103 protein-coding genes and 2 pseudogenes (2 of these 105 only partly in view) are annotated in these 115,343 nt (G+C 59.4%); 39 read left to right on the forward strand and 66 right to left on the reverse strand.

Going from position 1 to position 115,343, the window contains the following annotated elements; all coding sequences use genetic code 11:
* The 4 genes from AAE029_RS13605 to AAE029_RS13620 form a co-directional block, all read right to left on the reverse strand.
* Positions 1–218, reverse strand: partial view of an ABC transporter permease gene (locus tag AAE029_RS13605; protein ID WP_371073383.1) — the 5' portion only. It extends 916 nt beyond the left edge of the window; only the first 218 of its 1,134 coding nucleotides appear in the window; the start codon lies at positions 216–218; the stop codon falls past the left edge of the window.
* A 1-nt stretch (position 219) separates the two neighbouring features.
* A complete protein-coding gene (locus AAE029_RS13610) occupies positions 220–1,227 on the reverse strand; it encodes an ABC transporter permease (protein ID WP_371073384.1) in 1,008 nt (335 codons plus the stop codon).
* Between the two features lie 115 nt (positions 1,228–1,342).
* Positions 1,343–3,427, reverse strand: coding sequence for an ABC transporter substrate-binding protein (locus AAE029_RS13615; RefSeq protein ID WP_371073385.1), 2,085 nt, complete (start codon positions 3,425–3,427; stop codon positions 1,343–1,345).
* Positions 3,428–3,548: 121 nt separating this feature from the next.
* Positions 3,549–5,015, reverse strand: coding sequence for an alpha-glucosidase/alpha-galactosidase (locus tag AAE029_RS13620; protein WP_371073386.1), 1,467 nt, complete (start codon positions 5,013–5,015; stop codon positions 3,549–3,551).
* Between the two features lie 212 nt (positions 5,016–5,227).
* Between AAE029_RS13620 and AAE029_RS13625 the strand changes: the two genes are divergently transcribed.
* Positions 5,228–6,103 (forward strand): AraC family ligand binding domain-containing protein, encoded by an 876-nt coding sequence (locus tag AAE029_RS13625; RefSeq protein WP_371073387.1) that lies wholly within the window; start codon positions 5,228–5,230, stop codon positions 6,101–6,103.
* Positions 6,104–6,187: 84 nt separating this feature from the next.
* Here the strand turns inward: AAE029_RS13625 and AAE029_RS13630 are convergent, their stop codons facing one another.
* Positions 6,188–7,231, reverse strand: coding sequence for a class I SAM-dependent methyltransferase (locus AAE029_RS13630; protein WP_371073388.1), 1,044 nt, complete (start codon positions 7,229–7,231; stop codon positions 6,188–6,190).
* A gap of 323 nt (positions 7,232–7,554) precedes the next feature.
* Between AAE029_RS13630 and AAE029_RS13635 the strand changes: the two genes are divergently transcribed.
* The 5 genes from AAE029_RS13635 (at position 7,555) to AAE029_RS13655 (ending at position 14,456) form a co-directional block, all read left to right on the forward strand.
* Positions 7,555–9,549, forward strand: coding sequence for a putative bifunctional diguanylate cyclase/phosphodiesterase (locus tag AAE029_RS13635; RefSeq protein ID WP_371073389.1), 1,995 nt, complete (start codon positions 7,555–7,557; stop codon positions 9,547–9,549).
* Between the two features lie 128 nt (positions 9,550–9,677).
* Positions 9,678–10,910, forward strand: coding sequence for a peptidase T (gene pepT, locus AAE029_RS13640; protein WP_371073390.1), 1,233 nt, complete (start codon positions 9,678–9,680; stop codon positions 10,908–10,910).
* An 89-nt stretch (positions 10,911–10,999) separates the two neighbouring features.
* Positions 11,000–12,286, forward strand: a complete 1,287-nt coding sequence (locus tag AAE029_RS13645) for a flavin monoamine oxidase family protein (protein WP_371073391.1) — start codon at positions 11,000–11,002, stop codon at positions 12,284–12,286.
* Between the two features lie 151 nt (positions 12,287–12,437).
* Positions 12,438–13,709 (forward strand): GAF domain-containing sensor histidine kinase, encoded by a 1,272-nt coding sequence (locus AAE029_RS13650; protein ID WP_371073392.1) that lies wholly within the window; start codon positions 12,438–12,440, stop codon positions 13,707–13,709.
* The gene (locus AAE029_RS13655) at positions 13,710–14,456 is read left to right on the forward strand and encodes a response regulator (protein ID WP_371073393.1); all 747 of its coding nucleotides are present in this window, start codon (positions 13,710–13,712) and stop codon (positions 14,454–14,456) included.
* A gap of 93 nt (positions 14,457–14,549) precedes the next feature.
* Here AAE029_RS13655 and AAE029_RS13660 read toward each other — a convergent pair whose 3' ends face one another.
* Positions 14,550–16,784 (reverse strand): methyl-accepting chemotaxis protein, encoded by a 2,235-nt coding sequence (locus AAE029_RS13660; protein WP_371073394.1) that lies wholly within the window; start codon positions 16,782–16,784, stop codon positions 14,550–14,552.
* A gap of 357 nt (positions 16,785–17,141) precedes the next feature.
* On the opposite strand from AAE029_RS13660, the gene AAE029_RS13665 reads away from it, so the two are divergent.
* The 6 genes from AAE029_RS13665 to AAE029_RS13690 all read left to right on the forward strand — a co-directional run bounded on the left by AAE029_RS13665 (position 17,142) and on the right by AAE029_RS13690 (position 22,777).
* The gene (locus AAE029_RS13665) at positions 17,142–17,333 is read left to right on the forward strand and encodes a 4-oxalocrotonate tautomerase family protein (RefSeq protein ID WP_371073395.1); all 192 of its coding nucleotides are present in this window, start codon (positions 17,142–17,144) and stop codon (positions 17,331–17,333) included.
* A 2-nt stretch (positions 17,334–17,335) separates the two neighbouring features.
* Positions 17,336–18,220 (forward strand): SMP-30/gluconolactonase/LRE family protein, encoded by an 885-nt coding sequence (locus tag AAE029_RS13670; protein ID WP_371073396.1) that lies wholly within the window; start codon positions 17,336–17,338, stop codon positions 18,218–18,220.
* Positions 18,221–18,350: 130 nt separating this feature from the next.
* Positions 18,351–19,364: an ABC transporter substrate-binding protein gene (locus AAE029_RS13675; protein WP_371073397.1), complete on the forward strand. Its 1,014-nt coding sequence runs from the start codon at positions 18,351–18,353 to the stop codon at positions 19,362–19,364.
* On the forward strand, positions 19,361–20,848 hold the full coding sequence (locus tag AAE029_RS13680) for a sugar ABC transporter ATP-binding protein (RefSeq protein ID WP_371073398.1): 1,488 nt from the start codon (positions 19,361–19,363) through the stop codon (positions 20,846–20,848). Before AAE029_RS13675 ends, AAE029_RS13680 begins: the two co-directional genes overlap by 4 nt.
* A gap of 1 nt (position 20,849) precedes the next feature.
* On the forward strand, positions 20,850–21,827 hold the full coding sequence (locus AAE029_RS13685) for an ABC transporter permease (RefSeq protein WP_371073399.1): 978 nt from the start codon (positions 20,850–20,852) through the stop codon (positions 21,825–21,827).
* A gap of 2 nt (positions 21,828–21,829) precedes the next feature.
* The gene (locus AAE029_RS13690) at positions 21,830–22,777 is read left to right on the forward strand and encodes an ABC transporter permease (RefSeq protein ID WP_371073400.1); all 948 of its coding nucleotides are present in this window, start codon (positions 21,830–21,832) and stop codon (positions 22,775–22,777) included.
* 25 nt (positions 22,778–22,802) lie between these two features.
* On the opposite strand, the gene AAE029_RS13695 is transcribed toward AAE029_RS13690, so the two are convergent.
* The 15 genes from AAE029_RS13695 to AAE029_RS13765 all read right to left on the reverse strand — a co-directional run bounded on the left by AAE029_RS13695 (position 22,803) and on the right by AAE029_RS13765 (position 39,741).
* Positions 22,803–23,711 carry a ribokinase gene (locus AAE029_RS13695; protein ID WP_371073401.1) on the reverse strand — a complete coding sequence of 303 codons (909 nt, stop codon included), beginning with the start codon at positions 23,709–23,711 and terminating at the stop codon, positions 22,803–22,805.
* Between the two features lie 42 nt (positions 23,712–23,753).
* Positions 23,754–24,401 carry a TenA family protein gene (locus AAE029_RS13700; protein WP_371073402.1) on the reverse strand — a complete coding sequence of 216 codons (648 nt, stop codon included), beginning with the start codon at positions 24,399–24,401 and terminating at the stop codon, positions 23,754–23,756.
* A gap of 1 nt (position 24,402) precedes the next feature.
* Positions 24,403–25,245 carry a BtpA/SgcQ family protein gene (locus tag AAE029_RS13705; protein WP_371073403.1) on the reverse strand — a complete coding sequence of 281 codons (843 nt, stop codon included), beginning with the start codon at positions 25,243–25,245 and terminating at the stop codon, positions 24,403–24,405.
* A 48-nt stretch (positions 25,246–25,293) separates the two neighbouring features.
* The gene (locus tag AAE029_RS13710) at positions 25,294–26,070 is read right to left on the reverse strand and encodes a glutamine amidotransferase (RefSeq protein ID WP_371073404.1); all 777 of its coding nucleotides are present in this window, start codon (positions 26,068–26,070) and stop codon (positions 25,294–25,296) included.
* A 35-nt stretch (positions 26,071–26,105) separates the two neighbouring features.
* The gene (locus AAE029_RS13715; RefSeq protein ID WP_371073405.1) at positions 26,106–27,173 is read right to left on the reverse strand and encodes a phosphotriesterase; all 1,068 of its coding nucleotides are present in this window, start codon (positions 27,171–27,173) and stop codon (positions 26,106–26,108) included.
* 3 nt (positions 27,174–27,176) lie between these two features.
* Positions 27,177–28,181, reverse strand: a complete 1,005-nt coding sequence (locus AAE029_RS13720) for an ABC transporter permease (protein ID WP_371073406.1) — start codon at positions 28,179–28,181, stop codon at positions 27,177–27,179.
* Complete coding sequence (locus AAE029_RS13725) at positions 28,178–28,996, reverse strand: ATP-binding cassette domain-containing protein (RefSeq protein WP_371073407.1); 819 nt, start codon at positions 28,994–28,996, stop codon at positions 28,178–28,180. The genes AAE029_RS13720 and AAE029_RS13725 overlap by 4 nt, the downstream gene beginning before the upstream one ends.
* A complete protein-coding gene (locus AAE029_RS13730; RefSeq protein ID WP_371073408.1) occupies positions 28,993–29,946 on the reverse strand; it encodes a substrate-binding domain-containing protein in 954 nt (317 codons plus the stop codon). Before AAE029_RS13730 ends, AAE029_RS13725 begins: the two co-directional genes overlap by 4 nt.
* Positions 29,943–31,001: a LacI family DNA-binding transcriptional regulator gene (locus AAE029_RS13735; protein ID WP_371073409.1), complete on the reverse strand. Its 1,059-nt coding sequence runs from the start codon at positions 30,999–31,001 to the stop codon at positions 29,943–29,945. Before AAE029_RS13735 ends, AAE029_RS13730 begins: the two co-directional genes overlap by 4 nt.
* Before the next feature lie 215 nt (positions 31,002–31,216).
* On the reverse strand, positions 31,217–33,109 hold the full coding sequence (htpG, locus tag AAE029_RS13740; RefSeq protein ID WP_371073410.1) for a molecular chaperone HtpG: 1,893 nt from the start codon (positions 33,107–33,109) through the stop codon (positions 31,217–31,219).
* A gap of 313 nt (positions 33,110–33,422) precedes the next feature.
* Complete coding sequence (locus AAE029_RS13745; protein WP_371073411.1) at positions 33,423–33,809, reverse strand: nuclear transport factor 2 family protein; 387 nt, start codon at positions 33,807–33,809, stop codon at positions 33,423–33,425.
* Complete coding sequence (locus AAE029_RS13750; protein WP_371073412.1) at positions 33,793–37,218, reverse strand: adenylate/guanylate cyclase domain-containing protein; 3,426 nt, start codon at positions 37,216–37,218, stop codon at positions 33,793–33,795. The genes AAE029_RS13745 and AAE029_RS13750 overlap by 17 nt, the downstream gene beginning before the upstream one ends.
* Positions 37,219–37,642: 424 nt before the next feature.
* Positions 37,643–38,815: a M20 aminoacylase family protein gene (locus AAE029_RS13755; RefSeq protein ID WP_371073413.1), complete on the reverse strand. Its 1,173-nt coding sequence runs from the start codon at positions 38,813–38,815 to the stop codon at positions 37,643–37,645.
* A gap of 252 nt (positions 38,816–39,067) precedes the next feature.
* Positions 39,068–39,490 carry a type II toxin-antitoxin system VapC family toxin gene (locus AAE029_RS13760; protein WP_371073414.1) on the reverse strand — a complete coding sequence of 141 codons (423 nt, stop codon included), beginning with the start codon at positions 39,488–39,490 and terminating at the stop codon, positions 39,068–39,070.
* Complete coding sequence (locus AAE029_RS13765) at positions 39,487–39,741, reverse strand: type II toxin-antitoxin system Phd/YefM family antitoxin (protein ID WP_371073415.1); 255 nt, start codon at positions 39,739–39,741, stop codon at positions 39,487–39,489. Before AAE029_RS13765 ends, AAE029_RS13760 begins: the two co-directional genes overlap by 4 nt.
* 660 nt (positions 39,742–40,401) lie before the next feature.
* On the opposite strand from AAE029_RS13765, the gene AAE029_RS13770 reads away from it, so the two are divergent.
* Positions 40,402–41,502 carry an MFS transporter gene (locus AAE029_RS13770; protein WP_371073416.1) on the forward strand — a complete coding sequence of 367 codons (1,101 nt, stop codon included), beginning with the start codon at positions 40,402–40,404 and terminating at the stop codon, positions 41,500–41,502.
* An 88-nt stretch (positions 41,503–41,590) separates the two neighbouring features.
* The gene (locus AAE029_RS13775) at positions 41,591–41,815 is read left to right on the forward strand and encodes a hypothetical protein (protein ID WP_371073417.1); all 225 of its coding nucleotides are present in this window, start codon (positions 41,591–41,593) and stop codon (positions 41,813–41,815) included.
* Positions 41,816–41,935: 120 nt separating this feature from the next.
* On the opposite strand, the gene AAE029_RS13780 is transcribed toward AAE029_RS13775, so the two are convergent.
* Together AAE029_RS13780 and AAE029_RS13785 are read right to left on the reverse strand one after the other, a co-directional pair.
* On the reverse strand, positions 41,936–42,568 hold the full coding sequence (locus AAE029_RS13780; protein WP_371073418.1) for a gamma carbonic anhydrase family protein: 633 nt from the start codon (positions 42,566–42,568) through the stop codon (positions 41,936–41,938).
* Between the two features lie 114 nt (positions 42,569–42,682).
* Positions 42,683–43,267, reverse strand: a complete 585-nt coding sequence (locus AAE029_RS13785; protein WP_371073419.1) for a dihydrofolate reductase family protein — start codon at positions 43,265–43,267, stop codon at positions 42,683–42,685.
* A 333-nt stretch (positions 43,268–43,600) separates the two neighbouring features.
* On the opposite strand from AAE029_RS13785, the gene AAE029_RS13790 reads away from it, so the two are divergent.
* Genes AAE029_RS13790 through AAE029_RS13800 form a run of 3 tightly spaced genes read left to right on the forward strand, consistent with a single transcriptional unit; the run spans position 43,601 to position 44,351 of the window.
* Positions 43,601–43,846: a hypothetical protein gene (locus tag AAE029_RS13790; protein ID WP_371073420.1), complete on the forward strand. Its 246-nt coding sequence runs from the start codon at positions 43,601–43,603 to the stop codon at positions 43,844–43,846.
* A gap of 42 nt (positions 43,847–43,888) precedes the next feature.
* Positions 43,889–44,173, forward strand: coding sequence for a DUF2934 domain-containing protein (locus tag AAE029_RS13795; RefSeq protein ID WP_371073421.1), 285 nt, complete (start codon positions 43,889–43,891; stop codon positions 44,171–44,173).
* A gap of 22 nt (positions 44,174–44,195) precedes the next feature.
* A complete protein-coding gene (locus AAE029_RS13800; protein WP_371073422.1) occupies positions 44,196–44,351 on the forward strand; it encodes an entericidin in 156 nt (51 codons plus the stop codon).
* 662 nt (positions 44,352–45,013) lie between these two features.
* Here AAE029_RS13800 and AAE029_RS13805 read toward each other — a convergent pair.
* Both AAE029_RS13805 and AAE029_RS13810 read right to left on the reverse strand, forming a co-directional pair.
* A complete protein-coding gene (locus AAE029_RS13805) occupies positions 45,014–46,153 on the reverse strand; it encodes an aldo/keto reductase (RefSeq protein WP_371073423.1) in 1,140 nt (379 codons plus the stop codon).
* 249 nt (positions 46,154–46,402) lie between these two features.
* Complete coding sequence (locus tag AAE029_RS13810) at positions 46,403–47,392, reverse strand: aldo/keto reductase (protein WP_371073424.1); 990 nt, start codon at positions 47,390–47,392, stop codon at positions 46,403–46,405.
* Between the two features lie 117 nt (positions 47,393–47,509).
* On the opposite strand from AAE029_RS13810, the gene AAE029_RS13815 reads away from it, so the two are divergent.
* The 4 genes and pseudogenes from AAE029_RS13815 (at position 47,510) to AAE029_RS13830 (ending at position 50,889) form a co-directional block, all read left to right on the forward strand.
* Positions 47,510–48,403 (forward strand): LysR family transcriptional regulator, encoded by an 894-nt coding sequence (locus tag AAE029_RS13815; RefSeq protein WP_371073425.1) that lies wholly within the window; start codon positions 47,510–47,512, stop codon positions 48,401–48,403.
* A 316-nt stretch (positions 48,404–48,719) separates the two neighbouring features.
* Positions 48,720–49,375, forward strand: a pseudogene (locus tag AAE029_RS13820) (VOC family protein); the annotation flags it as partial.
* 80 nt (positions 49,376–49,455) lie between these two features.
* Positions 49,456–49,755 carry a DUF1330 domain-containing protein gene (locus AAE029_RS13825; RefSeq protein ID WP_371073426.1) on the forward strand — a complete coding sequence of 100 codons (300 nt, stop codon included), beginning with the start codon at positions 49,456–49,458 and terminating at the stop codon, positions 49,753–49,755.
* 327 nt (positions 49,756–50,082) lie between these two features.
* Positions 50,083–50,889, forward strand: a complete 807-nt coding sequence (locus AAE029_RS13830) for an MBL fold metallo-hydrolase (RefSeq protein ID WP_371073427.1) — start codon at positions 50,083–50,085, stop codon at positions 50,887–50,889.
* 189 nt (positions 50,890–51,078) lie between these two features.
* Here the strand turns inward: AAE029_RS13830 and AAE029_RS13835 are convergent, their stop codons facing one another.
* A complete protein-coding gene (locus AAE029_RS13835) occupies positions 51,079–51,648 on the reverse strand; it encodes a TetR/AcrR family transcriptional regulator (protein ID WP_371073428.1) in 570 nt (189 codons plus the stop codon).
* A gap of 323 nt (positions 51,649–51,971) precedes the next feature.
* Between AAE029_RS13835 and AAE029_RS13840 the strand changes: the two genes are divergently transcribed.
* Positions 51,972–52,451, forward strand: coding sequence for a YkgB family protein (locus AAE029_RS13840; protein ID WP_371073518.1), 480 nt, complete (start codon positions 51,972–51,974; stop codon positions 52,449–52,451).
* Positions 52,452–52,593: 142 nt separating this feature from the next.
* Positions 52,594–53,538, forward strand: coding sequence for a YeeE/YedE thiosulfate transporter family protein (locus tag AAE029_RS13845; protein WP_371073429.1), 945 nt, complete (start codon positions 52,594–52,596; stop codon positions 53,536–53,538).
* 486 nt (positions 53,539–54,024) lie between these two features.
* On the opposite strand, the gene AAE029_RS13850 is transcribed toward AAE029_RS13845, so the two are convergent.
* The 6 genes from AAE029_RS13850 to AAE029_RS13875 form a co-directional block, all read right to left on the reverse strand.
* The gene (locus AAE029_RS13850; protein ID WP_371073430.1) at positions 54,025–54,930 is read right to left on the reverse strand and encodes a sugar phosphate isomerase/epimerase family protein; all 906 of its coding nucleotides are present in this window, start codon (positions 54,928–54,930) and stop codon (positions 54,025–54,027) included.
* Between the two features lie 24 nt (positions 54,931–54,954).
* A complete protein-coding gene (locus tag AAE029_RS13855; RefSeq protein WP_371073431.1) occupies positions 54,955–55,989 on the reverse strand; it encodes a Gfo/Idh/MocA family protein in 1,035 nt (344 codons plus the stop codon).
* Positions 55,990–56,013: 24 nt separating this feature from the next.
* Positions 56,014–56,958 (reverse strand): sugar phosphate isomerase/epimerase family protein, encoded by a 945-nt coding sequence (locus tag AAE029_RS13860; protein ID WP_371073432.1) that lies wholly within the window; start codon positions 56,956–56,958, stop codon positions 56,014–56,016.
* Between the two features lie 79 nt (positions 56,959–57,037).
* The gene (locus tag AAE029_RS13865) at positions 57,038–57,961 is read right to left on the reverse strand and encodes a sugar ABC transporter substrate-binding protein (protein WP_371073433.1); all 924 of its coding nucleotides are present in this window, start codon (positions 57,959–57,961) and stop codon (positions 57,038–57,040) included.
* Positions 57,962–58,068: 107 nt separating this feature from the next.
* On the reverse strand, positions 58,069–59,082 hold the full coding sequence (locus tag AAE029_RS13870; protein WP_371073434.1) for an ABC transporter permease: 1,014 nt from the start codon (positions 59,080–59,082) through the stop codon (positions 58,069–58,071).
* Entirely contained in the window at positions 59,082–60,647 is a 1,566-nt protein-coding gene (locus AAE029_RS13875) for a sugar ABC transporter ATP-binding protein (protein ID WP_371073435.1), read from the reverse strand. The genes AAE029_RS13870 and AAE029_RS13875 overlap by 1 nt, the downstream gene beginning before the upstream one ends.
* 162 nt (positions 60,648–60,809) lie before the next feature.
* On the opposite strand from AAE029_RS13875, the gene AAE029_RS13880 reads away from it, so the two are divergent.
* Entirely contained in the window at positions 60,810–61,844 is a 1,035-nt protein-coding gene (locus tag AAE029_RS13880; protein WP_371073519.1) for a LacI family DNA-binding transcriptional regulator, read from the forward strand.
* A gap of 148 nt (positions 61,845–61,992) precedes the next feature.
* Here the strand turns inward: AAE029_RS13880 and AAE029_RS13885 are convergent, their stop codons facing one another.
* Positions 61,993–62,898: a LysR family transcriptional regulator gene (locus AAE029_RS13885; protein ID WP_371073436.1), complete on the reverse strand. Its 906-nt coding sequence runs from the start codon at positions 62,896–62,898 to the stop codon at positions 61,993–61,995.
* 107 nt (positions 62,899–63,005) lie between these two features.
* On the opposite strand from AAE029_RS13885, the gene AAE029_RS13890 reads away from it, so the two are divergent.
* Both AAE029_RS13890 and AAE029_RS13895 read left to right on the forward strand, forming a co-directional pair.
* Positions 63,006–63,620 (forward strand): nitroreductase family protein, encoded by a 615-nt coding sequence (locus AAE029_RS13890; protein WP_371073437.1) that lies wholly within the window; start codon positions 63,006–63,008, stop codon positions 63,618–63,620.
* On the forward strand, positions 63,617–64,465 hold the full coding sequence (locus AAE029_RS13895; RefSeq protein WP_371073438.1) for an EamA family transporter: 849 nt from the start codon (positions 63,617–63,619) through the stop codon (positions 64,463–64,465). The genes AAE029_RS13890 and AAE029_RS13895 overlap by 4 nt, the downstream gene beginning before the upstream one ends.
* A gap of 300 nt (positions 64,466–64,765) precedes the next feature.
* Here the strand turns inward: AAE029_RS13895 and AAE029_RS13900 are convergent, their stop codons facing one another.
* From AAE029_RS13900 to AAE029_RS13910, 3 genes are all read right to left on the reverse strand, one after another.
* Complete coding sequence (locus tag AAE029_RS13900) at positions 64,766–65,608, reverse strand: ABC transporter permease subunit (RefSeq protein ID WP_371073439.1); 843 nt, start codon at positions 65,606–65,608, stop codon at positions 64,766–64,768.
* A gap of 46 nt (positions 65,609–65,654) precedes the next feature.
* On the reverse strand, positions 65,655–66,446 hold the full coding sequence (locus tag AAE029_RS13905; RefSeq protein WP_371073440.1) for a taurine ABC transporter ATP-binding protein: 792 nt from the start codon (positions 66,444–66,446) through the stop codon (positions 65,655–65,657).
* Positions 66,447–66,511: 65 nt separating this feature from the next.
* Positions 66,512–67,519 carry an ABC transporter substrate-binding protein gene (locus AAE029_RS13910; protein ID WP_371073441.1) on the reverse strand — a complete coding sequence of 336 codons (1,008 nt, stop codon included), beginning with the start codon at positions 67,517–67,519 and terminating at the stop codon, positions 66,512–66,514.
* 1,079 nt (positions 67,520–68,598) lie between these two features.
* Between AAE029_RS13910 and fumC the strand changes: the two genes are divergently transcribed.
* The 4 genes from fumC to mqo are packed head-to-tail and all read left to right on the forward strand — an operon-like array spanning position 68,599 to position 73,227.
* Positions 68,599–70,056 carry a class II fumarate hydratase gene (gene fumC, locus AAE029_RS13915; protein ID WP_371073442.1) on the forward strand — a complete coding sequence of 486 codons (1,458 nt, stop codon included), beginning with the start codon at positions 68,599–68,601 and terminating at the stop codon, positions 70,054–70,056.
* Positions 70,056–71,336: a threonine/serine exporter ThrE family protein gene (locus AAE029_RS13920; protein WP_371073443.1), complete on the forward strand. Its 1,281-nt coding sequence runs from the start codon at positions 70,056–70,058 to the stop codon at positions 71,334–71,336. Before fumC ends, AAE029_RS13920 begins: the two co-directional genes overlap by 1 nt.
* Complete coding sequence (locus AAE029_RS13925; protein ID WP_371073444.1) at positions 71,333–71,728, forward strand: hypothetical protein; 396 nt, start codon at positions 71,333–71,335, stop codon at positions 71,726–71,728. The genes AAE029_RS13920 and AAE029_RS13925 overlap by 4 nt, the downstream gene beginning before the upstream one ends.
* A 2-nt stretch (positions 71,729–71,730) precedes the next feature.
* Entirely contained in the window at positions 71,731–73,227 is a 1,497-nt protein-coding gene (gene mqo / locus AAE029_RS13930; RefSeq protein WP_371073445.1) for a malate dehydrogenase (quinone), read from the forward strand.
* A 332-nt stretch (positions 73,228–73,559) separates the two neighbouring features.
* On the opposite strand, the gene AAE029_RS13935 is transcribed toward mqo, so the two are convergent.
* Together AAE029_RS13935 and AAE029_RS13940 are read right to left on the reverse strand one after the other, a co-directional pair.
* A complete protein-coding gene (locus tag AAE029_RS13935) occupies positions 73,560–73,769 on the reverse strand; it encodes a cold-shock protein (protein WP_371073446.1) in 210 nt (69 codons plus the stop codon).
* Positions 73,770–73,827: 58 nt separating this feature from the next.
* Positions 73,828–75,549, reverse strand: coding sequence for an ATP-binding protein (locus AAE029_RS13940; protein WP_371073447.1), 1,722 nt, complete (start codon positions 75,547–75,549; stop codon positions 73,828–73,830).
* Between the two features lie 406 nt (positions 75,550–75,955).
* Here AAE029_RS13940 and AAE029_RS13945 point away from each other — a divergent pair, with 406 nt between their 5' ends.
* Positions 75,956–77,002 carry a hypothetical protein gene (locus tag AAE029_RS13945; RefSeq protein WP_371073448.1) on the forward strand — a complete coding sequence of 349 codons (1,047 nt, stop codon included), beginning with the start codon at positions 75,956–75,958 and terminating at the stop codon, positions 77,000–77,002.
* Positions 77,003–77,116: 114 nt separating this feature from the next.
* On the opposite strand, the gene soxG is transcribed toward AAE029_RS13945, so the two are convergent.
* The 5 genes from soxG to AAE029_RS13970 all read right to left on the reverse strand — a co-directional run bounded on the left by soxG (position 77,117) and on the right by AAE029_RS13970 (position 83,609).
* The gene (soxG, locus tag AAE029_RS13950) at positions 77,117–77,671 is read right to left on the reverse strand and encodes a sarcosine oxidase subunit gamma family protein (protein ID WP_371073449.1); all 555 of its coding nucleotides are present in this window, start codon (positions 77,669–77,671) and stop codon (positions 77,117–77,119) included.
* 13 nt (positions 77,672–77,684) lie between these two features.
* Positions 77,685–80,675, reverse strand: coding sequence for a sarcosine oxidase subunit alpha (locus AAE029_RS13955; RefSeq protein WP_371073450.1), 2,991 nt, complete (start codon positions 80,673–80,675; stop codon positions 77,685–77,687).
* On the reverse strand, positions 80,672–80,992 hold the full coding sequence (locus AAE029_RS13960) for a sarcosine oxidase subunit delta (RefSeq protein ID WP_371073451.1): 321 nt from the start codon (positions 80,990–80,992) through the stop codon (positions 80,672–80,674). The genes AAE029_RS13955 and AAE029_RS13960 overlap by 4 nt, the downstream gene beginning before the upstream one ends.
* A 12-nt stretch (positions 80,993–81,004) precedes the next feature.
* Complete coding sequence (locus tag AAE029_RS13965) at positions 81,005–82,258, reverse strand: sarcosine oxidase subunit beta family protein (protein WP_371073452.1); 1,254 nt, start codon at positions 82,256–82,258, stop codon at positions 81,005–81,007.
* A 286-nt stretch (positions 82,259–82,544) separates the two neighbouring features.
* Entirely contained in the window at positions 82,545–83,609 is a 1,065-nt protein-coding gene (locus tag AAE029_RS13970; RefSeq protein ID WP_371073453.1) for a GlxA family transcriptional regulator, read from the reverse strand.
* A gap of 499 nt (positions 83,610–84,108) precedes the next feature.
* Here AAE029_RS13970 and AAE029_RS13975 point away from each other — a divergent pair.
* The 7 genes and pseudogenes from AAE029_RS13975 to AAE029_RS14005 all read left to right on the forward strand — a co-directional run.
* Positions 84,109–84,234: pseudogene (locus tag AAE029_RS13975) on the forward strand (electron transfer flavoprotein subunit alpha/FixB family protein); the annotation flags it as partial.
* Positions 84,235–84,286: 52 nt separating this feature from the next.
* The gene (gene purU / locus AAE029_RS13980; protein ID WP_371073454.1) at positions 84,287–85,171 is read left to right on the forward strand and encodes a formyltetrahydrofolate deformylase; all 885 of its coding nucleotides are present in this window, start codon (positions 84,287–84,289) and stop codon (positions 85,169–85,171) included.
* A 227-nt stretch (positions 85,172–85,398) separates the two neighbouring features.
* Complete coding sequence (locus AAE029_RS13985; protein WP_371073455.1) at positions 85,399–87,960, forward strand: FAD-dependent oxidoreductase; 2,562 nt, start codon at positions 85,399–85,401, stop codon at positions 87,958–87,960.
* Between the two features lie 273 nt (positions 87,961–88,233).
* The gene (locus AAE029_RS13990; protein WP_371073456.1) at positions 88,234–89,121 is read left to right on the forward strand and encodes an ABC transporter permease; all 888 of its coding nucleotides are present in this window, start codon (positions 88,234–88,236) and stop codon (positions 89,119–89,121) included.
* Positions 89,114–90,151 carry a glycine betaine/L-proline ABC transporter ATP-binding protein gene (locus AAE029_RS13995; RefSeq protein WP_371073457.1) on the forward strand — a complete coding sequence of 346 codons (1,038 nt, stop codon included), beginning with the start codon at positions 89,114–89,116 and terminating at the stop codon, positions 90,149–90,151. The genes AAE029_RS13990 and AAE029_RS13995 overlap by 8 nt, the downstream gene beginning before the upstream one ends.
* 952 nt (positions 90,152–91,103) lie before the next feature.
* The gene (locus AAE029_RS14000) at positions 91,104–92,348 is read left to right on the forward strand and encodes an aromatic ring-hydroxylating dioxygenase subunit alpha (RefSeq protein ID WP_371073458.1); all 1,245 of its coding nucleotides are present in this window, start codon (positions 91,104–91,106) and stop codon (positions 92,346–92,348) included.
* A gap of 1 nt (position 92,349) precedes the next feature.
* Positions 92,350–93,447, forward strand: a complete 1,098-nt coding sequence (locus AAE029_RS14005) for a 2Fe-2S iron-sulfur cluster-binding protein (RefSeq protein WP_371073459.1) — start codon at positions 92,350–92,352, stop codon at positions 93,445–93,447.
* A 306-nt stretch (positions 93,448–93,753) separates the two neighbouring features.
* On the opposite strand, the gene AAE029_RS14010 is transcribed toward AAE029_RS14005, so the two are convergent.
* The 15 genes from AAE029_RS14010 to AAE029_RS14080 all read right to left on the reverse strand — a co-directional run bounded on the left by AAE029_RS14010 (position 93,754) and on the right by AAE029_RS14080 (position 107,212).
* Positions 93,754–94,743 carry a beta-ketoacyl-ACP synthase III gene (locus tag AAE029_RS14010; RefSeq protein WP_371073460.1) on the reverse strand — a complete coding sequence of 330 codons (990 nt, stop codon included), beginning with the start codon at positions 94,741–94,743 and terminating at the stop codon, positions 93,754–93,756.
* Complete coding sequence (locus AAE029_RS14015; protein WP_371073461.1) at positions 94,740–96,008, reverse strand: adenosylmethionine--8-amino-7-oxononanoate transaminase; 1,269 nt, start codon at positions 96,006–96,008, stop codon at positions 94,740–94,742. The genes AAE029_RS14010 and AAE029_RS14015 overlap by 4 nt, the downstream gene beginning before the upstream one ends.
* Complete coding sequence (bioD, locus tag AAE029_RS14020; protein WP_371073462.1) at positions 96,005–96,643, reverse strand: dethiobiotin synthase; 639 nt, start codon at positions 96,641–96,643, stop codon at positions 96,005–96,007. Before bioD ends, AAE029_RS14015 begins: the two co-directional genes overlap by 4 nt.
* Positions 96,640–97,785, reverse strand: coding sequence for an 8-amino-7-oxononanoate synthase (locus AAE029_RS14025; protein ID WP_371073463.1), 1,146 nt, complete (start codon positions 97,783–97,785; stop codon positions 96,640–96,642). The genes bioD and AAE029_RS14025 overlap by 4 nt, the downstream gene beginning before the upstream one ends.
* Positions 97,782–98,783, reverse strand: a complete 1,002-nt coding sequence (gene bioB, locus AAE029_RS14030) for a biotin synthase BioB (protein WP_371073464.1) — start codon at positions 98,781–98,783, stop codon at positions 97,782–97,784. The genes AAE029_RS14025 and bioB overlap by 4 nt, the downstream gene beginning before the upstream one ends.
* Positions 98,784–99,212: 429 nt before the next feature.
* Positions 99,213–100,244 carry an L-idonate 5-dehydrogenase gene (locus tag AAE029_RS14035; protein ID WP_371073465.1) on the reverse strand — a complete coding sequence of 344 codons (1,032 nt, stop codon included), beginning with the start codon at positions 100,242–100,244 and terminating at the stop codon, positions 99,213–99,215.
* An 11-nt stretch (positions 100,245–100,255) separates the two neighbouring features.
* Positions 100,256–101,203: a 2-hydroxyacid dehydrogenase gene (locus AAE029_RS14040; RefSeq protein WP_371073466.1), complete on the reverse strand. Its 948-nt coding sequence runs from the start codon at positions 101,201–101,203 to the stop codon at positions 100,256–100,258.
* Complete coding sequence (locus AAE029_RS14045) at positions 101,200–101,778, reverse strand: gluconokinase (protein WP_371073467.1); 579 nt, start codon at positions 101,776–101,778, stop codon at positions 101,200–101,202. The genes AAE029_RS14040 and AAE029_RS14045 overlap by 4 nt, the downstream gene beginning before the upstream one ends.
* Positions 101,747–102,517 carry an SDR family oxidoreductase gene (locus tag AAE029_RS14050; RefSeq protein WP_371073468.1) on the reverse strand — a complete coding sequence of 257 codons (771 nt, stop codon included), beginning with the start codon at positions 102,515–102,517 and terminating at the stop codon, positions 101,747–101,749. Before AAE029_RS14050 ends, AAE029_RS14045 begins: the two co-directional genes overlap by 32 nt.
* 53 nt (positions 102,518–102,570) lie before the next feature.
* Complete coding sequence (locus AAE029_RS14055) at positions 102,571–103,245, reverse strand: 4-carboxy-4-hydroxy-2-oxoadipate aldolase/oxaloacetate decarboxylase (RefSeq protein WP_371073469.1); 675 nt, start codon at positions 103,243–103,245, stop codon at positions 102,571–102,573.
* A 99-nt stretch (positions 103,246–103,344) separates the two neighbouring features.
* Positions 103,345–104,181, reverse strand: coding sequence for an ABC transporter substrate-binding protein (locus tag AAE029_RS14060; protein WP_371073470.1), 837 nt, complete (start codon positions 104,179–104,181; stop codon positions 103,345–103,347).
* Positions 104,182–104,212: 31 nt separating this feature from the next.
* Complete coding sequence (locus AAE029_RS14065; RefSeq protein WP_371073471.1) at positions 104,213–104,977, reverse strand: amino acid ABC transporter ATP-binding protein; 765 nt, start codon at positions 104,975–104,977, stop codon at positions 104,213–104,215.
* On the reverse strand, positions 104,974–105,732 hold the full coding sequence (locus tag AAE029_RS14070; protein WP_371073472.1) for an amino acid ABC transporter permease: 759 nt from the start codon (positions 105,730–105,732) through the stop codon (positions 104,974–104,976). The genes AAE029_RS14065 and AAE029_RS14070 overlap by 4 nt, the downstream gene beginning before the upstream one ends.
* Entirely contained in the window at positions 105,729–106,436 is a 708-nt protein-coding gene (locus tag AAE029_RS14075) for an amino acid ABC transporter permease (protein WP_371073473.1), read from the reverse strand. The genes AAE029_RS14070 and AAE029_RS14075 overlap by 4 nt, the downstream gene beginning before the upstream one ends.
* Complete coding sequence (locus AAE029_RS14080; RefSeq protein WP_371073474.1) at positions 106,433–107,212, reverse strand: SDR family oxidoreductase; 780 nt, start codon at positions 107,210–107,212, stop codon at positions 106,433–106,435. The genes AAE029_RS14075 and AAE029_RS14080 overlap by 4 nt, the downstream gene beginning before the upstream one ends.
* 239 nt (positions 107,213–107,451) lie before the next feature.
* Between AAE029_RS14080 and nac the strand changes: the two genes are divergently transcribed.
* Positions 107,452–108,357 carry a nitrogen assimilation transcriptional regulator NAC gene (gene nac / locus AAE029_RS14085; protein ID WP_371073475.1) on the forward strand — a complete coding sequence of 302 codons (906 nt, stop codon included), beginning with the start codon at positions 107,452–107,454 and terminating at the stop codon, positions 108,355–108,357.
* Positions 108,358–108,408: 51 nt separating this feature from the next.
* Here the strand turns inward: nac and AAE029_RS14090 are convergent, their stop codons facing one another.
* The 8 genes from AAE029_RS14090 to AAE029_RS14125 all read right to left on the reverse strand — a co-directional run.
* On the reverse strand, positions 108,409–109,620 hold the full coding sequence (locus tag AAE029_RS14090; RefSeq protein WP_371073476.1) for a pyridoxal phosphate-dependent aminotransferase: 1,212 nt from the start codon (positions 109,618–109,620) through the stop codon (positions 108,409–108,411).
* A 41-nt stretch (positions 109,621–109,661) separates the two neighbouring features.
* Positions 109,662–110,429 (reverse strand): 5-oxoprolinase subunit PxpA, encoded by a 768-nt coding sequence (locus AAE029_RS14095; RefSeq protein WP_371073477.1) that lies wholly within the window; start codon positions 110,427–110,429, stop codon positions 109,662–109,664.
* A 30-nt stretch (positions 110,430–110,459) separates the two neighbouring features.
* Positions 110,460–111,455 carry a biotin-dependent carboxyltransferase family protein gene (locus tag AAE029_RS14100; protein WP_371073478.1) on the reverse strand — a complete coding sequence of 332 codons (996 nt, stop codon included), beginning with the start codon at positions 111,453–111,455 and terminating at the stop codon, positions 110,460–110,462.
* The gene (gene pxpB, locus AAE029_RS14105) at positions 111,452–112,159 is read right to left on the reverse strand and encodes a 5-oxoprolinase subunit PxpB (RefSeq protein WP_371073479.1); all 708 of its coding nucleotides are present in this window, start codon (positions 112,157–112,159) and stop codon (positions 111,452–111,454) included. The genes AAE029_RS14100 and pxpB overlap by 4 nt, the downstream gene beginning before the upstream one ends.
* Entirely contained in the window at positions 112,156–112,584 is a 429-nt protein-coding gene (locus tag AAE029_RS14110; RefSeq protein WP_371073480.1) for an acetyl-CoA carboxylase, read from the reverse strand. Before AAE029_RS14110 ends, pxpB begins: the two co-directional genes overlap by 4 nt.
* Positions 112,581–113,972 carry an acetyl-CoA carboxylase biotin carboxylase subunit gene (gene accC, locus AAE029_RS14115; RefSeq protein WP_371073481.1) on the reverse strand — a complete coding sequence of 464 codons (1,392 nt, stop codon included), beginning with the start codon at positions 113,970–113,972 and terminating at the stop codon, positions 112,581–112,583. The genes AAE029_RS14110 and accC overlap by 4 nt, the downstream gene beginning before the upstream one ends.
* The gene (locus AAE029_RS14120) at positions 113,972–114,415 is read right to left on the reverse strand and encodes an acetyl-CoA carboxylase biotin carboxyl carrier protein subunit (protein WP_371073482.1); all 444 of its coding nucleotides are present in this window, start codon (positions 114,413–114,415) and stop codon (positions 113,972–113,974) included. The genes accC and AAE029_RS14120 overlap by 1 nt, the downstream gene beginning before the upstream one ends.
* A 325-nt stretch (positions 114,416–114,740) precedes the next feature.
* A protein-coding gene (locus tag AAE029_RS14125) for a GlxA family transcriptional regulator (protein ID WP_371073483.1) crosses the window boundary here: on the reverse strand, positions 114,741–115,343 show its 3' portion. The gene runs 384 nt beyond the window's last position; the window shows 603 of its 987 coding nt (coding positions 385–987); its start codon lies off the right edge, out of view — the gene reads right to left on this strand; its stop codon occupies positions 114,741–114,743.

Raw genomic sequence — 115,343 nt, forward strand, 5'->3', positions numbered from 1 at the left:
GCGAAGCCGACATCGGTTGCCTTGGGATCCATCGGCGCAAAGAAATCGGCGAAGATCGCCATGACTATCAAAAGCACAACGAGCACCAGGCCCATCATGCCGGTCCAAGATCGCTTCAGACGGCGCCAGACGAGAGCGATATAGCTCTCATTGCCGCGGGAGGGCTTCTTGACGGTCTCTTGGTGCGGCGACGATGGGGAGGAATCGAAGGCAAGCATCTCAGGCTCCTCCGAACTGGCGGACACGCGGGTCAAGCAGGGCGAGCAGCATGTCCGCGATGATGTTGCCGACGATAAGCGTCGCGGCAAGCACCATCATGAAGGTGGCTGTGACATAGACGTCCCCGACGGCCATCGAGCCGACGATTGCCGGTCCCACCGTCGGCAGCGCGAAGACGATTGCCGTCTCGATCTCGCCGGTCAACATGTAGGGAAGGACGACGCCCTGATACATGACCAGCGGATGCAGCGCATTCGGCACGGCATGGCGCATGACGACCGCCCCGCCGGTCAGGCCCTTAGCCTTGGCGGTCTCGACATATTGCGCATTCAGCGTATCGAGCAGATTGCCGCGCATGATGCGCATGTTGTAGGCGAGCCCACCGAAGGTCGCGATCGCGACGACCGGCCAGACGTGGCTGACGAGATCGACGAATTTCGCCCAGGACCACGGCGCTCCGCCATATTGCGGCGAGAAGAAGCTGCCGATCTCCGAAACATTGAACTGGAAGACGAGGAGATAGACGATGATCAGCGCCATCAGAAAGCGCGGCACCGTCATGCCGAGAAAGGAGACGGCCGACAGCACGCTGTCGACCCAGGAATATTGCCGCGTCGCCGCCCAGATACCGAAGCCGATACCGAGCACGGAGGCAAAGAGGTGGCAGACCAGAGCAAGAAGCAGCGTGCGCGGCAGGCGCTCGGCGACAACCTCGGCCACGGGTTTGTTGTAATAGAGGCTGTAACCGAAATCACCGCGGGTGAAGATACCGGCAATCCAGTTCAGATACTGGATGGCAATCGGTTTATCGAGGCCATGCTCGACACGATAGGCCTGCGCCTGCGCCTCGGCCTGAGCATAGGATGCACCGCCCTGGTTGATGAGCTGCGAGCGGATGTAGTCGGCGTAGTCACCGGGTGGCGCCTGAATGATTGCGAATGTCACCACGCTCAGGATCAAGAGCACCGGTATGGCGGAGGCTATGCGCACGAGCAGGAATCGTAACATCGGACGGTTCGCTTCTCCTTGCCGCCACCGCTCCAATCAGCGCGGCCGGTTTGTTGGTTATGTCCGGCCGCGCACCACGCGCGACCGGAAGCTCAGTTACATTTGGGAGGGAGCTCTAATTTGTCGGACCCTTTTCTCCCGGCTTTCCGGGAAGCGTTTCGGGGAAAAGTTCGTACTTGCCCTGCTTGTCGGCAGCCACCCACAAGCGCTCGCGGATGACAGAGTCTTCAGCCCAGTTGAACATGAAAATCGGTGTGCCTTGGGGAATGTTCGAGAAGCGCTTGTTGATGATCAACGCACCCGGATATTCCGTGAGGCCGACAGTGTAGACATGTTCCGTCGAGATCTTCTGGAACTGTTTCATCAGGTTGACGCGTTCATCGTTGTTCTGCGAGGCCGTGAACTTGCTGATGATATCCACCAGTTCCTTCTCAAAGGGCATCAGATCGACCTCGCCATTTTCCGGAGCACGATGGTTCCAGCTTGTCCGTGGACCAACGGGAGCCAATTGCTCGGTGTTTTGCACGACCGAGGAGAGTTCGGTGTCGTTGCGTCGCAACAGCCAGTCGAAGCGTCCGGAATAGTTGGCGGCATCACGCTGATTGCCGTTGAGCCCGTTGATGATGACGCGAAGCCCGAGCTTCTCCATCTGGCCGACAACACCTTCCGCAAGGCTCTTGTCGGTCGTGTAGTCGTTGTTGACGAGCATCACGATCTCGACATTCTTGCCGCCTGCCGTGCCGGCTGGGAAATTCACGAAGCCATCGCCATCCGTGTCCTTGAGGCCTGCCTTCGCAAGCTCAGCCTTGGCGCCTTCGAGATCAAAGGGATAATAGACGGTCGAGTTCCGGTCATAGAAGCTCGTGCCGGAGGAGATGCCGCCTGGATAAATTGCCGTGAACGGTCCCTTAACAAGCGAGTCCCCGATCGCCTTGCGATCGATCGCCATCGTCACAGCCTTGCGAAAATCCTCGTTGCGGTTGAGCTCACGGATTGCCTGCCCCCGTTCGTCCGGGTTACCCCAGCCGTTGGCGGAGAAGTTCATACGCAGGTTATAGCCGATCAGGCGGGGGCCGAAGGCGAGACGGGCCGGAGCAGTCTTCTCCGCAGCGCGCTTCAGCGAAGCAACGAAGTTTTCCGGCTGCTCGAGGTTGGAGATGTCGCCGGAACCGGCAACCGCCTGCACATCGCGGTCGGCCCAGGTCGATAGTTTATATTGCAGCTCATTGAGATAGGGGAGCTGATTGCCCTTCTCGTCGACCTTCCAGTAATAGGGATTTCGGCGCATGACGATGATGTCGTCCGGACGGTATTCGACCGGCACCCAGGCACCCATCACTGGCATATTCATGAATTCCGGTGGGAACGCGTTCTTGAACTGCTCGTATGTGTTCTTCGAATATTTCGGATGTTGCGGCTTCAGGATATGCGAAGGACCGGGGCAGAAGGTGCCGTAAGCCATCGCGTAAAGGTACTGTTTCGGGAAAGCTTCCTTGAAGGTCCATTCGACGGTGTAGTCGTCGATCTTCTTCAGTGTCGTACCCGCACCGAAGGTCTCCGGTGTCGCACCGTTCAGTGGAGAAACATTCGGATCGAGAACTTCGTCCTCCCAGTAGAACATCAGGTCGTCGGCGCCAAAAGGTGCGCCATCGGACCATTTCGCACCTTCGATCAGGTGCATCGTCAACTTGTGGCCATCCTCAGACCATTCCCAGCTTTTGGCGAGATTCGGAAGCGGCTCGGTATCCTTGGCCTCCACCTGAAAAAGCGGTCCGGTCCGCGTCAGGCATTCGGAAAGCCCGATATCGATACCGCCCCAGCCCTGGGTCTGGCCGGCGCCATAGTTCCAGCCTTCCGGGCGCCCGCCAATCACGTGACGCATCGTGTCGCCATAGACGCCAATGCCGTCGGGCATGTTCCCGGTTTTGTAGACGAGCGGCTCTTTCGGAAGCCGGTCCTTCAGAGGCGGCAGCTTGCCGGTCTTTTCGAATTTTTCCGTGACCCAGTCCGGCTGGTGGTATTCGGGCAGCGCCTTGAACTCCAGAATGGAATCCCGCTCCACATATTTGATCTTGCCTTCGGCGGGAAAGGCCGCCGGTTCCGGCGGGATGGTCGGCTCGGATGCATAGGCATTCAGAGCCGCGGCCGAGACGCTCAGCGCCAGCCCGGCAAGAATGCCAATGTTGCGGAAATTCGTCATCGTCTCTCCCTCCTCTTTGGAGCGCTCACGACGCTCCTTTTCTCCTCAAACGAAGCGAAAGCGGGCTCGCCTGCAGGGGATTTCCCTCCCGGAATTCCGCTGTTGCCCTCCTCCACGAGAATCAGCCGGTCTGTTTCAGCGCCGCCTTCTCGGCGCGCAGTTCCTCGATCGAACGGATATTGCGTCGCGCGGCACCTGCCCAGTCGCGGGTCTGCACCTTCGATTTCAAAAGCCGCTCCCTGGCCGCAGGAACCGCATCGGCATATTGCGGCAGCCAGCGGGCCTGGGCGACCACCATCTCGTCCACCATCTGCCAGACTTCTTCCGGCGTCGACACGGCGCCCACCAGCGGATCGTGCAGCACGGCAAGCTTCAGGAGGTCGATATCGCCGCTGATTGCCGCATGCACCGACATGCGCTGCACGTTAATCGACGAGATGCAGGTGGCCGCACAGGCTTCCGGCAGCGTGATGCCCGAAACCATGTTGATGCCGAAGCGATCGACGAAGCCCGGCGACTCGATGATAGCGTCGGATGGCAGGTTGGTGATGACGCCATTGTTCTTGACGTTGAAATGGCCGCGATAGACCCGGTTCGTTTCCAATGCTTCGAGAATATGGCTTGCATGCTCGTTGGAACGCCGCGAAGGATCGATCGGCCTAGAAGCGGATTCGAGAAATTGCGGGAATTCGGTTTCGAACCAGTTGCGCGTTTCCGTCGAGTGACGCAGATAACCGCCGGTCTCGCCATGGATCCAGTCGGACATGTCGATCCATTTGGTGATTTCGTCCGGCCGCTTGCGATACCAGGGCAGATATTCGGAAAGATGGCCATTGCTTTCGGTCGAGTAGACGCCAAAACGCTTCAGGACGTCGATGCGCAACTTCTCCTGCTGCGAATAGACAGGGTGTGCCTCGAAGGCGGAGACCAGCTCGTCCTTGCCGATCTTGCGGCCATTGAGGCGAAGATCGATGAACCAGGTCTGATGATTGATGCCTGAGCAAATATAGTCGAGCTCGCTAGCTGATTTGGCGCCAAGCACCTCGGCGATCTGCTCGGCGCCGTGCTGAACGCCGTGGCAAAGGCCGACAGTATCGACCTTTCCGTATTCGATGGCCGCCCAGGTGTTCATGGCCATCGGATTGGCATAGTTCAGGAATTTCGCCCCAGTCTCGGCGACCTCGCGGATATCCTTGCAGAAGTCGAGAATGACCGGGATGTTGCGCTGGCCATAGAGAATACCGCCGGCGCAGATCGTGTCGCCGACACATTGGTCGATGCCGTATTTCAAGGGAATGCGGATGTCGTCGGCATAGGCTTCGAGACCGCCGACCCTGACGCAGCTGATGACATAGCGCGCACCTTCGAGGGCCTTGCGACGATCGGTCGTCGCAGTCACCCTGGTCGGCAGATTGTTGGCTTCGACTATCCTGTCGAGGAGCGTCTTGATCATCCCGAGGTTATGTTCGCTAAGGTCGGTCAGCGCGAATTCGATGTCCTTGAGTTCGGGAACGCACAGGATGTCCGTGAAAAGCTTCTTGGTGAAGCCGACGCTGCCCGCACCGATGATAGCGATTTTGAAACTCATGACCTTCACCTCGATCAGACCGAATGCTAAATGGAAGAGCGTAAAGGAGGAGCGCGCCACATGCACGCGCATGCAGTTCGTAAATCCAGAATTTCTGCCTGTTTTCCTCCCGATCGGCTGGTCCGACCGTGGTCTCTTCCTCTTGTCGAAGGGGATTATGCCTAAATTCGAGATGGCGAACAGAGAAGGATTATGCTTTTGAGGGTAATTTTGTGCTGCAAGATTTGATCGCCAACGGGCAGGCGATGAAAACGATTTCGCTGCCGCACCGCCGCCAGCGTCTGCACGCAATGCCGACCAGCGCTGGCTACGAAGTCCGTCAAAACGAGACCTATGACTGGGATGGACGGCGGCGCGGCCAGACGCCGTTTACCGTGCTTCAGCACACGATCAGCGGTCTCGGGCGTCTGAGATACCAGAACCGCAATTATAAGCTTCGGGCCGGCGATACGTTTCTGGTGCTTGTCCCTCACAATCATCGCTATTGGCTCGAAAAAGGCGACCGCTGGGAATATTTCTGGATTTCCATGAACGGCGAAGAGACCTTGCGCATTCACAAGCTGGTGCTTGCGGCCACCGGTCCCGTGCTCCGGCTGCAACCTGCCACAATCGACCATCTGGCCGATTGCAGCCTGCGTCTTGTCAGAGGCGCGACATCGCCGGGTGCTGCCTCGGCAATCGCCTATGAGGCGGCGATGGCACTTTATGACGATGTCTTCGGCTCACAGGCACTCGCCGATAATCCGAGCGCCATGCAGCCGGTGATCGATCACATCAACGCCAATCTGGACAAACCCCTTCCGGTCGGAGAGCTGGCCGCGATCCTGGGTCTCAGCAGGGCGCACTTTTCCCGCAGCTTCGCCGAAAGCGAAGGCATACCGCCGGCCGAATTCGTGCTGCAGCAGCGCCTGCAGCGTGCGGTAAAACTGTTGACGAGGGCTGATTTTCTACCAGTGAAGGAAGTCGCAATCATGTGCGGCTTCGAGGATGCCAACTATTTCTCCAAAGTCTTCCGACGCATTTACGGCACCAACCCAACCGAGTTCCGCACGACCGGCATGTATGCCAGCCTTGAGAAGGCTCGCTAATCACCCAGTGGAACCGCGAGATGTGGATCGACGCGGAGCGTCCGCGCGTCGATCCAGCGAAACCATGGGATGAGATTCAAACATTCACGAACGTTTCTGGAGGACGCCGTAGACGATGTTTCGATTCTCGCCGAACCACACGCTGGCCTCGACGTCAGCCCCGTCGATGCTCGCATTGGCAATATTCCACATGTCAGTCTCCGAGCGCAGCAGCAGCGCCCAGTTCATGAACGTCTCCATGTAGCCATCGACACCGATCTCGCGGGCGAAATTGGCGAAAAGGAAGACACCGTTGGGCTTCAACATCTGCAGACATCTCTGGGTGAGCTTCACGGCGACATTGTCGGGAAGGTAATCATAAAGACCCGCCGCATAGACGAAGTCGAATTGCCCGAGTTTATGTGCTCTGGTCAGGATACCCCGGACGGAACCGTCGATCGCCTCGACGCAGGTCCCCCTGAAGTCGCGCGTGATCGACCCGACACTGAGTGGATCCTGATCGAGCGCGACCCATCGCTTGATCCGCCGCTCCTGCAACGCAATCGAGCGGTTGGCTTCACGCAGATGGCCTGAGGCGATCGTAAGGATTTCCGTCTCGGGTCCTCGCGTCGCGGCGATCTCGTCGACATGCCGCGTCAGAATATCACGTCTTTCCCGCACGGCGACCGACGACGAAGCGTCCTTCGTGTAGTCGTAGAGCGCTCGTCCAACCGGCGTGGCCTTTGCGACCACCTCAGCGACGCTTTCGTGACCATAGATGAAGTCGAGCAATTGAGCATCGCCCGAATAGCCTCTGGGCTTTTCGAAAGACCAACGGGTGAAGGGGTCCTGGAGAAAGAACTGCGATACCGGATGGCTCTGTGCGATCGGTATCAGCTCTTGCCAGACGCTGGGATGGAACTTGGCACGGGTGTCATGAAGCGCCCCGGCGAGGCGGTCAATTATCTTTGCCGGTTCCACGCCTTGATCGAACTGTTGTTGTGCGATGTGCAAGATCAGGACAAGTTCTGCTTTTCCGGTCTCAAGCTGCTCATGAAAGAGGTTGGTTTTTAACGAAGTAAATTCGGCTGCTATTGCTTCAGGGGTAATAAGACTTTCGCCATCAAACGCAATCTGAAGTTGGCTCACGCAGGACCCTTTCGTAATTGTCTTGTTAACAAAACATTAACTATAGGTAGTGGATGCGTGTCGCACGACTCGATTTGTACAATTTGATGTAATAGAGATAAAATTCCCGTCATGCGTTTCTTTTTGGCTACACTTTTCGGCTCGGCCGCCGACTGGCCCATTTTAACGAGAACTTCATGAGTGCTTTCTACTATGCCGTAAAGTGCTGCATGTCATTGTTGTCGTGCCTGACGTAATGGAGGGCGGGTTTGGAGTCTCCAGCGTTCAGCGATGCAAGAGCGACACCGGATTTTCGTTGACCGCAACCCGCGATGGATCAGTGCATGAAGCACCTGTTGGCCGATGTAGCCGAGATAGATCTGCATGAGCATTCCCAGCGGCCGCAGCCCGCCGAGCTTCACATTCTCTATCGAAAGGAAGGGGAGGCCGCGCGAAGGACGGCCACGCGGCAGGGACTGTGGATCGCAGTCGTGGTCTATCTCTTGTTCTCAATCCCCGACATATTGCTGACTCCGGACGTCGCCCCCTACACTATTGCGGCGCGCTTTGCCGTCGGTGCGATCGCAATCGTCGTCTTCGAAACACTATTCCATACGAACGCCAGGACGGACTGGCTCGACTGGACCTGTGCGGCGGCGCTTGTTTGCGGATATGCCGGCTGGCTGTATCCGACGACCTTCAGCGAGCAAACCCAAAGCGTCTCTTACTACATGATCTTTGGAGCCATCTTCATGATGGGCGCCAATCTGTTCTTCAGCTTTCAGTTTCGCCTTTCGGTGATAACGTCCAGTATCGTTCTCGCCATCTTCGCTGTTGCGCTATTTTCCTTTCCGGAAAACGTTCCCTATCGGCTCGCCTTCGGGACTTTCTACGTCTCATGCTTCGTGTTCACCTCCTATGTAAATTGGAAGCTGAACAGGGAGCGTTACAACGTCTTCCTGAATGCCCTCGAGGCAAAAATTCAGCATAACGAGGCGTCGGAACGCGGAAAGGCGCTGCTGAGGCTCTCGAACACCGATCCTCTGACTGGCCTCGACAATCGCCGCGCGGTTGACGAGAAGCTGCGGGAATACTGGAACGACTGGCAAAAACTTGGCAGGCGTTTTGCGGCGATCCTCATCGATGTCGACTTCTTCAAGAAATACAATGACTGTTATGGTCATCAGGGCGGTGACCACTGCCTCGTTCTTGTCGCCAATTCTCTCAAGGATTCAATTGTCCGGTTCAACGGCTCAATCGGGCGCTATGGCGGCGAAGAATTCATCGTCATCGCCCCCGTAGAGACCAGGGAACAGTTGGCGGAGTTAGCAGAATCCATTTGTCGCACGGTGAAGGACCTTGCTCTGGTGCACGAACAGCGACGGGACGGTGTATCGATTGTGACGGTCAGTGTCGGTGCGGCCTTCACGAGGGATCAAACCGGTTCAAAGCTCGAGAAGATCATTCATGAAGCCGACCGCGCGCTCTATGCGGCGAAGGCAAATGGCCGCAACTGTGCCCGGCTTTTCGATCCAGACGATCCACTGAGCAGCGATGAGAGCGAGAATATCGCGGCTCTTCTGAAAATCGCGATCGACCAAAATCTCGTATCGCTTGTTTATCAGCCCATCCAGAGTGTCGCATCAGGTCGTGTCGAGGCCGTCGAGGCGCTGATGCGCCTCAAGATGCTGGATGGCACGCCCGTATCTCCGGGCCTTTTCATTCCCGTCGCAGAGCGAACCGGCGCCATTCTGAACCTCGGACGCTGGGCGATACGAGCGGTGTGCCGTGAACTCCTGGCTGACAATCATGTCCCCGTCGTTAGCGTCAACGTCTCGCCAATTCAGCTGAAGGCGCCCGGTTTCGCATCTTCCGTGGCGGCCATTCTGGGAGAGACCGGCGTGAGCGGCGACAGGTTGGCGCTCGAAATCACCGAAGGGCTTGAGATGGAGATGCATTCGGACATCCTCCGCTGCATCAGCGATCTGAAGACCTTGGGGATCAGGATATGGCTTGACGACTTCGGGACCGGCTTTGCAGGTCTGTCATGGCTTCGTCTGATCGAATTCGACACGGTGAAGATCGATCGATCATTCCTTCACGACTGCGCCATTCCGAAGGGCCGGGCCATGCTTCAAGACATCATCGCCCTCATCCGAAATCGTGGCCATAAGATTCTGGTGGAAGGCGTCGAAACCGACGAGCAGCTGGCGCTGATGCGCGAATTTCGCATAGACCAGGTCCAGGGCTTCCATGTCGGCCGTCCGGCGCCAGCGGAGAATTTCCGGGCGATCCCGCCCAGTGGCACCCTCCGAACGTATCTACTGCGACCGGCATAAGCTCCGTGTCCATGGGAGCACCTCTTGCCGCGTGTGCAAATTGCGTCGGCAAGCGAAATTGCATTCACGGCAAGATCAACGAAGGCTATAGCTTCCATCGCCGATCAACCCGCATTGGACTCGAGCCCATGACCGACACCGTTACCGATCGCTTCCTCCGTTATGTCGTCATCGACACGCAATCCGATCCGAACTCACCGACACAGCCCTCCACTGACAAGCAGAGAAACCTTGGCCGTGTGCTGGTCGAAGACCTCTTGAGGATCGGCCTGTCCGATGCGCATATCGACGAGCACGGCTACGTTTACGCAACAGTTCCATCAAATGTCGACAAGCCAGTACCGGTCATCTGCTTCTGTTCGCACATGGATACCGCACCTGACTTCACCGGAACAAACGTGAAGCCGCAAATCGTGCGCAACTACAGCGGCGGCGACATACGCCTTGTTGGCGATCCACAACAGGTCATTCGCGTCAGCGACAATCCAGCCCTTCGGGACCAGATCGGCAACGATATCATCACGACCGACGGCACGACGCTTCTTGGCGCCGACGACAAGGCCGGTCTCGCCGAAATCATCACCGCGGCGCAAGTCCTGATCGACAATCCGGATATTAGGCACGGGACAATCAAACTCCTCTTCACGCCGGATGAGGAGATAGGGCGTGGCGTGGACAAGGTCGATCTCGCAAAGCTTGGAGCGCAATTCGCCTACACCGTCGATGGTGAAACCCCCGGCTATGTCGAGGATGAGACGTTCTCGGCCGATCGCGTCGACATCGCCGTCCAGGGAGTCGCGATCCATCCCGGTTTTGCCAAGGGAAAAATGGAGAACGCGATCAAGATCGCGGGCGCGATCATCAATCGGCTGCCGAAGGAGACGGCTCCGGAGACAACGTCCGACAGAGAAGGCTTCGTTCATCCGACGGGTGTGGCCGGCTCCATGGAAAAGGCGATCCTCAGCTTCATTATCCGCGACTTCGAAGAGAATGGCCTCGCCGCCAAGGAAACAATGCTTGAGGCGCTGGCAAAGGAGGTCATGGCGGATTATCCGGGCTCCTCCTACACATTCAAGGTCACGCAGCAGTACCGCAATATGAAACCTATCCTGGACCGTCACCCCGAGATCGTCGATCACGCCATCGAGGCGATCCGACGTGCCGGGATGGTGCCGGTGCGTGGCAGCATTCGCGGCGGCACCGATGGCTCCCGGCTGTCCTTCATGGGGCTGCCCTGCGCCAATCTCTTTGCCGGCGGCCATGCCTTTCACTCACCGCTGGAATGGATCAGCCGGCAGGACATGGAGAGGGCCGTAAAGACCCTGGTCGAACTGGCGAAAATCTGGGAAGAGCGGACTTAAGCACCCTGATGAATCTTGCGTGAAGGAGCGTAAAGCAGTCTATTGGTTCGAATACCTTAAGAAGCAGGCCGGCGGTCTCGCGCAACGCGATGAATGACACGATATCTCCCGAAACCCATGCACCCGCCGACACCGCTGACGTCGTCATCGTCGGCGCAGGCGCGGCGGGAATTGCCGCGGCAAGGCATCTCTTGGGAAAACGGCCGGATCTGAACGTCGTAGTCCTCGAGGCCTCCTCACGCGTCGGCGGCCGGGCGCTGAGCATCAGGCCCGAGGCGCTGGCCGGCCAGGCCATCGACCTTGGATGCGGCTGGTTCCACGGTTCCCACGGCAACGAGTGGCTGCGCATCGCGCGCGATATGGGCTTTACGATAGACGAAACTCCGGCGCCCTGGAACGATCCCGACAGAAGATATGTCGTCGGCGATGCCACAGCGGAATCTTTGGCAAGGCAAGCCATCAATTCCTTTTTCTTGCAGCTCCACCAATATGACACGGCATCGTCCGATGCCGCATGGAGCGATGCGGTTCCTGCAGGCAGCCGCTGGACTTCGCGCTTCGAAATGATCGCAAGCATGATGAACGGCAGCGATATGGCCCATTCATCAATCGCCGATTTTCAGAATTACGAACCTGGCGAGGGCCCCGATATCCGAACAGTGGATGGCTACGGAACCGTCGTTGCCGCCTACAGCGCACCTTTGAACATCCATCTCGAAACCGCCGTGTCAACGATTGACCACAACGGCGCCAAGTGCATCGCAATCACGACAAACCGCGGTGTCTTCAAAGCGACCGCAGTGATCGTGACCGTCTCGACGATGATGCTGTCCAGAGAAACTGTCCGCTTTGATCCACCCTTGGCCTCCAAGATCGAAGCGGCATCGAACCTGCCGCTCGGGAAAGTGAACAAGTTGTTCCTGGCGGGTGCGCCCGCAGATCTACCCCGCGACAAGAATCTCCTCGGAACGCATGGACGCACAGGCGCAGTCACCTATCAAATCAGGCCCTTCGGCATCGGAGCGATAGAGGCCTATATCGGGGGACAGCTCGCGGAGGATCTCGAGCGGGCCGGCGAGCAGGCGGCGGCCGCGTTTGCGATCGACGAACTCGTGGCTTATTTCGGCAGTGATCTGCGGCAAAAGCTGTCTTTTGCCGCAATGTCCGGCTGGTGCGGCAATCCCTGGATCGGAGGGGCGTATTCATATGCTTTGCCCGGTCAGGCATTGCAACGCGACGTTCTCTCGGAACCCGTTGACGGACGTCTGTTTTTTGCCGGCGAAGCCTGCCCGCCGGGGAAGTTTTCGACAGCGCATGGCGCTTACGAGTCCGGGGTCGAGGCGGCCGAGGCCGCTATGATACGTTTTTCTCGATAACAGCCATTAGCCGACTTCCTGTTCGGCGTTCCGACGAGTGTCGGCGATAACCGCCGTATCACCCAGCCGCCTGCGTCAAGACGGACAGGAAGGGGCTTGATGTAATCGCCCGGGAAAGATGTCATGATCGATTGAGGGAGGAATTCGAGTCATGACGCCATCTGCTACGGAGTTAGTGGACCATTTACTGGCGATATCACGCGCATTCGCCGGACATATCGATCCCGGCGCGGCATTTCGCGCAACTGCAGTCGAGATCGGGACGCTTCTGCCGCACGACCATATGGATATCGCGGTGTTATTGCACGATGGCCGCAGCCACATCTGCTACGAGGCTGGCTGCTATACGAGCTGGAGCGCTTTGGCTCAGCACCCGCTTCCCGTCGACATCAGTCCCGTGCGCGCCGTACTGCGCGGCGAGCTGCCCTACTTGCTGACGGATGACGCGTTGAAGGATCCGCGTTTCCATTTCGCCGGAGCGCTCGACGGACCGATCTTCACGGCCGAACTGCGCAGCCGCATCATCGTGCCATTGCGAGCGCGCGGCAATATCGTCGGTGCGCTCAACATCAGTCGCCATGAGCCGGCTCGCTATACGCTTTCCGACCTGGAGATCGCCCAGCACTGCGCCGAGTTCATCGCGCCTTATATTTTCGCGCTGATCCAGAGCGAAGAAGCACGCCGCGCCATGCTGGCCGAGAGCGAGGCGCGAAACCGGGAGGAACTCCTGCGGGTCGGTGCGTCGCGTTTGACGGAGGGCATGGAACGCGAGCGGCGGCGTATCGCGATGGATCTGCACGACCAGACACTCGCTGATCTCGCCAGGGTCGCGCGGCAGGTATCGGCGCTCAATCGGCAAGGTGTGGCGGGTGCCGCCCAGCTTGCCGAGCTGGAGCGCGAGATCGTCAACTGCCTCACCGAACTGCGCCACATCGTCGACGATATGCGGCCGAGCGTGCTCGAACTTTTCGGCCTGCGCGACGCCATCGAAGCGCATCTGAACCGCAGCGTCAGCCGTGCCACACCGTCGATCGCCGTTCGCATCCACGACATCAGCGATGGCGCGGCGGATATGCTTCCGGAGCGGACGTTGACGGCGATCTACCGGATTGCGCAGGAGGCCATCAACAATGCCGTTCGCCATGGCGCCCCACGTCGCATCGAGGTCCGCATAGAGGCCACTCCAGCGGTGCTGCGCGTGGTTATCACTGACGATGGTACCGGTTGCGGGAACGTCGATCCGCAGGCCAGCGGCGGAATTGGTCACATGCACACGCGCGCCGCCCTGATCGACGCCAGGCTCCGTGTCGGCAGGGCGAACCGAAGGGGCGGCACTCGAGTGGCGATCGAGGTTGCCCGCGAGTACTGTCCTCCTGCGTCTCTGCCTTCGGACGTGCCGGCGGAAGCTATGGAGAGCCTGTAGATGCTGGTCATGGTCGCGGAGGATGATGGTCTGCATCGTGCGTTCGTGCGCAGCACGATCGAGCATCTATGGTCCGACGGCGTCGAGATTATCGAGGCCAGCAGCGGCGATGTCGCCATCGATATCGCACGACGGCGCGAGCCGCCCTATGTGGTGCTCGATCTGCAATTGCCCAAGGCGACTGGCATCGAGGTCGCCCGCTCGATCTGGAGCAGGCGGGCGGATACCCACATCCTGTTCTGGTCGAACTTCGCCGACGAATCCTATGTACGCGGCGTCGCGCGCATCGTACCCCCGGGTACAGTCTACGGTTATGTGCTGAAGTCGACATCGGAAGAAGGGATGCGCTCGGCATTGCGGGGGGTCTTTGCCGAAGGCCACTGCATCATCGACCGTGAAGTGCGCGGCATTCAGCATCGCGTCCAGGATCGCCTGGAGGGCATCACCGACAGCGAATATGAAAGCCTTCTGGATGTGGCGCTCGGCTTGACCGATAAGGCGATCGCCGCGCGCCGCGGGCTTTCGACGCGCGGCGCCCAGGCTCGCATCCGGCACCTCTACGAAAAGCTGGGTGTCGCCATGCCAGAGGAAGGAGCCGCCGAAAGCAGCTCGGTTTTCAATAGCCGAACGAGGGCGATCTATCTCGCGCTTGCCCGCGGCCTCATCAATGTCGATGCCTTGAGGCGGGAACAAGAAAATCTCGACAAATGGCTGGACCACGCGCCGCCGTCGGCACGAGACCCATAGAGCAATTCTTCCGCAGGCGATCAGCCGCTCGCGCGGCCGATCCAGGAAGATCCATGCGGTCTGCGACGGTCGCGGATGCGCCGCCGCTGCAAGCTATGCCGCGCGCGACACCTTTCGGCCAAGTTCTCTCTGTGTGCCCATCTGGAACCGGGCCAGCAGTTCGGAAAGACGGCCGCTTTCTTCGGCGAGACCTTGTCCGGCGGCATTCATCTCTTCAACCATCGCGGCATTCTGCTGCGTGACCTGATCCATATGGTTCACGGATGTATTGATTTCCGAAAGACCGGATGCCTGCTCCTTGGCCGCAATCGCGATCGCTTCCATATGCTGGTTTATCGCCACGACCAGTTGCGCGATTTCCTTCAAACCGTCACCGGTATTGTTCACCAGGGTAACACCCTGATTGACCGCAGCCTCTGAGTTGCCAATCAGCGTTTTGATTTCCTTCGCTGCCTGAGCCGAGCGCTGGGCAAGCTCACGAACTTCCTGAGCGACAACCGCAAAGCCCTTGCCGGCTTCACCCGCACGGGCTGCCTCGACGCCCGCGTTCAATGCGAGAAGGTTTGTTTGGAACGCGATTTCATCGATAACACCGATGATGTTGCTGATCTGACTGGATGCAGTTTCGATCTTCTGCATGGCATCGACGGCATTCGATACCACTTCCCTGGAGGTTTCGGCGCGAGCGCTCGCATGACGGACCATCTCGCGCGCCTCGCTGGCGCGTTCCGATGTCTGTTTGACATTGGTCGTGACCTGCTCCAGCGCGGCGGCCGTTTCTTCGAGTGATGCAGCCTGCTGTTCCGTGCGCTTGGAAAGCTGATCCGACGCGGTCGAGATTTCGCCACTGCCGCTGCGAACGCTGCGCGCTGTCTGGCTTACGCTTTCAAGAGCGGTGCGCAGTTGGTGCACCGAATTGTTGAAGTCGTGGCGAAGGGATTCAAACTGTTCGCTGAAGACCTCGTCGATCTCGCACATCATATCGCCGGAAGCGAGACGCTTGAGACCATTGGCGAGCCCCGATGTCGCCTGCGTCAGGCGCTCTTCTGCCTCCCGCTCCGCCTTTTGCTGGATAGCGATACGCTCGATCTCGGACGCTTGACGCGAACGCTCCGCCTCTTCTTCCAGATCCTTGTTGTGAAGCGCAGCTTGCTTGAACACTTCGACCGCACGGGCCATCTCGCCGATTTCATCGGATCTGTTGGCGCCGGAGATGACGACCGACAGATCACCGCTCGCCAGCTTGCGCATAACGGCCGTCAGCATGCTGATGGGATTGGCGATGCGGAAAATCACCATCATGATTCCTGCGATCGACAGAGCAAATATAAGGACCGTGGCAACGCTATAAATAATGATCGATCTCGTAGCAGCCGAAACATTTTCGGCCGTTGTGTTTGTCATCTCTGTCAGCGCCGCCGATGCGATGTCTGCGAGCGAAGCCTGCGCCGGGCCTGCAGGTTTGCGCCAGTCGTCGACAGCCATGTTCATCGGCTGACCGGCCTGGAATGACTTGAGCGCTGTTACCCGCTGATCCGCATATGGTCCGGCAAAATAGGTCGTCTGTGCGATATCATACAACTTCACAAGTTTATCTGGCGTCGCAGGGCTACGCACGATCTGAGTGATGACACTCCACGCAAAATTTACCTTCGCATCCAGGAGAGCGATGTCGGCGAGCTTGCCGGCAGGCAGAGGTTCCTTGGCGATAATTGCGCCCACCAATGTTGAGTTTGCCGATCCGGCATAGGTGCGGGTCGACCATGCAAGCGCGCGAAGCTGCGTGAACATCATCATTCCGGGCTCGCGTGCATTGATGGTAGCCTCGACTTCATTGGCGGCCTTTTCGAGGTCGGCCAGCATCTTGTCCGCAAGCGCCAGAGCCTGTGGGGCCAAGGCCGGGTCACGATTGGCGACAGGTAGTTTGAGAGCCGCATCAATCTGCTGCCGGGACGAAACCCATTGATTGTAATCCTCTAGAATTGGGGAAACCGCTGTCCGCAGCGTGGTCAAATCGATGTCGCCAATCAGGTCCTTGGCCGCCGCGAGCGCGGGATCGACGCTCTTTCGCCCGGTCTCGAGATTGACGAGGCTGGATTGCGTTTCAGAAGGTTCGAGTTTGATGGCCGAGGAAATAGCGCCGCGCTCACCGCGCAATCCGAGCAGCGCATCGAACAGCCTTGCGTCGAGCTGGGCCAGTTGCGAAAGCTGTGTGGAATTCTGATAAACGCTAATTTCCTGCTGCAGCATTCTGCCGACAAGACCAATGACTGCGACGCTTAACCCCACAAAGGCAAAGACCAAAGTGTGCTTGATCGAAATTTTCACTTTATTACCCCCATAAAAGCAATCACTGCCTGAATTATGCGTCCGCAAAGCCCATCAAAATGCTTCTCGCAGCAACAGCGATAGCCATAACGACCCCCGGCGTTCAAAGATGCTGTAAGCTTGGGGGAAAACGATAAAAATTGAATTAAACGCTAGCTAAGTTATCATACAAGTTGCCGGCAACTCGCAGTTTCCTCGTGACACGACCCTTGATCGGACCGCCGCCATCTTGGGTCGGGGGCGTGATCGTCAGTGTGCGAATGCACACTCGGCTCTGCGTCTTGCACCCTTTCGGCTATCAAAGATGCATGTCTAACTGAGGACCATAAGCTATAAGAACATGAGGGAGACCGCCCGATGCCCTTCGTCAATATCCAGATTCTCAAAGGTCATTCCCAGGAGCGCAAGAACGAGATTGCGCGCCGTGTCACCGAAGCCGTCAGCGAGGTGGCCGAGCTGCCCAGGGAAGCGATCTGGGTCGTGTTCGAGGATGTCGCGGCATCCGATTGGTATGTCGCCGGCAGGACGGCCGAAAAGTCGGCGAGCTGATCATGGCGACGAGCAGCCGCAATCCGGGATTCGTCGATGTGGTGGGCGATGCCGCACTGGAAACAGTGAAAAGCGGCATGGGCTTTACCGAAGGTCCGGTCTGGCACCCTTACGAAAAATGGCTGGTCTTCAGCGACATGCCAGAAAATCGCTTGTATATCCGCCGCCCGTCCGGCGAAATCGAGGAATTTCGCAGGCCGAGCAACAAGGCGAACGGCAATACGCTCGATCGCGAGGGTCGGCTTCTCACCTGCGAGCACGCGACGAGCCGTGTCACGCGTCTCGAGCCGGATGGATCGACCACCGTGCTTGCCACCCATTACCAGGACAGGGAACTGAACAGCCCGAACGACATCGTGGTGGCGACAGGGGGCGCGATCTATTTCACCGACCCGACCTTCGGTCGCATGGAATATTACGGGATGCCGCGGCCGCAGGACCTGTCGTTTCAGGGCGTCTATCGTGTCAACCCCGATGGGTCGGGATTGACCCTTCTCGTCTCCGATTTCGCTCAGCCGAACGGCCTCTGCTTCTCTCTTGATGAATCGCGGCTCTTCATCAACGATACCGAGCGTCAGCATATTCGTGTCTTCAACATCACATCGCGGGGGGAAGTTACGGGCGGCGCGGTCTGGGCAGAAACCACGGGCAAGGAACCTGGTGCACCCGACGGCATGAAAATCGACAGCTGTGGCAATGTCTATTGCTGCGGACCGGGCGGCATCCATGTCTTCGATCCGTCCGGCGATCATCTCGGTACTATCCGTACGCCCGAACCGACTGCCAATTTCACCTTCGGTGACGATGATTTGAAGAGCCTGTATATTACCGCCTCGAGCTCGCTGCACAGGCTGCGCGTGCGGGTGCCAGGACTGCGATTGTTCTGAACATCCGGGGCCGGTGTTCAGAAATGGCTGTCGATCGGAGGATCGGCGACTTTGAATGAGACGCCGTGAGAGGAACGGCGTCATAGGGGAGAGCCTGTTAATCAGGGTCAACAACTTAGGGAGGATTGAAATGCGCAAAATGTTCGTTCTTGCCGGCCTTGCCGCGATGCTCGCGTCAGGCACGGCGCTTGCCGATACGAGCGGCAAGAAAATTGCCTTCTCCAACAATTACGCCGGCAATTCCTGGCGCCAGGCGATGTTGAAGAGCTATGACATCGTGACCAAGAAAGCGGTCGCCGACAAGATCGTCGCCGCCGCAGACGTGTTTACGACGGCCGATCAGGAAGTGCCTACCCAGGCCGCCCAGATCCAGAATCTCATCCTGCAGGGATATGACGCGATCGTCATCAATGCTGCATCGCCGGATGCACTCAACGGCGCTGTCAAGCAAGCCTGCGATGCTGGCATCGTCGTCGTCTCATTCGACGGGATCGTCACCGAGCCATGCGCTTACCGCGTCGTCGTCGACTTCGAAGACATGGGCAAGCAGGAAATCGAGCAGATGAAGACGTTCCATCCAGAGGGTGGCAACCTGCTCGAGATTCGCGGTCTTGCCGGCACGTCGATCGACGATTCCATCCACAAAGGTCTGACGGAAGCCGTAGCCGCAAATCCCCAGTTCAAGATCGTGAACTCCGTGACCGGCAACTGGGACCAGACCACGGCTCAAAAGGCGGTAGCAACGGTCCTCCCCTCCCTGCCGGATATCGTCGGCGTGGTCACCCAGGGCGGCGACGGTTATGGCGCGGCGCAGGCCTTCGCTGCTGCGGGCAAGCCGCGTCCGACCATCATCATGGGCAACCGTCAGGACGAGTTGCAATGGTGGAAGGAGCAGAAGGAAAAGGACGGCTATAAGACCTGGTCGGCTTCCATCGCGCCGGGTGTGTCGACCCTTGCATTCTGGGTAGCCCAACAGGTGCTCGATGGTCGGAAAGACATCCCGCACGACATGCTGGTCCCGTACTTGGCCTTCACGCAGGACGATTTCGAAACGGCACTGCCGAACATTCCGGCCGGGAGCGTTGCCAGCAAGGAATATTCGCAGGCCGATGCCCTGGAGGCTATCAAGGCCAACATAAAGTGATCGACACAACAGTGCCTGCTGCAACTCACAGGACCATTGTTTTCCTCAGCGGCGCCGAAAAGCATTTCGGCGCCGTCCGGGCGCTCAATGGTGTCGATTTCGACGTTCGCCACGGCGAGTGCGTCGGGCTTGTCGGCCATAACGGCGCCGGCAAGTCCACGCTGATGCATATGCTGGCGGGCACGCTGGCGCTCGACCGCGGCCGGATGACGGTTGGCGACGAGGTCGAGACCAACTACTCCGTCATCCGGGCACAGAGGCTCGGCATACGCTGTGTATTCCAGGAATTGTCCCTGTGCCCGAATCTCTCGGTCGCCGAGAATACGCGGATCAATCACCCTTCGCTCAGAGGCATCGGCTGGCGCAAGAGAGCGGCTGATCTCATTACGGCGAAGCTTAACGAGATCTTCCCCAACCACGGCATCGACCCATCCGACATCGTTGCTGACCTTTCCATCGGACGACGGCAGATGGTGGAGGTGGCGCGCGCCTTCACGGTGACGCAGGATCCCCTCAACCTCGTCATTCTCGATGAGCCCACGTCCTCGCTCGATGCTCATACCGCCGGCCAGCTTCTTGCCTTCGTCAGGCGCTTCGTCACGGGCGGCGGCAGTTGCGTCCTGATTTCGCACGTTCTCGGCGAGGTGCTTCAGAACGCCGACCGCATCGTCGTGATGCGCGACGGCAAGGTCGTCTCCGCCGATGCGGCGAAGGCCTATGATCGAGAGAGACTGGTCGCAACCATGGGCGGCACGCATCGCGAAAAGGCTCCTGGCGAAAGTCCATCCGGCAAGCATCCGTCCTCCGCAGAACTGCGGGTTCGCGCCCGCCCGGCACGCCAGACCTACGGTGCGGAGCTCGTTGCCCATGCCGGTTCGATCGTCGGGCTCGCCGGCCTCGCAGGGCACGGGCAGACCGATCTTCTGCTCGCGGTCTTCAACGCAGCCCGTCGCCGCAAGGCCGGTATCGAGGTGACCGCGCCGGTGGCGCTGGTCGCCGGCGACCGGCAGTCGGATGGGATATTCCCGCAGTGGTCGATTGCCGAGAACATCGGCATCCGTTCGCTTGCGCAGTTGCGCAAGCACCTGCTGATCTCATCGAAACGCGAAGCCGAGTTCGCCCAATCCTGGCAGCAGAAAATCGGCATCCGCACGCCGGATATAAGCAATAACATCCTGTCGCTCTCCGGCGGCAATCAGCAAAAGGCACTGTTTGCCCGGGCGCTCGGATCGGACGCCGAAATCATCCTGATGGACGATCCGATGCGCGGCGTTGACATCGGCACCAAGCTGGAAGTCTACGACATTATCCGCCAGGAGGCACAGAACGGGCGAACCTTCATCTGGTATACGACGGAGACGGAAGAGCTCGACAATTGCCATCACGTCTATGTCTTCAAGAACGGCCGTATCGTCGCCGACCTGCGCCGCGATGAACTGACGGACGAGAAGATCATACAATCCTCTTTCGCGGAGGCATCATAGGATGTCGGTCATTTCCCTGCAGAACGCCATCGGCAGGCCGGCGCGCAGTGCGGCCGGACGAGCGCGTGCCTTGCGTGCGCTTCTGCCGGCGCTCTCCCTGGCACTGGTTCTGATTGCTATCGCCTGGCTCAACCCGCGCGCCATCTCCTATTTCGGCTTCAGCCTGATGCTGAACCTTGCGATACCGATCGCGCTTGCCACCATCGCTCAGATGTTCGTGATTGCCGGCAACGAGCTGGACCTCTCGATCGGCACGTTCGTGGGCTTCGTCGGCTGCGTCACCGCGACATGGCTGCGTGATGACCCGCTCGTAGGCGCAGCAATCCTTCTCGGATCGATCGGGATTTATGCGCTGCTCGGCGCGCTCATCCACATCCGCAACCTGCCATCCATCGTCGTGACCCTCGGCATGAGTTTCGTCTGGCAGGGACTGGCGATCATGGTTCTCCCCAAGCCGGGCGGCAAAGCACCGGACTGGCTGCAGGCGATCGTCTCCTTCAAACCGCCCTTTATCCCGTTTCCGATCCTGGCTGCGATCGTCATTGCGGCCGTCGTGCACTTCGGCCTGATGCGGACGTCCTACGGCGCCATATTGCGCGGTTCCGGCGGCAATGCGGCTGCCCTTCGCCGCGCCGGCTGGTCGCTGCTCAGGATCAAGGTCACGCTATTTGCGCTCGCCGGGCTTTTCGGCGTCCTCTCCGGCATGACGCTCATCGGCATCACATCATCCGGCGACGCCAATATCGGCAATGGCTACACGCTTCTGGCAATTGCCGGCGTCATCCTCGGCGGCGGCGAGTTCGTGGGAGGACGGGTCTCACCGATCGGCGCCGTCATCGGTGCGCTGACACTGGCGCTTGCCGCCTCGTCCTTGCTCACCTTCATGCACATCCCGCCGGACTGGCAGGTCGCCGCGAACGGCATAATCCTGATCATCGTCCTCGCCGCGCGGGCGTTGATCAGCCGAAGGGAGGCATAGCGATGCTGCAGCTGAAGGTACTGGCCGCAAGGCCCTGGATATGGTCCTTCATCGGCGCCTTTGTGGCGTGGCTGGCAACCGTCATCTTCACCGGCGGCTATGGCGCCGGCGGCATGATTACCGCAGCACTTTCGCTTGCCGTTTTCATGGTCATTGTCGGCATCGGCCAGATGTTCGTCATCACGCTCGGCCCAGGCAACGTCGACCTGTCGCTACCGGCAAACATCGGCCTTGCAAGCGCCGTCGCCATGAAAACCATGAATGGTCAGGACAGCTTGATCGTTCTGGGGCTCCTTGCGGCGCTCGCAAGCGGTGCCGCGGTCGGCATCGCCAACTACCTGCTGATCTGGGCGTTGCGGATTCCGCCGATCATCGCCACGCTGTCGGCAAGCTTCATCATCCAGTCGATCGACATCAGCTATGGCCGCGGACTGCAGATCAAGCCGCCACCCGGCTTTGCCGCCTTCACCAACGTGCAGATCCTCGGCATCCCCGTCCTGGCAATCCTGACGATCCTCTTCACCATCGGCGCCGGCATCGCTCTGCATCGCATGATCTATGGCCGTTCGGTCCTTGCAATCGGTCAGAACATTCGCGCCGCATGGCTTGCCGGCGTCAATGTAGGCCGCATCCGTTTCCTAACTTATACGCTGTCGGGGACGCTCGGCGGTCTGAACGGCGCACTGCTCGCCGGCTATTTTCGCGGCGCCAATGTCGACATCGGCAACGAATACCTGCTCTCTTCCATCGCCGTCGTCGTCATCGGCGGCACGTCCGTGGCGGGCGGAAAGGCCAATGTTCCAGGCATATGGGGAGCAGCCCTATTCCTGGTGCTGCTCCTGACCATGCTCAACACCTTCGGCGTCAGCGCCGGCGTCCGGCTGCTCCTGACGGGTCTCATCATCGTCGGCGTCATTACCGCGGCGGGCGGTGAGAAGCCATTGCGCTGACCGGCAGACGGAAGCACACGATGAATTAATCGGATCTTGCCCTGGTGAGGATCGAGGTTGCTTCCGTGACGGAGGGGAATGCAGAGCGCGTTCCCCTTCTCGATACCGTCAGGGCCGCCGCCTCCGCAGCATCCTGCAGCGCTCGGCGATCGAGCGCGCATCCGCGTCTGATCGCCGAGGCGAGAGCCACACCGGTGAATGTGTCTCCTGCCCCCGTCGTATCGACAACGGCGACTTGCATAGCACCGACTGCAACTTCTCTGCCGCCTTCAATGAGAACAGCACCGCCGGCGCCGAGCGTGAGCACCACCTGCTTTACCCCCTTTGCCAGCAGAGCCGCCGCCGCCTCTCTGCCGGTCAACCCCGTCAACGCTGCCGCTTCGCCCTCGTTCATGAAGACGAGATCGACCAACGGCCAGAGCTCGCTGAAATAGGGACGAACGGGTGAGGGATTGAGGACCGTCTGCAGGCCGGCGGCGCGCGCGAATTCGAGGATCTGACGAGTGGCGGACGCTGAGAGGTTTCCCTGAAGAAGGAGCAGATCTCCCTCGGCGCCGGAACTCAGGGCCTCTGTCACGGCTGCGCCGCTCAGGTTGTCGGCCGAATCCGTCGTCGTGATAATCGCGTTGTTCCCGTCGGGCAAAACCAGGATGATCGAAACGTCGCTCGTGCGCTGCGCCAATTCGATCAATCGGGCGTCAAGCGGCTCGCCTGACAGAAGATCACGGATCGCACGCCCGCGGCTACCGCTGCCGATCGCGGCGATCAGCGTGGTTTGCACACCGCAACGCGCGAGGACGACAGCCTGGTTGGCGCCCTTTCCCCCGAGATCGAGACCTGCAGCACTTCCCAGAATGGAGGCTCCGGGTGATGGAAACTCACCGACGCTGATAGTCTCGTCGATAGTGATATTGCCGGCAACAAAAGCGCGCATCAGCGATCACCAGTCTGCAATCGATCCCGTCGCGCCGTCATTTTAGAGATAGGGAGCATTGTGGAACTCGATCTCAAGCGTCATCGCGCGTGCGAATATGCGGCTGAGCCTAGCGCACTCCTCCGGAGGCATATGTTCGCCCGCAACATCGAGCTCGCGTTTCAGCCATCTGGCCTGTGCCTCGAAGCCCTCATGCACATGCAGGTCTACCCATTCCTTCAGCAGCGGATCACTGATCGCCCGACGTGACGCCTCCTTCGACCAGGTCCAGTACATCCATTCGGCTGCAAACATAGCAGCGACGGTGTCGAGGAAACCTCCATCCCTCGCAATGCCAAACATGCCGGCTCGGAAAGCCTCGACCTCGGGGACCGAGGTATCGAAGCTGGCAGGATCGATGCCCCGTTCGGCAAAGGTCTTCTCGAAATAGGCGATCTGCTCGTTTGCGAGCGCATCCAGGACTTTGATCAGCCATCGCTTCTGTTCGATGGATTTTGCCGTCGCTGCCGCATAGGCGAAGATCGAGATCGCCGTATCGACGAAGGCGCCCTCGTAGACAAGATAACGCTCGAATTCGGCCCTGCCGAGCGTATCGTTCTTGACGTCGGTGACGAAGCGATGCGCCAGCATGGCCTGCAGCACGTCCCGGTTCTCGCGCAGGATCTGTTCGGAAAGTGTTTCGCTCACCATTTCACGGCTCCAGCCCAGCTTCGGCGGCCGCCCGGAAGGCGCGGACGCGTTCCGGATCGACCGGGTTCCACCACACGCCTCCCTGTTTGAGGGAGGACGCCACGATGACGCCGTTGGTGCGCTTCAGGATCTCGACAATATTGTCCTTGTTGACGCCTGAGCCGACCAGAAGCGGCAGGTGCGTTGCCGAACCGATCTCCTCTATCTCCTCGATCGTGGCGCTGTTTCCGGTCCGCTGACCGGTGGCGATCACGCCGTCCGCATCGAAGAAGGCAAGATCACGCGTCAATTCCTCGATCGAGCGATCGGCGACGATGGCGTGGCTGCCATGTTTCACATGGCTATCGGCGAAGACCTTGATGTGCTCAGCGCGCAGCATGGAACGATAGCGCATGGCCTCCGCCGCACGGCCTTCCATGAAACCCTCATTGGCGACATAGGCATTGGCCCATTGATTGACGCGGATGAATTTCGCGCCACCCGCCATCGCGATTGCAAAGGCAGGAATTGGAGCATTTGCCAGCACGTTTATCCCCAGCGGTACGCCGATTGCCCTCGCGATACGATCCGTGACGACCGACATGAAGCCCGTCGTTTCCGGACCGATGTCTTCCGGCTTCGAGAAGGGAATATCGCCGTGGTTTTCGATGATGAGCCCATGCAGCCCGCCCTCGATACAGGCTTCGGCATCGCGCATGCAGGCGTCATAGATCGAATCCATGACAGCGCCGCGATAACGCGGGGAACCCGGGAAAGGCGGACAATGGATCATGCCGATCAGAACCTTGTTGGTGCCGAAAATGTCCAGGATCGCGTTCGAAGTCCTGTCGGATATCTGTTGCATCGAATTCTCTTTCGTTTCCGGGCGCTAGGCGTTGCGCCTCACGCATAATCAGCTCTTGGACGTCTCGGTCAGCCAGCCGAGGATATTTTTCCAGAGCCGGCCATAGCCCTGCCACTCGCAGAATGCCGGCGAGAGCCAGTGCGGACCGATATCGGACGTCCAGGCGGCAGAACGACCGGCTCCGTGCCGGCCGAGCACCAGCAGGGGATGGCCGCCCTGCTCGTCGGGGAGGCGCGCCACCACTTCGATATCCGCGCGTTCGCGAACCTCCACCTCGTTGACGCCGAGAAGCAGCGGCCACTCGCCGGCAAGACCCTTCATCGTCGGATGCTCCGGCAGGAGAATTTCCGCGGTCGAGCCTTCCGGCATCTCGACGCGGTCGTCATAGGGAAGGCATGTCACCGGCAGGACGTCCTCGACCGCGGTGCGGCGCCAGCGCGCCTTGCCGTCAATGCCCTGGAAGGAGAAATAGCCGCCCACCATCAGCAGGCCGCCGCCCTTTTCAACCCAGGCCTTTATCAGCTTCAGCCGGTTCGGAACGGTCTTCGAATGCAGCCATACCGCCGGTGGCAGCAGCAGCGAGTTGGCGCCGATATCCGAAAGGATCACGGCGTCGTAGGCGTCGAGCCCCTTCATCTCGAAGGGAAATTTCTCGACCGCTTCATGCGCGGGCATGTAGGTCAGCTCGAATTCGCTGCCCTCGAGTGCCTTCACCAGCGGTTCGGCGCCGAGATGGAACGTCACACTGCCAAATTGGTCGAAGCCCTTATAGTGCGTGGCCGAACTGACCCAGCTCTCGCCGACCAGAAGAACCTTTTTTGTCATCTTGCTGTTCTTTCCAAGGTTGAATTCAGTTGCCGTCAGATGGTCGCATCGAAGACCGACCGTGGATTGGTGCGGATCAGCCGATCCAGAGCAGCGTCATCGAGACCGTGCCTTCGAAGCCGCGGCAGGAAATGGCGCAGAACATAGGCATAGCCGTTCCCGCCATATCGCGTGAGCATCATCTTCAGGAAGACATCGTGCGAGATGAGAACGCGGTCGAGGCAACCAGCTTCGTGCAGTTTCACGATGGCGCGGGCCGCTTCCTCGTCGCTCGGGCACTGCACCTGCTGATCGGCGTAGAAGAAATCCATGCCGATCATGTCGTATTCGATGAAGGCGCCCCTTGCCGCGAGTTCCGTCTGATAGGTGATATCCCCGTGCGACGGGTTCATGTGGCACAGAACCGTATGGCGAAGGTCCGCCCCCTCCTCCGCGACGATATCGAGAACCCTGTGCCCGAGACGGAACCAGCCGGGCAGGTGCACCATCAGCGGCAGGCCGGTCTGCACCTGGGCGCGCGCAGCACCTCTCAGCGACTTTTCCTCCGCCGCCGTGAAATCGGAGGAAACTCCGATCTCGCCGATAAGGCCGATGCGGACATCCGTTCCGTCGACACCGTCCACGGCCTCGCGGACGATCTCGCGGGCAATATCATCGACACTCATCTCGGCAACCTCCGCCGGATGGGACGAACCGAGATAATAGCCGGCGCCCATGACGATGTTCAGCCCGGTTTGCTCGGCGATGCGCCGCAAGGCAAGCGGATTGCGGCCGATGCCCTTGCATGTCGGCTCGACGACGGTGCTTCCGCCGGCCTCGACGAATGCCCTCAGCTCTTCGATGGCGAGCGGTTCGTCATCGAGCGTGATGTTGTGCTTGTTGACGAAGGGATCCTGCCGCAGCTCGCCCAGTATCTCCATGCAGACGAAGCTGCTGGCGAGATAGGCGCGCTCCGGCGTCTTCGGTGCATGCCACCAGCAACGGCAGTCGTTGAGGATGTGCTCATGCATCAGGGTTAGGCCGAGGCGATCCGAAGGGATCGCTCCGGTGACCGTCATTACCTTCCCCGAACGGACATGCGCTTCCGATTGCATCCTGTCCATCGCTCACCCCCTCCTGCCCAATCTGAGACGGAAGTTCGTCGTGAAGATGCGCGTGTTCAGCCAGATCGCGATCAGGATGATCGCGCCCGTCACGATCTGCGTGAAGAACGGCGAAATATGCATCAGAATCAGGCCGTTGCCGATGACGGCGATCGTGAGCGTGCCAAGGACCGTACCGATGATCGTACCGCGCCCGCCCATCAGCGAGGTGCCGCCGAGAACGACGCCGGCAATGACCTGCAGTTCGAAGCCGACGGCTGCATTGGAAGATCCAGACCCAAGGCGCGCGGCAATCAACAGGCCGGCGACGGTGCAGGCGACACCGGAGATGACATAGACCGAAGCGATGATCCATCTTGCGGGCATGCCCACCCGGCGCGCCGCTTCCATGTTCGATCCGACGGCGACCACTTGGCGGCCATACTTCGTCGACGTGATGACGACATAGCCGATAATAGCGATCGCAATGGCGATGATCGCCGGCACCGGTATTCCCAACAATTCGCCGCGGCCCAGCCAGAAGAAGCCCGGCGCATTCTTGATGGGAATGGAATAGCCCTGCGTCAGGTAAAGGGCATAGCCGCGCAGGATGGAAAGACCCGCGAGCGTCACAATGAATGCCGGGATTCCCTGATAAGCGACGAACCATCCTTGAACGAGGCCCATGAAGGCGCCGAGAACGATCATCGCCACGACGACCGATGGCCAGGAATAGCCCGTCGACATGACGATCGCCGCGAGCGCATTGATCAGCGCAACCTGCGAGCCGACGGAAAGATCGATGCCGCCGGTGACGATGACGAACGTCATCGCGACCGCAACGACCAGAACCGGCGCCGCCTGGCGGATGATGTTCAGCATGTTGCCCAAGGTCAGAAAGGTTTCGCTCGAAAGCGAAAAGAAGATCATGCAGATGATGAAGAAAAATGTGATCGAGAGAACCTGGGCGTGCTCCGCGAAGAAATCCGCGAAGGAAGAGCCCTGGCCGCGTTCCGTATAGACCGTCATTGCCTTGCTCCTTCGCCAACGATCAGCTTGACGAGATCTTCGAGGTTGGTCTTGCCGATCTGACGTTCCGCCACCTTCGTTCCCTCATACATGACCGCGATCCGGTCGCAGACCCGGAAGAGATCCTGAAGCCGGTGGGTGATCAGGATGACCGATACGCCGTTTGCCTTGACGCGATTGATCAAGGCGAGCACGGCTTCCACCTCGGCGACCGCAAGCGCCGATGTCGGCTCGTCCATGATGAGCACCTTCGGCTTGAAGGATGCCGCCCGCGCAATTGCGATTGCCTGACGCTGGCCACCGGAAAGCTGGGCAACCTTGCTGGTCAGTTTCGGAATCCGGATTTCGAGCGCATCGAGCATCTTGCGGGCTTCGGCAAGCATAGTGCTGCGATCAAGGAAGAGACCCTTGCTGATTTCCCGTCCGAGAAAGAGATTGCCCACGACATCGATGTGATCGCACAAACTGAGATCCTGAAAGACCATCTCGATGTTCCGGCCGCGCGCTTCGGCCGGACCGGCAAAACGGACCTCCTCTCCTTCCATCGTGATCGTGCCGGCATCCGGAATGTAGGTTCCGGATATGACCTTGGTAAGTGTCGACTTACCGGCAGCGTTGTCACCGACGAGACCAAGGCATTCACCCGGAAAGATGTCGAGATCGACGCCGCGAAGTGCCTGCAGGGAGCCGAAACTCTTGCGAATGCCGCGCAGCGAGATACGCGGACGGATGTGGCCGCCGGTTGAACCGGTTCCGGATGGGGATACCCCTCCGGAACCGCCGATGGCGGCAGCTTGCTGGCCGCTTTCGATCATTTGAAGACGGCCCGGTAAGGCTCGACGTTGTCCTTGGTGACGATCGTCACAGGAACGGCGATGCTCTTCTCGACAGTTTGACCGGCACTGGCCTTCGTCAGCGCATCGACGGCGGCAGCCCCCATCGCCGACGGATCCTGCTGGATCACGGCGACCACGAAGCCCTCATCGAGCCCTGCAATTGCCTCGGCTGTCAGGTCCCAGCCGAAGATCTTGATGGAATCCTGCTTGCCCTGGCTCTGGACGGCAGCAATCGCGCCCATCAGCGCCGGCTCACCCGTGGCATAGATCGCCGTCATATCGGGATTGCCGGTGATCAGGTTTTCAGCTGCCGCAAGCGCGTTGTCCTGGATGTTCTGTCCATCGACGACGCCGGCAACCTGAACTCCGTCCGTGCCCTTGATGGTGTCTTCGAAGCCCTTCTGCCTAATGTTCTGGATGTAGGAGTTCAAAGCGCCGACGATCCCGATCTTCGCCTTGCCGTCGGCATTGGCCTTGATGTAGTCGAGGAAGAATTTGCCCATATCGGCGCCCGCCTTGCCGTTATCGACGCCGATCTGTGCCTTTTGCGGACCTTCCGGAAGAATGGCATCGATGGCTACGACCGGGATGCCGGCATCGGCTGCTTCCTTTACCGCCGGCATGATGCCGTTCACGTCGATAGCGACGACGGCAAGTCCGGCAACCTTCTGCTCGATATAGGTCTCGATCGCGCTATTTTGCGCCGGCGCCTCATTGTTGGCGTTGAAGATCACCAGTTTGACGCCTGCGGCATCGGCAGCCTTCTGTGCGCCTTCGTTCATCTGATTGAAAAAGAGGGCCTGCTGATTGATCTGTACGAGAGCAATGGTCTTCGGCTCCTGGGCAAAGGCGGCGCCTGCGCCTATCCAGGTAAGAGCGGTGAATCCGGCAGCGGCGACGAAGAGTCGTCTTGTCAGGTTTGGTGTCATGTTCTTGTCCTCTGTTGGTTGGCCATTGCGCTTTTTTGTTTCGCGGGCGGCGCAACGGAATTCCGCACCACGATTTCAACGGACAGGAGCTCTTCCGTCTCTGACGGCTTCCACTCCTGCCAATTGGTTTCAAGCAGCACCTCAAGCGACCTCTGGCCCATCCTGCGCACAGGCTGGCGGATCGCGGTCAAGGGCGGGTCGAACAGATGCAAGGGGCTTATGTCGTCAAAACCGACGACGGAAACATCGTCCGGTATCGACACGCCCCGGTCTTTGAAAACCTCGATGAGTCCGATGGCGATCTCGTCCGAGCTTGCGAATATCGCCGTGGCGGAACGGTCGCCCTCAAGATATTCCAGCGCTGCCTGCTGGCCGTATCCGCGCGTGTACTCGCCAGAGTAACGGTCGACACGGATTTCGCCGTGATTTTCACCCAGTCCGGCAAGCAGGCCGTCGAAACGACGCCGCGCGCTGATCATCCGTTCATCGCCCCCGATGAAGGCGACGTGCCGATGCCCGAATTCGGCAAGATGACGGCCGGCGAGATAGCCGCCCTGCCGGTTGTCGCCGAAAAGCTTCGGCACCTTGGAGCCCGGTATGTCCTCGTCGACGACCACGACCTTCCCGGTCCTGTTGATGAGCGCCGCGAGCGTTCCGTCGTCAGGATGGTTGGTAACGAAGATCAGCCCGTCGTAGTGGTTGCGTTCGATGAGCTGCAGATATTCGATTTCGCGCCCTGCCCGGTTGAGGGTGGCGTGAAGGGAAACCGCGAGCTTCCTTTCGTCGGCAGCCTGCTCGACCTCGGCAACAAGTGTCGCGAAGAACGGGTTTGCGATATCGGGCACCACGAGCCCGATCGTGTCGGAGCGCCCCCTACTCAGACGCCTCGCATGGGGATTCGGCCGGTAATTGAGACTGCGGATCGCATCCTCTATCCGCTTCTTCGTCTCGTAGGGCAAATCGAGACTTCCGTTTACCAGCCTGGAGACGGTCGTCACGGATACTCCGGCGGCGGCAGCCACATCCTTGAGACTGGGTGTCGGAGCATTCTTCATCGCGTCATCCCACGAGGCAAGTAAATCGCTTTACTAAACCGCTTTAGTAAAGCGATTTACAAAATGAACCACGCATGCCGCCCTTGGTCAAGCACGTTTTCGGATTTTAGGAATATCCCCGCAGGAAGAAGCGCGGTTGGCGATTGGAAAAACGACCCCTTGCCCCAGAGAGCAAGGCGTCCGACAATTACAAAGGTCCTGGCTGTTTCAGACTGTCAGGTGCGCAGCGCCCTTTCGAAGACGCGCGCCAGCCGCGCCGCAAATGCACGCGGATCGGAGGGCTTGTCACCGTCGAGCACGCGAGCCTGATCAAGCAGCAGCAGCGTCGCATCCTCCCGGAACGCAATGTCGCCCTGCTCGCTCGCGATCGCCTTGACCATCGGATGTTCGGGATTGATCTCCAGGACAGGCTTTGCCGCAGATTGAAGTCGTCCCGCGCCCTGCAGGATCTTTTCCAGCTGACGATCGTAACCCTGTTCGGATGCGACGAGGCAGACGGCGCTTTCCGTCAGTCGATCGGAGGTCCGCACATCGGAAACCTGCTCGGCAAGCTTGTCCTTGGCGAAGGCAATGAATTCTTCGATGTCGGGCGAAGTTTCGCCTGCCGGGGTGCTTGCCCCGTCGACTTTCGAGAACTGGCTGAGGTCGGCGGAACCCTGGGTGATCGACTTGAATGACTTACCCTCGAATTCCGGCGCATTCGTCACCCAGAAGCTGTCGACGGAATCGGTCAGCAGCAGTACCTCGATGCCGCGGGCCCGGAAACCTTCCAGTTGCGGCGACGCCTTCAGCTGTTCCAGGCTGCTGCCGGTCAGATAATAGATGGCATTCTGACCATCCCTTGCATCCCTGACATAGTCGGCAAGCGAACGGAAGCCTTCTCCCGAGGCAGTGGTGCGGAAGCGGGAGAGCGCAATCAGCTGGGAACGCCGCTCGAAATCCTCATAGATGCCTTCCTTGATGACGCTGCCGAAGGATTCCCAGAGCTTGAGGAAGGCATCGCCGTCGCTTTCGGCAAGCTTTTCGATCGCGGTAAGGACGCGGCTGGTCACACCCTTGCGGATGGCCAAAAGGATCGGGCTCTCCTGGATCGTCTCGCGCGAGACGTTGAGCGGCAGATCGGCGGTGTCCACGAGACCACGCACGAAACGGAGATAACGCGGCAGAAGCTCGGCATCGTCTGTGATGAACACGCGCCTCACATACAGCTTCATGCGGCCCTTGCGGTCGGGATCGAAGAGGTCGAAGGGTGGCGAGCCGGGGACGAATGCAAGTGCGGTATATTCATGACGGCCTTCCGCGCGGAAATGCACGGTTACGGTCGGCTCGTCATACTGGCCGGAAACACCGCGATAGAAGTCGGTATATTCCTCGTTGGTGATCTCATTCTTCGATCTGGTCCAGAGCGCCGTGCCGTCGGTCACCGGCGTTGGTTCGCTGCCGGCCTTTTCGACGAGCCTGATCGGGACCGGCACGTGGCCGGACTGCTCCTTGACGATGCGCTCCACCGTCCAGCGCGACGTATAATTCTTTGCATCTTCCATCAGGTGGAGGGTGATGCGGGTCCCGCGCGCCGGCGCTTCACCCGCCTCAACCGGCCCGACACTGTAGCTCCCCTTGCCGTCCGAGGACCAGATCCAGGCTTCGTCGGAGCCGGCATGTCGAGAGACAACGTCGACGCGGTCGGCAACCATGAAACAGGAATAAAAGCCGACCCCGAACTGGCCGATCAGCTGCGCCCCCTCGCCGGCCTTGTTCGCTTCGATCCGCTCCATGAAGGCGCGCGTCCCGGAACGCGCAATCGTGCCGAGCGCCTCGACCATCTCGTTCCGGCTCATGCCGATACCATTGTCCTCGACGACGAGCTGGCGCTTGTCCTCGTCCAATGAAAGGGTGATCCGACTCTCGGGATCGTTTGTGAGCAATCCCGGCGCCGCGATCGCTTCATAGCGCAGCTTCTCGCAGGCATCGGCCGCATTCGAGATCAGCTCGCGCAGGAAAACATCTTTATCGGAATAGACCGAGTGAACCATCAGGTGCAGAAGGCGGGCAACGTCGGCCTCAAAGACGTGGCTCTCAGCAGGCTTCTCCGCGGTGGTTGTCGTCATGTGTCGTCATTCTCCTCGAGGACGTGAAAACTATGATCATGAGGTGGCAAAACAGTTGAAGAAATTCAAGTCGGCAATCGGCTGGAGATGGATAGATTGCCGGCCGACGCGTGCCCCAACCGCCACACATGAACCTACATGCCTTTGAGCGCAAGGCTTCGCAATGAGGCGTAGGTTTGAACACCAGATCGTGGAAAAGAGTTGCCGGGGCGCGGAACCCACGATTCTTCCGATTGCTCGAGCGCGAAATATTGAAGTTGGCAACATCACGGTCGTAGCTGATACAGCCTGCCCCAGTTGGTTGTCGCACCAGCTAGTTCCAGATATGGAGACAGGCCTTCCACGATCGGTCGTCCTGGTAACGGAAGATCGTCACAATGGTACCTTCATAATGTTGCATCCGGCCATCCTCGCCTGGTGCCTTGGCCGACCACTTGCCGATTGAGTAGGCAATGTCGCCAGCAGCCTCGGCCCCCAACATTTCAACGGCGTGATCCCTCACTCCGGCCGAGAGTAATCCCATCCAGAAGTCCTTGATCGCGCTCAGCCCCTTGAGAAAGGCGTGGCTGGACGGCAACACTATCGCATCAGTTGTATATAGAGCGGTGACTGCATCGGCATCGCCGCGATTAAAGGCGGAGTTCCAACTATCATATGCTCTCCGAAGATCCTCGCGTATGTCGTCAGATGGTCTTGCCATGGCGTTTCCCTCCTCCTGGTCTCACAGCTAACAGGTCGTCAACAGCTTCGGCTGCTATTAAGAGCCGATCCGCTGCTTTCAACTCAGGCAACGACAGCTCTTCGGGGAACCCGGAGCGGATCACCGCGAGCTGCTCGCGAACGCCAGCGGCTGCGTGCGCGTCCTGCGCGAGCTGCAATGCGGCGCGCAACTCCCACAAACGTCCGCCTTGCACACGGGCAACGGTCAACGCCTGCGTGAAGTGGACTTTTGAAAGCGCGGCACTCTCCTCATCGCGCTGCAAGAGCACCTCACCCTTCAGACGCCATACCTCGGCTTCAAACCAGCGTTCGTTGGTCCGTTCGATCGCTGCCTGCGCCTCCTCGAGCAAACGGTAGGCAGCACTGTAGTCGCCGCCCCTAATTTCGATCTGGGCTTCAAGGGCTTTGAAATAGGGGATCATGAATGCCGCGCCTGTCGCCCGCCACCCATCAACACCTCGCAGGAGCTCGCTGCGACCAAGCTCAATCTCGCCCGTCTCGGCGATCGTCCAAGCCCTCAATATCGTGGCGCCAGCAAGCCAAAAGCGAAAACCCGCTTCACTGGCAATTTCCGTCAGTTCACTGCAGCGGTCCTGGACACCTTCACGATCGCCGAGTATCTGCCGGATGACGCCCCCGAAAAACAGCGGCAATGCGATGCTGTTGCGATGCCCCACCCTATACGCTTCCGCGATCGCTTCGCCGTTTGTTGCCAGAGCCTGATCTGGGAAGCCGAGCGCAAGCAATGTCCGTGCAAGATAATCCAGGCATACCACCCGCGGATCGAAGGCGTACACAAAAGATGGTGACCTGTGTTCCGAAGGGTCATAGAGAGCCAGCGCCTGCTCCAGATGCTCGCGAGCGCGCGAGAATTCTCCCGTGGGGAACGTGCTGACTCCGGCAGCCCTGTGCGCGAAAAACGAGAGCCCGCGGTCGTCATTCGCCTCTGCCAGCTCCAGCAGGCGGTCAGTCGCCTGCCGCGCCTCCGTCAATTCGGCAGCATAGAGATGATAAAGACAGAGCCCGTAAAGGACTGGAAAAAGCTCCCGCGTTTCGCCGAGCTCAGCACAAAGATCGCGCGCTCGAATATAAGCTGCGGCGGTCGACGGTGCCGCGAAACCATGTGCCGCGACGTGCGTGCTGCCGAGTGCCAACTGTATGGCCAATTCCCGCCGCGAACGCCAGATGGATGGCGGTAAGGCGGAAAGCGCACTTAGCGCATTGCCGAACCGTGCAAGCGCTTCTGCGAGTATCGAGCGTGAAAGCGCCCGTCGGCCGGCGAGTTCGTTGTATTCGACCGCCTTTTCGACCAAACCTGCGTGACTAAAATGGTGAGCGAGGAGTTCGGGCTCGGTTGCAATCACCTCGGGGCGTTCTTCGAGAATGGCGGCGATGCGAGCATGGAGGTGCTGGCGACGGCTGTGCAGGAGGGTGCTATAGGCGGCATCCTGGACGAGCGCATGTTTGAAGGCATAGCTTGCTTGATTGCCGCCACCGCGACGAAAAACAAGGCCGGCCGCAACAAGCCGCTCGGTAGCGCGGTCAAGCTCGGATTCCGACAGACCGGTGGCCGCGGCAAGCAGCTCATGGGTGAATTCGCGGCCGACTACCGCCCCTACCTGTGCGACCTCCCTGACCGAAGCCAGCCGATCGAGCCGCGCCATCAGGGAATCATGCAACGTGGCAGGCACTGCGAGAGGTGGCAGCGGGCCTGCCAGAACGAGTTCGCCGTCGCGTTCTAGAACGAGGCCCGATTCGAGTACGACTTTGGTCAATTCCTCCACGAAGAGCGGTACGCCTTCTGTTTTCGAAAGAATCTGGTCCAGCACTACCTCGGGCAACTGCTTGCCCCCGGTCATTGACACGACGATGGAAGTTGTCTGGGCCCGGCTGAGCGGGTTGAGGGGCAAAATGGTCGCGTGAGGGAGACCGTTCCAACGGACCGTGCCATCCGGACGCGAAGTTGCGACCAGCATAATAGGCAACCGCTGGATTAGGCTTGCGATCTGGTCGAAAAGCTCAGCGGATGTCGGATCGAGATGATGCGCGTCCTCTAGCAGCATCAGCACCGGCTTTTGCCGAGCGAGCGCCTTCAGCTGCTCGATCAAGACCTCAAATGTGCGCATCTTCTGTTTCTGCGGCACAAGGTCAAGTGAGGGATAACGGCTGTCGCATGGGATCGACAACAGTGCCGCGATCAGTGGGAGGGCCTCTTCTGGATCTGCGGTTGAATCAGAGAGCAACCGCTCCAGGCAGTCGAGCTGCAGTTCGGGCGGATCGGTTCGCTTGATATGCCCGGCTCTGAGTAGCTGATCTGTGACGGGGAAAAGCGCCGTTTCCGCATGATAGGGCGAGCAATAATACCGCAGTCGCGTATGTGCCTCGTCCCGCAACCGCTCTCTTAGCTCTTGGATAAGGCGCGATTTGCCGATGCCGGCTTCACCGAACAGCTCGACCACTTGCCCTTCCCCGGAGACGGCCAGCCGCCAGCGGTCGATTAATAAGGCGATCTCATGTTCGCGCCCGGCAAGTGGTTTGGCATCGCCTGTATGCAGCGCTTCGAATCGACTTTCCACACGGCTCTCTCCGATCACCCTGAACGCGTAGACTGGAGAATCAAAGCCGTGCAGCTGCTGCGGCGGAATTCCGGTTACTTCGAACAGGTTCCCGATGAGACGGTACGTGAGCTCGGAGATCACTGCGGTTCCCGGTTCAGCGACAGCCTGAAGTCGAGCGGCGAGGTTTGGCGTTTCGCCGACGACCGCATTCTCTTGAGCAGTGCCAATGCCAATTAAGTCGCCGACGACAACGGTCCCCGTGGCGATGCCAATACGCGCTGAGAGCTGTCGACCTACCTTTGCCGGCAGGGCTTTTATGGCGTCAAGGACAGCGAGCGCGGTTCTGACAGCCCGCTCCGCCTCGTCTTCATGCGCTCGGGGCCAACCGAAATACACCAAAACGCCATCGCCCATAAGCTTCGCGATGTGCCCTTTAAAGCGAAGCACTTCGCCAGCGACAGTATTCTGGAACTCTCTCAGGAGCTCGCGCACCTCCTCGGGATCGAGTCGCGTCGCGAGCGCGGTTGACCCAACGAGATCCACAAACATTACCGTCAGCTGACGTCGCTCGGCACCTGTCGTGGGAGCTGCCACAGGTTGCGTTGATGGCGTGGGCTCTCTGAGATTTTCGAGAGACTTTGAAGAGGATAAATCCCGCAACTCAGCGATTGCATCCAGAAGCTTGCGGCGGTGTCCGACGGACCTCACCCCAATTTCCTTGAGGTCCTCCGCCGTCAGCCGCGCGAGTACCTCAGCCTCGATGTCGTTGTCACGAAAGGCCGTGATGTATTGCTGCAGTTCTAGGCTACGCAGCCACTGCTCAACGTTCATGTCCCCCCTCCGCGGCGGAGACTACGAGATGACTCCATCTAGCCTTTTAGGTCCCCAATCACCCGCTGCAGGGCAACAGCGCATTCTACGATCGGCGACACTCGAGAATCCAGCCAGTAGGCCGTCGCCTATGAGCTCGAAGCGGCGAGCCTGCCATCGATGGCACCCCCAAAAAAAACCAGCCGTTATTTTGCAATTCACTAAATTAGCATAACAAAATATTACAGTCAGCAGGATTGAGGTGGTCGCGCTGAACCCACCGCCATCGCTTCGATCGCACAAGACCAGGTCGACTTCCTTTCCGAAAAGCTCGCTCCGGCATTAGAAGTCCGGCTCATGCCGATGCCGTTGTCCTCTACGACGAGCTAGCTCTTGGGATCTTCAAGTCGGCAATCAGCCGGAGATTCTACGCCTTCACATAGGCTCAGCCCGCACCCAGCTGCTGCCGCACAAGAGCCGCCCAATAATCGATGCCGTAGGCGATGGCGTCGTCGTTGAAGTCATAGGCCGGATTGTGCAGGTCGGCGCTGTCGCCGTTGCCGAGCCAGATGATGGCGCCGGGCCGCTTCTCGAGCATATAGGAAAAATCCTCCGATCCCATCGTCATCGGCCAGTTGCCGTTGACGCGCTCGGCACCGACAACGCTTTCGGCGGCAGCGATCGCAACTGACGTTTTCTCGATGTCATTGACGGTTACCGGATATCCCGGCCGCCAGTCGATCACGGCCTCCGCCTCGTTGAGCTTTGCGGTTCCCGTAACCACCTCACGGAAGCGTTGCTCGACGGCACGGCGCGTCGCCGGTTGCATGGTCCGGATCGTGCCGCCGACCTTGACGGAGGGAGGAATGACGTTCAGCGCCTTCGGATCCCCGCCGCTGATGTAGGTCACGGAAAGGACGACCGGATCGAATGGATCCGTAAAGCGGGATATGATCGCCTGGAGCGCAACGACAATCTGCGAGGTCACGAGCACGGGATCGCGAGCAAGGTGCGGCGCTGCCGCATGGCCGCCGCGTCCGTTGATGGTGATGACGAAGCGATCGCCTGCGGCCATCATCGGACCGCTGCGAATGGCGAATGAACCAATGGCAAGCCCGGGTTCATTGTGCATGCCATAGACCTCGACGATGCCGAAGCGCTCCAATAGCCCCTCCTCCAGCATCACGCGCCCTCCACCGCCGCCTTCTTCGGCCGGCTGGAAGACGAGAACGATCTTGCCGGAGAAATCGCGCTCCGCGGTGAAACGCTTGGCGGCGCCAAGAAGAATGGCGGTATGCCCGTCATGGCCGCAGGCATGCATCATGTTCGGCACTTTCGATGCATAGGGCAGGTTTGTCTGCTCCGACATAGGCAAGGCATCCATGTCGCAGCGAAGCGCGATCGTCTTGCCGGCGCCACGGTTGCCGGAGATCGTCGCAACGACTCCGCTCTTGGCCATGCCCGTCACCACCTCGTCACATCCGAACGCCCTCAGCTTCTCGGCGACCATCGCAGAGGTGCGCGGCAGATCGAACAGAAGCTCCGGATATTGATGGATCTCACGGCGCCAGGCCTTGGCCTCGTCTGCGATGATGCGTGATGTTTCGGACGGAACCATATCGTCTCCCTTGCTTCGTTTTCGCACTGTGCGCAGGTCACCGCAGCGGACGGCAAGCCGTCTCGCATGATGCTGAGAGAGATGCGCTCGTCGTCTGCCGCTTGTCGAGCTCTGCGGTGATCGGCCCTGCTCTACCAACTTACCTCAAGAGATGACAGCCGATAGTCACTTATGAACTGACGGCTCCGATCAAGTCATGGCGGTGATATCGCGCGTATACCGCTCTTTCTGGTCGCTGTACCCGAAGCGGTATCAACCCTGCCAAGGATCGACGACAACCACGCCAGTACCCTCGAAGTCCCTGACATTGCGTGTCACCACAGTCATGCCGTGAACCAGAGCGGTTGCTGCAATCAGAGCATCCACCTCGTTGCGCCGATCAGGAATATGCAGATGCGCACAGCGTGTGGCGATCGGATCGTCTATCGGTAGAATACGGCCTGCGAATTCCGGGCGTATATGACTGTCGAGCCATGAACGCAAGCGAGCGCCCTGTGCCGTGTCCCGACGCTGCACACTGAGTACACCCCGTTCAAGTTCAAGGATGGTGATCGTCGAAATGTAGAAGCTGACGGCGTCCTCCGCTTCAAGCCACGTTACCACCTTGGCGTCCGCCTTGCCGTCACCGATCTTTCGCAGCTCGGAGACGACATTGGTATCCAGCAGATACGTCAAGACAGATCGACTCCGCGCGGCGTGATCTTAACGCGCGGCGGATCGAACTCGATTTCCGACAGACCGGGCATGGCGAGGGCCTCAACCAAGCTGCGGCGCTTGCCGGTCAGACGCTCGAACTCATCGTAGGTCATCAAGACATGAGAAGGCTTGCCCCGATCTGTAATAATGACCGGACCTTTCTTGGCAGCCTTCTTGGCGCGGCTGACGTCGTGGTTCAACTCGCGGCTGGAAAGGGTCGTGATGCTCATGGCAGCCCCATGTAGGTATTTACCTACATATAGCAAAATTGAGGATGGGAAGACAAGTCGAGGCCGGGCGCCAGCGACAATTTCTGTTTGTGAAAGATTTGGTTGCGGGGCACGCAACACCCAATTCCTGCGATTAGTCGAGCGGCAGATACCGAGGCTAACAGCGTAATGCTTTCGCGCGAGCAACTACTGGCCTTGCGTGGAATAGAACCGCGCAGGCGGCCGTGCTTTTTAGCGTGCAACCTCCCCCATCAAAGGCCGCGCGTTTTCGTATCGAAGATGGCGATGTCAAAATTGACATCAAGTGTGCCGGCGATGAACCGATAAAGATCTGCGCCGACCTTCTCTTACAAACCCTGGACAGACTGGAAGGGTCGTCACCATCTCGAAATGATGATTACCAGTAAGGCATATTCAGTCTCCCAGTGGCATCGGGGCCATCGATGTCCACCAGGTGAGTACCTCGAACAAGCCTTAAGCGCGCAGGTTGCGACGGCATCGAAGCTTATGGTTGCTGCGCCTTTTCTGCCGTGCCATAGAGAACGTCTCCGATTTTCCCGCCATTTGGTCTCCATGCCTCGCCCCCAAATTTACGCGCTCCTGCCCTTTCTGCTCCTGCTGTTCGTCGGAACCGTTTGCGGCGCGATGATCGTGCCATTCATGGGTTTTTTCATCGTCGAGGGTTTGGGGCACGCCCCATGGACGATCAGCATCTACGCCGGGGCGCTCTCGTGTCTCGCGATCGTTATCAATCGCCGGTTTGCCCGGCTTATTGATCGTGGAGAAAGCGCCTTTCCGCTGATCGGGATCGCTTTGGGTGGGTATCTGGTGGCCAGCTTCGCGTTGTCGATCCTTCCGGCTTTCTGGACGGTGCTGACGTTCGGCGTGATCGGGTTCGGGCTGAGTGCAAGCGCTGTGTCAACGATGTTCAGCCTTGGAGGCAGCCTGGCCGAGCAGCACCAGATCGAGCGAAGCCGGTTTAACGCCTTTATGCGCGCCACCACATCCACAGCCTGGATGGTCGGGCCGGCGGTGTCCTTTCTCGTTGCAGATCAACTTGGAAAGTTTGCGGTCTTCAGGGTCGGTGCCGCGCTCGCCCTTGTCTGGCTGGCACTTTGGTGGTGGATCGCACCGCGAGATGCAACGGCCAACTCCAAAGATAAAGCCGTAAAAGACGGATGCGAGGATCACGCAAATCCCGGTCTTTGGTTTGCCGCAGCGTTTGTGTTCTGCCTGTCGTCCGCTCACTCCTTGACGTTTTCGGCCCTGCCTCTTTTCTACGTGCAGGAAGTCGGACTGCCGGGCTATGCACCCGGGGTAGCCTTCAGCGTCAAGACCTTTGTCGAAGTGTTGGCCATTTTCTCAACCCCACGTCTGATCGCCCGGTTTGGGATTCGGGCGCCGTTGATCGCCACAGCGTTGTTTGCGGTCGTTACCATCCATATCCTCGCTTTGGTCCAGACCTATCCGCAGATGTTGGTCGGTGCGGCAATGGAGGGGCTGTACTACGGGCTTTATGCCAGCCTTGGTATCAGCTTCGTCCAATCCCACGCCGAAGCTCGCCCGGCGCATGCGACGGCAATTTATTGGAACACGATGATGATCAGCGGCGTGTTGGCCGGCCCCGCCGTGGGGCTAATCGCACAGGCCTACGAATTTCGAACCGTAATCCAGATTGCTTCCTTGGTCGCACTCTTCGCCGCCGCTGTCCTGTTGTTCAGTCCGCGCCGGTTCAAAATGTCTACCTCGTCCCCACCTTGAGAGGCGCATCTTTGTGCGTCGCTCCCAACGGTCCAGTCGTCGCACCATCACAACGACAGCTGTTCAGGCCTTGAAGCGGTCGAATGCGGTGAGCCGCTTGATCGTGGATCTGCTTCATCCCAGCGATAGTTTTCCGAGCGCCTCGGGCGAAATAAACAGATCGAACTGCTGCGTCATTCGCTATCTCGGGTTCATTCTGAAGGGCGGCGGCCAACTGCTTCTCGACGCCGATACCGATTGGGGCAAGGTCCGGATCGTCTGGCGCCGCGGGCCGCTGGGATCCGGCTCAAGCCTGAACCGGCCAAACGGTTGATCGAGATGAGCTTGCCAACGCTCTTCGGGGCTCGCCTCTTTACAGTGGTGACGGCATGAAATTGGTTTATGCGCGCCCTTGCACACGCGGCGGGCCCGCGCCTGACAAAATGCTCCTCGATCAATCCTGCCGATCTTCTCTTGCTTCACCGGGTTGATCTTCGGAGTGCCAGCGGCGAAGAGCGGACGCATACCGCGGCATGACATGAGGCATGAACGTTTCTCCTTTCGACGGGCGCTTGGCTCCGAAAACATAGCCCGGGAAATCGAGGCGCTGCTGCACTTCCCAAATCTCATCATGCGCCGAAGGTGGTCTGATGATTGCCGGATCACCGACCGCAATCCAGCCCAAGGGGACGACTGTATCGTCCTCAAGTCTGGTGCGCAGGTGAACTATCCCGTTGACCTGCACCTCACAGCGAGCACCAAGTCGAGCGGCATTGAAGATTGTCGCGTTTGTCGCCACGAAGACGTCATCGGCCAAAGTGCATCCAACCAGGCTCGCATGTGGCCCGACGAGGCAATGGTTGCCTACCGTCAGCGGATCTTTCGCCGTCCCCCGCAGTATGGCGCCGTCCATGATCACGCAATGGCTGCCAATATGAATTGGCCCGCTTTCTGCAACGACGACAGCGTTAAATCCGATGGAGCACCCAGCACCAATGATCACGTCGCCCACGATAGCAGCGTTAGGCGCTATCCGTGCGTCGTCAGCAATTCGAGGCGTCACTCCTTGGTGTGTAAGTATCGACATAAGCGCTCCCTTCGCTTGCTCCGGCAGTTAAGTGGCCAGCAAATATTTGGGGCACCGTCGAAACAATGGGAGTAGGCCCATTGCCTGGGCGTTGCTTTCGTCCTGGCGCCATACTCACCGGATCAGCGGGACATCAATCCCAGTCAAAATATATCTGAGTAGCACAATCCCGCCGCCCAGCGACCGATTCTCGACCGCCTTGAGGTCAACCCTCACGCCCTCGGGGAATAGCTTGATGCCGCGACCGAGCACGACCGGATAAACCATCAGGACGAACTCGTCGATCAGACCGACGGAGATTAAAGCGTGGCAGATCGAGGCGCTGCCGTAAATCAGAATGTTGCCCTCGATGGAGTCCTTGAGACCTTTCACCGACCCGACCAGATCGTCACTAAGCAAAGAGGTGTTGCTCCACTCCGGCTTGCCGATGGTGCGCGAAGCAAGGTATTTGGGCAGTGTGTTCATGCGATCCGCCATGGCTGATTTCACCGTCGGCCATACCGCCGCGAAACCATCATAGGTACGCCGGCCGAGCAACACGGCCGCGGCGGCGCGCAATTCGTCGTCTTTGAACTTGTCGCCTTCCGGACCGCGGGCGAACGGACCAGTCCAGTCGCCGAGACCTGAGTTTTCCATCCCCACCGGGTCTTCAATGACGCCGTCGAGAGAGATGTATTGGGTGGCGATGATCTTGCTCATAGTTTCCCTCCAATTATCCTTGCTTCATATTCAGAAGACGAATGACCGATGCTGCTCACGACATTGGAGCGAGAATTTTCTCAATTCGAGCTGTTTGCGGAGATGATCGGTTGCCGGGCCGACGGCACGGGGCCAGGGAGAAAACACCGGGGAGACCCTGCCCCATGCACAAGTCGGCACATGGAAGGGGAAAAGAGAAGATAGATACTTTTCCTCGGAAATGAAAAAACCGCCCGGTGGAAAGTCGAACGGCCTTTAATTTCACCACGATTGTTCAGAATCGGAACCGGAAGTCCTCCTGCCAGTTCTTGTATCGCAAGATAGGAGAACGACATGGCCAATGACGAATTGAATGCGGGCTTTACCGGTACCCCCGCCGAACAGCCGGAGGGCGTCCAGAAGCTAGCAAAGACTGCGACCGATGCAGTGAAGCGTGAGACGCGCGCTTTGGCTGTGGGAGCTGCGGGGCATCCGCACACCGCAGGCACACTGATTGTGGGTATCGGAGCGCTAGCCTTTAGCATTGGCTATCTTCTCGGCCGATCGTCCGCCACCACCAGCTCTCGGTATTGGAGATAATGAGCCTGGCAAGCGACCGGGACGACCACCGGGAGGAAGTCGATGAAAATGGAGGGCGACCTAATCCGATGCCGGAAGAGGACGTGCGGAAAGGCTCATGCCATTTGGGAGCGCGAAGGCCGACCTAATGGTCGTCATGAAGATCACTGGAACGAGGCAAAGCGCGAGATCGAACGCGAGTTTGGTGAAGACCAAGGAAACGACCCTCCGAGTGTGGATGACCTGAGGGCAGCCGCGCGCGAGCTTACCGACGTGTTCCTCGTTGCAACTGACCTCGAAGATGCCGATCAGCGCGAAGCATCACCTGGCACCCGAGAGCAGTCCTGAGCACAGAGGAAGGAAAAGGATCATGAAGACAGTGACAACAATAGCGGCCGCGTGCTGTATCCTGATTTCAGTCTCCGCCTGCGCCAATACCATCCGGGGGATTGGTCGAGACACTGCCAACACGGTCAACGCCACGCAGAATGCAGGCAATCGCGTCGGTCACGCAGTAGCGCGCTAGGTGAAGCAAGCGCAGCCATCCAGGATGGCGACCACGATTGTAATTGCGGCCATGATGGCCGTGGCGCTTCTTGATGTGCAAAATCCGAGGATCCATCAATGAAACCCCTCCTTTCCATTGCAGCCGTGATCGTTGCATTGTCTGCCGACGCAAGCTTCGCGCAGCAGCCCACCCAGGGCCCGCCTCCGCCGCCAGACAATACAACTGCCGCGCCTCCAACGCCGCCCGAGCGGCAGGCAACCCCCTCAGATGAGAGTCGCCCCCGCTATGATTGGCGCAGGGGGCGGATGCGTGGTCATCCGCCGCTACCTCCCCCATCAAAGGCCGCGCATTTTCGTATCGAAAATGGCGATGTCAAAATTGACATCAAGTGTGCCGACGACGAACCGACAAAGGTCTGCGCCGACCTTCTCTTACAAACCCTGGACAGACTGGAAGGGTCGTCACCATCCCGAGATGATGATTACCAGTAAAACATGTTCAGTCTGCCGGTGGCATTGGCCATCGATCGTTCCTGTCTCGCGCAAAGCTGCTGCGGTGGAGGAAGTCGGCTGAACGGTTACCTGGAGTTGGTGGCAACCGTGCCGGTCGAAAGTGCCTTTTAGCCGGCAACAGCATCGCCGGCCAGGCACGCAACGCGCGGCACTACCGATTTAACCGACTTACTTCCTCGGAGGGGTGTCGGCCCCGACCATGTGCTCCTCCTCCTTCGGAAGACGCGCTCCGGCAATTTTCACGCTCGCAACATCGCTGTTGATCTCTTTGAGTTCGTCCGCCGTGAACGCCACCGATGCGGCGCCGACGTTCTGTTCCATGTGAGCGATCTTTGTCGTGCCGGGGATAGGAACGATCCAGGGCTTCTGCGCGAGCAACCAAGCAAGCGCGATCTGCGCAGGCGCAGCCTCTTTGCGTTGCGCCCATTTCAAGACAACGGCGTAAAGGGCCATGTTGGCTTTCAGGTTTTCCGGTGCGAAGCGCGGCACAAGCGCACGGAAATCGAAAGGACCAGCGCCGGCCTGGAGGTCAAAGGTAGCGCTGCCTCCAAACCGGGTATCGGCATTCATCTTGCCCGAAAGGAAGCCCATTCCGAGAGGGCTCCAGCACACGAAGCCGATCCCCAGCTCCTCGCAGAGCGGAAGCACCTCCGCCTCCGGTCCGCGCCAGAGCATGGAATATTCGTTCTGGATGGCGGCCAGGGGCTGCTCGGCATGGGCGCGGCGGATGGTTTGAATTCCCGGCTCGGAAAGGCCCCAGTTGAGAACTTTGCCTTCCGCCATCAAATCCTTGACCACACCGGCGACGTCTTCGATGGGGACGGTGGGATCGACGCGGTGCTGGTATAGGAGATCGATGCGATCCGTCCGCAAGCGCTTCAGGCAGCCTTCGACCGCCCTGCGGACATGTTCCGGTCGGCTATCCATGCCACGGCTTCCCATCTTGCCGGTCTCGGGATCGATGTCGCCGCCGAATTTCGTCTCGACGGCCACGTGGTCACGCATACCCCGGAGCGCTTCGCCGACAATATCCTCGGAAATGAACGGCCCATACATCTCAGCCGTATCGATCAGCGTCACCCCTCGATCCACCGCGCTGCGAATGACGCGGATCGCTTCGCCGCGGTCGAGCGTGCTGGTGTAAAAATCGGTAACGACTCCCTCTTTTGGCCCAGGCAACCATTGGCAGCCAAGTCCGACCGGCGAGACTTCGAGGGAACCCAGCCTTCTGCGGCCGCTCGCCGAGGCCGCGTTCGACGGCGCACTGGCGACGGACGCCGCGGCCGCTGCGGGAAGCCCGGGAATCAATGAGATCCCTCCCAGCACCGCGCCCGACCGAAGGAGATCGCGGCGACCCATATGAGGAAATTTTGATGTGGCCGGTTGGCGATCGTTGGCGTCAGAGATTGTGGAAGCTCCCATGCAAATCGAGTTGAAATCAAAAATGGCGTTCAGCGGCATCGGCCCGCGCTATGCACGGGTCGGCGAATTTGGCAGCACCGGATGCTTCTGTTCGGTCCCGCAATGGCGCCGGTCATCCTCCGGCTTCACGGCCCCTTAGCCGTTGGTCAGTTCCAGCAGTGTCTCCGGCAACCGCGCGCCGCGTATGTCGATGCGCGCCAGAGCGGCCTCGATTTCGTGGAGGTCGCCGGTGGTGAGCAGCACCTGCGCCGCACCGATATTCTCCCGGATGCGCTCCAGCTTCCGGGTGCCGGGGATCGGCACGATGAACGGCTTGCGTGAGAGCAGCCATGCCAGCGCGATCTGGGCGGGCGTGGCGCCCTTTGCATGCGCCGCGCGCAGAAGCAGATCGACTAGCGCCTGGTTCGCCGCACGGGCCTCCGGCGTGTATCTTGGCTGAACGATGCGGAAATCGTTCACATCGATCTTCGTGTTGGCGTCGATGGTGCCGGTGAGGAAGCCCTGGCCAAGCGGGCTCCAGGGGACGAAACCGATGCCGAGCTCCTCGCACAAGGGCAGCACCTCGGGCTCCGGATCACGCGTCCACAGCGAATACTCGCTCTGGATGACAGAGACGCTTTGGACGGCATGCGCGCGACGGATGGTGGCCGCGCCGGCTTCCGACAATCCGAAATGCCCGACCTTGCCGGCCTCGATCAGGTCCTTCACGGTGCCGGCGACTTCCTCGATCGGCACGTTCGGATCGACGCGATGCTGATAAAGGAGGTCAATATGGCCGGTGCCGAGCCGCTTCAGCATCGCGTCGACGACGCGCCTGATGTGATCGGGCCGGCTGTTGGGGGCAGGTTCGAGCTTGCCCGCATCGGGATCGATGTCGAAGCCGAACTTCGTCGCAATCACGACCTGATCGCGGATCGGCGCCAGCGCCTCGCCGACCAACTCCTCGTTTGTCCAGGGGCCGTAGGCCTCCGCCGTATCGAACAGGGTCACGCCCATATCGTGCGCGCTGCGAATGATGCGAATGGCCTCAGCCTTGTCTGGCGACTGTCCATAGATCGACGTGAAGCTCATCGTCCCGAAGCCGACTTCCGATACGGCGAGCGCGCCAAGCATGCGGGTCTTCATTTTTACAATTCTCCCTGCGGTGTGCCGTGTCTGGCGGTTGCTCGGGATTATTTAGCATCTCGACGTTCTAGCGATTAGATGCTTAATTATGCTTGATCCTATAAGCTGAGGTGATAAATGCAGCGGAATGATCTCGGCGACCTGAACGTCTTTCTCGCGGTCGCGGAGGAGCGCAGTTTTACACGAGCCGCCGCGCGGTTGGGCCAGTCACAGTCTTCATTGAGCCAGACGGTCCGCCGGCTCGAGGAGCGCCTGGGAATGCGTTTGCTGACCCGTACGACGCGCAGCGTGGCGCCGACGCAGGCGGGTACGCAGCTTATCGAAACCTTGAAGCCGGCGATCGCCGATATCGAGGCACGGCTGGCCATATTGAGCGAACTTCGGCCCGAGCCGGCCGGAACCATCCGACTGACGGCCGAGTTGCATGCGGCGGAGACGGTGCTATGGCCCGCAATCTCCCGGCTGTCCCATAGGTACCCGGACATCAAGGTCGAGATTTTGATAGACGCGGCACTGACCGATATCGTTTCCGACCAGTTCGACGCCGGTGTTCGATTGGGCGAGCGCGTCGCCAAGGACATGATCGCGATCCGCGTCGGGCCTGATCTATGCGCGGCGGTTGTCGGCGCTCCGTCCTATTTCGCGGAACACGGTATTCCGCAGAAACCCCATGACCTGATGCGCCATAGGTGCATCAATATGCGTCTACCCACGGCCGGCGGCCTCTATGCGTGGGAGTTCGAGAAAGACGAGCGCGAACTCAACGTCCGCGTCGACGGGCCGCTCATCATCAACGACGAGCGGCTGGCTATCAGGGCCGCGATGGATGGCCACGGGCTGGCGATGGTGATGGAGGACCTGGTTGAAAACGCCATCGCCAACGGATCGCTGATAAGGGTGCTGCACGACTGGTGCGGGCCTTTCCAGGGATACCATCTGTATTACCCGGATCGCCGCCATCCGTCGCCGGCATTCGCGGCCCTGCTCAGTGAGCTGCGGTACGCAAAATAAGAATGCATAGCGCCTTGCGGGGAATTGAACATCGACCCGGCGATCACGTCAGCTAACATAACTGCTTGGCCATTTCGTTTGCTGCGCAGTCGCGAAACGGCCCCAACTGACAGTAGACTTTCAGCCTCATCATTGCAGGTCGGCTAAACATGACGCCCACTGATAGAGCATCTTCACTTATCGAGAACATCGCGCACGCGTGCGGCGAGATCTTCAACGGAGAACGCATCAGGCGTCAGTCATCAATACTAACCGCTAATTGATGCCTCTGCAGTCGTTATCACTTTCTCACGCAGTCGACTCTATGGAGAAGAACATGAGCGATACTTTGACAGACCGTAAAGCCGCGACCGATACCGCAACGGCCTCAAACGTCGACTTGAAGCTGGAAGTCGTCATCATCCCCGTTTCGGATGTCGACCGCGCCAAGCACTTTTACGGCGGCCTCGGCTGGAGGCTCGATGCCGACTTCGTCAAGGGCGACTCGTTCCGGGTCGTCCAGTTCACGTCCCCTGGCTCGCCCACCTCGATCCATTTCGGCAGGGGCTGACCTCGGCTGCGCCAGGGTCGGCGCAGCGACTCTATCTTAGCGTGACCGACATCGAGGCGGCGCGTGCCCAGCTGATTTCTCGCGGCGCAGATGTCAGCGAAGCGTTCCATCGGACGGCCATCGGCGGGCCGACAGCCCCAGGCGTTGATCCGGAGCGGCGCAGCTACAACAAGTTTGCCACATTCAGCGATCCGGACAGCAATAGCTGGTTGCTTCAGGAAATCACCGCGCGACTGCCCGGACGCATCGACGCGGGTGGCACGACATACACATCGGTAACCGAGCTTCAGGCTGCGCTCAAACGCGCAGCCACCGCGCATGGCGAGCACGAAAAGCGCAATAGCGGTCAGCGCGACGAGAATTGGCCGATATCGTACGCTGAATACATGGTCCCGAGGCGACCGGGAAGCCGCTGCCCCAATGAGCGGCCGCTGGCCATCGGCAAGGATCCGCCGCCGATTGCGAGAATACGCCGCGCTTGTCACAACGTGTGGAGGTCAATATGCCCGCTTACCTGATTGTAGAACATCTGATTACCGATCCTGACAAATTCCAGGAGTACAGCGGCAAAGTCCGGCAGATGATTGCCAGCTACGGCGGCCGAATCCTGACAAAAGGCGGCACCCACAAAGTGTTGGAGACCGACCATTTTTTGCCAGACCTTGTGGCAGTCTTCGAGTTCCCTGACATGACCACGCTGAACAGCTGGTACAATTCGCCGGAATACAAGCCGCTCCTCGTGCTAAGGCAATCGGCGACGGACATGAGCAAGGACGTGATGATCGCCATTGACGGTGCCTGAGAACCACGAGTTTATGGCGATCGACCGGAGCGAAGATGGATGTTTCAGACCCTGCTCGGGTTCGCGCACGACTCAGGCGCCACTCGGGATCAGGTTTGACGAACGACATGTTTCGAGAGGGTGGCGCCGCGCGTTACCGGGAGGAACGCGAAGCAGACCCTCCTTTGTGCATGCGATTCTACGCTAGAGCCATCCCGCGCATCACAATGAGCCGCAGCTTGCCTTTTCGCTTTGATCGAACCCCGATCGCGGCAATATAACAAAGAGCTTGAGCTGGCGGCGTGACATGCTCGATGCCTTCAGAGACAAGCTGGCGAGGATTTGAGGATGACGTGTTTTATCTGCATGACATGCGGCACGCAGTTCAGCGAGAGCCCCGAACCACCGCCAGCCTGCCCCATCTGTGAAGACGATCGTCAATTCGTGCCCCAATCAGGTCAAAGGTGGACGGACATGGCGGCGCTCAGCCAGACGCACAGCGTAATCTGGAATGAGGAAGCGGAAGGCATTCACAGCCTACAGATCGCGCCGGACTTCGGAATTGGTCAGCGCGCCTTTTTCATCGAAGGTCCAGACGGCAACATTCTCTGGGACTGCCTCAGCCTCATCGACGAAGCCAGCAAAGCCCGAATTGCTGCCTTGGGCGGCCTGAGTGCGATCGCGATCTCCCACCCCCATTTCTATTCGTCGATGATCGAATGGAGCACAGCCTGCGGCGGCGTGCCGCTCCATATCCACGCCGATGACGGCGAATGGGTGCAAAGATCCTGTGTGGGTCTACGCCGATGGACGGGTGAGGCGCTGCAGGTAGGCCAGGCGACCATGATCCGGTGTGGTGGCCATTTCGCAGGCAGCTCTGTCCTTCATTGTCCCTGGCTCGAAGACGGCCGAGGCGCTCTGTTCGTCGGCGACACAATGCAAGTGACCATGGATCGCAAATACGTCAGCTTCATGCGCAGCTATCCGAACCTCATTCCGCTCAACGCGCGTACGGTGAAGGGAATCTCGCAGGCGGTGCGGCCATATCGATTTGAGGCGATTTATGGTGCGTTTCCCGGCAGAACTATCGAAAGCGACGGCAACCGTGCCGTGGAGCGGTCCATGGAAAGATATTTAACGGCCATTGAAAGCTAGGGTGGGCCGGTCACTGCATCCCGACAGCGATATAGGATTCCTTAGGCGACAGAACCCGCCCTCCTACCTCTGAGCAAACAGGCTATATCAACGCTGGGCGGCAGGTGGGTTGTCTTCGGCGCACGCAGACCTGCAGCCTGGGCGACACGCCTTTAATGAGCGGCCGGTTCCCCGGTTATCGGGTTCTGACTAATCGCGTTCCATCGTGGAGAGGAGAGCCGTTGCCATCCGTTTCGCCTGACGGGCAGGCTCCGCTGAGCGAACCATTTGGGCGACGGCCGTTGCTCCTTCATGGAGAAGATTGATTTCGTCCGCCACGCGCTCCGGGTTGCGGAACCGTGCAGCATGAGCGAGCTCTTCGAAGTAGGCGAGTGCCAAGCGCTTGTGCATCCCGGCGGCCCGAAACACGGGATTGGCGATGTCCTTGTGTTCTCCGGCAGCAGCCATAAAGCTGCAGCCTCTAAAGTCCTTGTCCTTGAACCAGAGTTCCAGAAAGTCGAATGTTGACCGAATGCGCTCGATCGGATCGCTCGCGCGCTTTTCGACAAACTCGCGCATCTCACGGCGATCCTCCTCGTCGCGCCGCTCGAGCGCTGCGAGGATCAGGTCCTCCTTAGTCTGGAAGTGTCGGTATAAGGTCGTTTTCGCGACGCCACTTTCGGCGATTATCAAGTCTACGCCAGTTGCATGATAGCCATGCTCGTTGAATAGGCGCTGGGCTGTTTCAAGCAGATGGTCCTTGATCTCTGATCGCCGCATAGCCGTACCCTAAAAGAAACCGATCTGTAGCGATATTTAATCGATCGTAGCGCTCGTTGCAATGGCTGTGGCTTCTAATGGTGGATCGAAGAAAAAACTGCTTGCATCGCCTCAAAGCCGCGCGCTCGCGCTCATGTGAAATCCGGATCGCGATTTCGTGAATTGAAAACGATACCGATCGGTAGTATTTGGTTAATTCAACGATACAGATCGGTATCGTTTTGAGCCCAACGGGTCGAAAGCCCGCCAAGTCCTATCATCAATCGGAGAAGGAAATGACCCAAATCGTCGATCATATCGGCGCACAGCCGAAATCGAAACGCATGGAAAGTATCCTGCATCTGGCAGAGACGTATGGTCGCGCGGCAACAACCGCTGGCCTATATCTATCAATCATCGTGATTTACGCCTGGTTTGGCGGTATGAAGTTTACAGCCTACGAAGCTGAGGGGCTGGTCGACCTCGTCAGTAACAACCCTCTTGTAAGCTGGATGTACTCGATCTTGAGTGTACGAGGCTTTTCGAGCTTTCTGGGCGTCCTCGAACTTAGTATCGGCGCGCTTATCGCCGCGAGATCTTTGAACCCGGCTTATTCGCTGGTGGGAGGCATCCTGTCGTCGGGATTGTTCGTCACCACCATCAGCTTCATGATTACGACGCCGGGCGTGATTGTTCCTGAACTCGGGTTCCCGGCCATCTCCGTCGCCTCGGGACAGTTCCTGCTCAAGGACCTGGGCCTTCTAGCGCTATCGCTCTGGATTGCGATGGATTCCCTGGCCGCAATCCGGTTCGCGAGAAGCTAAAACCCGCAAGTCTGTCACATTAGCCCTTAAAGCGAACACCTCGACCAAGCTTGGATCGGCGTGTTCGCCATTCCCTAAGCGCCAAACTCGTGCCAATGTGGGAAGTGCGATCTTCTTCACTGAACGTATGAAGGATTGTGCCGTGAACGCGTTATCCCACGGTATTGGGGCGGCAGGCTTCGAGACGTGGGCGGTTTTTGGTTTGATCGGTGCGCTGGGCTTCGTCCTCGGCTTCGCGATGAACCACGGATCGATCTGCACCTTCATCGCTACGACAGAGTTGGTTTCCCAACGAAGGCCTGCACGATTTCTCGCTCTGGCCGAATGCGCATTGTGGGCCGCGATCGCCTATATCACCCTCGATAGGTTGCCTACGATGCCCGGTGGATGGTCTCCCTTGGTTCACATGACCGGTGCAGCCATTCTCTTTGGCGTCGGCGTATACGTGAACGGTGCCTGCATCTTTGGATCAGTTGGACACTTGGGTAACGGAGAGATGGATTTCGGCTTCACGTTCCTCGGGATTTTTATGATCCTGTCCCTCGATTCCGTGTTTAATCTGCGCGAAGAACCAATGCCGATCAGCGCTTCACCGCCGCTTGGCCTAGAAGCCCTTGTGGTGGTTTTGTCCGCGTTCCTACTCCTCAGACTCGGCATCTCTATCAAATCGGAGACAAACTTCCGTCGGCTGACGTTGGCGATGGGTACTATTGGCATAACGTCGGCCACCTTATCGGCGTTCGCTCCTCGCTTCTCAATCACGACCTCAGTCGGATCGATGCTTTCGATTCCGGTGACAAGTTCACTCATCTTTGTCTGTATGTTTGGCGGCAGTCTCGTTTCGGCGAGGATTCGTCGACATCGGTTTTCGCTGAGGTGGCCGACCTGGGGAAGTCTATCGCGAAGAGTGCTTGGCGGCATGCTGATGGGTTTTGGGGCGCTTCTTATCCCTGGTGGAAATGACACGCTGCTGCTTGTCGGTTTCCCGATGGGAGCATGGCAGGCGGGGGTGGCTTATCTGCTCATGGTGGCGGCGCTTGCAGCACTGATCGCTAGATTTGGCTCAAACGCGAGATCGTGGTCTTAGTTCTACCGATACCCCGGAAGTCTGTATCCGGTCTCGACTACCCTCCGGCTTGGATGGCATCACGGTAAACGGTCGTTACAGCGCGCCATAATAGGAGGCTTCCCTAGCCATTGACAGTCAGTGCCACGTTCCAGACCATGCTCACAAGGCCACCCGAAAAATAAGATTCTCTGATCGCGCTCAGTCCTTCGCTGGTTCATGCGCGAATGAGTCGTGCTGATCGCTGTTCCCGAAAACGCAAAACCGCCCCCGGAGTTTGTCACACGGAGGCGGTTGTTGCTTCATGCCTGATTGGTCGCGGGGGGGGTGGAGAAGTTCAAATCTTGCGTTGTCTCTGGCTCTTCGATCTCCATAGCGCCGCTTGCTGTGCAGCCCACCCGAAGTCAATCACATATGGGCCGCTTCATCCGAGAGCAGAAAATGCCTGCCCCCCTGCCGTATCCTGCCAGTCCGATACGCATGTTCGCCACCAGCCAACCCGATCGCCTACTTCTTCCAGTACTTGTCGACGTACTTCTGGATTTCGGTCCTCATGAACCGTCCGGAGGCGTCGGCCCGGTCTTCCCACCCGAAGACGCATGCGGTCACGATCCCATCGAAGCCGACTTCGGCAAGCGACGAGAAGAAGACATCCCAGTCGATCTCGCCCTGGTGCATATCCATGTGCTGATGGATCGTCACCTTTGCGCCCGGCGGGTTGATGATGTATCGGAGCCCTGACGACGCCTTGTGATTATATGTGTCGGCGACATGGACATGGGCGATCAGCGAGCCGGCGTCGCGGATCATCTTCGCCATGTCGTCGCCGAAGTAGAAGGTATGGGGCGCGCAGTAGAGGAATTTGACGTTCTTCGAGCCGATCGTCTTCAGCATGTCGATGGCAGGATGAAGCGTCTCGCACCAGTCCTCGGGATGCGGCTCCATGTTGAGGTTGACGCCTTCCTTTTCGAAGACCGGCACCAGTTCCTCGATGGAGCGCCACCATGCAGCTTCGCTATGTTCGTGCGTGAAGTGACCGCCGCAGCAGTTGGAACGGTGGCCACGGTCGGGAGAAGGTCCACGGCCGAACTCCGAGTTCATGGTGTCGACGCCGAGTTCCACGGCCAGCCGGATCGCCTCCTTCCAATAGGATACGGCCGCCTGTCGCTCGTCCTCGTGCGGGCTCGCCCAACGATACATGGGCAGCAGCGAAGCCACCTGCACGCCATGATCCTTGAGCGCCTTCTTGAACTCGGCGATGCGCTCCTTGTGCGCGCGCGGTCGAACCCACCAGGGAAGAAGGTCGTCGCGCGGCGACACTTCGATGTATTCGTATCCTAGCTCTGCAGCCTTTCGGCAAAGCTCGTTGAGCGGCAGGTGCCGGTGCATGTGGGGATCGAGTGCAATCTTCATTGGCGTTCCTCCTCTGCCAGTTCGTTAAGCCGCGGGCTTCAGCGCGGCCGGCGCATAGAACGAGGGCCGTTCGTCGATCTTGATCGGCACGATCCGTCCCGTGTGCTTAGCTTCTACGCATGCGTCGGCGGTGACGGAGGCGAAATAGCCGTCCCACGCCGTCGGACCGCGAACCACACCAGCCCTGACGGAGTCGATCCATTCCTGCAGCTCCACGTCGTAGCTATCGATGAAGCGCAGCTTCCAATCCTGCAGAATCTCGTGACTAAGCTTGGCGTCCTTTCGAAGGAGAACGCTCATGGGTTCCGGCAGATAGCCAATCCCGTCTTCGCCGACGACCTGGCATTGGATGTCGTAGCCGTACGGGCAGTTTACGAAGACCTCGACGTCGATCCTGATCCCTTTCGTCGTCTCCAGGAGGATCATGTGAGGATCATCGAGGTCCTTGCGGGTGTGCTTCGTCTTCCGCGGCAGGATTACCTGGGCGGAGACGTAGTCGTCTTCCAGAAGCCAGCGAAGCACGTCGATCTCGTGAACGAACGAATCGGTGATCGCCATATCGCCGGCGTAAACGTCCGGCACCGACGGATTGCGATGGGCGCAATGGACCATGAGCGGCTCGCCAAGATTGCCGCTGGTGATCTGCTGTTTCAGCAGGCGATAGCCCCTGTCGTAGCGCCGCATGAAGCCCACCTGGACGAGATGCCGTCCGCTGGCTACCTCTGCTTTGACGATGTTCAGGCAAGCCTTTGCCGTCGTCGCAAGTGGCTTTTCGCAGAACACCGGCTTCCCGGCCGCGATAGACGCAAGGACGAACTCTTCGTGCGACGGCCCCCATGAGGTCACGACCACTGCGTCGACACCGGGGTCCAACACCAGTTCCTGACCGGTGTCGAAGACACGCGCTGCTGGCGTGAGCCGCTTGGCGACGGATTCGGCCTGCGCCTTGCTGATGTCGTTCACGGCGACAACGATCGAGCCGACAAGGCGATTGTGAAGGCGCTCGATATGCTCCTGGCCAATCGCGCCGGTTCCGATAACACCAATTTTGAGGGTCATTTGGGTTGTCCTGTTGAGCGAATGTCAATTGAAGTCGCGCGGCAGCGCGAGCTTGAGAGTGGTGAGCGATTTCTTAACGCCGATGAGCGGCTCCATGCCCGCGTCTTCCATTTCGAGGCTGACGGGGCCGTCGTAGCCAACCATCTTGGCGACCGCGAAAAACTCCTTCCACCACTGCACGTCGTGTCCGTGGCCGAGGGCCACGTAGTTCCAGGAGCGCTTGGCGATGTCGTTGATCCAGTACGTGTCGACGAGACCGTTTGCCTCTGCCAGCGTGCGCTCGAGACGGACGTCCTTGGCGTGCATGTAGTGGATCGCGTCGCCGAGCAGCCTGACGGCGGCGATCGGATCGCCGCCCATCCACATGTGATGGCTGGGGTCGAAGTTCATGCCGATGACGGGATCGACATGCTCGCGAAGGCGGAGCATGTTGGCAGGATTGTGGATCATCGTGGCGCCGAGGTTCTCGATCGCGACGCGAATGCCGCAATCCTTGGCGAGAACGGCCGCCTTCTGAAAATAAGGGATTAGAACCTGGTTCCACTGGTAGTCGAGCGCCTCGACATGCTCCGGGAGAATGACGTGGGTGATCCAGTTAGGAAGCTCGTCCTTCGGGGTGCCTCCTGGGCATCCGGACATCATGACGACAGTCTTGACGCCCAGCTTCTCGGCGAGCCTGAACGTCTTTTCAACGACGGCGCGGTGCTCCTCTCCACTCGGTCCCGGATGAAGCTGGTTGCCCGAGCAATTGAGCGCGGAGATCGACAGGCCGCGGCGTTCGAGAGCGTCGCGAAAATCCTTTCGCGCCTGCTCGCTCGACAGAAGGTGATCGAGACGAAGGTGCGGAGCCTTCGACCAGTTCCCGCAACCCAGTTCGACGGACTCGAATCCGAGGTTCGACACCGTATCGAGCATTTCCTCGAATGGGAGGTAGCCGAGAATGTCGGTTACCAGGCTTAGACGCATCATTTCAGTGGCTCCGAAATATGTCATTGCATTTGGATGTGCGTGCCGGGGCATTCCGCCCCGACACGCGGCTCGGGAGGAATTACTTCTTCATGTATTGGCCGACATTGTCCTTGGTGATGGACTCGAACGGCACGAGCATCTCGGCCGGCGGCGTCTCGCCCTTCTTGATGCCTTCCACCACTTCGAAGGCCGCCTTGGCCTGGCCGCCGGCGTTCTGAAAGATGGTCTGGGACATCTCGCCGGCCTTGATGGCGGTCAGCGCATCCGGAACGCCGTCGACGCCGGAGATCATTACTCCCTTCAGGCGGTCAGCGCCCTGCAGGGCTTCGCGCGCGCCAAGTGCCATCTGGTCGTTGGCAGCGATGATCGCGTCGAACTTCGGGAAGCTCTGAATCCAGTCTTCCGTGACCTTCATGCCTTCGGCACGGTCATAGTTGCCCGAGAGGGTTGCGAGGATCTTCACGTCGGGGCGGCCAAGATTATCCTGGAAACCCTTGAGACGCTCTTGGGAGTGGTAGAGGCCAGGCGTGCCTTGCAGGTAAAGGATTTGCGCATCCTTCGGCAGGTGCTCCTTCATATACTCGGCCTGCATCTTCCCGGCGTCTATGTTCTTTGAGCCGACGAAGGTGTACTTGCCGCCAGCCGACTGAATGCCGAGCGCGACAACCGGAATGCCAGCCTCGTTCGCCTTCTCGACGCCTGGGACAATGCCTTCGTAGTCGACCGGCACGACGACAATCACGTTGACCTTCTGGGCAATCAGGTTGTCGATCTGGTCGAGCTGCTTGCTGGCGTCGTTGTTGGCGTCGGTGAACTTGATCTCGACGTCAGGATCGGACTTCGCAGCTTCGATGAACGCGTTCTTGCGGGCCATGACGAACACGTCGGTGTCGGCCATGTTGGCGTATCCGACGACGAACTTGTCGGCGGCGAACGCGGCAGAGGCGGAAAGTGCCACCGCGGATACGGCGCAGGCGAGTGCAAGCTTGGCGATAAGTTTCATTGGGGTCTCCTCCCTTTGATGGTGCACAGTTGAGTTTCAGGCGCATGACGCCGACACACAGTTGGTCCTTCGCGCGGACGCGTTCGCACCGCGTGTGACTTCTTCGATCAGGCCTTCTTTTTGGTTCGGGCCGATTTCGTCCAAACATCAAGGATGACGGCGACCGCGATGATCAGTCCCTTGATGATCTGCTGCCAGTACGAGCTGACGTTCATGAGATTGAGGATGTTGTTGATGACGCCGATGATCATCGCACCGATGATGGTGCCGGTGATCGTTCCGGTCCCGCCCATCAGGCTGGTGCCACCGACGACGACGGCGGTAATCGCATCGAATTCGTAGCCGACGCCGCCGGCCGGCTGTCCGGAATTGATGCGGGACATGAGGACGATGCCAGCGACCGCGCAAAGGATTCCGTTGAAGATGAACGCCTTGACGACGATGCTGTCGGGATTGATGCCAGAGGCACGCGCCGCCCGTTCGTTGCCGCCGACAGCATAGACGTATCGTCCGAACTTGGTCTTGTTCAGCAGAACCCAGGAGATGACGACGAAGACCGCTAGGATGAGAACGGAGATCGGCACTGGTCCGAGCGATCCCTGTCCAATGACCCTGAAGTCACCAAGACCGGTCACCGGCGAGCCACCCGTATAGAGAAGCACGGCGCCACGCGCGACCGTCGTCATCGCCAAAGTCATGATGAATGATGGAATCCGGAAGAAGGTGATGACGAACCCGTTGATTGTTCCGGTGACGATCCCGACCGCCACGCCTGCGACCACCGCCAGGATGATGCTGCCCGTCATCGACATCACGCTTGCTGCAATGACGCCGCAGAGTGCGAGCACAGATCCCAGCGAGACGTCGATGTGACCGAGGATGATGATGAAGGTCACGCCGCACGCGAGCAGGCTGACCACGACGACCTGGCGCAGCACGTTGGTCAGATTAGCTTCCGTAAGGAATGTCGGGCTGAGAACTGACGCCAATATGCAGATGCCGAAAAAGATCAGGATCGTCCCGTACTTCCGGTAGACCAGCGCGAAATCGATACCGCCGGCCTTTGCGGCAAGCTTCGGCGCGGCGCCTTTGGCCGTTGCTGTCATGGGTTCGGTATTCATCAGTGTCCTCCCGTCGCAAGGCGCATGATGCTTTCCTGATTGGCCTCGCTTCTTGTCAGTTCGCCCGCGACCCGGCCCTCGCTCATGACGACGACACGGTCACTCATGCCGAGAATCTCCGGCAGCTCGGACGAGATCATGATGATCGCCAGGCCCTGACGGGCGAACTCAGTCATCAAGCGGTGAATTTCGGATTTCGATCCGACGTCGATGCCCCGCGTCGGTTCATCGAGAATGAGAAGTTTGAGATCTCCCAGCAGCCACTTCGCCAGAACGATCTTCTGCTGGTTTCCGCCGCTGAGATTCTCCACGATCATCGCCGTATCTGGCGTCTTGATCTGCAGCATCTTGATCATTCGCTGCGCGGCGGTTTCTTCCTGCCGTTCGCTGACGAACAGACCGGCCGTGAACTTCTTCAGATTTGCCAGTGAAATGTTCTCGCCGACCGAACGGCACAGCACGAGACCCTCGGCCTTCCTGTCCTCGGAGACCATGGCGATACCGCTCTTGATGGCGTCCGAAGGGGACTTCAGCTTCAGCGGCTGCCCGTTGAGGTGTATGGATCCGCTGGTTGCGGCATCGAGGCCGAAGATCACCCGAGCGACCTCGGTGCGGCCGGCGCCAATCAGGCCGGAAAGTCCGACGATCTCTCCCGCACGAACATTGAAGCTGACGTCTTCGAAAACGCCCTCACGCCCTAGCCCCTCGACAGACAGCACCACGTCGCCGATCGGAACCTCCTCCTTCGGAAAAATGCTCGAGATCGTGCGGCCGACCATCTGGGAGATGAGCTTGGTCTCCTCGTAGTCGCTTGCAGGCGCTGCAGCGATGAACTGGCCGTCGCGCATGACCGTAATGTCGTCGGCGATCTGGAAGATTTCGTCCATCTTGTGGGTGATATAGATGATGGCGACACCGTTCGCCTTGAGATCGGCGATCTGACGAAACAGCATAGCCACTTCCGTATCGCTGATCGCCGAGGTCGGCTCGTCCATGATGACCAGGGACGCCTGCCGTGAGATCGCCTTCACGATCTCGATGAGCTGCATCGCCGCGATCGACAGGTCGCGCATCTTGGCTTCGGGGCTGTACTTCAGACCCAGTCTGTCGAGAAGTGCCTGAGTTTCGGAATTCATCTTGCTGAAGTCGATGAAGCGCGACAGGACACCGGTTTGCGCCAGGGTTGGTTCCCTGCCAAGAAAGATGTTCTCGGCGATCGTCATGTCCAGGACAGGGCTCAGCTCCTGATGGATCATGGATATACCGCGTTCCAGAGCTGCGGACGTGTCCTGCCCGCCAAGGACTTCCCCCTTGAACAGGATCTCGCCGCCGTCGATGGAGTAGGTGCCACTCAGGATCTTCATCAACGTCGATTTGCCGGCGCCGTTCTCGCCGACGAGGACATGAACCGTCCCAGCGCGAACCTTGAGGTTCATCCCGTCCAGGGCGAGGACGCCCGGAAACGCCTTGGTGATGTTCCGCATCTCGAGTACGAGCGCGGAGCCCTCTTTCTGGTGGGCGTTGTCGCGCTCCAACAGGCGCGCCGTGTCGTTGGCCGCAGGCATCTCGCCTCTCCTCCCAAGTGTGTCGCTTTCGACGATTTTTTCTGTGTAGCTGTTTCCTCCAGCGACATGGAAACGACCACATTTCTCCCGTGTCTGTCAATTTAACGCTGGACGTTTCTCCCAAAATCTCCCACACTACCTCTCAATTTCTGGGAGACAATGATGAGCAGACCAACGATCGCCGATCTTGCAAAGGCCGCAAATGTGGGGATTTCGACCGTGGACCGGGTGCTGAACGGACGCGACCCCGTACGCCCACAGACGGCCGAGCGCGTTCTCGAGGCAGCCGAGCGGATCGGCTTCCACGGCGTCACCGCCATCAAGCGGCGGCTTGAGACCGAGAAGCCTGTGATCAAGTTCGGCTTCCTTCTGAAGCAGTCTCATCGCAAGCTCTACCAGATGTGGGCGGAGGTTCTTACGAAGTCAGTCGAGAGCTTCCCAGACGCACATGGTCGAGCCATCGTCAGGTTTGTCGACGAACTCGCGCCGGAGAACACCGCCGACGCCCTGCTTGCAATGAGCAGAGACGCCGACGCAATCGGTATCATCACGTCGGATCACCCGCAGATCAACCACGCTGTCGACGGGCTTGAGGTCGAGGGCATTCCCGTCTTCACGATGATCTCCGACCTGACCGCTCCTGGAAGGGCGGGCTATGTCGGAAACGACTGCGTCAAGAAGGGGCGAACCGCTGCCTGGTTCATCGACAACGTCAATCCCGCACCAGGCAAGGTCGCCGTCTTCGTCGGCAGTCACCGGTACCTGTCGCAGGAACTGTGCGAGATGGGGTTCCGTTCTTACTTCCGCGAAAGCGAGCGGGACTTTCAGATGATGGAGACGCTCGGCACCCAGGAAGAGCCGGAGATCGCCTATGAGCTCACTCGGAGCCTGTTGAAGAAGGAAGACAACTGGGTGGGCCTCTATGTGGCTGGCGGCGGGGTGACAGGCGTGATGCGCGCACTTCGCGAGGACGGCGGCCCTGCAGCGAAGCGTCTCATGGTCGTCGCCCATGAACTGACCAACGAAACGCGCGCGGGCCTCGCGGAGGGCATCATCAAAGTCGTTCTATCGCACCCTGCCCGGCTTCTCGCGGACACGCTTGTGAAGGCGATGGCTGAAGCGCTGGGCACCAATCGAACGCCGATCGTTTCGCAGCATACGCTGCCGTTCGAAATCTACACGGCGGCGAATATCTGAGAAATGGGAAGGCGCTTGGCAGCGATCTCCGCCTCCAAACGACGCCACTTCACCGGCGCAAGAACCGCTCTAACCTTTTGTTTCACGCAATTCCGGACGGAGAACCGCTTCGCAGTTTTCCTAGAATTGCTCTAATCCGCGGCAAGGCTCATCCGTCCGCTGCCTGATTCCGGCCGAACTGCCGGAGCAGGAAATCGAGAAAGACACGGATTTTCGGCGCGACATGCTGGCGCGACGGATAGACGGCGTAATGCGTGGTTTCCGCCGTCGTCCAGTCATCCAGTGCCGATTGCAGGCGCCCGTCCTGCAAGTCTTTCTCTACGTAAGGAAGAGGGATCAGGCTGACGCCGAAACCACCGCGTAGCGCGTCGCGCACGGCAAGGCTTGATGTGACGGAGTAGCGCGCCTCGACCGTGATCCGCTCGGTGTGTTCGTCTTTTCTGAATTCCCAGACATCTGCATTTCCGCCAAAAGGAAAACGAATGTGGTTCAGCGTCTGCAGATCGGAAGGCACTTGCGGTTTTCCATGCGCTTCGAAATAGGATGGAGCCCCGCAGAGCACATGCGGCATCACCGCCAGCTTTCTTGCAATCAGGCTTGAATCCTCAAGATTGCTGCTGCCGCGAATAGCAAGATCGAACCCCTCCCGGACGATATCGACCCGCCGATCATCAAGGTGCAGGTCGAGCTTCAGCTCGGGGTAGAGCGACAGGAATTCAGGGATCGCTTCGGAAAAGCGTGTCAGCGCGACCGTCATTGGCGCACTCACGCGCAGTGTGCCGGTCGGTGACGTCTTCGCGGAAGAGAGTGCCATTTCGGCTTCGATCAACGCGTCGAGGCCGCGTGTGACGTGTTCAAGATAGGTCCTGCCCTCCTCGGTCAGCGCCATGCGCCGCGTCGTCCGGTTGATCAGACGCACCCCTAGATGTGCCTCCAGTTCCGCGACATTCTTGCTGATGGCGGGAGGAGATAGACCAAGTTTCCGCCCAGCCTCGGCAAAGCTGCCCATTTCCGCCACATGCCGAAACACCTGGAGTGCCGTGAAGCGGTCCATCTCATTATTCTCCATTAGAAAACAATTTCTTCGTTATTTCGCACATTATCACCCGATGGTGAATGCCTTATCTCTGCTGCAACGAATTTCAGACGGGATTTACTGAAATGGCCCATCCCACGATCGCCCTTATCAAACGACGCGTTTCCGCCAACCTGTTCGACGCGTCTCACACTCTGGCGGACGCCGAGATTGAAGACCTCGTTCGTCTCGCGACACGCGCGCCGACAGCCTACAATCTTCAGAACTGGCGATTCATCGCGGTGCGGGAGCCGGACGCGAAAGCGAGATTGCGTGAGCTCGCCTACGGTCAGGTCAAGGTTTCCAACGCCGCCGTAACCTTCATCGTTTGCGGGCAGTTGCCTGATCACACGGCGCTTCCCGAACGGCTGCGACCGTTTGTCGAATCCGGACACATGCAACAGGCCACGGCATCAGGGTGGCAGAAGAACGCAAGCGCGCAATATGCAGATCCCCGCGCGGCACGCGACGAGGCCGTACGCTCTGCCACCCTCGGCGCAACGACGCTCATCTATGCCGCCGAAGCGATGGATCTCGCATCCTGTCCAATGGTCGGCTTCGATGCCGACGCTGTGGCCCGCGAATTTGGCCTCGCTCAGGACGAGGTGCCAGCGATGCTTCTCCCGGTCGGCCGCGCAGCACCAGGAAACTGGCCGCAAAAGCCGCGCCGTCCGCTTTCCGAGGTTCTTCAAATATCATGAAAACAAGTGTTTGGGATCTACCGCTGACAGCTTTCGCACCCGTCGTCTGGGGCAGCACCTATCTCGTGACGACAGAGTTCTTGTCGGGCTTTTCGCCCATGACTGTCGCCATGCTACGTGCACTCCCAGCAGGGTTGCTCCTGATGGCGATCGTGCGCCAGATGCCGACCGGAATCTGGTGGCTGCGCTCCTTCATACTCGGAGCTCTTAATATCTCGATTTTCTTGAGCATGCTGTTCGTCGCCGCCTACAGGCTTCCCGGCGGAGTCGCAGGCACAGTGCTCTCGGCACAGCCCTTGATCGTTGTCTTTCTTGCCTCGTTTCTGCTAGCCAGCCCAGTGCGTCCACTGGCGATCATTGGTGCATTGGTCGGTATGGGCGGCGTTGCCTTGTTGGTTTTGACCCCGAGCGCCGCACTCGACGTGATAGGCATAGCCGCCGGTCTGGCTGGAGCGACCTCCATGGCGTTGGGAGGCATATTGGCGCGAAAATGGCGACCACCCGTGTCGCCTCTTGCGTTCACGGCTTGGCAGTTGACCGCAGGCGGTTTGCTTCTGGTTCCCGTAGTTCTGCTCTTCGAGCCTTCCCTTCCTGTTCCGACGGCCTCCAACCTGGTGGGGCTCGCATGGCTCGGCCTAGTCGGGGCGGCCTTGACCTATGCCCTCTGGTTCCGGGGTATAGGGCGGCTGGACTCCTCGGTCGTGTCGTCGCTGTTGTTTCTTAGCCCGTTGACCGCTGTGCTGCTTGGGTGGGGCCTTCTAGGGCAGACACTGACCGCGCTTCAGATTGCTGGCATCGCTCTGGTCATCGGCAGCATCTGGCTCAGCCAGCGCGCGAACAGCTAGCTTATTCCGCCTGGTCGACCAGTATAGCTGCGTCACAGGAAGAAAAAATGTCGCGAACGCCATCCGCAAAAGTCGGCGTTTTGTGAGGGATTGATGCGACAGAGCAGAGGCCGCTCTTGGCCGGGGAGCGGCCGAATTCATTTCTGTCGCAAAACTTCGCATTTTGCGACCGACTTTTGCGGCAGATTCAGATCTGCTTTGAAGGCAATAAGTTGAAGCCAAGACGATCCGCCGCCTGGGCGATATTGCGCATTTATCCGAAGGTCGGCGGCCGATGGCGCTCATCGCAGTCATCCAAAATCAGAGTTTACCCTTCCAGGGGACGAGGCGGTGTTCAAGAAAGCGCATTCCCATCGTGAAGACGAATGCGAAGATCGCGATGACGATAAGGCCGACAAAGACCACATCCGTCGCGAGGAAGTTGGCGGCCGACATGATCATGTAGCCGACGCCGGATTGCGCGGCGATCAGTTCGGCGGCGACAAGGGTCGAGAGCGTCGCGCCGATCGCAATTCGTACACCGGTCAACACCTCCGGCAGCGCCGAGGGCAGTACGATCGTGGTGAACACCTGCAGCGCGCTTGCGCCCAGCGAGAGGGCGGCGTTTATCCGCTCCCGCGGAACGGAACCGACGCCGGCTTGAGCGGCATAGCATATTGGCGCAAACGCCGAGAGGCTGAGAAGCAAGATCTTCGACGACTCGCCGATGCCGAGCCAGATGATCAGGAGCGGAAGATAGGCGAGCGGCGGAAGGCCCCAATAAATGTCGATTGGAACACTGAGGATGCCCTTGGCCCAGCGGTTGAGACCCATAATGAGACCGACCGGGACGCCGAGGCCGATTCCGAACGCCAAAGCCAAACTGATGCGGCCGAGGCTGGCGAAGACATGTTCAAGAAGGGTCCCGTTTGCATAGCCGTCGGATGCCACCGCAACGGCCTGGGTCGCGACGTCGAGCGGCGACGGCAGGAAAAGCGTGGAGGCAAGATGATACTTCGTTGCAATGACCCAAAAGGCCAGTAACCCAGCCAAAGTGGCGGCGCTGATAGCGAAAGTTCCGCGGGTTTTACCGCGCGAGCGGACTTCGGAAGGCTTTTTGTTTTCTTCCGCGATCGCGACCGCGGAATCGGTGGCTGCGCTCATGTCGTAATCCTCACATCTCTATGATCATATTCGCCCTGCTTAAAAGTCATGCAGCGCGAACCGCGTGCTGCTCTGGCTTGTGGATCAGGGAGCGGATTTCTTCGCGGAGACGGACGAATTCCGGATCGGCAAGGACCGGACCAATGTCGCCAGTGGCTGCAAACTCGCGAACGAAATCAGCCTGATAACGTGCGATCACCCGCCCCGGTCTTGGCGACATTACCAGGATATGCGTGCCGAGCGTCAGCGCCTCCTCAATCGAATGCGTGATGAAGAAGACTTGCTTCTTTGTCTTCGCCCAGATGGACGCCAGGAGCTGCTGCATATTCTCGCGGGTAAGGCTGTCGAGCGCTCCAAACGGTTCATCCATGAGGAGGATCTTGGGGTCGGTGGCGAGCGCCCGCGCGATGCCGACGCGCTGTCGCATTCCGCCCGAGAGCTCGTAAGGTGGCTTCCGTTCGAAATCGGCGAGGCCCACCAGGTTGAGCAGTTCGCGGGCCTGTCGATGGCGCTGTACCTTCGGAACCCCTCGATAGCGCAGGCCGAGCGCGACATTGTCGAGGACATTTGCCCAGGGCAACAGCGTATCCTTCTGGAAAACGACGCCGCGGTCGCCGCCGGGACCAATCACCGTTTCCCCATCGATTAGAATCTGGCCCTCCGTCAGAGGCCGGAACCCGGCGATGATGTTCAGCAGCGTCGATTTCCCGCAGCCGGAGGCTCCAAGCGCGACGACAATGGAATCCGGCGGAATGTCGAAGGAGACATTGTCGAGGGCGTGAACCTCGGTTCCGTCGGCAGCGTCAAATTTTACCGTGGCGTTTCGTATCGAGAGCATGGTCGCATCCTGATGGGAATGCGGCGGCCTTCTGGTGAGGCCGCCGTTCGGCAAACGGGGTGTCGTTAGTTCGAAGCGAGCGCCGCCTTGGCGAACTGCGGATCGACAAAGTCCGCGTAGCCTTCCTTCACCGCCGTGATCTTCTTCTGCTCCTTCAAGAACTGGGCTGTGTCCTTCAGTGTCTTGGAAACATTGCCCTTGTCGCCCCCGCCGAGCCAGGCGTCGGTGACCTGCTCCTGAAGCGGAACAACGACGGTCGTCTTCAGCCAACCGGCGTTTTCTTCAGGTGTGCCGCCCTGCAGCTTGGCGATCAGTTTGATGTTTTCGGAGCCGGCACCCCAGGCCTCGGCGTGCTTTGCAAAGTCGACATAGTACTTGTCGATGAGGCTAACGTATTTCGTGAGGAATTCAGGGTTCTTTTTGGCGAATTCGCCAGTCACGACCAGTGCACTAAACACGGGAGCCCCTCGCTTCGAAACTTCGCCAGAGGTAATCAGGATCCTGCCTTCCTTCTTCAGTTCGGTGAGAGCAGGGTCCCAAACAAACGCGCCATCGATATCGCCCCGCTTCCAGGCGGCGACGATCTGGGGCTGCGGCATGGCGATGACCTGAGCGTCCTTCTCCGTGAGCCCCTCCTGCTTCAAATAGGCCAGAAGTTGGTAATGGTCGGTCGAGACCGGCGCAGCCGAGAACTTCTTACCCTTGAGATCGGCTGCCGACTTGATATCTGGCCGCACCACCAAGGCTTCGCTGTCGCCAGCGCCAGCCGTGATGTAGATCCCCTTGACGTCCAGGTCCTTGCTGACCGATGCCGCATAAGGGCTGGAACCGACGTCGCCAAGCTGGACGTCGCCGGATGCAATCGCCGCAAAGATGTCCGCGCCGGAGTTGAAACGGCGGAACTCGATATTCCATCCGGTTTCCCTGGCGAGGTCTCCATTCGCAATGCCGACCAGGTATGGAACCGCACCGGTCTGATAGGCGATGACGACCTTCTTGGCCTCTTCCGCATGAGCGGATGTAAGTAGCGAGGCAATCACGCCGAAAGCCCAAATGAATCTAGAAATGCGCATAGTTTACCCTCTCAAATTCGTCCGTCAGCCGATGTGGTGAGGAGTAGGCAAGAGGCTTCCATAATGTCTATTGTTTTTATAGATTAACTTTTCTAAGATTCAGGCGCCTTGCGGAACATAAATGCTAAGTGCGGCGCAGGCCTTAGGCGTATCAGTCCATCCTTGGTTTCGTGGCGGCGGGCGTTGGCATTGCCATCATTCCGGATATTTATGAGCACATCGGCGTGTCCGGAATAATATCGCGGAAGCTGTCGGCCTCTGATACCACGAGTTACGTCGTTCTAGCTCATCGCAAGAGCCGATACACCAATCTAGTCGAACAATTCGAAAAGATTGCATTCGATGAACGAAATCATACGGGATAGAAAATCGACACTTCCCGCCGAACATGGCTGACGTTCAGAAGGTCGTTGGTTGGGGGGCAAACAATAATTCCTTTGCGATAGTCAGCGAAAGCAGGGGGTCCTCGATCACCTCTCTCACAGCTAAATCATCATCTACAATAGCTACGCATGGCTCACGGGCATCACATCCCGCCGGCAAACTGTCCGTCCTTTTGGAGACACGGAAGGCGCGAAGGGAACCATACGGAAGTTTAGGATGATCTAACTCTCAGTCTGGAATGACAGGGCGTCGAATACGGTACAATGTTCCTCACGACGAAGGGAACATTGGAAACCGGTGGTGACACATCCACTTAACCCGCCGCACCTCGTGTTCTCAAAGCCATGAATGTGAAGCTCGTCATAGTCCATGAGGCCCGCACAGGATCGTCTTTCGCTCGGGCCTAAAGTTCGCTCTTGAGGCAGAAAACGCCCCTTGGCTCGCAGGCTGTTCCGACACTTGCGGCAGTTCACGACAGGAGCCATCGATTAATGCAGAGACATTCTGTGAGTTCCCCAACAATCATCTGCGAGAAGAAAGGGCGCCGCCTTTTCTAAAGCTCAACCGTCGAGCTGTCTTGGCCGTATGAAAATCGACTGACTGTTGTCTGGTGCGCACCTGCGGACCGGTCCGGGTCTTCCTTTGCCCTTCCATGACGCTCTCATAGAGCAACAGAACAATGCGAGGAGAAACTTATGTCTGATTCAGAATATCTACCTGCTCGTATGACTGCACCGATCGGTCTCGACGTCGCAGGCGAGCGCGAAGAATTCGATAGCATGGGGCGCGTCTCCGTGCCCGCCGATCGCTACTGGGGCGCCCAGACGCAGCGCTCGCTCCAGCATTTCTCGATCGGCGGCGATCTCATGCCTAAGGAGGTCTACCACGCCTATGGTGTCGTCAAGAAAGCCTGTGCACTGGTCAACAACGCGGCCGGACGTCTGCCGGACTGGAAGAAGGATGCGATCGTCCGCGCTGCCGACGAGGCGATCGAAGGCAAGCTCGACGAGCACTTCCCGCTTTTTGTCTGGCAGACCGGATCCGGCACACAGAGCAACATGAACGTCAACGAGGTGATCTCGAACCGCGCGATCCAGCTGCTCGGCGGCACGCTGGGTTCTCAGCGTCCCGTAGGTCCGAATGACGACGTCAACATGGGCCAGTCGTCGAACGACACCTTCCCGACCGCAATGCACATCGCGGCCGTCGAGGCGATTGACGCAAAGCTGCTGCCACAGGTGGCGAAACTCGCCGACACGATAGAGCGCAAGGCTTCCGGCTGGATGGACGTGGTCAAGATCGGCCGCACACACCTGGAGGATGCGGTGCCACTAACGGTTGGTCAGGAATGGTACGGATGGTCCGGCCAGATCCGCGACGCCATTGCGCAGATTAAGGCAAGCAGGTCGGGCCTCTACCAGTTGGCCGTCGGTGGAACTGCGGTCGGAACCGGTCTCAATGCGCCGAAGGGTTTTTCAGCCGGCGTCGCGGCCAAGATTGCCGAGATGACGGGCAAGCCCTTTGTCACGGCTCCCAACAAGTTCGCCGCCCAGGGCTCCCTTGATGCGATGGTGCGCGCCCACGCCGCGCTTCGGAGCCTTGCGGTTGCGCTGATGAAGATCGCCAACGACATGCGCTGGCTTGCCTCCGGTCCGCGATGCGGATTTGCCGAACTGCTGCTTCCGGCTAACGAACCCGGCTCATCGATCATGCCCGGCAAGGTTAACCCGACCCAGTGCGAGGCGATGGTCATGATCGCCATCCAGGTGATGGGCAACGATACCGCTGTCGCCTTTGCCGGCAGCCAGGGGAATTTCGAGCTGAACGCCATGCGCCCGGTGATCATCAGCAACTTCCTGCATTCCGCTCGTATCCTGGCGGATGGCTGCGAAAAGTTCCGCCTCTTCTCCGTCGAAGGTACTGAGCTGAACCGGGACAAGATCCAGCAATATGTCGACGGCAGTGTCATGCTGGTCACGGCGCTTTCGCCGGTCATCGGCTATCAGAACGCCGCTCATATCGCCGAGAAGGCCATCGCAGAGGGCCTCACCCTGAAGGCGGCTGCTATCGCGTCCGGCAAGGTGACCGAGGAGCAGTTCGACCGCGTCGTCAAACCGCTCGACATGATCGGCAACGGTCTGGCGGGCGCCTGATGCCGAGCGATCGCCCATCGGCTGGCGACGTGGCGCATGCCACGTTGCGGCTGGGCCGGCTCATGCTGGTCAATGGCGCCGACGCTGGGTATGTCCAGCAAACTGCAACCGCGTTCGCTGCACGGCGGGGCTATGACGCGCATCTTCTGGTCTGGTCCGAGGGCTTGCTTCTCACGCTGGAAAACGATCAGGGCTTCCGCACCAAGCTGGGTTCCGCGATCTCCGGCATGGTTGTCAACATGGGCGCCCTTGCCAAACTGGCTGACATTCTCAGGCAGGACATTGGCCCCGATCTCAATCTCGCCGCGGTCGATAGCCAGCTGGACGCAGTGGAGCTTACCGGAAATCGCTACCCGCACTGGCTCGTCATCCTCGGCATGGGCATAACTGCGGCGTCGCTCGCACGCCTGTTTGGCGCGGCGTGGCCGGTTGTCGGCGTCTCTTTCCTTGTCGGTCTCGTAACCCAATGCCTTCGCCAATCCTTCGGGGCATTCGCGGTGAATCCGATCGCAGGCGCAGGACTCGCCGCCTTTGGCGGCGGTCTTGTCGGCGCCCTGCTCATGAGGGCCTTTCCGGGCGTCTCGCCCGCTCTCTGTCTTGTGGCAGCAGGTATGATCCTGGTTCCCGGCGTCCCATTGCTCAACGGCGTGCGCGATACAGTTGGCAGCCATGTCGGAACTGGCATGTCGCGTCTTCTCCTGGGTACAGTGACCGTGCTGTCGATTTCGCTCGGTCTGCTGCTGGCCGCAGACCTCGCCGGAACAACACTTCCAATTGGAGGCGCTGTCCCGCTTCTTCCAGTCGGCGAGGATTTTCTCTTCTCGGGACTTGCGGGTGTGGGCTTTGCACTGCTCTTCAATGTCCCGGCACGTGCGGCTTGGACCTGCGTCTTGTGCGCCATAATAGGTCATGGATTGCGCACCGCTTTCGAACATCTCGGATTAGACCTTGCAGTCGGCTCCCTTGCCGGCGCCTTCTGTGCCGCGCTCGTCGCACGTCTCCTGGCGCGCCGCTTCCGCGTTCCGCCGGTCACCTTTGCTTTTCCCGGTGTCGTCGCGATGATTCCAGGCTCCTATGCCTTCCGCGCAGGCATCGGCGGTCTCGCGATCGTGCAAGGCGGCACAGACGCGGCGCCAGCCCTCATCGGCAATACAATCAGCCTCGCCATTACCTCCATTCTTGTGACCGCCGCAATTGCCATAGGTCTATGCCTGGCCCTTTCGGCGCCACTTGAACATCTCCATTCAAGCTCATCAAAAAGCAAAGGAATCTTGCAATGATCCGCTGTGTACGCATGTGGACAGGCGACGACGGTAACTCCTTGTTTGAAGAAGGGGCGATCGACCTCGCAGAGGGCACGCGGGGCGACTCGGCCAGCGCGCCTGTCACGGCCATGGAGCTGTCCTTTCAGGAGACGCGTTCAGGCGGATCCTATGAATGGCACCAGGACCCCATTCCGCGCTTCGTGCTCACGCTTGCTGGAACGCTCGAGTTCGAGACCAAATCGGGAGCGACCTTCACGATCCGCCCCGGCGATGTTCTTCTCGCGCAGGACAACAGCGGCACCGGTCATAAATGGAAACTGATCGGAGAGGAACCGTGGCGGCGGGCCTACGTCGTCTACAAAGACGGAGCCGAGCTCCGATTCAAGCCCACCAGGAAGGAGCAATGAGCATGACAAACGTTGTATCCGAAACGGCAGATGTCGCGCTTATCGGCGCGGGCATCATGAGCGCCACACTTGGCACGCTGCTTAAGGAACTCGAGCCCTCGCTCAAGGTGGTCATGTTCGAAACGCTGGCCGATTGCGGCCAGGAGAGCTCGGCTGCCTGGAACAATGCCGGTACCGGTCATGCTGCCAATTGCGAACTGAACTATACTCCGCAGCGGCCGGACGGCAGCGTCGACATTTCCAAGGCGCTGGAGGTGAATACCGAATTCGACCTTTCCCGCCAGCTCTGGAGCTATCTCGTCAACAAGGGCGCGATCAGCGATCCCGGCGCCTTCATCCATGGCTGTCCGCATATGAGCTTCGTGTGGGGCAAGGACAATGTCGCGTTCCTCCGACGGCGCTTCGAGGAAATGTCCGCCCATCATTGCTACCACGGCATGGAATATAATGAGGACCCGACCGAGATCGCCAAATGGACGCCGCTCGTCATTGAGGGTCGCAAACAGGGAGAGCCGATTGCCGCGACACGCATCGTCACGGGAGCTGACGTCGACTATGGTTCGCTCACCCACCTTCTGGTCGCGCAGCTAGCGAGACAGCCGGGCTTTTCCGTCCATTACAAGCACCGTGTCCGCGACCTGACCCGCGACGAGCGTGGCCATTGGCGGATTGAGGTGGAGAACACCGAGACCTCCGAGATAGAGACCACGACAGCGAAATTCGTGTTCATCGGCGCCGGCGGCGGGGCGATCACGCTGCTCCAGAAATCCGGCATACCGGAGGGCTATGGATATGGCGGCTTCCCGGTCAGCGGCATATGGCTACGCTGTGATGTCGACGCAGTCAGCGAGCGCCACCATGCGAAGGTCTATGGCAAGGCTGCCCATGGCTCGCCGCCCATGTCCGTGCCCCACCTCGATACCCGCATCATCGGCGGCAAGCGCTCGCTGCTCTTCGGTCCCTATGCGGGTTTTTCCAGCAAGTTCCTGAAGCATGGTTCGCTTGCCGACCTTTTCATGTCGATCCGCCCGGGCAACATCGCACCGCTTCTGGCAGTCGCCCGAGACGACTGGCAGCTAAGCGAATACCTGATCGGCCAAGTGCTGCAGACCTCCAGTCATATGTTCGAAACGCTCCGGCAGTTCTTCCCGACCGCCAAGCGGCACGACTGGACGGAGGCCGTGGCCGGCCAGCGTGTGCAGATCATCAAGCCCGACAAGGACAGGGGCGGCGTGCTCGAATTCGGTACCGAGCTCGTGGCGGCAGAAGACAAGTCGCTGGTCGCCCTCCTCGGCGCCTCCCCGGGAGCGTCGACCGCGGCCTTCATTGCCCTGGAAGTGCTGGAGAAATGCTTCGCCGGCGAGCTCGGCAATGACGCGTGGCTGCCGAAGCTGAAGGAGATCATTCCCACCTACGGGATCGATCTCAAGATGGATGCAGATGCATGCCGAAATATTCGTGCAGCGACGGCCTCCGTGCTCAAGTTGGAAAACATCTGACGACCATCGGCGGCGCTTGATGTCGCCAACGCGTCTTTCGGGGGCGCTTCATTTGGCTATTGCCTGCCCTCGAAAGTGCCAGCTCGTTGACGCTACCAGGACATGTGAAGGAGATCGGCCATTCCGATCGCTGCTCCGAAGACACTTCCAAGGGTCACAGTCAGCACAAGTATGAATAGCAGCTTTGGATCCATCATCAGCCTCGTTGCGATCCATCGATGGGATTTCCGGTTTATCTGGCGGCCGGCTTCGAAGACGGCCAATATTGACGCTGTTGCGACGAGAAGCGCCCCCCATCTTGGAAAAGGCCGCCTCATTGCGCACTGTAGCGCCTACACTGCCCTGACATTGTCCGCTGCAGTCTTTCCAGTGATGGGATTCTGCGCAACCTGGAACGTTAGCTGCATGCCTTCGATCACCGCATCGATGCCGCCACGGTGCGCGGCGGTAATATGCAAGAATACGTCGGAGCTTCCGTCATCTGGTGCAATAAATCCGAAGCCCTTCTCCTGATTGAACCACTTAACTTTACCCGTCGCCAATTTTCACCTCACATTGCTCAATTAGTTGAGTTGAAGAAAACGCCGTACTTGCCGGCAACTATTGGATCCCTGCCGGAACCTGGGGCAGAGAAATCCGAAACGTCGCTCCGCGACGCTCGTTGTTGAAGGCTTCGATCTTGCCGTCGTGCGCCTCAACAATTGATCGACAGATGGACAAGCCCATCCCCATGCCGTGGCTCTTCGTCGTGAAAAAAGCATCGAACAGCCGTTCTCGCAGGCCGGGTTCTATGCCCGGGCCCGCGTCGGTCACCTCCAGCGCAACACTGTCCGCTCGATTGCGTGATCGAATGGTTATTTGCCGATTCTCGCCCGGCGTCACCGCCATTGCGTCAAAGCCGTTCATTACGAAATTGACGACGACCTGCTGCAATTGGATTTCGTCTCCTTTCACAGTTGGCAAATCCGGATCGAGATCGGTCAGGCACGTGATTCCGCGCTCAATGGCTTCTCCATGCAGGAGCTCGATAACGTCCTTTGCAATCTTATTGAGATCGAGCGGGCTCGCTGCGAGCTCGCCTTTTTTCGCCATGTTGCGCAGTTTTGAGATCAAAGCATCGGCGCGTTGCGCGTTGTCGACGACCCGGTTCAGGCTCGCGTCAATTCTCTCCAAGTCCGGCGGCTCGCGATGAAGCCAGCGCAGACCTGCCTGTGCGCTAAGCTTCATGGCGCCCAGGGGCTGGTTGACCTCGTGCGTGATGGAGGCAACCAGCTCGCCCATCGTGGTAAGTCTTGCGGCATGAGCCAGCTCTGCCTGCGCCTTTCTGAGCGATTCGCTCAGGCGCTTGCTTTCCGAGACATCCATCATAGCGGCCGACACCCGAATTCGGCCATCCTGTTGTCGCACCGCCTTGCCGTATATCCTCAGATGCTTGGTGCATCCGCTCGGCGTTACGATCCGGTGCTCGAGTTCGATGGCATCGCTGGGCTCTGCGAGATTATAAAATGTGCGTCTTGCACGGACTATATCGTCGGGGTGAACGCGATCGAGCATCCATTGCATTGCAGGCAAGGTTTCAGACCCAAAGCCAAAAATTCTGTAGATCTCAGCCGACCAGAAAACATCTCCTTCGAGAGCGACAAAGCTGACGCTGCCCGTTCGACTGAGCGTCTGGGCATCAGCAAGAAACCCCTCGCTTCTCTTCAGCTTCTCTTGCCCCCGTCGCTGCGCAGAGCCGAGCAGCCAGAGAAGCAGGATAGACTCGGAATAGAGTAAAAACCTTCTGAACCCCTCGTCCGCCAGAAGACGTGGATCGATCGTGTAACGGGGCTCCACAAAAAAGAACCTGATGCAGAAAATCGCAAGCAAAGCAGCCAGGAGGCCCGGTCCGACTCCGAATCTCCAGACGGCGAACATGATGGTGAGCAACATGATGGCAAATGCCGTCGGAATACCATCGTGATCCAGGATGATCGCTATCGGCAGGGTGATCGCCACCGCGAGAACCGCTAGCCCATATTTTGCACCGTTCATCTCCGGTATCGAGATTACGTCCGTCTCTCGTGAATTCAAAAACATCGAAGTCTCCGGATTCTGAGGAATGTCAGCCTGCGCTTGAGCCTCAACATACCATGGCATCGCCCAAGTGGGCGGATGGGAAGCAACTGGCGCGCCGCGAACGGAGTGATGAAGAGCAATAGTGTATCGGCAACGGTGTGATCGTGTTCGAAAGTTGACAATAACTTTTACTGCTTTGTCGCTCTCGAGAATATTCCCCAGGATGGGAGGGAATTGCGCGCCACCGAGCGGGGTGATCTCCACGATTTCCCGGTCTTCGATATGACTGCGCTGAATGTCGACGCCACGGTCGCTTTTGCTTCACCGGTAAAACAGGTTCTCGATAAGAATTTCGAGAATTGCTCACGCCGAAACACGATCCGTTCCCACAGGCGGAAAGTCCAAACACAGGCCTGGAAGACATTCACCCGCAAGTTTCGCAGCTTCGCAGGTAATCTTCGAGACAGGTCATCGTCCGCTTCGACTGAAGGCTAACACTGTGGGAATTATCCTTCTCACACACGCCGCCTTAAATCTTTGTAATTCTTAGTTTCGTGAATTGATCGTGATTCTTCGGCTTCTTATCGTTTCTTCAACATCATACGCAATGTGTACTGCGGCGAAGCATCAGCATCACGCAACAGGCCCCGCCGCAGATCGGGTAAGACTTATGAGTTATCGAAGTAAACGAAGGTGGCATGAACTTGATCTGCTGTGCCGTGCTGGTGCGGGGCTTGGGCCGATTGCGCCCGCGGTGTGTGGGATACTGCGTGAACTGTTGAATGCAGAAGGCATTCTGTTGTTCTGGCTGGACGACCAGGGCATGCCCGCGGGCCTCTTCCACGAGAGCACGCCGGATTGTGCGGCCGAGCTGTTCGGCCATGACTATGAGCGTTTTTTTGCCAATCCTTTTGACGGCGGTGCGGCACTCTCAATGGGAAATAACCGGCCCGCCGGGGTTTTGATGAACCCGCGACGGGATTATTTTTGCGCCAAAACCTTCAGCCTGCTGGTGAAGGCAGGCGAACGCCTGCATACCCTGGATCTGAAGATCGATATCGAGGATCGCCCACGGGCGGTGGTCGTCTTATTTCGCAAATTGCGTAAGTCGTTCAAGGGCGGAGATGCCTCCTATCTAAGGCAGGCCGAGCCACATCTCAGGCGCGCGATCGAGTCGCAGTTGGCTGACGGGCGATGGGAGAGATCAAATCTCCCCGGTCACATGCTTGTCGACCCCACGGGCAGGAGTTTGGTAGCCATGTGTGGGGAAGCGCCCCGGCTCCTGGAGGCCTGTGCAATTGTTGGTCAGGACGTGCGCCGCTCTGGATCGACCCTCTTGCCGCCGCGCTTTGCGCAAGATCTCTGTCGGCGTCTGGAGACTTCGAAGGTAGCTGAAGATGTGCTTGATATTCCTTGGGGTCGGCTGCGGTTAGTCGCCACGCCAATGAACGGATCCTCTGCCGTCACGACGAACCAGGTTCTTATCTCACTTGAGATGGAACTCCCCAGACGCCTGAAGATAATCCAGGATATGCTCAATCTTCCCCTTTCGCCTTTGCAACGCTCTATCGCACTTATTGCCGCAGAGGGCGGCTCACGCACCGATTGTCTGGACACTACAGGGACCAGCAAAGAGGCGTTGAAAAAACATCTGACTGCAGTCTACCGGGCCGTAGGCGTCAATTCCTGGGAAGAGCTGGTCAAGGTTCTGCAGTAGGTGGAATGCCGTCAGTCGTTGCACCATGATGAGCGATCGCTCGCGCTCGCCACGACGGTGTCGGAAACGTTGGTCTGGGGAAAACGGCCGAACATGAGGGCGTCCCTTAAAAAATCAAGCCTCTTCGGCGGCAAGTTCCTTGCAGCCCGTTGCAAGCAGATGGCCGAGATGCGGCGCGAAGCTGTTCCAGATATCCATGCGGAAGCGGTCCTCGGCATCGCGCCAGAGAACGACTGTCGCACCGTCGAAGACCGTCCTGCGACCTTCGCCCACTCGGATCGTCTCGATGTCGCGTGGGCAGCCGAGTGTCAGCAGCTCCGCGGCCATCGGTCCTTCGATCAGCAGCGTAACTTCGCGCCCGGAAATATCGACCAGGCTATGCGGATGGCTCTTGTAGACCGCGGTACATGCCGCAATCAGCCTGGCCACCCGTTCCGCGGAGGACACGATGGTCCATTCGTCAGGACCAAGCCGAATGGCCTCAATTTCGGCCGCCGTGGCCCGCCGGCCGATGAGGTTCGGCAGAGTCAAGCCGAGGGCCGCGTTCAACGCTTTGAGGTCACCACGGGCACGTAGCGACAGTCGCCCCTGTCCGGGCAGGACGCTGACCCGTGCGGCTTTGGTCTCGACCAGAATGCCGGGAATGGGGGCAGAAATGTTCATGTTCATGTTCATCTCCGGCTCAGATTTTCAGGCGGATGTTTTCGGGATCGACAAAGACGGTCCCCGTGATTTTCGCGGCAATGGTTCGCTCGGGCATCGGGATATAGACGGTCTCGCCCAGCCGGTCATGCCCACCCGCTACCAACGCCAGCGCGATCGGTTGCCCCACCGCGTCCGAATGATAGGACGAGGTCACATGCCCCACCATCGTCATAGGAACCGGCTGTTTTGGATCGAAGACGATCTGGGCGCCCTCTTCCAGTTTCGAGCGATCCTCGGTCAGAAGGCCGACAAGCTGCTTGCGGCCTCCGGCCACCAAATCGGGGCGGGCAAGGCCGCGCTTGCCGACGAAATCGGGCTTGTTCCTGCCAACGGCCCAGCCCATGCCTGCGTCATAGGGCGTCACAGTGCCGTCGGTGTCCTGACCGACGATGATGTAGCCCTTCTCGGCTCGCAGCACATGCATGGTTTCGGTGCCATAAGGCGTGATGCCGTATTGCTGCCCGGCATCCCACAGGATCTCCCAAAGCTTGCGGCCAAGGGGAGCGGGAACGTTCACTTCGAAGCCGACCTCGCCGGTGAAGCTGATGCGGAACAGGCGTGCGGGAATGTCCGCGACGGTGCATTCCGCGCAGGACATATGCGGGAACGCGGTATCCGTGAGTTCCAAGCCTTCGACCAGGGGTGCCAGCAGCTTGGCGGCATTGGGGCCGTTCAGTGCGATGGTCGACCATTGTTCTGTTGTCGAGGTCAGCCAGACATTCAGATCGGGCCATTCGGTCTGGAGGTAATCCTCCATCATGTTCAGCACCCGTGCCGCGCCGCCGGTGGTGGTGGTGACGTGGAAACGGTCCTCGGTGATGCGGCCGATGACGCCATCGTCGCGGATGTAGCCGTCATCACCCAAAAGCAGGCCATAGCGGCAACGTCCCGGCGCAAGCTTGGTCCAGGGGTTGGTATACATGCGGTTCATGAATTCGGCCGCATCGGGGCCGACGACTTCGATCTTGCCGAGCGTTGAAGCGTCGAAGATACCCAGGCTTGCACGCACCGCGCGGCATTCGCGGCTGACGGCGGCGTCCATATCCTCGCCCCGCTTGGGGAAATACCAGGCACGGCGCCACTGTCCGACGGGTTCGTAGACCGCCCCATGCGCCTCGGCCCAGGCATCGATCTGCGTCTTGCGGGTAACCTCGAAATGATCGCCACGGTGATAGCCCGCGAAGGCCCCGAAGGTCGTTGGTGTATAGGGCGGTCGGAAGGTGGTCAGACCGACCTCGGGCTGGCGTTTGCCAAGCGCGTCGGCGGCGATGTTGAGACCGTTGATGTTGGACATCTTGCCCTGGTCGGTCGCCATGCCATTGGTGGTGTAGCGCTTCACGTGCTCGATCGACCGCATGCCCTCACGCACGGCGAGGCGCAGGTCCTTGGCTGTGACATCGTTTTGATAGTCGACAAAAGCCCTGGCCTTGCCGGGATTGCGGTCAGTTGGCAGCTCGTTGTGCGAGACGCCGCTGCCTGTTCGATCATCGGTCACCGCGTAGGTAGCAGGAATGCCTGTCTTACCAAGAGCGGCAGCAATCTCGCGGCCACGTTCAGCGCCATCCTTCAACGCCGCCTCGACACCCCACAGCCCCCGTCCGGCCCCTGCAATCACGCAATCCTCGCGCGTTACCGCCGGCAGGAAAGTCGTACGGTCGTCGTCCCAGGCAATCTTGCCCTGCGTATGCGAAAAGAGATGCAACGATGGCGTCCAGCCACCCGACATCAGCACGGCGTCGCATTTGATCTCCTGGCCCGCGCCGACTGAACCACCGTTGACCGCGTTGACCCGGATCGAGCTGACGCGCAGACGCCCCGATGTGGCGGTCACTGTATGAGACAATCTGACAGGAATCCCGAGGGCGCGCGCCTCGTTCACCAGATCCTCGCGCACAATGGCGCGGGTATCGACGATCGCCCGAACGCGCGCACCGGCATCGTGAAGATCGAAAGCGGCATACCAGGCGCTGTCGTGGCTTGTCACGACGACCGGCGTATTGCCCACCTTGACACCATAGCGGTTCAGATAGGTCTGTGCCGCTCCCGCCAGCATCACACCCGGGCGGTCGTTGCCGTCGAAGACCAGCGGCTTCTCCAGCGCGCCCTGCGCCAACACGACCTGACGCGCCCGTACCCGCCACAGACGTTCGCGCGGCGTGTCCTTAGGCAGCGTTTCCAGGTGATCGGTCAGGCGCTCACACAGGCCGATCATGTTCTGATGGTAATAGGCGATGGCCGTGGTCCGCGTCATGATCCTGACGCCCAGATCCTTCAACGCCTTCAGTTCCGCGGACAGCCAGTCCCATGCGGGGCGTCCGCCGATCTGCACCTGAGGTTCGGACAGAAGTGTGCCGCCCGCTTCCGCGTTTTCGTCGACGACGACGACCTTCAGCCCATCGACTGCAGCCGCGCGCGCCGCCGCCAGGCCCGCGGGGCCTGCACCAACAACCAGCACGTCGCAATGCATATTGCGCGAGGCGTAAGTGTCAGGATCTTCCTCAGTCGGAGATACACCCAGACCGGCCGCTGCGCGAATGAAGGGCTCATAGACCTTGTTCCAGAAGCTCTTCGGCCACATGAAAGTCTTGTAGTAGAAGCCTGCCGAGAACAGCATATAGGCTGCATCATTGATTGCGCCCACGTCGAATTTCAAACTGGGATACTTGTTCTGCGAATTGGTTTCGAGCCCGTTCCATATCTCCTGCACGGTCGCGCGGGTGTTGGGCTCAAACCGGCCAGGTCCGCGGCGAGTGCCGATCAGCGCGTTGGGCTCCTCGGATCCTGCAGCCACTGCGCCACGCGGGCGATGATATTTGAATGACCGGCCCATCAGATGGACGCCATTCGCCAGGAGCGCGGACGCCACCGTGTCGCCTTTCAGGCCCCGATAGGTCTTGCCGTCGAAGGTGAAGGTGACAGGGCGTCCGGAGTCCACGCGGCCACGGCCGAAAACACGATACTGGTTCATTTCAGCACCTCGATACCGGCTGGCACACCGGGTAGTGAAGCAAGGTCAGGGCGAGGTTCGCCCGCCGGATAGGTTGTCAGAAACCGGTCGGTCACCGTGTCGCGCACCGCGTTGAAGTATCGGCCGCAACCATGCAGGTGCCGCCACCGTTCGTAATGCGGCCCTTTCACGTTGGTGCGGATGAAAAGATATTCCTTCCACTGATCATCAGTCTGGGACGAGGGATCCGGGGCGCGCACGATATGCGCCTCGCCGGCATAGGTGAATTCCGCCTCGGGCAAGGTTTCATTGCAGTAGGGGCAACGGATCAAAAGCATAGGTCAGGTCCCTCAGTGCGCCACAGCGGCAGCGGCAGCCTCGTCAATCAGGCGACCGCTACGGAAGCGTTCCAGCGTGAAAGGCGCGTTGATCGGATGAGGCTCGTTCTTGGCGATGGTCCAGGCAAAGGTATGCGCCGCACCTGGCGTGGCTTTGAACCCGCCCGTCCCCCAACCGCAATTGACATAGAGACCCTCGACCGGCGTCTTGCCCAGAATGGCCGAACGGTCCGGCGTCACATCGACGATGCCGCCCCATTTGCGCAGCATCCGCATCCGGTTGAAGATCGGAAAGATTTCGACGATCGCGGCGATTGTGTGCTCGATCAAAGGCAATCCGCCGCGCTGCGAATAGGACGTGTACTGGTCCGTCCCCGAGCCGATCACAAGCTCGCCCTTGTCGGACTGGCTGATGTAGGCGTGGACCGCGTTCGACATCACGACACAGGGGAAGATCGGCTTGACCGGTTCCGAAACCAATGCCTGAAGCGGGAAGCTTTCCAGCGGCAAACGGACGCCGGCAGTTTCCATGACGACCGAAGTGTGACCCGCCGCCGAAACGGCAACCTTCTTCGCCCTGATAAAACCCTTGGCGGTTTCTACGCCCGCGACGGACCCGTCAGCATTGCGCCTGATAGCGGTCACAGGGCAGTTCTGTATGATATCGACACCGCGAGCGGCAGCGCCGCGCGCATAGCCCCAGGCAACCGCATCGTGTCGTGCCGTGCCCGCGCGCTCCTGCAAGGCTCCACCCATCACCGGATAACGCGCATTGGGCGACAGGCTCAGGGGCGGGCAGAACTCCTTGCACTCTTCCGTGCTAAGCCAACGGTTATCGACGCCATTGAGGCGGTTCGCATGGATGTGGCGCTTGAAGCTTTGCACGTCATGCACCGTATGAGCCAGCATGAGGCAGCCTCGGCGCGAATACATGACGTTGTAATTAAGCTCCTGGCTCAGCCCCTCCCAAAGATCAACGGCGTGATCGAAGAGGCGAGCGCTTTCGTCATAGAGATAGTTGGAGCGAATGATCGTCGTGTTGCGGCCGGTGTTGCCGCCGCCCAGCCAACCCTTGTCGATCACCGCAACATTGGTGATGCCGTGCTGCTTTGCCAGATAGTATGCAGCCCCAAGACCATGGCCGCCCGCACCGACGATGACCACGTCATACTCGGCCTTCGGCTGGCTGTCGGGCCATTGCTCGGTCCAATGTTTGTGCCCTGTCAGGGCGTTCCTGAGAAGAGAAAATGCGCTAAAACGCGTCATGTCGCTGGTCGCCGCTCCCGAAGAATACACTGGACAGCGAGTATACTGACCTGCGTAACGGCTTCCGGGATTTTCGCGCCAGTTGACTTGAAGGAATGCGCCATGCGGACTGTCGCTTGGCGACCGTAAGACGACTGACGGCCGCAGGCCGGCTTGCCGACCGCTTCACCGTGCGCGTTATTTCATGAAGCGTAGTATTGTAACCAATCTTCGCTGTTCGACGAGCGTTGCCACCGATGCGGTAGCCGAATGGAAAGCCGCACTATGGCGGCACATAATAATGGGCTTACGCGTATGCCGGTCCGCGCGGCTCATCTTGCAGATCTTCGCCAACCTTCTGCGCTCTGCGGATCTCAAGCGGCGTGCAATTGAAGTGACGACGAAACATGCGGCTGAGGTGGGAGGAGTCGCAGAAGCCGCATTCGACTGCGATGGCTGCTACTGATTTTTGCGTGGTTTCGATCAGACGGCGAGCCAGCGAAAGTCGGACTCCGAGAAAAACGGTCTGGGGGGAATTGCCAAGTGCCGCTCGAAAATGTCTCTCCAACTGGCGTTTGCTGTTACCCATGCGGCGCGCGATATCGCCGATCGAAAGAGGACTATCGATATTCTGCTGCATGATCAGCAATGCGCGCTTCACCATCGGATCTTGCGTCTTCAGATCAATTGGAATGCCGGGCTGAGGTTTCTCCGGATGCAAAGCGTCGTCTATGATCATGATGTGCAAGCTCTTGCTCGCCTGTGCACGTCCAACATGTTTTTCGACGAGATAGGCGGCAAGATGCGCTGAACTTACGCCGCCTGAACACGTTAGGCGATTTCTGTCGATGACAAAAATCTGGTCGGAGACCGGCGTCAATCCGTCAAACTGCTCCAGAAAATCGGTGTGGTGAAACCAGCTTACGCAACACTTGTATCCGTCCATCAGGCCAGCACGGTGAAGAATGAACGCTCCCGTACATATGCCGACAAGTGGAACCCCGCTGGCGGCCGCTTTCTGCAGATATTGAATATAGCTTGCGCTGATGTTGGGTATTTCGTCGATCAATCCCCCGACAACGACGATATAATCGAACTTGGTAGGGTCACCCAGCCTTTCATTCGGTTGAACGGAAACGCCACAACTCGATTGAACCGCACTCATCGTGTCCGAGAGAATTGTCCACTCGCACATTATCGGCCGGCTTCGGTCACCTTCATCGGCTGCGAGCCTTAATACGTCAACGAAGTTGGCGAAGGCACACAATGTAAACCGTTTGGCCAAGACAAATCCCACAGAAAGGCGTGGCCCCTCGCCTCGCGCTCTGAGCGCTCTTGAAGCGACTGCGTAGGGTCGAGCCTCCTCTATCATTTCTAAGTTGCCCCTTTTGTTCTTTTGAAATGTCGTAGCGATAATCCTCGTTTGACGCAAACGTTCTGTGCCGCCACGACATTTGTCGCAATATTCCAGCCAAGTCCGTGAGGAGGTGCCTCACAAACCGTCAGAATGGCGCTTCGCATAGTCGTGAGTTCTGACTGTCAGGCTGAGATGGGGTCGGCGCGCCGGCCAGCCCCTGCGGCGGTATCCGGTTGCAAGGGCCTGAGGAGAGGCTTTGCCTGGAAGGCGAAACCGGGGAGAGGAATAGGCTGCGGTTCATGTCCCACTTTGTCGATAACGACATGCAGCCGGCGCTGTGGGACCAGAGGCGGCATCGACGAATATGGTGAGTTCGAATGTATCGTCTGCATACGCGGTCAGCTCTCGCTCATTCCCGAGCGTGCAGATGGCCGTGCCTCCGTCATGTCGCCAGATTCAGATGAACTAGAAACGGGAGAGAGAATGAAAGTCCTGATGCCAGTGAAGCGAGTGGTCCGGCATGAAGGATTCCAAGGTTATCGTCGCCATCAACAAGGACGAGAAGGCGCCGATCTTTCAGGCCGCAGACTACGGCATCGCCGGCGATCTCTTCGAGATCCTGCCGCAGCTCGCGCTATAGCATTTCATCTTTCCTGTTTGGCCAACCAGCGCGAACCATCCGAGAATAACTGATGACGACAATGATACTCAACATCGCCTGCAAATCGACACGGGGGATCGTAGCTGCAGTCTCCGGTTTTCTGGCTCAAAACGGCTGTAACATCACCGACAGTTCCCAATTCAATGATCTGGACACCGGTAAGTTCTTCATGCGGGTGTCGTTCATTTCCGAAGAGGGGGTCAGGCACGATGCTCTGACGGAGAACTTTGCTCCAGTGGCGCAGAGCTTCGGCATGGAATGGGGCATCGTCGACGCTGCAGAGCGGATGAAAGTAATGCTGATGGTCTCGCGCTTCGGCCATTGCCTGAACGATCTGCTCTATCGCTGGAAGATCGGCGCCCTACCGATCGACATCGTCGGCATCGTTTCCAACCATTTCGATTACCAAAAATTGGTCGTCAACAACGACATTCCCTTCCACCACATCAAGGTGACGCAGGAGAACAAGCCGCAGGCGGAAGCCAGGTTGCTGGATCTCGTCACGCAGACCAGGGCCGAACTCATCGTGCTCGCCCGGTACATGCAGGTCCTTTCCGATGAGCTCTGTGCAAAGATGTCGGGCAGGATCATCAACATCCATCATTCCTTCCTGCCGAGCTTCAAGGGCGCCAACCCTTACAAGCAGGCCTATGAGCGCGGCGTGAAGCTGATCCGTGCGACGGCTCACTACGTGACGGCCGATCTCGACGAAGGGCCGATCATCGAGCAGGACACGGTGCGCATCACCCACGCGCAGTCGCCCGAAGACTACGTGTCGCTCGGCCGGGACGTCGAAAGCCAGGTGCTGGCCCGCGCCATCCATGCGCATATTCATCGCCGCACTTTCATCAACGGCAATCGCACCGTGGTTTTTCCACCAAGCCCCGGCTCCTATGCTTCCGAACGGATGGGCTGACCATGATGAAGAGTGCTGAAATAATCGATGGGTCGGCTGGCCTTGCGGTGCTTCTCGTACGAGGCTACCACAACTTTCGTAGGCAGCTCCGATGGATCAAGGAACGTATTCGCAAGAGTCACCGGATATCGAGATGTATGGCAAGAACTGGATCCATATCGAATGCACTTAAGGTCCAGCCAGCTACGCTCAATTTCAATCTCGTTATAAGCAAAGAGGGGTAAAAAATGTCAGCGTTTCCCGAAAAAGCGAGGGTAGTCATCGTCGGGCTCGGAGGTATCGTCGGCGCGTCGATCGCTCACCATCTGATCGAACGCGGTTGGGACGACATCGTTGGCATCGATAAATCGGGTATCCCCACCGATATCGGATCCACGGCGCACGCCTCGGACTTTTGCTACACCACAAGTCACGACTATCTCTCGGTCTGGACCACCCAGTATTCGATCGATTTTTTTGAAAAGATGGGGCACTACGCTCGCATCGGCGGTCTGGAAGTCGCGCGCACCGGCGACGACGTCTGGATGGAAGAGATCAAGCGCAAGGTGACTTCGGCCAAAGCCTTCGGCACGCGCGCGCATCTCGTGACGCCCTCCGAAATCAAGAAGATGTTCCCGCTGATCGAAGAAGACCAGGTCATGGGAGGCATGTTCGATCCGGATGCCGGCCTCGTCATTCCGCGCTCCCAGACGGTCGCCGGCAAACTGGTCGATGCGGCTGAAAAGTCCGGCAAGTTGAAGGCCTTCGCCAATACGCCGGCCAAGTCGCTGCTTGTCGAGAACGGTCGTATCAAGGGTGTTGTCACCCACCGCGGCACGATCATGGCCGACCATGTCGTCGTCTGCGCCGGCATCTGGGGCCGCCTGATCGCCGAAATGGTCGGCGAGGATCTGCCGGTGATGCCGGTCGACCACCCGCTCACCTTCTTCGGCCCGTTCAACGAATTCGAAGGCACCGGCAAGGAGATCGGCTATCCGCTGCTGCGCGACCAGGGCAACTCTGCCTATATGCGCGACACTGGCGACCCGAAGACTACCGAAGGTGGCCAGATCGAGTGGGGCTATTACGAGGCAACCAACCCGCGCCTCTGCCATCCGCGTGATATTCTCGAAAAGCACGAAGCACGTCTTTCGCCCTCTCAGCGCGATCTGGAAATGGAGCAGATTCTCGAGCCGTTGGAACGCGCCATGGAACTGACGCCGATCCTCGGCGAACTCGGTTATAACGAAAGCCACTCCTTCAACGGCCTCCTGCAGGTGTCCGCCGCCGGCGGTCCCTCCTGCGGCGAGAGCCAGAAGGTGCGCGGCCTCTGGTACTGCGTGGCCATCTGGGTCAAGGATGGTCCCGGCTACGGCAAGCTGATTGCCGACTGGATGACCGACGGCCGCACTGAGATCGACCACGCCTCGATCGACTATTCCCGCTTCTATTCGCACCAGCTAGAAGAGAAATTCATCGAGGGCCGCTGTTTCGAGGCCGCCCAGAAGATCTACTTCCCGGCGATCCACCCGCGCGAACCTTATGCCACCGGTCGCAACGTCAAGCGCTCGCCCTTCTACGAGCGCGAGAAGGAGCTCGGCGGCTATTTCATGGAGCTTGGCGGTTGGGAGCGTGCCCACGGCTATGCCGCCAACGAGCACCTGCTTGAGAAATACGGCAATCAGGTCCCCGTTCGCGAAAATGAGTGGGACAACCGCCATTTCTGGCGCGTTTCCAATGCCGAACATCTGGCGATGAGCGAGGATTGCGGCATCGTCAACCTGTCGCATTTCTACATGTTCGATGTCGAAGGCCCGGACCATGTCGAACTGATGGAATGGGTCTGCGCCGCCAGGATCGGCGGTGATGCAAACATAGGCAAGGGCATCTACACCCACTTCCTTGACGACGAGGGCATGGTACGCGCCGACCTTACCGTCATCCGCATGACCGACTGCTGCCGCGTCATCGACGGAGCAGACGCCGGCCCGCGCGACTTCCACTACATCAAACGCATCGCCGAGGACAAAGGCTTCAATGTCACTGTCACCGACGTCTCGCAGAAGTATGTGACCATCGGCATCTGGGGCCCGAACGCGCGTGACAAGCTGAAGAAGGTCGTCGCCGATCCGGTGGGACTCGATCCGGAAAACTTTCCCTTCGCCGCGATTAAGCCGATCGAGATTGCCGGCAAGACGGTCACCGCCTTCCGCATCTCATATGTCGGCGAACAGGGCTGGGAACTGCACATGAGGTACGAGAACGGCCTCGCCGTCTGGGATGCGCTGCGCGCCACCGGCGTCATGGCCTTCGGCGTCGAGACCTATGCAAACTCGCGCCGCATGGAAAAGAGCCTGCGCCTTCAAAATGCGGATCTTCTCACCCAGTACAATCTCATCGAATGCGACCTCGCCCGCCCGAAGGTCAAGGAAGCCGACTTCCGCGGAAAGGCGAAACACCTTGAGTACAAGGCGCGCGACCATCAGCCGGCCATGCTCTGTACCCTCGTCATGACTGACAACACCGACAGCCAAGGTGTGAAACGCTACCCGGTCGGTAACCTGCCGGTGATGGACCCGGAAACCGGGAAGGTGCTGGTCGACGAACTCGGCCGCCGCTCCTATACGACGTCGATCGCCTATGGCCCGACGATCGGAAGGAACATCGCACTCGCCTACCTGCCTTGGGCCTATTGCCAGGAGGGCCGCAAGCTGAATGTCGAGTACTTTGCCGAGACCTACCCGGTCGAGGTTGTCGGCATCGGTTACAAACCGCTCTATGACCCTGAAAACCTGAAGCCAAGAAGCTAGTTCCGCCACAGAGCGGCCAGGTCTCGTCAGCGTCTTTGACGAAGGCGTGACCGGTTGCTCTCGCCTGTCAGTGCCTCGAAGTTCCGCCAGATTGTCGCGAACGTCCTATGTGAATCCAATGTACAGCAATACGAGTGACATGAGCGATGATCCACATTCGTTAATTTGCGAACGGTACTAACGCCAGCGGTGCGCACTTTGCGCACCGCTTCTTACTCGCCGACAAAACCAAAAAGACTTCCCACGGCTTCTTTGCAAAAAAAGGGGAACCGAATGGAATGGTTTTATAAATTCCCTCACATGAACGACGATACCTTGCGCAACCTGAAGAAGGGGATCGACGACGGCTTTCGGGCCTTTACCCGGGCATACGGCGATGTGATCGAAGGTCTTTTTTCGCCGTTGCAACATTTTCTGATCACTGCCGAACGCTTTATGACGCAGACGCCGTGGCCGATCATTATCCTCATTATCCTCGCAGTCGCATGGCTCGCGAGCCGTAGCGTGAAGATCGTCATAGGCTGCCTCGTGACGCTGCTGCTTATCGGCTACTTCGATATGTGGGACGATACGATGCGGACCGTCTCGATGATCTTCGTCTGTACAGTACTTTCCATCGCCATCGGCATTCCAATCGGCATTCTGATGTCGCGCTCCAATCATGTGCAGCGGATCGTCAATCCAATCCTCGACGTCATGCAGACCATGCCGAGTTTCGTCTATCTCATCCCAGTTGTCATGCTGCTCGGGATCGGCAAGGTCCCGGGACTCATTGCCGTCGTCATCTACGCAATCCCGCCTATGATCCGGCTGACCGACCTCGGCATCCGTCTCGTCGACAGAGATGTGCTGGAGGCAGCCGACGCCTTCGGAACATCGGATTGGCAAAAGCTGTTCAAGGTTCAGCTCCCGCTTGCCCTGCCTACCATTATGGCCGGCATCAACCAGACCATCATGATGGCGCTCGCAATGGTCGTCATCGCTTCGATGATAGGCGTCCAGGGCCTTGGTCAACCCGTACTGAAGGCAATCGCCAATCAATATTTTACGCTGGGCATTTTCAACGGCCTCGCCATCGTCGGCATTGCCATCATCTTCGACAGAGTGAGCCAGGCATACGGCAAAAGACTCCAGAAACATCGGGAGACCGTCCATGGCTGACCATCATTTTGGCGGCATCAAGATCCGCCACCTCTACAAGATCTTCGGCCCCAATCCCGCCGCTCACATCGAGGCGGTCCAGGACGGACTGACGAAGGCCGATCTCAATGAAAAGCACGGCCACGTGCTGGGCCTGAGGGATATCAATGTCGAGATCCCTTCTGGCCGTATCCAGGTCATCATGGGTCTTTCGGGTTCTGGAAAGTCAACGCTCATCCGGCATGTCAACCGGCTGATCGATCCGACCGCCGGTGAAGTGCTGGTCGATGGTGTTGATGTCGTCAAAATGAAGCAGATCGAACTTCGTGAGTTTCGTCGGCACCAGACTGCAATGGTATTTCAGAAGTTTGCGCTTCTTCCGCATCGCAACGTCCTCGACAACACCGTCTTCGGGCTGGAGGTACAAGGCATCGAGCGTTCAGAGGCTGTCGACGTCGCGATGCGTTGGCTGGAGCGCGTTGGGCTGAAGGGTTACGAGCAGAAATATCCCAATCAGCTCTCGGGCGGCATGCAGCAACGCGTCGGACTCGCGCGCGCCCTTTCGAATGATGCGCCTGTTCTTTTGATGGACGAGGCCTATTCCGCGCTCGATCCGTTGATCCGAATGGATATGCAGACCGTGCTTCTCGACATCCAGAAGGAAATAAAGAAAACGATCGTCTTCATCACACATGATCTGGACGAAGCGCTACGCCTGGGCGACCAGATTGCGATCCTGCGCGATGGCGAAGTCATCCAGCAAGGGACCAGTCAGGACATCGTCCTGCGTCCCGCAGACGATTACGTCGCCAACTTCGTCAAAGAGGTCAACAGGGGCCGTGTCATCCATGTTGATGCAGTGATGATGCCGTTGCCGCCGGCAGCGGTGCAGGGTGCGCGTACAATCAAGGCCGGAACAACCGTTGAAGAAGCGGTGCGGATGCTGTCCTCATCACAGGACGGTGAGGTCTATGTCGTCGCGCCAACAGGCAAACCGCTTGGAGTCGTGACTTTCGGCCACTTGGCAACGGCGATGGTCAGTGCGCGATAGCCCTCGGAGCATTTCTGGCTTCATGGACCAAGTCTGGGTCACCCGTGCAACCATTATCCGCGCATATGCCCTGCGATGAAGTGGAAAGATGCGTGAGATGATGGATCTTCCGGAACGGAAGAGGGTGGAATTCGACATTTTGATTGTAAGTGCGTGCCCCGCGGGTCTTCCGGAGGGGCAGGTATATCCGAATATATGACGCGAGAATTTGCACGGAATCTCCATGGATTCCGTGCCGCCATTGCCGCTCGCTCGAAGTGATGATTGTGCAGCTCGAATCAAAAGGTCCTGCCGGAGATCGCGCTTGCGGAGATCAATCCTGAGGTCCGCCGCATCGGCTGCCACGTGTGCGACCATTGCACGTGGTCGCAAATTGACAAAATTGCGGCCTTTTACCGGAAATTCCAGAAAGTGTAACCATTGTACGGTGAGTCTAAACATATGGCGCTGAAAATTATGGATAAATTTTTATACGTCATTTTCATCGATGCAAATTGACTGTCGTCAAAATCCAGAAGGCATGTCGTTTTTTGGAAAGTCATCCGTAAATTTATGCGGTTAGATAAAGACACTCAAGGTGCCGCTCTTAAGGAGGATCGGTATTGAGAAGCCCGGATAAGATCCGGCACTGCTCTCGCCACGGTGCTAGAGCAATTCCAGGAAAAGTGCGAAGCGGTTTTCCGGTTCGGAATTGCGTGAAACAAAGGGTTAGAGCGGTTCCTCTACTCCATGAAGCTGAACCGCTCTAGAGCAAGACACAGCAGTCTGGACGTAAGGTCTGGGAAGGTGCCGCGACAGGCCGGCGGCACATTCGTCAGCCCTGAAACCATCCTGGAGAAATGATCATCACTGGCTTCGGTGAGCGGCCGGAGAGTGTGCAATCTAGCGCGGTTTCGCGGGTTGTATGGTCTCCCGCACGCTTCCATAAAACTTGGATATCTGAGGAACTGGCATGGATATTCGCAGCGACGTGCTCCGCAAGCTCAAGAACCGGCGCGATGGTTACAGCCTCGAGCAGGCCTTCTACATCGATCCTGATTATTACAAGCTTGACCTGGAGACGATCTGGTATCGCGACTGGCTGTTCATCGGCCACGACTGCGAGATCCCCAAGTCTGGAAACTACTTCACCGTGCAGGTCGGCGACTATCCTGTCGTCGTCACCCGCGACCGCTCCGGCACCGTCCGCGCGCTGCACAATTCCTGCCGCCACCGCGGGTCGCGCGTATGCGCGCAGCATAAAGGCTCATCGGCAAAGCTTGTTTGCCCCTATCACCAGTGGACTTACGAACTTGACGGCAGCCTGCTCTTCGCCCGCCACATGGCCGAGGATTTCGACAAGAGCCAGCACGGCTTGAAGCCGATTCACTGCGAGACAATCGGCGGATACATTTTCATCTGTCTGGCAGACCAGGCGCCGGATTTCGCGCCATTCCTCACGACCGTTGAACCCTATCTTGCCCGCCACCGCCTCGGCGAGACCAAGGTTGCCTTCGAAAGCACCATCATCGAGAAGGGCAACTGGAAGCTTGTCTGGGAAAATAACCGCGAGTGCTACCACTGTGCTGCCAATCATCCGGAGCTCTGCCGCACCTATCCGGAAGCGCCGAGCGCGACCGGCGTGCAAGGCGCCAAGGACGACCCGGTGATTGCCGAGCACTGGGCTAAGTGCGAGGCCGCGGGACTGCCAAGCGAGTTCCGCATCTCGCCGACCGGCCAGTTCCGCGCCGCACGCATGCCGCTCATCCAGGAGGCCGAGAGCTACACCATGTCGGGTGCTCGCGCCGTCAAGCGTCCACTTTCTAACGAAGTGCAGCAAACCCAAATTGGCACGCTGTTGCTCTTTCACTATCCGACGACATGGAATCACGTGCTCGCTGACCACGCGATCACTTTCCGGGTATTGCCGCTCGGACCGGAGTTGACGCAGGTCACCACCAAATGGCTGGTCAATAAGGATGCGGTCGAGGGCATCGACTACCGTCTCGATGAACTCACGCACGTCTGGACCGAGACAAACGACCAGGACCGCCAAATCGTTGAGGAGAACGCCTTCGGCATCCGCTCGCCCGCTTATCAGCCTGGCCCCTATTCGCCGGAAGACGAGAACGGTGTCATGCAATTCGTCGAATGGTATTCCAACTTCATGATCGAGCGGCTCGACGGTTCGAAGCAGCCGCTCTCGCGGGTGGCCTGACATGACGACTGTCGGCACGTTTCGCCACTTCGACGAACTCCACCCTTGGAACGACCGCCAGCACCTGCTGGAATGCATTGCAGCCACGGTGGAGACGACGGACGTGATGACCTTCACGTTCCGCTCGGATCGCGACAACTGGTTCCGGTATTTGCCGGGCCAGTTCGTCACGCTCGAACTGCCGGTTTCAGAAGACGAGCCGGTGATGCGCACCTATACGCTCTCCTCGACGCCTTCGCGGCCCTTCTCCGTCTCCGTGACGGTGAAGGCGCAGGCGACGAGCATCGGCACGCGCTGGATGTTCGACAACCTGAAGCCGGGCATGAAACTGAAAGCCTTCGGCCCGCTCGGCGACTTCTCCTTCGTACGCCATGCGGGCGACAAGTATCTCTTCATCTCGGGCGGCTCCGGCATTACGCCGATGATGTCGATGACGCGCTGGATGGCAGACTGCGCGCCGCAGACGGACGTGACCTTCATCTCGTGCGCCCGCACGCCGGACGACCTGCTCTTCAAGTCGGAACTCGAATGTCTTGCGGCGCAGATGCCGAATCTCTCGCTCGGCTTTGTCGTTGCAAGCCACAATCCGCGTGACGGCTGGCACGGTCTGCGTGGCCGCATCGATGCCGCACGGCTTTCGCTGCTCTCCCCGGACTTCCGCGATCGGACTGTGTTCTGCTGCGGCCCGGAGCCGTTCATGCGCGGCGTGCGCGACATGCTGAAAGTCTGCGGTTTCAACATGGATCGCTACCACGAGGAAAGTTTCCAACCCGCGGCAGCGCCCGCTGCCGAAGAGCTTGCCGTGCGCGCGGGGCATAACGAGGCCGATGCCGACGCGATTTCGACCGTCACCTTCACCATGGCCGGTAAGGAGGCTGAGTGCCCGCCGGGCCGGACAATCTTGCAGACAGCGCGCGCCGCCGGCGTGCGCATCGGTGCGGCCTGCGAGAGCGGTCTTTGTGGCACCTGTCGCGTCATGAAGATCTCTGGCGAAGTCGAAATGCGCCACAACGGCGGCATCCTCGACGATGAGGTCGAGGAGGGTTACATCCTCGCCTGCTGCTCCCGGCCGATCGGCAATGTGTCAATCGAAGCTTGATGTTATGGAATTCCAAGAGACTCCGGGTAAGCCGCTGAACGTAGCCTAGAGCAATTCCAGGAAAAGTGCGAAGCGGTTTTCCGTTCGGAATTGCGTAAAAACAAAGGGTTAGAGCGGTTCCGCGATTCCATAATAAGCTGAACCGCTCTAGCCAAAGCGCGCTGGTCTCCGGCCTCAATAGGTCAGGATCTGTCAATCTGCACCGCGAGAAGGTCGCCGGCCAATTCCCTCGCCTTTGCTTTTGTCCCTGCGAGTTGGAGCAAAGGGTCTAATCGAAACGGAGCGGCGGTTGCGTCGTGATGTTTCCTATATGCCGACCAGCACCGCGCCTCCGGTCAATCCCGCACCCGCCGCCGCCAGCAATAGCCTTTCTCCGGACAAAAAGGGCGTGGTCCTATGCGCAAGCGAAAGCGACAGCGGGATCGTCGCTGCCGACGAGTTACCGTGATCTTCGATGGTCCGCACCGTCCGTATCGGGTCGATGCCGAGATTGCCGCATACGGCGTCGAAGATCCTGATATTCGCCTGATGCGGTACAAAGCGGCTCACGTCTGACGGATCGAGACCGGCGTCGGTCAGCACGCGGGCTGCGCAGGCCGTCATCATGTCCACGGCCCGAACGAACACCTCCCGTCCGTCGCGCATCGTCATCAAAACATCCTCCGCCGCCATGCCCGGCGCGAAGGGCCGGCTGCTGCCGCCGCCAGGGATCGTGATCAGATCATAGCCGCTTCCGTCCGACGCCAGGTCGACGCCGAGCAAACCTTTCTCGGGATCATCTGACGGCGCAACGACGACGGCGCCGGCTGCATCGGCAAAGAGCACCGCGCTCGCCCTTTCGGCCGGGTTGATCCGGCGGCTCAGGATATTTGCGGCAACAACCAGAACCGGCTTTGCCTGCGTGCGGACGAAACCGTCGGCGAGTGTCAGCGCGTAAAGGAAGCCCGAACAGGCACCGGCAAGGTCGATTGCGCCGGAATTGGCAAGCCCGAGACGGTGCGCAAGCAGCGGTGCTGAGGGCGGCAGCAGATGATCGGGCGTCGAGGTTGCGAGCAGCGTCAAGGCGATCTCGCTCCGAGGAAGACCCGCATCATCGAGCGCGGCTTCCCCAGCCTTGGCTGCAAGGCCCGTCAGCGTATCGGCCTCCCCGACCCAGCGCCGCGCCCGAATGCCTGTCCGCCGTTCGATCCATCCCGTCTCGAGGCCGAGTTTCGTTTCGATTTCGGCGTTCTCGACGCGGCGCGCCGGCACAAAGTGACCGAAGCCGGTAAGGCGTGATGACCGGACAACCCTCATAGCCGTCCCGTTGCAAAGGCAGACGCCGCCTCATCGATCGCGCCGTATGCCCGGTTGAGGTCGGCGTCGGTGACGCAATAAGGCGGCATCAGGTAGATGACATCGCCGAGCGGGCGTATGAGTAGCTTGCGCTCGCGGAAGAAGGCCCTCAGCCGAGGGCCGACATCGGAGAGGTAGCCGCCGGCTGGCACGTTGAGATCGAGTGCGGTGATTGTGCCCGCCTGGCGGACGTTGCTGAAGCGCGGGTCGGCGTTGAAGCGCTCCAACTGTCGCTGCTGCTTCGCCACAAGCGCCTCGATACGCACGCCGACCGGTTCCGCCTTCCAGATGCGGAGATTGGCGACTGCTGCCGCGCAGGCGATCGGATTGGCCGAATAGGAGCTGGAATGAAAGAATGTCTTGCGGCGGTCGGCCGACAGATGCGCTGCGAAAATTTCCCCTGAGCAAAGGGTTGCCGCAAGCGGCAGCGCGCCGCCGGTCAGGCCCTTCGATGTGCAAAGGATATCGGGTGCGATTCCCGCCTGTTCGCACGCGAAGAGACTGCCCGTTCGACCCCAGCCGCTCATTACCTCGTCGGCGATCAGCAGGCTCCCATGTCGTGCGGCGATCCGCTTCAATTCGGCGAGAACGGAAGCTGGGTACATCTTCATGCCACCGGCACCGAGCACCAGCGGTTCGATGAGCAGTGCTGCCACCTCGCCCGAAGCGCAAAAGGCCTCGCAGGCGTCGAGCGTTTCCTGTTCGCGGCCGGCCTCCGGAAAAGGCAGGCGGTCGACCGCGAAGAGAAGCGGCTCGTAGGCCGCGTTGAAGACGCCGCGTTCGCCGGCCGACATCGTGCCGATGGTGTCACCATGGTAGCCATGTTCGACGACGCAGATGCGGTTGCGCGGCGCCCCTGCGTTGTGGAAAAAACCAAGTGCCATTTTCAACGCCACTTCCACCGCGGTCGAACCGCTGTCGGAATAGAACACATGCTCCAGCCCTGCCGGCGCAATCTTGATCAGGCCCTTTGCAAGCTCCTCCGCCGGCTCGTGCGTATACTCGGCAAAGATGATCTGGTCATAGGTCTCAGAGGCGCACCGGATCGCCTCCATGATTGCCGGGTGCCGGTGGCCGTGGGTGATCACCCACCAGGACGAGATCGCGTCAAGAATTCGCGAACCGTCCTCATCGACGAGATAGGCGCCTTCGGTATGGACGATGCGTTTCATCATCGGTTCCAGCGCGTGCTGGGTGAAGGGATGCCAGACGGGGGACGTTCTCATGGGCGCGCCTCGCGGAAATCGTCCACTTCGAAATGTTCGGGGAAAGCTTGCCGGAGACTGTCCGGGGTCAACGGATCGAGCCGTGGCAGACGTCCTAGGACTCGGACATGACCCAGGGCGGCAATGATGTTTTGCGTGTCCGCCTGTTCGTCGCCGATGAAGGCGACACCAAGAACCGGGATCGACCGGCTGCGTAGCGCCTCGAGGGAAAGCAGCGTGTGATTGATCGTGCCGAGCCCGGTGCGAGCGCAGAGGATAACGGGAATCTGCCAGCGCGCAAAGACATCGGCAAAGACGGTTCGTTCCGTCAGCGGCACCAGCAACCCTCCCGCCCCTTCGATGACGAGCGGCCCGTCGACGGAAGGCGGCGAAAGGCTTTCGGGCTGGATTGTCACGCCGTCGATCCTGGCAGAAAGATGCGGCGAGGCAGGTGTCTTGAGCCTGTAGGCTTCCGCCAGGATGCGATCGTGCGCTAATCGGCCAAGTCGCCCGACGGTTTCGCTGTCCGTCTCGCCGTCGAGACCAGACTGCACCGGCTTCCAGTATAAGCCCGCAAGTGCATCGGTGAGCGCCGCGGCAAAAACGGTCTTGCCGATGCCGGTATCCGTGCCGGCAATCACAAAGCGAGGCGTCATGGCCGCTCCTCCGCGACCGCGATCTTCAGGCTTTCGAGCATCTGCAGGATCGCCGGCTTGTTGACGTTCAGCGTGATGGCGATCCTGAGCCGTGCCGTGCTTTCGGGAACCGTCGGCGGACGGATTGCGCGGATATCGAAACCTTCCGAGCGCAGGCGCGCCGCGATTCGCACGACGCGAGCGTTGTCGCCGATCATCACCGGCAGAATCTGCGACCCGCTGCCGTCGACGCCGAGCGTTGCGGCGAGCGTCTGATTGGCGAAGCTTGTGAGCTCATCGAAATCCGCCAACCGCTGTGGCTCGTCGGCGACAATCTTCAACGCCTCGCGGACGGCGGCGGCGATCAGCGGCGATGGCGCAGTCGAATAGATGAAGCCCCGGGCGCGATTGACGAGATAGTCGCAAAGGATGCCGCTTGCGCCGAGCAATGCGCCCGAAACCCCGAGCGCCTTGCCGCAGGTGTGCAGCACGATGACATTTTCACGGCCCTTGAGCGCCGTCGACAGACCGCGGCCTCCGGGGCCGAAAACACCGGTCGCATGCGCCTCGTCGATCACCAGAAAACCATCGTGCCGGTCTGCGAGCTCGGCGAGCTCCGCCAGAGGTGCCCGGTCGCCATCCATCGAATAAAGGCTTTCAACAGCAATCCACGGATGTCCCGTTCCACCGGCGCTGCGCCATCGACGGATCGCATCGGCAAAAGCGTCCACGTCATTGTGCCGCACGGCAACAGACTGTGCCTTGCTGCCCGATATGCCCTCATGGACGCTCGCATGGATCAGCGCGTCATGGACGATGATGTCGTCGCGCTGCGGCAAGGTCGCAAAGAGCGCGGCATTGGCCGTATAGCCGCTGCCGAAAAAAAGCGCCCGATCCGCACCGAAGAATACTGCCGCTTCCGCCTCCAGCGCTTCATGCTCCGGATGGTTGCCGCGCAGCAGCCGCGATCCGCCGGCGCCGACCGGCACGCCGCGGTCAAGTGCTGCCGTGATCTCCGCCTTCAGCCGCGGCGATTGGGCGAGCGCCAGATAGTCGTTCGACGTGAAGTCGACGCCGCTTGAGGCAACGAGCGCCCGGTGCCGTCCCTTGCGCTCGAGCCCCGCCAACGTTCTCTCGTAACGCAGGACACCGCGCGAGGTCACTCGGCCGGCTCCTTCTCCACCGGTTCCAACTCCATCGGCCTTAGCCCAAGGCGGCGGAACAGCGCAGCATCGTGGTCCTCGCCGGGATTATCGGCGGTCAATAACGTCTCACCGACAAAGATCGAATTGGCACCAGCGAAGAAACAGAGCGCTTGCATCTCGTCGCTCATGTCCGTGCGGCCGGCCGAGAGGCGCACATGCGATTTCGGCATCAGGATCCGGGCAAGTGCGATCGTGCGGACGAAATCAATCGGATCGACCGGCGGCGCGTCGGCGAGCTTTGATCCGGGAATGGGGATTAGCATGTTGATCGGCACGCTTTCCGGGGCCGAGGGAAGATTGGCGAGCGTGACCAGCATTGAAATACGATCATCAACCGTCTCGCCCATACCCAGGATACCGCCGGCGCAAACCTTGATGCCGGCTTCACGGACATTGGCAAGCGTCTCCAGCCGGTCGGAAAAGTCTCGCGTGGTGATGATCTCGCCGTAGAAGCGTTCGGAGGTATCGATATTGTGGTTGTAGTAATCGAGCCCGGCGCCGGCGAGCCGCTCCGACTGGGCAGGCGTCAGCATGCCGAGTGTCATGCAGGTTTCCATGCCAAGCGCCTTCACGCCGCCAACCATGGCGACGATCGCCTCCATGTCGCGCTCCTTCGGGCTGCGCCAGGCAGCCCCCATGCAATAGCGTGTGGCGCCGCCTTCCTTAGCCTTGCGGGCCTCTGCGATAACGCGTTCGACCTCCATCAATTTTGATGCCTTGAGCCCCGTCGGGTAATGTGCCGACTGGCTGCAATAGCCACAATCTTCCGCGCATCCCCCGGTCTTGATCGACAGGAGCCGGCTCATTTGCACCGCATTCGGGTCGAAATGCATGCGGTGGACCGACTGGGCACGGAAGAGGAGATCGTTGAACGGCAAATTATAGATTTTTCTTGCGCCGACGAGATTCCACCGCTCGCCACCGTCAGCGGAATTGCCCGGAGTTCCCTCATTCATTAGGCCCGCATTTAGCATTTCCGATCGCTCTCCTCTGCGTGAATAGATAGAATCGGAATTTATCTATAGTTTCGACGGAAAATGCGCAATGCCATAGTGGCATGGCCGCGTGACGTGGCCGACGCTTTAGTGTTCAGGGACAACCAGAGCGGTTCAGCTTTTGACGGAAACGTGGACCCGCTCTGACCCTTTGTTTAAACGCAATTCCGGACGGAAAACCGCGTTCCGCACTTTTGCTGGAATTGCTCTAGCGGCAGATTCATATGGCGGACTCGCTGACAAGTATGTCCGCCTTGAAGGCATCGCGCTACGGATCACAGGTACGGCAGGTCGTACGGCACGCCCATATTAGCCCATCGGCAAAGTCCACATAGCCGCCAGTAGCCGTAATCAAGCCTTCGAGCGCTGCTATATCTCCAGCTATATTGCTCAAAAGGAAAGCTGCACCTTCATTGATTTTGTTCTGTCGGCTGCGGTCTCAAAGGCCTTGAGGACGTCTTCAAGGGGGAAGGTATCGGTAAGCAGCGGCCTGAGATCGACCCGGCGATGATTGATCAGGTCGACAGCAAGATCGAACTCTTCGTGGAAGCGGAATGTGCCCTTCATCTCGATTTCCTTGGCCACAACCATATTCTGCGGAATTGAGACATCGCCGCCGAGCCCGAGCTGGACGAGAACGCCACGCGGTTTCAGCACCTCGAGGCCGGAACGCACGGCCCGTTCGTTGCCGGAAGCCTCGAACTGCACGTCGAAGTATCCCTTGTCGGCAGAATAGTCCGAAAGCCGCTCCGGACTGCCGGCGACATTGATAACCCGGTCGGCGCCCACTTCGAGAGCCTTCTTGAGAACCGCATCCATGACATCGGTCGCGACGATCTCACGGGCGCCATGGGCGCGAGCCGCGATGATCGCAAGCGCGCCGATCGGCCCGCAGCCGGTGACCAGCACGCGCTTCCCGGTCAGGGCGCCGGCGCGATTGACCGCGTGCAACGTCACCGCAAAAGGCTCGGCCATGGCGGCTTCGTTGATCGATACACCGTCGGCAATCCTGTGGCACTGCCACTGTTCGGCGACGAGACGCTGGCGGAACGCTCCCTGGATATGCGGCATCGGCATGGCGGAGCCGTAGAAGCGCATGTTGAGGCAATGGTTCTGGTGGCCCTTCAGGCAATAGTCGCAAGCATTGCAAGGCCGGCTCGGCGAGACGGCCACCCGATCGCCGACGGCAAGGCTTGAGACCCCTTCCCCTAGCGCCTTCACGGTGCCGGCCACCTCGTGCCCGAGGATCATCGGCTCGCGGAGGCGCACAGTGCCGAAGCCGCCGTGATTGTAATAATGCAGGTCGGAGCCGCAGATACCGCCGGCTTCGATGGCTACCTCCACCTGTCCGGCCCCGAGCGATTCATTGTCTCTTTCCTCGATGCGCAGATCCTTGGCTGCGTGAATGACGACGGCTTTCATCGGTGTTGTCCTCAGATAACGGGGGTCGGCATGGCGGCGCCTGCAAAGTGCGCTGAGAGATTGTCACGCACAAGCTTGCCCATCGCCCTGCGGGTTTCGATTGTACCCGACGCGTGATGCGGCTGCACCAGCACGTTGTCCAGCTTCAGAAAGCGTGGATTGAGCTTCGGCTCGCCTTCGAACACGTCGAGTGCGGCCGACCCCAAAGTCCGGCTTTCCAATGCTTCGAGCAGAGCCTCCTCATCGATGTTGGAAGCCCGTGAAATGTTGATCAGCATGCCTTCCGGACCGAGCGCGGCGATCACCTCTTTCGAGACGATGTGACGCGTTGCGGCCGAGGCCGCCAATGTGACGAACAGGAAGTCCGAATGCCGGGCGAGTTCAACGGGATCTGCAATGAAGGTCATGCCGTCGGCATAGGGCTTTTCGGCAACATCGCTATAGGCGATGTGCATGTCGAAGCCCTTGAGCCGCTTGGCCACCTCGAAGCCGATGCGGCCAAGCCCGAGCACCCCTGCCTTACGGCCCCAGACCCGACCCTTCAGCGGATAGAGTCCGTCCCTCGCCCAGCTGCCGTCCTTTACCCAGCGCTCGGCGCCGATCATGCCGCGCGACTGACACAGCATCATCGCAATGCCGAGATCTGCAACGTCGTTGGTCAGCACATCGGGCGTATTCGTCACCCGGATGCCCCTCCCCCGGCAGGCCGCAAGATCGACGGCATCGTAACCGACGCCATAGACCGAGACGATTTCGAGGTTAGGCAGCTGATCAATCAGGGCCGCCGGGGCGCCGAGCTCGCCGCGCGTGGCGATCGCCCGGATATTAAGCGCATATTTTTGGACAAACGCATCGCGGTCTTCTGCCTCGTAGAGCTTTCGGAGCTCGTATTGCGCCTCCAGCTCAACTAGGTCCCACTCTGGATAGGGACCGATCAGCAGGATCTCGGGCTTGCTCATTGTTTCCTCCATTCGATTCTTTGTTCACCGTGGCAAGCCGCTGTGGACGCGATCCGTGCGATCGCCATTGAGACGATCCGCTCGAGCGGCTGGTCGATCTCGATCGCCACCACGTCGCGCTCACTGGTCGGCAACTCGAGCGTGGCCAGCTGGCTGTCCAGCAGCGAAAGCGGCATATAATGACCCTTGCGGCCGCTCATCCGCGCTGCCAGCATCGTCCGCGTTCCCTGCAGGAACACGAAGGTGATTGTCCGGCCCGCTTCGTTCCTCAGAAGGTCGCGATACGATCGCTTCAAGGCGGAACAGGAGATGACTGTCTCTCCACCAGCCGCGAGCTCTGCTCCGAGCGTTTCCAGCCAAGGCCATCGGTCATCATCGGTCAGCGGGATGCCCTTGCGCATCTTCTCGACATTCGCAGCCGAATGGCGACTGTCGCCCTCGATGAAGGTGTAACCGAGACTGGACGCCAGCAGCTTGCCGACTGATGTCTTGCCGCAGCCGGAGACCCCCATCACGACCAGTGGGCCAATCGGACCGGATACCTTAGAGAGAGGTCGTGATGCCGCCATCGACATAGAGCGTGTGTCCGTTGACGAAGGAGGAAGCCTTGCTCGAGAGGAACACGGCCGCGCCGACCAATTCCTCTACATTGCCCCAGCGGGCAGCCGGCGTGCGCTTCTCCAGCCAGGACGAGAATTCGGCACTGTCGACCAATGCCTGGTTCAGCGGTGTCTTGAAGTAGCCGGGAGCGATTGCGTTGATCTGCAGGCCATGCTTGGCCCAGTCCGCGCACATGCCGCGCGTCAGGTTCTTCACTGCGCCCTTGGTCGCCGTATAGGGCGCTATGCCGGGGCGCGCCAGTTCGCTTTGGACCGAAGCGACGTTGATGATCTTCCCCCGCCCGCGGCCGATCATGTGCCGGGCGACCGCCTGTCCCACATAAAAGACACTGGAGATATTCGTCTTCAGCAACTGCTCCCAGCGATCGGCGGGAAAGTCCTCGAGCGGCGTGCGGAACTGCATGCCGGCATTGTTGATCAGGATATCGATCGGCCCGATCTCCCGCTCGATGGCGCCGACGCCACGATGCACGGCTTCCATATCCGTCACGTCGAAGTCGGACACCGAAACCGACGCGCATCCTTCCGCCTCAAGTGCCCGTGCCGCCTCCGCGAGCTTGGCCTTGTCGCGCCCGTTCAGCACCAATGATGCGCCATGCTGTGCAAGCCCCCGGGCCAAAGCAAGACCAATGCCCTGCGATGAGCCCGTTACCAAAGCGCGCGAGCCAGACAAGTCAAATAATGGATAGGTCACTGGACCTCCTTCCGAAAACGGAGACAATTTTCGCGGAGCTATCGCACCAGGTTTCAAATATCGACGACAAGGCCTTTGGCCTTCAACACCGGCTCGAGCTTGCTGACTTCGATCACCGACTTGCCCTGCCTGTAAGCCTCGATGTAGCCGGCTTCAGCATCTTCGCGGGCCTGCGACAGTCGGGCGGCTTCCTGTGCTTCGGCGCGGCGCACAACGACCAGACCATCAGCATCGCCTACGATGATATCGCCAGGGTTGATGATCTCGCCACCAACGATGATCGGGTCGTTGACCGCGGCAATCGTCTCCTTGACGGTGCCCTTGATACAAACGCTGAGCGAGAAGACCGGGAATCCCAGTTCCCTGAGCTGCAGCGTGTCACGCACGCCGGTATCTGTGACAAGCCCGCCAATGCCCTTGGCAAGGCAGGCGTTGGCGAGAACGTCGCCGAAGGAGCCGGCTTCTTCATATTCGCCCGCGGACACGACGATGATATCGCCCCGCTTGGCGTAGTTGATGGCGAGTTGCAGCATGATGTTGTCGCGCGGTGCGCATTTTACGGTAAAGGCCGGACCGCACAGCTTCATGCGGTAGTCGACGGGCTTCAGGCGGGAGGAAAGAGCGCCCTTGCGTCCCTGGGCCTCATGGATAGTCGCTGGCGAGAATTTGGAAAGCGCCTCTATATCGGCCTTGCTCGGCCGTTCGGCGATGTCTTTGATGTGAATCATGGAACCTCCCACGGTTAAGCTGACGGCGGAGACATCCCGCCGTCTGCAGTCTTCAATGATTTGAGAATGAGTTTCGGCAGACCGAGCGGAAGCTGTGCCTTATGGGATTGGGTCGAACTTCAGCTCGGAGAGCGGTACGACCTTGTCGGTACGCGTCATCTTGTATTCGGTGTTCGGGCCAAGCCATTTGTCCCAGATCTTGTTGAGCTCGCCGGAATTATCGAGCTTGTGGAGCACTTCGTTAATCTTGGCGGTCAGGGCCGGATTGTCCTTGGCCATGCCGATGCCGATCGGCTGGAACAACATCGGTTCCTCGATCATCCGCATTTCCTTGCCCTTGCTTTTCGATTCGTTGACGAACTTGGTCATGGTCATGGTGTTCGCCACCATGCCGCGGGCCTTGCCCTGCTGGACGGCGAGATAGGCGGATGCGGTATCCTGGAAGGTCAATGGCTCGGACTTGTTGAGCTTGATCGACATCTCGGAGGTCGACCCCTTGGTCGAGGCAATGCGCTTGCCCTCGTAGTCGGACTTCTTCTTCCCCGGATCGTCGACGGGCACGATCAGCATTTCCTTGGCGAGATAGTAGGGATCGCTGAACTGGATCTGTTCGGCGCGGCTTAGCGTATAGGCAAGATTGGCGACGGTGATGTCGACGCGGCCAAGCTTGACTTCCGGAACGCGGGCTTCGACTGATACCGGCTTGACCTCGGCCTTGACGCCGAGTTCCTTGGCGATGGCCTTGCAGAGGTCGACGTCGAAACCGGCCATTTCGCGGGTCTTCGGATCGGGCGCGGCGAATGGTGGAACATCGGCAAAAGTCGCGCAACGCAGCGTCTTGTTCGCCATGATCGTGTCTAGCTGATCCGCCTTTGCAGGCGTGGCAGCGGCGGCGCCCGCAAGCGCAACCGTGAGCATGAGGCACTTCCAGTTCATTGCTGTTCTCCTTATATTTTCGTGGTGGGTATCAGTGGCGCAGATCGGCGAGGAACCGCTGCGCGCGCGGATGGCGGGGATTCTTGAAGAAGTCTTCTGGTGACGCTATTTCGAGGATCTGGCCGGCATCGATGAACCAGATGCGATCCGCCACTTCGCGGGCAAAGCCCATTTCGTGGGTGACGCAGAGCATGGTCATGCCTTCTGCCGCCAGGCCTTTCATAACGGCGAGCACTTCGCCGACCATTTCCGGATCGAGCGCGCTGGTCGGCTCGTCGAACAGCATGACTGGCGGCTCCATGGCTAGCGCGCGGGCAATCGCCACGCGCTGCTGCTGCCCGCCGGACAACTGACCAGGATAGGCGCCAGCTTTGTCGGCGAGGCCGACGCGATCAAGCAGCTTGAGCGCCTTTTCATGGGCAACGTTTGGCGCAACGCCCTTCACCCGGATCGGGGAGATCGTCACATTTTCGACGACCGAGAGATGCGGAAAAAGGTTGAAGCTCTGAAACACGAAGCCGATGCGGCTGCGCAGAAGGTTGAGATCCCTGGTCCGCATCGCGGCATGAATGTCCTGTCCGTCCAGGGTGATCGATCCGCTGTTAATTTCTTCGAGGCGATTGACCGTGCGAATAAGGGTAGACTTGCCGGAGCCGGAGGGGCCGCAGATCACTACGACCTCGCCCCGCGCAACCTCGGCATCGATATTCTTCAGAACCGGATAGTGGCCGTAGCTCTTGCAGACGTTGGAAAGACGGATCGTCTGCTGCTCGCGCGATGATGCCGACGTGGTCATGGCTGCTCCGTTATGATTTTCGCCTGCGCCAGCGACGCGGGGGACGGACGGTTCACCTGGCCGGCACGCTTGCGGGAGATGCGCCGCTCGATGACGTTTGCGAGATACGTGAGGCTCCAGCAGATGGCGTAGTAGACGACCGCAAGAATGAGAAACACCTGGAACGGCTGCGTCAGAAGCTGGTTGTTCACCTGGCTTGCCGCGAAGGTGAGGTCGGGCACGTTGATAACATATCCGAGCGTGGTGTCCTTGATCGTGGCGACGAAGGTCGAGATCATGCTCGGGATCATGTTGTAAAGCGCCTGGGGCAGGATGATGAAGCGCATCGCCCCCAGATAGCTGTGCCCGAGCGCACGGGCGGCATCCATCTGACCTGGACCGAGCGCGACGATGCCCGCACGAACGACTTCACTGAGAAAGGCACTCTGATAAACAACCAGCGTCGTGAGCATCGTGAAGAAGCTCGGGACATCGACACCGGTCAGAAGCGGCACGAGGAAATAGCTCCACAGGATGAGCATGAGCAGCGGCACGCCGCGCGTAAAATAGACAAGCGCGGTCACCGGCCAGCGCAGCAGCCGCCATTTGGACAGGCGCGCCAGCGCGAAGAGAATGCTCACCGGGAAGGCAAGCGCGATGCTGAGCGCTGAGAGGATCAGCGTGTTTGCAAGTCCTCCGAGCGGACCGTTCGGATACTGGCCGATCAACAGCAACAGCCAGTAGTCCTTGATGATGTTGATGATGTCGCCGATCATGCGCGTGCCCTCTGGGCGGGATCGGCGCGCATCGACAGATAGGCGCCGGCACCCATGATAAGCAGCGAGAAGAAGAGATAGAGCACTGTGCCGATCAGGTAGATTTCGAAGGTGCGGAAACTGAGGTTCTCGATTTCCTTCACCGCATGCGTCAGCTCAGGAGCTCCGATGACGATCGCAATGCTGCTGTTCTTGAAGAGAGAGACGCTGTGATTGATAAGCGGCGGCAGCGCATTGCGCACACCCTGCGGCATGATGATGAAGCGCATCGCGGAGAGATAGCTGTGTCCCAGCGCCTTGGCCGCTTCCATCTGACCGGGGCTGACGGAGCGCAGGCCGGAGCGAAGGTCCTCGCTGAAATAGGCTGCCTGACACAGCCCGAGACCAATCACCGCGAAAATCGTCTCGGCATTGTGGGCGGTGAGCCAATCGGCCAGCCCCGAGGGCAGCAACGTGAATATGCCGAAATACCACAACATCAGCTGCACGAGGGTCGGCACATTGCGGTGGTAGGAGACATAGGCTGCAACGACGCGATCGCCGAAACGCGAAGGCGAAAATCGAATGCAGAGCAGGATAAGGGCAAGCGTCATCGCCAGCAGCCACGATCCGATATAGATGACGAAGGTCATCTCGACGCCGTGCAACAGCATCGCGACATATTCCTGATTTCTCAGGATTGCCGACAGGTCGAACCCATTCACGGCTTCGGCTCCTTCGATGTACCGGCGTCTGCTGAAGCCTGTGGCTTGGCCGTCTGCAAGCCGCCCATCACCTGTAATGTCGGTGTGATCTCCATGTGGCCGATGTTGACCGCGACCGGCGCGGCAATCGCGAAGGCGATCGCATCAGCGATATCGGCGGCCTGCGGCAATTCGAACCCGTCGATGAAGCGTTCGCGCACACTTGGATCGTCGCCGTGGACGTGGTTGAAGATATCCGTCGCAACCCGTCCGGGGCAGATTTCTGTGACGCGGACGCGCCTGCCGAATGCGTCGAGCCGCAGCTGGTTCGACAGCATGGCAACGCCGGCCTTGACGGCATGATACGTGGAGTTGCCGCCGAAATTGTAGTTTCCGGCAATTGAGGAGATGTTGATGACATGCCCGCGGTCGCGCTCCACCATCCCGGGCACGATCAGACGGCAGATATGCAAGACAGCGCGAAGGTTGACGTCCACCAGGAGATCGATGTCCTCTTCATCCGCCTGGAGGAATTTTTTCGGCCGGTCGACGCCGGCATTGTTGATCAGAATGTCGAACTGCACGCGGTTCGCGAGATCGGCGATCGCCGCGCGATCCGTAACGTCGATGACATGGGCGATGCAGCCCGTACGCTCGGCCAGTTCCTTCAGGGCGCCGGCGCTGCGAGCGATCGCATGCACTTCGATATTCTCGCGGCGAAGCCGCTCCACTACTGCAGCGCCGATCCCGGAGGAAGCGCCGGTGACCAATGCGGTGTTGTAATCGGAGAATGGCATTCTGATCCCCTTGTTGTTGCCGTGGACATTAGCGGAGCTTTAATTGCTTGCCTAAGACCGATTATTTTTGGAGTAATAAGCAACTTTTATGGAGACTGGCGGGCAGCGGACAAACCGCTACAAAGCGCAGGCCGCCCGCCTTTTGCAGAGGCTTGCATGGCTTTCGACCGGGGTCGCTTTGCAAAACAGGGTCGCGTCTGTAAACATGGCCTTACGGAGATCAAACAGCACCAATACCCATGGATATTAGACGCCTCAAATCCTTCATCGTCATCGTGGACAGCGGCAGCATTACGCGCGCGGCAGATATCCTGCATCTCGCCCAGCCGGCATTGAGCCAGCAACTGGCCGCACTGGAGGAACATTTCGGCCAGAAACTGCTGATCCGAAGCCAGCAGGGCGTCACCATGACCGATGCAGGGCATGCGGTCTACCGGCATGCCCAGATCATCCTGCGCCAGATGGAACAGGCGCAGGCGGACGCCGCGGCCGCCGGCAATTCGCTTGCGGGACGCGTCTCCGTGGGCCTGGTGCCGTTCAGCAGCGCCGCGACGCTTTCGGTCGACCTTCTGGCGGAAACGAGAAAGCGGCACCCCGGGATTTTGCTTCATCTGACGGAAAGCGTCGGTCAGACCTATAGCCAGATGATCATGAACGGCCGGCTCGAAATGGCGCTGATCCATGGCGTCGGGCCGATCAAGGGCGTCCGATTCGAACCTATCCTCAGCGAGGAATTCTTTTTCGTCGCGCACCGCAATTTCGCGATTGAAGCAGATTCGAAACCAGTGCCCGTCGGTGCGTTGGATGGGATGCCAATGCTGCTGCCGCCGGCCTACAATTTCGTGCGCCGCGCCGTCGATACCGCGTTCGCGCGCAGCCGGATCAATCTCAAGGTCGTGGCGGAAGTCGAAATCGTGCGGACGCTCGCCCGCGCGGTGGGCGGCGGCCTCGGCGCGACCATCATGCCCAAGGCCATTGCTGACCGCATCGTATCGGAATCGAGCGAGCCTCTCGTTTGCCGGCTCGTCTCCCCTAGAATCGAGGAAACCCTGTCGCTTTGCACCTCCGATCAGAATTCGCTGTCGGAGCCGGCATTCGCCGTCAAGGACATTCTCGTCGAACTGACCGAGCGGCTGAAGGTCTGAGGTCTTGGCGCCTCCGACCTGGAAATCCGGCCGGAGGCTGTAGTTCATCGGTCAGCGCATGTCCCTGCAAAACTGGGCGATGCGTGCACAGCCCTCGTTCAACATTTCCATGCTTGTCGCATAGGAGATGCGGAAATAGGGGCTCATGCCATAGGCGGCACCCTGTACCGTCGCAACGTGGTGCTCATCCACGAGCGCCATGACGAAATCGACGTCGGTCTCGATCTTCCGTCCGCCCTTCGTGGTCTTGCAGATCAGGCCGGAAATATTGGGATAGATGTAGAAGGCGCCTTCAGGCTTGTGGCAGCGCAGTCCTTCGATCTTCGACAACTGGCCGAGGACGAAATCGCGTCTTTCCCTGTAGATTGCCGCCCGCTCCTTAAGGAGATCCTGCGGACCATCCAGCGCCGCGATGGCCGCGGCCTGCGTGACGGTGGTGATGCCGCCGCCGTTCTGGCCGTTGACGTTGCTGACTGCGGCGATCAGTTTTTTCGAACCGCTGGCGCAATATCCCAGCCGCCACCCCGTCATGGCGTAGGCCTTGGAGACGCCGTTCATCGTCAGGACGCGATCATAGAGCTTGGGTTCGGCATCGGCGATGGTGCAGAATTCGAACCCGTCATAGACCAGGTGCTCGTAGATATCGTCGGTCAGGATCCAGACATGCGGGTGGCGCAGCATGACTTCGGCGATCGCCGCCATTTCCGCACGCGAGCAGGCTGCCCCCGTCGGATTGTTCGGGAAATTCAGGATGAGCCATTTAGTGCGCGGCGTGATCGCGGCTTCGAGATCCTCGGGGCGCAGCTTGAACCCAGCCTGCTCGAAGCAGGGCACGGCCACCGGAACGCCGCCGGCAAACTTGACGATATCGGCGTAGCTGACCCAGGACGGCGTGGGAATGACGACCTCGTCGCCCGGATTGCAGGTGGCGAGCATCGCGTTGAAGATCACCTGCTTGCCGCCGCCGGAAACGACGATCTGGCTGGCGTCGTAATCGAGGTTGTTGTCCCGCTTGAACTTCCTGCTGATCGCAGCCTTCAGCGCCGGTGTACCATCCATGGGCGGATATTTCGTATCCCCGCCGAGTGCTGCCGCATGGGACGCTTCGATCGCGTGGGCGGGCGTCGGAAAGTCCGGTTCCCCGGAGGAGAGACTTACGACCTTGATGCCCATGGCGGCCAGTTCCCTGGCGCGCTGGGTCATGGCGGCGGAAGCTGAGATGGAGACGTTTTTCAGACGGTCGGCTATGGAAGACATCGACATGATCTTTCGGTGAGATGGAAATGGGACGATCAGCGTCCCATTCAGGACGCAAGTTCGGCCGCAGGCGCGAGTGTTGCGCCGGAAGCCTCGATTTCGCTGCGGACAATGCGGGCAAGCTCCAGCGAGCCGGGCGTATCGCTATGGACGAGGATCGACCGGGCCGGCATTTCAATGACAGTGCCGTCGATGGCTTCGACGGTCCCGTCGGTCAGGAAGCGGCGCACCCGTGCCCGCACCGAGGCTTCGTCCTTGACCAGCGCACCCGGCAGACCGCGCGTTACCAGTTTGCCGCCGGCATCATAGGCACGGTCGGCCAGAAACAGCGCCAGTGTCTTGAGCCCGGCGCGTTTCGCCGCCTTTTCGATTTCGCTCCCGGGGGTCACGAACACCACAAGGCGCGGGTCCACGGTGGAAATGGAATCCATCATCAGGTCGGCGAGCACGGGGTCGCGATTGACCATGTTGCCCATGGCCGCATGAAAGCTGAAATGGCCGACGGTCATGCCCTCGTTTCTGGCGATCGCGATCAGCGCACCGAGCTGGTAGAGCATCTGCTGCCGCAATTCATCCGGCTGAAACGGCATCTCGCGCCGGCCGAAACCGGACCGATCCGGCAAGCCCGGATGAGCGCCGACGCCGACGCCGTTCGCTTTGGCCAGACGCACCATGCGCGCCATTGTGTCGGGATCCCCGCCGTGGAAGCCGCAGGCGATGTTGGCGGACGATACGATTTTCATCATCGCTTCGTCGTCGCACAGCCGATAAGGACCGAAGCCCTCGCCCATGTCGGAATTCAGATCGATCTTCACCGCTTCCTCCTTTTAACCCGTTCAATCAAGTCAGGCCATTGCCTTGAGCGCGCGCTTGACCATTTGCGACGTCCGCCTAACGTCCTCGACATAGCCAGCAACGGCCTGCTCGACCGCGCGTGCCTCGGCATGGGTCGAACGCACGAACCTCAGCCGGCTGCCGATGCGCGCCTGTCCGAGCCGCCACAGATCGCATTCGATAACCCCGGCAATCTTCGGATAGCCGCCCGCCGTGTTGGCGTCGCTCATCTGAATGATCGGCTCCCCTCCAGGCGGCACTTGGATCACGCCCGGCACGACGCCATGGGAGCGCATCTCAATTGTCGCCGTCGGCTTGATAGGCTCGCCAGACAGGCGATATCCTGTGCGGTCACTGCGGGACGAAATACGCCAGATCTGGTTCCAAAAGGCCTGGCCGTCGGAGGCGAACAGCTCATGCTCGCCGGCTGCTATCGCACGGATTGGCAGCGCGCCGTCGATTGGGTGGGGAAAGACATCGCGCAGCGCGACTGACGGCTCAAGGGCGGCAATGCCGCTTGCCGGCAGCGGGAGCGCATCAGCAGACGTGCCGACTTCAATCCTGTCGCCATTGGCGAGAGGCCGGCCGGCATTGCCACCAAAACCGCCGCGCAGCGAGGTGCTTCGCGAACCCATGAGGACTGGTACATCAAGTCCCCCGCCGAGCACGACATAAGCGCGTGCCAGCGTCGGCGGTTGCCTCAGTTCCAGGACCTGGCCTGCTTCGGCGACATGGGTGCACCACGCAAGCAGTTCCCTGCCATCCAGCACGGGATGGCTGTCCGCGCCGGTGACGGCAAAGACTGCACGGGCCTCGAAACGCAGTTTGAACGGAAAGGTCTGAACCTCTATCGTAGCTGTTTCTTCATCATTGCCGACAAGAACGTTGCCGATCCTGACAGCGAGCGGATCCATGGCGCCGCTGGCAGATACGCCGATATCGCGATAACCGGGGCGGCCGAGGTCCTGCACCGTGTTGAATGGACCGGTTTCGATGATCTCGATCATAGCTCGATCCTTGCTGGCACGAAGCGCACCGTATCGCCTGGCGCCATCAGGGCCGGTGTCGGAGAGGTCGGATCAAACATCTGCAGTTCTGCGTAGCCAAGGGAATTCCACCCGTTCGGGCCGGTCAGCATCGCGACGCCCGTCTGCATTCCGCCGATCGTCACACAGCCCTTCTCCATCCTCAGCGAAGGAACGGTCTTCCTGGGCATGTATATGCGGGGATCGAGGCCGTGCAGGTAACCGAAGCCGGGGGCGCTTCCCAAGGCAAAGACGCGGTAGGTCGCCTCGTGGTGAATGCGCACCACCTCGCGGTCGCTCAGTCCGGAAAAGTCGCAAATGGCGGGAAGATCGATCGCATGTTTCCCGCCGTAGTGGACCGGGATTTCAATCGTCTTGCCCGCAAGATCGAGGCTCCGGGCGTTGTTCCATGCCTCAAGCAGCCGGCCAACGATGGTTTCGGGGTCCTCGGGCGTCTCCTTGAAGATCGCCAGAAGATTGGTCATGCCGGGGATCACTTCCGCGATATCCGCCCAGCCCCTCACCGTTTGCGACAAGGCCCAGATCCACCGCTGCGCGGGAAGATCGAATTCGCCTGGCGCTTCGAGCAGGAAGGATCGGGCGCCGATAAAGGAGATCCGCGCCTGGCCCTTGGCGGCGGGGACGATTTCGCGAAGCGGCGCAAGGATGTTCGACTTGGCAATCATGATTGTGGCTCGATTTCGAACAGGGGATCACCGAAACCGACCAGGGCATCGGGCTCAGCCAGTTGTCGGGTCAGCAAACCGGACCGTCCGGCGGGGATGGGAAGCAGGACGGAACCAATGCGGATGAAACCGATCACGTCCTTGTCACAAACCACACGCGGCAGACGCTCGGCTTCGGCCGGCGCCGACGGGTGCGAGGCGCAGAACCGGCCCGCCATCGGCGCCTTGACGACCGCAGCCGGTGCTGCTGCCAAACCCGGCTGCGCGTCTCCTGTCAGGCTGACCTGCGCGCCCCGTCTCTTCGAAACGACGATGCGCAGATGTCCGCCGGGCTTGGAGATTTCCAAGCCTTCCACGCCGGCTGCCGTCAGCGCGTCGGTCAGGATTGCGATGGTCGCCGGATCGGCGAAGTCGATCGAGCTCATGCCGCCCTCCGCTGCTTGAGCCATTGCTCGAGGTAGTGGATATCCGTCTCGCCGACGGCAAAGGCCTCATCCTCGAACAATGCGCGCAAGAACGGCAGATTGGTGGAAATCCCCTCCACCCGCGTGGCGGCAAGCGCCCCCCGCATTTTCGCCATCGCCTCCGCCCGGGTCGGCGCATGGACGATCAGCTTGGCGATCAGCGAGTCGTAATAGGGCGAAACCCGGTAGCCTGCATGGATATGGGTATCGACGCGGACACCCGGCCCCTCGGGCAAGGCGAGATCGGTGATGATGCCTGCCGAAGGCAGGAAGCTGTCGGGGTCTTCGGCATTGATGCGGCATTCGAAGGAATAGCCCTCGCACGTCACGTCATCCTGGCGAAATTCCAGGGGAATACCTTGGGCAGCCTTAATCTGTGCGTGGACGATATCGATCCCGCTGGTCATCTCGGTAACAGGATGCTCGACCTGCAGGCGCGTGTTCATTTCGATGAAGTAGAACGCGCCATTCTCGTAAAGGAATTCGAAGGTTCCGACACCGCGATAGCCGATCTGCCGACAGGCCTCCACGCAAGCCAATCCGACAGGCTGGATCACGTCAGGCGATATCCCAGACGCCGGTGCCTCTTCCACCACTTTCTGGTGACGCCGCTGCATCGAACAATCGCGGTGCCCGAGCCAGACGGCATTGCCATGGGCGTCGCAGAGCACCTGTATCTCGATGTGCCGGGGATGCTGGAGAAACTTCTCCATGTAGAGCGCCGGAGAGCCGAAGGCCTGACGGGCCTCCTCCCGGGTGAGTGCGATCGCCTCATGGAGTGAGCTTGCATCCGGCACAACGCGCATGCCTCTGCCGCCGCCACCGCCGGCAGCCTTGATGATCACGGGATAGCCGATTTCCTCTGCAATACGTTCGACGGCCGCCGGATCGTCCGGAAGAGAGGTGTCCGGACCGGGCACGCATGGCACGCCCGCGGCGATCATCGCCCGCTTTGCCGATATCTTGTCGCCCATGGTTGCAATCGATGACGCTCTCGGCCCGATGAAAACAAGGCCTGCCTCTTCAATGGCTTTGGAGAACGTGGCGTTTTCCGATAGGAAGCCGTAACCCGGATGGATCGCGCCGGCCCCGGTCAGGTGCGCCGCAAGGAGGATGGCATCCTGGTTGAGATAGCTCTTGGCTGCATTCGAAGGACCGATGCACAAGAAGCTATCGGCTGTCTTGCCGTAAGGCGCCTGCCTGTCTGCTTCGGAGCAGATCGCCACGGTCTTCAGGCCGAGTTCGCGGCACGCGCGCTGTATCCGCGCGGCTATTTCACCCCGATTGGCGATCAGAACCGTATCGAAACGTCGCCCCGCCAAGCTCGTGTTGTCGAAAGACTCCGCCATCACGCGATCTCCGCCAACAAATCGCCCATTTCGACTTCACCGCCGTCCACTTCGGTTAAGCACGTAATGCGACCGGCACGCGGCGCGGCAATCTTGTTGAAGACCTTCATCGCTTCGATGATGAAAAGGGTCTGGCCTTCCTCCACCATGTCGCCGACCTTGACGAATGGCTCTAGCCCGGACCCCGGCGCCCGATACAGCACGCCGAAGATAGGCGCCTTCACCGGGAAAGCCGATGTCTTGGCAGTTGCCGAAGTCGTATCGAGAGCAGACTCGGGCAAACCACCTGCTGCTTCCTTTGGAGTTTGCGCCGGAGCGATGGTTGCTTTGATATCAGGCGTCCGGAAGATGCGAACCGTGACGTCCTTTTCCGTTACCCTGAGCTCGGCAATGTTCGATCGTCCGACAAAATCGATCAGTGTCTTTATCTTCGACAGGTCCATGAGCGCACTCGGTACTTCGGAACGCCTCTTCACGGTCGCGACAGTTCGGACCGCGTTCGGCTGACTTCCTCCGTAACACGATGGCCCGTACGATGGGGTCAGAAGAACTTTTAATGACCGTCGACAGCGCGCAAAAAGGAGTGCTCGAAAGGACCATCTTTTTGCGATTGGTCGAGCGGCAGATACCAAAGCTGGCAGCGTAGCACTTCTTCGCAGTCAGTGACTTCCTGCCCTAAAGCCTTTGGATCCTTGAAGTTTTCGACACGCTTGTGATCTCAGCACCGTCGAAAGACCGACATACGCAGCATGTTGGACTGTTTCCGGATCACGCCTGAGTGCGCCGCAACTCCGTGGGTAATTGACCGTATATCCTCCGAAAGAGCCTTGCGAAATGGGACGGGCTGTCGAAGCCGACCTCAAGTGCGATATCGATGAGCGGCGCTTGTGTTTGGACGACCAGCTGTTTCGCCCGTTCCATTCGCACGCGCTTATAGACAGCCCCGGGCGAAGTCTTCATCTCTTCCATGAAAAGACGCTCAAGTTGACGTCTGGACAATCCCACGGAGGCGGCAAGTTCCTCCATCGGAATGATAGTTTCTATATGTCTCTCCATAGTGATGAGGACAGCCCGAAGTCGAGGATCTTCGCATTCGATCGAAAGCGGTCTGCGTGGCTGGATATCCAATCCAGAACGTGCTCGCTCGATTTGCAGGACTTCGAGAGCGTTCCTTTCGGCGTCTCTACTGATATGCCGGCGGACAATGAAGGCCGCCATATCTGCCGCACTGCTTCCGCCGGCGCATGATCCGCGGGTCCGATCGAGGTTGAACAAGCGATCGGAGCGGACCGGGTGATCAGGAAACCTCTCCCGATAAGCTTGGTAATGCAGCCAGCTGACACAGGTCTGATGAGCTTTCATCAGTCCCAA

It is taken from the genome of Sinorhizobium sp. CB7, assembly GCF_041357635.1.
GTDB lineage: Bacteria > Pseudomonadota > Alphaproteobacteria > Rhizobiales > Rhizobiaceae > Rhizobium.

What these genes read in the sequence shown, in the direction of transcription:
- AAE029_RS13610 (WP_371073384.1), bottom strand. Translation starts at nt 1,227, where the DNA reads ATGTTACGATTCCTGCTCGTGCGCATAGCCTCCGCCATACCGGTGCTC.
- AAE029_RS13615 (WP_371073385.1), bottom strand. Translation starts at nt 3,427, where the DNA reads ATGACGAATTTCCGCAACATTGGCATTCTTGCCGGGCTGGCGCTGAGC.
- AAE029_RS13620 (WP_371073386.1), bottom strand. Translation starts at nt 5,015, where the DNA reads ATGAGTTTCAAAATCGCTATCATCGGTGCGGGCAGCGTCGGCTTCACC.
- AAE029_RS13635 (WP_371073389.1), top strand. Translation starts at nt 7,555, where the DNA reads ATGAAGCACCTGTTGGCCGATGTAGCCGAGATAGATCTGCATGAGCAT.
- pepT (WP_371073390.1), top strand. Translation starts at nt 9,678, where the DNA reads ATGACCGACACCGTTACCGATCGCTTCCTCCGTTATGTCGTCATCGAC.
- AAE029_RS13645 (WP_371073391.1), top strand. Translation starts at nt 11,000, where the DNA reads ATGAATGACACGATATCTCCCGAAACCCATGCACCCGCCGACACCGCT.
- AAE029_RS13650 (WP_371073392.1), top strand. Translation starts at nt 12,438, where the DNA reads ATGACGCCATCTGCTACGGAGTTAGTGGACCATTTACTGGCGATATCA.
- AAE029_RS13655 (WP_371073393.1), top strand. Translation starts at nt 13,710, where the DNA reads ATGCTGGTCATGGTCGCGGAGGATGATGGTCTGCATCGTGCGTTCGTG.
- AAE029_RS13665 (WP_371073395.1), top strand. Translation starts at nt 17,142, where the DNA reads ATGCCCTTCGTCAATATCCAGATTCTCAAAGGTCATTCCCAGGAGCGC.
- AAE029_RS13670 (WP_371073396.1), top strand. Translation starts at nt 17,336, where the DNA reads ATGGCGACGAGCAGCCGCAATCCGGGATTCGTCGATGTGGTGGGCGAT.
- AAE029_RS13675 (WP_371073397.1), top strand. Translation starts at nt 18,351, where the DNA reads ATGCGCAAAATGTTCGTTCTTGCCGGCCTTGCCGCGATGCTCGCGTCA.
- AAE029_RS13685 (WP_371073399.1), top strand. Translation starts at nt 20,850, where the DNA reads ATGTCGGTCATTTCCCTGCAGAACGCCATCGGCAGGCCGGCGCGCAGT.
- AAE029_RS13690 (WP_371073400.1), top strand. Translation starts at nt 21,830, where the DNA reads ATGCTGCAGCTGAAGGTACTGGCCGCAAGGCCCTGGATATGGTCCTTC.
- AAE029_RS13695 (WP_371073401.1), bottom strand. Translation starts at nt 23,711, where the DNA reads ATGCGCGCTTTTGTTGCCGGCAATATCACTATCGACGAGACTATCAGC.
- AAE029_RS13700 (WP_371073402.1), bottom strand. Translation starts at nt 24,401, where the DNA reads ATGGTGAGCGAAACACTTTCCGAACAGATCCTGCGCGAGAACCGGGAC.
- AAE029_RS13705 (WP_371073403.1), bottom strand. Translation starts at nt 25,245, where the DNA reads ATGCAACAGATATCCGACAGGACTTCGAACGCGATCCTGGACATTTTC.
- AAE029_RS13710 (WP_371073404.1), bottom strand. Translation starts at nt 26,070, where the DNA reads ATGACAAAAAAGGTTCTTCTGGTCGGCGAGAGCTGGGTCAGTTCGGCC.
- AAE029_RS13715 (WP_371073405.1), bottom strand. Translation starts at nt 27,173, where the DNA reads ATGGACAGGATGCAATCGGAAGCGCATGTCCGTTCGGGGAAGGTAATG.
- AAE029_RS13720 (WP_371073406.1), bottom strand. Translation starts at nt 28,181, where the DNA reads ATGACGGTCTATACGGAACGCGGCCAGGGCTCTTCCTTCGCGGATTTC.
- AAE029_RS13725 (WP_371073407.1), bottom strand. Translation starts at nt 28,996, where the DNA reads ATGATCGAAAGCGGCCAGCAAGCTGCCGCCATCGGCGGTTCCGGAGGG.
- AAE029_RS13730 (WP_371073408.1), bottom strand. Translation starts at nt 29,946, where the DNA reads ATGACACCAAACCTGACAAGACGACTCTTCGTCGCCGCTGCCGGATTC.
- AAE029_RS13735 (WP_371073409.1), bottom strand. Translation starts at nt 31,001, where the DNA reads ATGAAGAATGCTCCGACACCCAGTCTCAAGGATGTGGCTGCCGCCGCC.
- htpG (WP_371073410.1), bottom strand. Translation starts at nt 33,109, where the DNA reads ATGACGACAACCACCGCGGAGAAGCCTGCTGAGAGCCACGTCTTTGAG.
- AAE029_RS13745 (WP_371073411.1), bottom strand. Translation starts at nt 33,809, where the DNA reads ATGGCAAGACCATCTGACGACATACGCGAGGATCTTCGGAGAGCATAT.
- AAE029_RS13750 (WP_371073412.1), bottom strand. Translation starts at nt 37,218, where the DNA reads ATGAACGTTGAGCAGTGGCTGCGTAGCCTAGAACTGCAGCAATACATC.
- AAE029_RS13755 (WP_371073413.1), bottom strand. Translation starts at nt 38,815, where the DNA reads ATGGTTCCGTCCGAAACATCACGCATCATCGCAGACGAGGCCAAGGCC.
- AAE029_RS13765 (WP_371073415.1), bottom strand. Translation starts at nt 39,741, where the DNA reads ATGAGCATCACGACCCTTTCCAGCCGCGAGTTGAACCACGACGTCAGC.
- AAE029_RS13770 (WP_371073416.1), top strand. Translation starts at nt 40,402, where the DNA reads ATGGGTTTTTTCATCGTCGAGGGTTTGGGGCACGCCCCATGGACGATC.
- AAE029_RS13780 (WP_371073418.1), bottom strand. Translation starts at nt 42,568, where the DNA reads ATGTCGATACTTACACACCAAGGAGTGACGCCTCGAATTGCTGACGAC.
- AAE029_RS13785 (WP_371073419.1), bottom strand. Translation starts at nt 43,267, where the DNA reads ATGAGCAAGATCATCGCCACCCAATACATCTCTCTCGACGGCGTCATT.
- AAE029_RS13790 (WP_371073420.1), top strand. Translation starts at nt 43,601, where the DNA reads ATGGCCAATGACGAATTGAATGCGGGCTTTACCGGTACCCCCGCCGAA.
- AAE029_RS13795 (WP_371073421.1), top strand. Translation starts at nt 43,889, where the DNA reads ATGAAAATGGAGGGCGACCTAATCCGATGCCGGAAGAGGACGTGCGGA.
- AAE029_RS13800 (WP_371073422.1), top strand. Translation starts at nt 44,196, where the DNA reads ATGAAGACAGTGACAACAATAGCGGCCGCGTGCTGTATCCTGATTTCA.
- AAE029_RS13810 (WP_371073424.1), bottom strand. Translation starts at nt 47,392, where the DNA reads ATGAAGACCCGCATGCTTGGCGCGCTCGCCGTATCGGAAGTCGGCTTC.
- AAE029_RS13815 (WP_371073425.1), top strand. Translation starts at nt 47,510, where the DNA reads ATGCAGCGGAATGATCTCGGCGACCTGAACGTCTTTCTCGCGGTCGCG.
- AAE029_RS13825 (WP_371073426.1), top strand. Translation starts at nt 49,456, where the DNA reads ATGCCCGCTTACCTGATTGTAGAACATCTGATTACCGATCCTGACAAA.
- AAE029_RS13830 (WP_371073427.1), top strand. Translation starts at nt 50,083, where the DNA reads ATGACGTGTTTTATCTGCATGACATGCGGCACGCAGTTCAGCGAGAGC.
- AAE029_RS13835 (WP_371073428.1), bottom strand. Translation starts at nt 51,648, where the DNA reads ATGCGGCGATCAGAGATCAAGGACCATCTGCTTGAAACAGCCCAGCGC.
- AAE029_RS13840 (WP_371073518.1), top strand. Translation starts at nt 51,972, where the DNA reads ATGGAAAGTATCCTGCATCTGGCAGAGACGTATGGTCGCGCGGCAACA.
- AAE029_RS13850 (WP_371073430.1), bottom strand. Translation starts at nt 54,930, where the DNA reads ATGAAGATTGCACTCGATCCCCACATGCACCGGCACCTGCCGCTCAAC.
- AAE029_RS13855 (WP_371073431.1), bottom strand. Translation starts at nt 55,989, where the DNA reads ATGACCCTCAAAATTGGTGTTATCGGAACCGGCGCGATTGGCCAGGAG.
- AAE029_RS13860 (WP_371073432.1), bottom strand. Translation starts at nt 56,958, where the DNA reads ATGATGCGTCTAAGCCTGGTAACCGACATTCTCGGCTACCTCCCATTC.
- AAE029_RS13865 (WP_371073433.1), bottom strand. Translation starts at nt 57,961, where the DNA reads ATGAAACTTATCGCCAAGCTTGCACTCGCCTGCGCCGTATCCGCGGTG.
- AAE029_RS13870 (WP_371073434.1), bottom strand. Translation starts at nt 59,082, where the DNA reads ATGAATACCGAACCCATGACAGCAACGGCCAAAGGCGCCGCGCCGAAG.
- AAE029_RS13875 (WP_371073435.1), bottom strand. Translation starts at nt 60,647, where the DNA reads ATGCCTGCGGCCAACGACACGGCGCGCCTGTTGGAGCGCGACAACGCC.
- AAE029_RS13880 (WP_371073519.1), top strand. Translation starts at nt 60,810, where the DNA reads ATGAGCAGACCAACGATCGCCGATCTTGCAAAGGCCGCAAATGTGGGG.
- AAE029_RS13885 (WP_371073436.1), bottom strand. Translation starts at nt 62,898, where the DNA reads ATGGACCGCTTCACGGCACTCCAGGTGTTTCGGCATGTGGCGGAAATG.
- AAE029_RS13890 (WP_371073437.1), top strand. Translation starts at nt 63,006, where the DNA reads ATGGCCCATCCCACGATCGCCCTTATCAAACGACGCGTTTCCGCCAAC.
- AAE029_RS13895 (WP_371073438.1), top strand. Translation starts at nt 63,617, where the DNA reads ATGAAAACAAGTGTTTGGGATCTACCGCTGACAGCTTTCGCACCCGTC.
- AAE029_RS13900 (WP_371073439.1), bottom strand. Translation starts at nt 65,608, where the DNA reads ATGAGCGCAGCCACCGATTCCGCGGTCGCGATCGCGGAAGAAAACAAA.
- AAE029_RS13905 (WP_371073440.1), bottom strand. Translation starts at nt 66,446, where the DNA reads ATGCTCTCGATACGAAACGCCACGGTAAAATTTGACGCTGCCGACGGA.
- AAE029_RS13910 (WP_371073441.1), bottom strand. Translation starts at nt 67,519, where the DNA reads ATGCGCATTTCTAGATTCATTTGGGCTTTCGGCGTGATTGCCTCGCTA.
- fumC (WP_371073442.1), top strand. Translation starts at nt 68,599, where the DNA reads ATGTCTGATTCAGAATATCTACCTGCTCGTATGACTGCACCGATCGGT.
- AAE029_RS13920 (WP_371073443.1), top strand. Translation starts at nt 70,056, where the DNA reads ATGCCGAGCGATCGCCCATCGGCTGGCGACGTGGCGCATGCCACGTTG.
- AAE029_RS13925 (WP_371073444.1), top strand. Translation starts at nt 71,333, where the DNA reads ATGATCCGCTGTGTACGCATGTGGACAGGCGACGACGGTAACTCCTTG.
- mqo (WP_371073445.1), top strand. Translation starts at nt 71,731, where the DNA reads ATGACAAACGTTGTATCCGAAACGGCAGATGTCGCGCTTATCGGCGCG.
- AAE029_RS13945 (WP_371073448.1), top strand. Translation starts at nt 75,956, where the DNA reads ATGAGTTATCGAAGTAAACGAAGGTGGCATGAACTTGATCTGCTGTGC.
- soxG (WP_371073449.1), bottom strand. Translation starts at nt 77,671, where the DNA reads ATGAACATGAACATTTCTGCCCCCATTCCCGGCATTCTGGTCGAGACC.
- AAE029_RS13955 (WP_371073450.1), bottom strand. Translation starts at nt 80,675, where the DNA reads ATGAACCAGTATCGTGTTTTCGGCCGTGGCCGCGTGGACTCCGGACGC.
- AAE029_RS13960 (WP_371073451.1), bottom strand. Translation starts at nt 80,992, where the DNA reads ATGCTTTTGATCCGTTGCCCCTACTGCAATGAAACCTTGCCCGAGGCG.
- AAE029_RS13965 (WP_371073452.1), bottom strand. Translation starts at nt 82,258, where the DNA reads ATGACGCGTTTTAGCGCATTTTCTCTTCTCAGGAACGCCCTGACAGGG.
- AAE029_RS13970 (WP_371073453.1), bottom strand. Translation starts at nt 83,609, where the DNA reads ATGATAGAGGAGGCTCGACCCTACGCAGTCGCTTCAAGAGCGCTCAGA.
- purU (WP_371073454.1), top strand. Translation starts at nt 84,287, where the DNA reads ATGACGACAATGATACTCAACATCGCCTGCAAATCGACACGGGGGATC.
- AAE029_RS13985 (WP_371073455.1), top strand. Translation starts at nt 85,399, where the DNA reads ATGTCAGCGTTTCCCGAAAAAGCGAGGGTAGTCATCGTCGGGCTCGGA.
- AAE029_RS13990 (WP_371073456.1), top strand. Translation starts at nt 88,234, where the DNA reads ATGGAATGGTTTTATAAATTCCCTCACATGAACGACGATACCTTGCGC.
- AAE029_RS13995 (WP_371073457.1), top strand. Translation starts at nt 89,114, where the DNA reads ATGGCTGACCATCATTTTGGCGGCATCAAGATCCGCCACCTCTACAAG.
- AAE029_RS14000 (WP_371073458.1), top strand. Translation starts at nt 91,104, where the DNA reads ATGGATATTCGCAGCGACGTGCTCCGCAAGCTCAAGAACCGGCGCGAT.
- AAE029_RS14005 (WP_371073459.1), top strand. Translation starts at nt 92,350, where the DNA reads ATGACGACTGTCGGCACGTTTCGCCACTTCGACGAACTCCACCCTTGG.
- AAE029_RS14010 (WP_371073460.1), bottom strand. Translation starts at nt 94,743, where the DNA reads ATGAGGGTTGTCCGGTCATCACGCCTTACCGGCTTCGGTCACTTTGTG.
- AAE029_RS14015 (WP_371073461.1), bottom strand. Translation starts at nt 96,008, where the DNA reads ATGAGAACGTCCCCCGTCTGGCATCCCTTCACCCAGCACGCGCTGGAA.
- bioD (WP_371073462.1), bottom strand. Translation starts at nt 96,643, where the DNA reads ATGACGCCTCGCTTTGTGATTGCCGGCACGGATACCGGCATCGGCAAG.
- bioB (WP_371073464.1), bottom strand. Translation starts at nt 98,783, where the DNA reads ATGAATGAGGGAACTCCGGGCAATTCCGCTGACGGTGGCGAGCGGTGG.
- AAE029_RS14035 (WP_371073465.1), bottom strand. Translation starts at nt 100,244, where the DNA reads ATGAAAGCCGTCGTCATTCACGCAGCCAAGGATCTGCGCATCGAGGAA.
- AAE029_RS14040 (WP_371073466.1), bottom strand. Translation starts at nt 101,203, where the DNA reads ATGAGCAAGCCCGAGATCCTGCTGATCGGTCCCTATCCAGAGTGGGAC.
- AAE029_RS14045 (WP_371073467.1), bottom strand. Translation starts at nt 101,778, where the DNA reads ATGTCGATGGCGGCATCACGACCTCTCTCTAAGGTATCCGGTCCGATT.
- AAE029_RS14055 (WP_371073469.1), bottom strand. Translation starts at nt 103,245, where the DNA reads ATGATTCACATCAAAGACATCGCCGAACGGCCGAGCAAGGCCGATATA.
- AAE029_RS14060 (WP_371073470.1), bottom strand. Translation starts at nt 104,181, where the DNA reads ATGAACTGGAAGTGCCTCATGCTCACGGTTGCGCTTGCGGGCGCCGCC.
- AAE029_RS14065 (WP_371073471.1), bottom strand. Translation starts at nt 104,977, where the DNA reads ATGACCACGTCGGCATCATCGCGCGAGCAGCAGACGATCCGTCTTTCC.
- AAE029_RS14070 (WP_371073472.1), bottom strand. Translation starts at nt 105,732, where the DNA reads ATGATCGGCGACATCATCAACATCATCAAGGACTACTGGCTGTTGCTG.
- AAE029_RS14080 (WP_371073474.1), bottom strand. Translation starts at nt 107,212, where the DNA reads ATGCCATTCTCCGATTACAACACCGCATTGGTCACCGGCGCTTCCTCC.
- nac (WP_371073475.1), top strand. Translation starts at nt 107,452, where the DNA reads ATGGATATTAGACGCCTCAAATCCTTCATCGTCATCGTGGACAGCGGC.
- AAE029_RS14090 (WP_371073476.1), bottom strand. Translation starts at nt 109,620, where the DNA reads ATGTCGATGTCTTCCATAGCCGACCGTCTGAAAAACGTCTCCATCTCA.
- AAE029_RS14100 (WP_371073478.1), bottom strand. Translation starts at nt 111,455, where the DNA reads ATGATCGAGATCATCGAAACCGGTCCATTCAACACGGTGCAGGACCTC.
- pxpB (WP_371073479.1), bottom strand. Translation starts at nt 112,159, where the DNA reads ATGATTGCCAAGTCGAACATCCTTGCGCCGCTTCGCGAAATCGTCCCC.
- AAE029_RS14110 (WP_371073480.1), bottom strand. Translation starts at nt 112,584, where the DNA reads ATGAGCTCGATCGACTTCGCCGATCCGGCGACCATCGCAATCCTGACC.
- accC (WP_371073481.1), bottom strand. Translation starts at nt 113,972, where the DNA reads ATGGCGGAGTCTTTCGACAACACGAGCTTGGCGGGGCGACGTTTCGAT.
- AAE029_RS14120 (WP_371073482.1), bottom strand. Translation starts at nt 114,415, where the DNA reads ATGGACCTGTCGAAGATAAAGACACTGATCGATTTTGTCGGACGATCG.